The 87,025-nt window shown below is 71.4% G+C and carries 72 protein-coding genes and 1 pseudogene; 47 read left to right on the top strand and 26 right to left on the bottom strand.

Annotated elements, in window-relative coordinates; all coding sequences use genetic code 11:
• Positions 1–182: 182 nt before the first annotated feature.
• Together ACGFZK_RS33645 and ACGFZK_RS33650 are read left to right on the top strand one after the other, a co-directional pair.
• Positions 183–890: a helix-turn-helix transcriptional regulator gene (locus ACGFZK_RS33645; RefSeq protein ID WP_393852649.1), complete on the top strand. Its 708-nt coding sequence runs from the start codon at positions 183–185 to the stop codon at positions 888–890.
• A gap of 89 nt (positions 891–979) precedes the next feature.
• Positions 980–1,408, top strand: a complete 429-nt coding sequence (locus ACGFZK_RS33650) for a hypothetical protein (protein ID WP_393852650.1) — start codon at positions 980–982, stop codon at positions 1,406–1,408.
• A 64-nt stretch (positions 1,409–1,472) separates the two neighbouring features.
• Here ACGFZK_RS33650 and ACGFZK_RS33655 read toward each other — a convergent pair whose 3' ends face one another.
• From ACGFZK_RS33655 to ACGFZK_RS33665, 3 genes are all read right to left on the bottom strand, one after another.
• Positions 1,473–2,312: a GNAT family N-acetyltransferase gene (locus tag ACGFZK_RS33655; protein ID WP_393852651.1), complete on the bottom strand. Its 840-nt coding sequence runs from the start codon at positions 2,310–2,312 to the stop codon at positions 1,473–1,475.
• A 163-nt stretch (positions 2,313–2,475) separates the two neighbouring features.
• Positions 2,476–3,276: a PaaX family transcriptional regulator C-terminal domain-containing protein gene (locus ACGFZK_RS33660; protein WP_393852652.1), complete on the bottom strand. Its 801-nt coding sequence runs from the start codon at positions 3,274–3,276 to the stop codon at positions 2,476–2,478.
• A 9-nt stretch (positions 3,277–3,285) separates the two neighbouring features.
• A complete protein-coding gene (locus ACGFZK_RS33665) occupies positions 3,286–4,941 on the bottom strand; it encodes an AMP-binding protein (RefSeq protein WP_393852653.1) in 1,656 nt (551 codons plus the stop codon).
• Positions 4,942–5,086: 145 nt separating this feature from the next.
• On the opposite strand from ACGFZK_RS33665, the gene ACGFZK_RS33670 reads away from it, so the two are divergent.
• Both ACGFZK_RS33670 and ACGFZK_RS33675 read left to right on the top strand, forming a co-directional pair.
• The gene (locus tag ACGFZK_RS33670) at positions 5,087–6,211 is read left to right on the top strand and encodes an acyl-CoA dehydrogenase family protein (RefSeq protein WP_393852654.1); all 1,125 of its coding nucleotides are present in this window, start codon (positions 5,087–5,089) and stop codon (positions 6,209–6,211) included.
• On the top strand, positions 6,208–6,603 hold the full coding sequence (locus tag ACGFZK_RS33675) for a RidA family protein (protein WP_393852655.1): 396 nt from the start codon (positions 6,208–6,210) through the stop codon (positions 6,601–6,603). Before ACGFZK_RS33670 ends, ACGFZK_RS33675 begins: the two co-directional genes overlap by 4 nt.
• A gap of 206 nt (positions 6,604–6,809) precedes the next feature.
• On the opposite strand, the gene ACGFZK_RS33680 is transcribed toward ACGFZK_RS33675, so the two are convergent.
• Together ACGFZK_RS33680 and ACGFZK_RS33685 are read right to left on the bottom strand one after the other, a co-directional pair.
• Positions 6,810–7,613, bottom strand: coding sequence for a DUF6585 family protein (locus ACGFZK_RS33680; protein ID WP_393852656.1), 804 nt, complete (start codon positions 7,611–7,613; stop codon positions 6,810–6,812).
• 330 nt (positions 7,614–7,943) lie between these two features.
• Positions 7,944–9,347: an aminopeptidase P family protein gene (locus ACGFZK_RS33685; protein ID WP_393852657.1), complete on the bottom strand. Its 1,404-nt coding sequence runs from the start codon at positions 9,345–9,347 to the stop codon at positions 7,944–7,946.
• A 175-nt stretch (positions 9,348–9,522) separates the two neighbouring features.
• Here ACGFZK_RS33685 and ACGFZK_RS33690 point away from each other — a divergent pair, with 175 nt between their 5' ends.
• The 14 genes from ACGFZK_RS33690 to ACGFZK_RS33755 all read left to right on the top strand — a co-directional run bounded on the left by ACGFZK_RS33690 (position 9,523) and on the right by ACGFZK_RS33755 (position 25,926).
• Positions 9,523–11,913, top strand: a complete 2,391-nt coding sequence (locus ACGFZK_RS33690) for a collagenase (RefSeq protein ID WP_393852658.1) — start codon at positions 9,523–9,525, stop codon at positions 11,911–11,913.
• A 79-nt stretch (positions 11,914–11,992) separates the two neighbouring features.
• Entirely contained in the window at positions 11,993–13,231 is a 1,239-nt protein-coding gene (locus ACGFZK_RS33695) for an NAD(P)/FAD-dependent oxidoreductase (RefSeq protein ID WP_393852659.1), read from the top strand.
• A complete protein-coding gene (locus tag ACGFZK_RS33700) occupies positions 13,231–13,542 on the top strand; it encodes a (2Fe-2S)-binding protein (protein ID WP_393852660.1) in 312 nt (103 codons plus the stop codon). Before ACGFZK_RS33695 ends, ACGFZK_RS33700 begins: the two co-directional genes overlap by 1 nt.
• Before the next feature lie 58 nt (positions 13,543–13,600).
• Positions 13,601–15,103 carry an NAD(P)/FAD-dependent oxidoreductase gene (locus ACGFZK_RS33705; RefSeq protein WP_393852661.1) on the top strand — a complete coding sequence of 501 codons (1,503 nt, stop codon included), beginning with the start codon at positions 13,601–13,603 and terminating at the stop codon, positions 15,101–15,103.
• Positions 15,104–15,179: 76 nt separating this feature from the next.
• Positions 15,180–16,094 (top strand): dihydrodipicolinate synthase family protein, encoded by a 915-nt coding sequence (locus tag ACGFZK_RS33710; protein ID WP_393852662.1) that lies wholly within the window; start codon positions 15,180–15,182, stop codon positions 16,092–16,094.
• A gap of 18 nt (positions 16,095–16,112) precedes the next feature.
• Entirely contained in the window at positions 16,113–17,117 is a 1,005-nt protein-coding gene (locus ACGFZK_RS33715) for a proline racemase family protein (protein ID WP_393852663.1), read from the top strand.
• On the top strand, positions 17,114–18,133 hold the full coding sequence (locus ACGFZK_RS33720; RefSeq protein WP_393852664.1) for a proline racemase family protein: 1,020 nt from the start codon (positions 17,114–17,116) through the stop codon (positions 18,131–18,133). The genes ACGFZK_RS33715 and ACGFZK_RS33720 overlap by 4 nt, the downstream gene beginning before the upstream one ends.
• Positions 18,134–18,162: 29 nt before the next feature.
• Positions 18,163–19,071 carry an ornithine cyclodeaminase family protein gene (locus ACGFZK_RS33725; RefSeq protein ID WP_393852710.1) on the top strand — a complete coding sequence of 303 codons (909 nt, stop codon included), beginning with the start codon at positions 18,163–18,165 and terminating at the stop codon, positions 19,069–19,071.
• 71 nt (positions 19,072–19,142) lie between these two features.
• Positions 19,143–19,853, top strand: coding sequence for a GntR family transcriptional regulator (locus tag ACGFZK_RS33730; RefSeq protein WP_393852665.1), 711 nt, complete (start codon positions 19,143–19,145; stop codon positions 19,851–19,853).
• Positions 19,854–20,137: 284 nt separating this feature from the next.
• Entirely contained in the window at positions 20,138–21,880 is a 1,743-nt protein-coding gene (locus ACGFZK_RS33735) for an ABC transporter substrate-binding protein (RefSeq protein ID WP_393852666.1), read from the top strand.
• Positions 21,881–21,903: 23 nt separating this feature from the next.
• On the top strand, positions 21,904–22,953 hold the full coding sequence (locus ACGFZK_RS33740) for an ABC transporter permease subunit (protein WP_393852667.1): 1,050 nt from the start codon (positions 21,904–21,906) through the stop codon (positions 22,951–22,953).
• Positions 22,950–23,936, top strand: a complete 987-nt coding sequence (locus ACGFZK_RS33745; RefSeq protein ID WP_393852668.1) for an ABC transporter permease — start codon at positions 22,950–22,952, stop codon at positions 23,934–23,936. The genes ACGFZK_RS33740 and ACGFZK_RS33745 overlap by 4 nt, the downstream gene beginning before the upstream one ends.
• The gene (locus ACGFZK_RS33750; RefSeq protein ID WP_393852669.1) at positions 23,936–24,949 is read left to right on the top strand and encodes an ABC transporter ATP-binding protein; all 1,014 of its coding nucleotides are present in this window, start codon (positions 23,936–23,938) and stop codon (positions 24,947–24,949) included. Before ACGFZK_RS33745 ends, ACGFZK_RS33750 begins: the two co-directional genes overlap by 1 nt.
• The gene (locus ACGFZK_RS33755) at positions 24,946–25,926 is read left to right on the top strand and encodes an ABC transporter ATP-binding protein (protein WP_393852670.1); all 981 of its coding nucleotides are present in this window, start codon (positions 24,946–24,948) and stop codon (positions 25,924–25,926) included. The genes ACGFZK_RS33750 and ACGFZK_RS33755 overlap by 4 nt, the downstream gene beginning before the upstream one ends.
• Positions 25,927–26,029: 103 nt before the next feature.
• On the opposite strand, the gene ACGFZK_RS33760 is transcribed toward ACGFZK_RS33755, so the two are convergent.
• Entirely contained in the window at positions 26,030–28,093 is a 2,064-nt protein-coding gene (locus ACGFZK_RS33760; protein ID WP_393852671.1) for a prolyl oligopeptidase family serine peptidase, read from the bottom strand.
• Between the two features lie 83 nt (positions 28,094–28,176).
• Here ACGFZK_RS33760 and ACGFZK_RS33765 point away from each other — a divergent pair, with 83 nt between their 5' ends.
• Entirely contained in the window at positions 28,177–29,730 is a 1,554-nt protein-coding gene (locus ACGFZK_RS33765; protein WP_393852672.1) for an MFS transporter, read from the top strand.
• 14 nt (positions 29,731–29,744) lie between these two features.
• Here the strand turns inward: ACGFZK_RS33765 and ACGFZK_RS33770 are convergent, their stop codons facing one another.
• A complete protein-coding gene (locus ACGFZK_RS33770; RefSeq protein WP_393852673.1) occupies positions 29,745–30,245 on the bottom strand; it encodes an FBP domain-containing protein in 501 nt (166 codons plus the stop codon).
• A 176-nt stretch (positions 30,246–30,421) separates the two neighbouring features.
• Positions 30,422–31,789, bottom strand: coding sequence for a cytochrome P450 (locus tag ACGFZK_RS33775; RefSeq protein ID WP_393852674.1), 1,368 nt, complete (start codon positions 31,787–31,789; stop codon positions 30,422–30,424).
• Positions 31,790–31,972: 183 nt separating this feature from the next.
• Between ACGFZK_RS33775 and ACGFZK_RS33780 the strand changes: the two genes are divergently transcribed.
• The 3 genes from ACGFZK_RS33780 to ACGFZK_RS33790 all read left to right on the top strand — a co-directional run bounded on the left by ACGFZK_RS33780 (position 31,973) and on the right by ACGFZK_RS33790 (position 34,841).
• Positions 31,973–32,809: a class II glutamine amidotransferase gene (locus ACGFZK_RS33780; RefSeq protein ID WP_393852675.1), complete on the top strand. Its 837-nt coding sequence runs from the start codon at positions 31,973–31,975 to the stop codon at positions 32,807–32,809.
• 440 nt (positions 32,810–33,249) lie between these two features.
• On the top strand, positions 33,250–33,906 hold the full coding sequence (locus tag ACGFZK_RS33785) for a TauD/TfdA family dioxygenase (protein ID WP_393852676.1): 657 nt from the start codon (positions 33,250–33,252) through the stop codon (positions 33,904–33,906).
• A complete protein-coding gene (locus ACGFZK_RS33790; RefSeq protein WP_393852677.1) occupies positions 33,903–34,841 on the top strand; it encodes a hypothetical protein in 939 nt (312 codons plus the stop codon). Before ACGFZK_RS33785 ends, ACGFZK_RS33790 begins: the two co-directional genes overlap by 4 nt.
• A gap of 71 nt (positions 34,842–34,912) precedes the next feature.
• Here the strand turns inward: ACGFZK_RS33790 and ACGFZK_RS33795 are convergent, their stop codons facing one another.
• Positions 34,913–35,845, bottom strand: coding sequence for a hypothetical protein (locus ACGFZK_RS33795; RefSeq protein WP_393852678.1), 933 nt, complete (start codon positions 35,843–35,845; stop codon positions 34,913–34,915).
• A 393-nt stretch (positions 35,846–36,238) separates the two neighbouring features.
• Here ACGFZK_RS33795 and ACGFZK_RS33800 point away from each other — a divergent pair.
• A pseudogene (locus ACGFZK_RS33800) lies at positions 36,239–36,565 on the top strand (helix-turn-helix transcriptional regulator); the annotation flags it as partial.
• Here ACGFZK_RS33800 and ACGFZK_RS33805 read toward each other — a convergent pair.
• Positions 36,536–36,754, bottom strand: coding sequence for a hypothetical protein (locus ACGFZK_RS33805; RefSeq protein ID WP_393852716.1), 219 nt, complete (start codon positions 36,752–36,754; stop codon positions 36,536–36,538). The pseudogene ACGFZK_RS33800 and the gene ACGFZK_RS33805 overlap by 30 nt on opposite strands.
• A gap of 250 nt (positions 36,755–37,004) precedes the next feature.
• Here ACGFZK_RS33805 and ACGFZK_RS33810 point away from each other — a divergent pair, with 250 nt between their 5' ends.
• From ACGFZK_RS33810 to ACGFZK_RS33825, 4 genes are read left to right on the top strand one after another with little or no spacing between them, the layout of a single operon-like run.
• Complete coding sequence (locus ACGFZK_RS33810) at positions 37,005–37,640, top strand: hypothetical protein (protein ID WP_393852717.1); 636 nt, start codon at positions 37,005–37,007, stop codon at positions 37,638–37,640.
• 5 nt (positions 37,641–37,645) lie between these two features.
• A complete protein-coding gene (locus tag ACGFZK_RS33815; protein ID WP_393852679.1) occupies positions 37,646–37,864 on the top strand; it encodes a hypothetical protein in 219 nt (72 codons plus the stop codon).
• A gap of 23 nt (positions 37,865–37,887) precedes the next feature.
• Positions 37,888–38,121 (top strand): NAD-dependent epimerase/dehydratase family protein, encoded by a 234-nt coding sequence (locus ACGFZK_RS33820; RefSeq protein WP_393852711.1) that lies wholly within the window; start codon positions 37,888–37,890, stop codon positions 38,119–38,121.
• Positions 38,122–38,134: 13 nt separating this feature from the next.
• Complete coding sequence (locus ACGFZK_RS33825; RefSeq protein WP_393852680.1) at positions 38,135–39,010, top strand: IS5 family transposase; 876 nt, start codon at positions 38,135–38,137, stop codon at positions 39,008–39,010.
• A 46-nt stretch (positions 39,011–39,056) separates the two neighbouring features.
• Here the strand turns inward: ACGFZK_RS33825 and ACGFZK_RS33830 are convergent, their stop codons facing one another.
• A complete protein-coding gene (locus ACGFZK_RS33830; RefSeq protein ID WP_393852681.1) occupies positions 39,057–39,770 on the bottom strand; it encodes an alpha/beta fold hydrolase in 714 nt (237 codons plus the stop codon).
• A 294-nt stretch (positions 39,771–40,064) separates the two neighbouring features.
• Here ACGFZK_RS33830 and ACGFZK_RS33835 point away from each other — a divergent pair.
• The 3 genes from ACGFZK_RS33835 (at position 40,065) to ACGFZK_RS33845 (ending at position 42,797) form a co-directional block, all read left to right on the top strand.
• Positions 40,065–40,975 (top strand): IS5 family transposase gene (locus tag ACGFZK_RS33835; protein ID WP_393849967.1). Its coding sequence is split into 2 segments (ribosomal slippage): positions 40,065–40,419 and positions 40,419–40,975, totalling 912 coding nucleotides; the frame shifts between segments, so codons are not numbered across the junction.
• A gap of 237 nt (positions 40,976–41,212) precedes the next feature.
• The gene (locus ACGFZK_RS33840; RefSeq protein WP_393852682.1) at positions 41,213–41,449 is read left to right on the top strand and encodes a helix-turn-helix transcriptional regulator; all 237 of its coding nucleotides are present in this window, start codon (positions 41,213–41,215) and stop codon (positions 41,447–41,449) included.
• A 70-nt stretch (positions 41,450–41,519) separates the two neighbouring features.
• Complete coding sequence (locus ACGFZK_RS33845) at positions 41,520–42,797, top strand: tyrosine-type recombinase/integrase (RefSeq protein WP_393852683.1); 1,278 nt, start codon at positions 41,520–41,522, stop codon at positions 42,795–42,797.
• A gap of 12 nt (positions 42,798–42,809) precedes the next feature.
• Here the strand turns inward: ACGFZK_RS33845 and ACGFZK_RS33850 are convergent, their stop codons facing one another.
• Positions 42,810–44,339 carry a helix-turn-helix domain-containing protein gene (locus ACGFZK_RS33850; RefSeq protein ID WP_393852684.1) on the bottom strand — a complete coding sequence of 510 codons (1,530 nt, stop codon included), beginning with the start codon at positions 44,337–44,339 and terminating at the stop codon, positions 42,810–42,812.
• A gap of 458 nt (positions 44,340–44,797) precedes the next feature.
• The gene (locus tag ACGFZK_RS33855; protein WP_393852685.1) at positions 44,798–46,729 is read right to left on the bottom strand and encodes an amidohydrolase; all 1,932 of its coding nucleotides are present in this window, start codon (positions 46,727–46,729) and stop codon (positions 44,798–44,800) included.
• A gap of 92 nt (positions 46,730–46,821) precedes the next feature.
• Between ACGFZK_RS33855 and ACGFZK_RS33860 the strand changes: the two genes are divergently transcribed.
• The 5 genes from ACGFZK_RS33860 to ACGFZK_RS33880 all read left to right on the top strand — a co-directional run bounded on the left by ACGFZK_RS33860 (position 46,822) and on the right by ACGFZK_RS33880 (position 54,469).
• On the top strand, positions 46,822–47,916 hold the full coding sequence (locus tag ACGFZK_RS33860; RefSeq protein ID WP_393852686.1) for a LacI family DNA-binding transcriptional regulator: 1,095 nt from the start codon (positions 46,822–46,824) through the stop codon (positions 47,914–47,916).
• A gap of 155 nt (positions 47,917–48,071) precedes the next feature.
• Positions 48,072–50,786, top strand: coding sequence for an aconitate hydratase AcnA (gene acnA / locus ACGFZK_RS33865; RefSeq protein WP_393852687.1), 2,715 nt, complete (start codon positions 48,072–48,074; stop codon positions 50,784–50,786).
• Positions 50,787–51,103: 317 nt separating this feature from the next.
• Entirely contained in the window at positions 51,104–52,534 is a 1,431-nt protein-coding gene (ngcE, locus tag ACGFZK_RS33870) for an N-acetylglucosamine/diacetylchitobiose ABC transporter substrate-binding protein (protein ID WP_393852688.1), read from the top strand.
• A gap of 50 nt (positions 52,535–52,584) precedes the next feature.
• Entirely contained in the window at positions 52,585–53,529 is a 945-nt protein-coding gene (locus tag ACGFZK_RS33875) for a carbohydrate ABC transporter permease (RefSeq protein ID WP_393852689.1), read from the top strand.
• A 13-nt stretch (positions 53,530–53,542) separates the two neighbouring features.
• Entirely contained in the window at positions 53,543–54,469 is a 927-nt protein-coding gene (locus ACGFZK_RS33880) for a carbohydrate ABC transporter permease (RefSeq protein WP_393852690.1), read from the top strand.
• A gap of 23 nt (positions 54,470–54,492) precedes the next feature.
• Here the strand turns inward: ACGFZK_RS33880 and ACGFZK_RS33885 are convergent, their stop codons facing one another.
• Positions 54,493–56,043, bottom strand: a complete 1,551-nt coding sequence (locus ACGFZK_RS33885; RefSeq protein WP_393852691.1) for an MgtC/SapB family protein — start codon at positions 56,041–56,043, stop codon at positions 54,493–54,495.
• 586 nt (positions 56,044–56,629) lie between these two features.
• On the opposite strand from ACGFZK_RS33885, the gene ACGFZK_RS33890 reads away from it, so the two are divergent.
• From ACGFZK_RS33890 to ACGFZK_RS33915, 6 genes are all read left to right on the top strand, one after another.
• Positions 56,630–57,844, top strand: coding sequence for an ROK family protein (locus ACGFZK_RS33890; RefSeq protein WP_393852692.1), 1,215 nt, complete (start codon positions 56,630–56,632; stop codon positions 57,842–57,844).
• A 117-nt stretch (positions 57,845–57,961) separates the two neighbouring features.
• Positions 57,962–59,074 (top strand): substrate-binding domain-containing protein, encoded by a 1,113-nt coding sequence (locus tag ACGFZK_RS33895; RefSeq protein ID WP_393852693.1) that lies wholly within the window; start codon positions 57,962–57,964, stop codon positions 59,072–59,074.
• Between the two features lie 165 nt (positions 59,075–59,239).
• Entirely contained in the window at positions 59,240–60,028 is a 789-nt protein-coding gene (locus ACGFZK_RS33900; RefSeq protein WP_215144586.1) for an ATP-binding cassette domain-containing protein, read from the top strand.
• 26 nt (positions 60,029–60,054) lie between these two features.
• Entirely contained in the window at positions 60,055–61,344 is a 1,290-nt protein-coding gene (locus ACGFZK_RS33905; protein ID WP_393852712.1) for a sugar ABC transporter permease, read from the top strand.
• A 263-nt stretch (positions 61,345–61,607) separates the two neighbouring features.
• Positions 61,608–63,524: a 1-deoxy-D-xylulose-5-phosphate synthase gene (dxs, locus tag ACGFZK_RS33910; protein WP_393852694.1), complete on the top strand. Its 1,917-nt coding sequence runs from the start codon at positions 61,608–61,610 to the stop codon at positions 63,522–63,524.
• Between the two features lie 124 nt (positions 63,525–63,648).
• Positions 63,649–65,148, top strand: coding sequence for an amino acid permease (locus ACGFZK_RS33915; protein WP_393852695.1), 1,500 nt, complete (start codon positions 63,649–63,651; stop codon positions 65,146–65,148).
• Positions 65,149–65,243: 95 nt separating this feature from the next.
• Here the strand turns inward: ACGFZK_RS33915 and ACGFZK_RS33920 are convergent, their stop codons facing one another.
• The 6 genes from ACGFZK_RS33920 to ACGFZK_RS33945 form a co-directional block, all read right to left on the bottom strand.
• Positions 65,244–66,281 carry an LCP family protein gene (locus tag ACGFZK_RS33920; RefSeq protein WP_393852696.1) on the bottom strand — a complete coding sequence of 346 codons (1,038 nt, stop codon included), beginning with the start codon at positions 66,279–66,281 and terminating at the stop codon, positions 65,244–65,246.
• A gap of 91 nt (positions 66,282–66,372) precedes the next feature.
• Positions 66,373–68,502, bottom strand: coding sequence for a 3-hydroxyacyl-CoA dehydrogenase NAD-binding domain-containing protein (locus ACGFZK_RS33925; RefSeq protein ID WP_393852697.1), 2,130 nt, complete (start codon positions 68,500–68,502; stop codon positions 66,373–66,375).
• The gene (locus ACGFZK_RS33930; protein ID WP_393852698.1) at positions 68,499–69,725 is read right to left on the bottom strand and encodes a thiolase family protein; all 1,227 of its coding nucleotides are present in this window, start codon (positions 69,723–69,725) and stop codon (positions 68,499–68,501) included. The genes ACGFZK_RS33925 and ACGFZK_RS33930 overlap by 4 nt, the downstream gene beginning before the upstream one ends.
• A gap of 332 nt (positions 69,726–70,057) precedes the next feature.
• Positions 70,058–71,341: an HRDC domain-containing protein gene (locus ACGFZK_RS33935; RefSeq protein ID WP_393852699.1), complete on the bottom strand. Its 1,284-nt coding sequence runs from the start codon at positions 71,339–71,341 to the stop codon at positions 70,058–70,060.
• A 160-nt stretch (positions 71,342–71,501) separates the two neighbouring features.
• A complete protein-coding gene (locus tag ACGFZK_RS33940; protein WP_267720058.1) occupies positions 71,502–72,164 on the bottom strand; it encodes a response regulator transcription factor in 663 nt (220 codons plus the stop codon).
• A 274-nt stretch (positions 72,165–72,438) separates the two neighbouring features.
• Entirely contained in the window at positions 72,439–73,095 is a 657-nt protein-coding gene (locus tag ACGFZK_RS33945) for a DUF3000 domain-containing protein (protein WP_393852700.1), read from the bottom strand.
• 91 nt (positions 73,096–73,186) lie between these two features.
• Here ACGFZK_RS33945 and hemE point away from each other — a divergent pair, with 91 nt between their 5' ends.
• Both hemE and ACGFZK_RS33955 read left to right on the top strand, forming a co-directional pair.
• Positions 73,187–74,251 carry a uroporphyrinogen decarboxylase gene (gene hemE / locus ACGFZK_RS33950; RefSeq protein ID WP_393852701.1) on the top strand — a complete coding sequence of 355 codons (1,065 nt, stop codon included), beginning with the start codon at positions 73,187–73,189 and terminating at the stop codon, positions 74,249–74,251.
• Positions 74,252–74,329: 78 nt separating this feature from the next.
• Positions 74,330–75,526: a GDSL-type esterase/lipase family protein gene (locus ACGFZK_RS33955; RefSeq protein WP_393852702.1), complete on the top strand. Its 1,197-nt coding sequence runs from the start codon at positions 74,330–74,332 to the stop codon at positions 75,524–75,526.
• On the opposite strand, the gene ACGFZK_RS33960 is transcribed toward ACGFZK_RS33955, so the two are convergent.
• The gene (locus tag ACGFZK_RS33960; protein WP_393852703.1) at positions 75,523–76,905 is read right to left on the bottom strand and encodes an FAD-dependent oxidoreductase; all 1,383 of its coding nucleotides are present in this window, start codon (positions 76,903–76,905) and stop codon (positions 75,523–75,525) included. The two genes, ACGFZK_RS33955 and ACGFZK_RS33960, sit on opposite strands and share 4 nt — an antisense overlap.
• A 59-nt stretch (positions 76,906–76,964) precedes the next feature.
• Positions 76,965–77,984, bottom strand: a complete 1,020-nt coding sequence (locus tag ACGFZK_RS33965) for a DUF4349 domain-containing protein (RefSeq protein WP_393852704.1) — start codon at positions 77,982–77,984, stop codon at positions 76,965–76,967.
• A 154-nt stretch (positions 77,985–78,138) separates the two neighbouring features.
• On the opposite strand from ACGFZK_RS33965, the gene hemG reads away from it, so the two are divergent.
• Both hemG and hemQ read left to right on the top strand, forming a co-directional pair.
• Positions 78,139–79,623, top strand: a complete 1,485-nt coding sequence (gene hemG / locus ACGFZK_RS33970) for a protoporphyrinogen oxidase (RefSeq protein WP_393852713.1) — start codon at positions 78,139–78,141, stop codon at positions 79,621–79,623.
• Between the two features lie 4 nt (positions 79,624–79,627).
• Positions 79,628–80,341: a hydrogen peroxide-dependent heme synthase gene (gene hemQ / locus ACGFZK_RS33975; RefSeq protein WP_393852705.1), complete on the top strand. Its 714-nt coding sequence runs from the start codon at positions 79,628–79,630 to the stop codon at positions 80,339–80,341.
• Between the two features lie 130 nt (positions 80,342–80,471).
• On the opposite strand, the gene ACGFZK_RS33980 is transcribed toward hemQ, so the two are convergent.
• The 4 genes from ACGFZK_RS33980 to ACGFZK_RS33995 all read right to left on the bottom strand — a co-directional run bounded on the left by ACGFZK_RS33980 (position 80,472) and on the right by ACGFZK_RS33995 (position 85,514).
• Positions 80,472–82,121 carry an alpha/beta hydrolase gene (locus ACGFZK_RS33980; RefSeq protein ID WP_393852706.1) on the bottom strand — a complete coding sequence of 550 codons (1,650 nt, stop codon included), beginning with the start codon at positions 82,119–82,121 and terminating at the stop codon, positions 80,472–80,474.
• A gap of 133 nt (positions 82,122–82,254) precedes the next feature.
• The gene (locus ACGFZK_RS33985; RefSeq protein ID WP_393852707.1) at positions 82,255–83,301 is read right to left on the bottom strand and encodes a TIGR04222 domain-containing membrane protein; all 1,047 of its coding nucleotides are present in this window, start codon (positions 83,299–83,301) and stop codon (positions 82,255–82,257) included.
• Complete coding sequence (locus ACGFZK_RS33990) at positions 83,298–84,605, bottom strand: DUF692 domain-containing protein (RefSeq protein WP_393852714.1); 1,308 nt, start codon at positions 84,603–84,605, stop codon at positions 83,298–83,300. Before ACGFZK_RS33990 ends, ACGFZK_RS33985 begins: the two co-directional genes overlap by 4 nt.
• Before the next feature lie 156 nt (positions 84,606–84,761).
• Positions 84,762–85,514 carry an aminoacyl-tRNA hydrolase gene (locus tag ACGFZK_RS33995; protein WP_393852708.1) on the bottom strand — a complete coding sequence of 251 codons (753 nt, stop codon included), beginning with the start codon at positions 85,512–85,514 and terminating at the stop codon, positions 84,762–84,764.
• A 71-nt stretch (positions 85,515–85,585) separates the two neighbouring features.
• Here ACGFZK_RS33995 and ACGFZK_RS34000 point away from each other — a divergent pair, with 71 nt between their 5' ends.
• Both ACGFZK_RS34000 and ACGFZK_RS34005 read left to right on the top strand, forming a co-directional pair.
• Positions 85,586–86,260: an AIM24 family protein gene (locus tag ACGFZK_RS34000; protein ID WP_393852709.1), complete on the top strand. Its 675-nt coding sequence runs from the start codon at positions 85,586–85,588 to the stop codon at positions 86,258–86,260.
• On the top strand, positions 86,257–87,025 hold a 769-nt coding region (locus tag ACGFZK_RS34005), incomplete at its 3' end, for an ATP-binding cassette domain-containing protein (protein WP_393852715.1). The genes ACGFZK_RS34000 and ACGFZK_RS34005, both read left to right, overlap by 4 nt.

Consider the following 87,025-nt stretch of genomic DNA (forward strand, 5'->3'; position numbering starts at 1 on the left):
CGGCATCTGGCACAACTGGACCACCGACGCCAAGATCAAACGATCCCTGATCGCCTACGACCACTGAGAACATCGGACTCATTCATCTAGGGGGTGTCCTGTAGGTCAGGCCGGGCCCGCCTCACCTGGCATTCGCGGTCGGCAGTGGTCCGGCCCCGGGGCATCGGCTACGGTCCTTGGCTGTGAACCGTACCGAGCGTCTGTACGCCCTGGTGGAGGAGTTACGTGCGGTCTCGCCCCGGCCGCGCAGTGCCCGGTGGCTCGCCGGGCGCTTCGGCGTCAGCACCCGCACCATCGAGCGGGACCTCAGCGCCCTGCAGCAGTCCGGTGTACCGCTCTACACCGAACCGGGCCGCAGCGGCGGGTACGTGGTGGACAAGGACCACACCCTGCCGCCCCTGACCATCACCCCGGCCGAGGCGGCCGCCCTGGCCGTCGCCCTGCACAGGATGTCCGGGACGCCGTTCGCCGCGGACGCCCGCTCGGCGCTGTACAAGGTGTTCGCCGTCATGCCGCAGCGCGAACGCCAGGCCGCGCGCGAGCTCGCCGCCCGGATACGGCTCGCCGCGAACCCCGGCCGGCCGTCCGCGCTCGCGCACACCCTGTGCGAGGCGCTCTCGGCCCGCCGGCTGCTGCACCTGTCCTACGCCGACGCGCAGGGCGGGCTCACCGACCGCACCGTCGAACCCCTGGGCTTCCTCGAAGGCGACCACTGGTACTTCATCGGCTGGTGCCGGCTGCACTCCGCCGTGCGGGGCTTCCGCCTCGACCGGATCCGCGAGGCGCGGGCACTGGAGGAGACGGCGGAGCCGCGTCCGGTGGACCTGTCCGAACTGGACACCCTGGGAAGGGATCTCGTCTCACTCGACGATCTCTACGGTTTCGCTTGAGCCGCCGCCCGGAGGGCTAAACACCGACAGGGGGTTGTCGCCCACGGCCTGGAGGCTGGGTGACCACGCACCGACCACGGAGGGCACCCATGCCTGTGACGACGACCCCCATCACCGACTCCGCACCGCTGACCCGGGAGGCCGGCACCCGGCTGGTGGAGCGCTGGACGGCGCTCTGGAACGGAGACGTCGCCCTCGCCGAGCAGATCCTCGCCCCCGGCTTCCGGCTGCACTTCGCAGACGACTTCGACGGCAACGGCTCCGCCCACACCTTCGGCCAGGACGAGCTGACGGCGTTCATCTCGGTCAACAGCCACGCCCTCACCGGCCTGACGTTCGCCGCCGAAGCCGCACCGCTGGTCGACTCCGAGCGCGGCGAGATGGCCTGCCGGTGGAGCGAGAGCCACACCGACGGCGAAGACGTCGTCGTCAAGAGCGGCATCGACATGTTCGCGGTCACCGACGGCCGGATCTCCGCCGTGTGGTCCCTCACCGGCAACCACCGCTTCGCCGCCTGACCGGCACGCAGGGCCCGGGTGTTCCGGCAGGCCGTCAGGAGCCGGCGGTCATCGTCAGGGCCCGTCACGCCGGGACGATCTCGGCGCGGTCCTCGACCGGGGTGTAACCCAGGCGCAGGTAGATGCGGTTGCTCGTGGGGTTGGCCAGATCCGTGAACAGCAGGACCTCGGTGGCGCCGGCCGCGTACGCCGCTTCGCTCGCCGCGTGCGTGATCCCGGCGCCGTAGCCGCGCCCGCGGTGCCCGGGCGGGGTGTAGACGGGGCCGACGCGGGCGGCCGAGCCGATCGGGCGGGAGAAGCCGGCCAGCGAGACGGGGGCCCCGGCGTGCTCCCACAGCCGGATCCCGCCGTAGGAGATCCGGTCGCGCAGGAAGACCTCGGAGGCCCTGCCCGGAACGCCCGCCTCCGTATTGAAGGCCGTGACCCACTCCAGCAGCAGCGGGAGGTCCGCCTCGGTGGCGGGCCGGGCCCGTCCGGCCGGGGCGGGGTCCGGGGCGGTCAGGCCGGCCAGCCGGTACAGGCGGAGCTCCTCGGCGATCCGGACGGGCCGCCCCCAAGCCTCGGCGAGTGCCTCCGCGTCCGGGCGGCGGGCGTTGAACCCGGGGGCCCCGGCGAGCAGCGGTTCGGTGGCGAGCGCGGCCCCCAGCTCCCGGACCGCCTCCTCGGGCAGCACGGCGAGGAGTACCGGGAAGGGCGGGGTGCACAGCAGGCCGCCGGCGACGGCGCCGTCGGGCCCCGTCCACCAGCCGAAGAAGGGTGTGTCGCCGCCGTACGCGCCGGTCCCGCGCCGCACCAGAGAGTCGCTCACACTCAGCAGCATGGTGTTGGAGACGGGCTGCGCGGCCACGGCCGGGCCCGCGGCGCTCACGAAGGCCGCCAGGTCAGTGGTGAAGGTCCAGTTCATGGCCCATCCTGGCGCGGCCCGCGGCCCGCCCGCACCCGGATTTCCGCCGGGACCGTCCTCTGCGGGCAGCCAACCGGGCCACCACGGCGGCACGTTGTCCGGCCGCGCACCCCGGCACCCTCAGCACCAGCAGGAAAGCCCTCCCGAACCGGCTGCCCGGCGCCTACGGTTCCACGAACCGCGACCCCGCATCGCGCAGCCGCTCGTGCAGCTCGGCGAAGACGGCCGCCGCCCGGTCGCCCGGCCAGCCCGCCGGGAGCAGCTCGCGCGGCAGACCCGGGTCGGCATACGGCAGTCTGCGCCAGGTGTCCAGCGCACGGAGGTAGCCGCGGTAGGCCTCCTCCGGCGTCGGCTCCGGGCCCGACTGGAGGGCGCGCAGGACCGGTTCGTGGAGGTCGAGGAACTCCTCGTGCTGCTTGGCCAGGGCCGCGAGGTCCCACCAGCGGGCCACGGCCTCGGCGGTCGGCGCGAAACCGAGGTGGGCGCCGCGGAACAGCTCCACGTACGGGGTCAGGTGCAGCCGCTCCAGCGTGTGCGCGGTCTCCTCGAACAGCCGCGCCGGGGCGATCCACACCCCCGGCGCCACCGCGCCGAAACCGAGCCGGGTCAGCCGCGAGCGCAGCAGGTGCCGTTTGTTGCGCTCCTGCTCCGGGACGGAGAAGACCGCCACCAGCCACTCGTCCGACAGCTGCGGGCTGCCGTAGATCCGGCGGTCGCCGTCGTCCAGCAGCTGCCGCGCCTCCTCGGAGAGCCCGTACGCCGCCGAGCCGTCCGCCGCGCGCCCGGGCAGCAGGAAGCCGCGCCGCTTCAGCCGGGACACCGACGAGCGGACCGACGGGGCGTCCACGCCGGCCGCGCCCAGCAGGCGGATCAGCGCGGACACCGGGACCGGGCCCTCGAAGGCCCGCCCGTAGGCTCCGTAGAACGTGACGATCAGGGATCGCGGAGTGTGCTGCTCGACCACGGGTTCACTCTAGGTCCTGTCGGGCGGCTCGGGCCGGGCGCCGGGATCGCGCAGCCGGAAGCGCTGCAGCTTGCCCGTCGCGGTGCGGGGGAGCGCGGGGAGGAAGACGAAGGAGCGCGGGCACTTGTGCGGGGCCAGCTCCGCCCGCATGAAGGCGCGCAGGATCTCCTCCGTCACCGCCGCACCGTCACGGGCCACGGTGTACGCGACGACGATCTGCCCGCGTCGCTCGTCGGGGAGACCCACCACCGCCGCTTCCACCACGTCCGGGTGACGCAGCAGGGCTTCCTCCACCTCGGGGCCCGCGATGTTGTATCCCGCCGAGACGATCATGTCGTCGGCCCGGGCGACGTAGCGGAAGTAGCCCTCCGGATCGCGTACGTAGGTGTCACCGGTCAGGTTCCACCCGCCCTGCACGTACTCCCCCTGCCGGGGATCGGCCAGATAGCGGCAGCCGACCGGGCCGCGCACGGCCAGCAGCCCCGGCTCGTTGTCCGGGACCGGCCGCCCCGACCGGTCCACCACCCGGGCCTCCCAGCCCGGGACCACCCGGCCCGTCGTACCGGGCCGGATGTCCTCGTCGGCGGCGGAGATGAAGATGTGCAGCAGCTCGGTCGCCCCGATGCCGTTGATGATGCGCAGGCCGGTGCGCTCGTACCAGGCCTGCCACGTGGCGGCGGGCAGGTTCTCCCCGGCCGAGACGCAGCGGCGCAGCGCGGACAGGTCGTACATGCCCACGTCGTACGGCCCCAGGGCGTCCAGCATCGTCCGGTAGGCGGTGGGCGCGGTGAACAGCACCGTCACCCGGTGCTCCGCGAGCGCGGGCAGCAGCCGGCGCGGCACGGCCTCCTCCAGCAGCAGCGCGCAGGCCCCGGCGCGCAGCGGGAAGACGACCAGCCCGCCGAGGCCGAAGGTGAACCCGAGCGGCGGGCTGCCGGCGAAGACGTCGTCCGGGCGGGGCCGCAGCACGCTGCGGGAGAAGGTGTCGGCGACGGCGAGCAGGTCGCGGTGGAAGTGCATGCAGCCCTTGGGCCGGCCGGTGGTCCCGGAGGTGAAGGCGATCAGGGCGACGTCGTCCGCGGAGGTCGGGGCGGCCGGGAAGGGCTCGTCGTGTCTCTCGGCCAGCCGGAGCAGATCGCCCGGGGACCCGCCCCCGTACGCGGTGATCCGCAGCCCCGGCACCTCGGCCTTGACCAGGTCGTCCAGGACGTCCGCATGGCACAGGGCGTGCCCCACCCGGGCCATCGAGCACACCGTGGCCAGCTCCTGCGCCCGCTGCTGCGGCAGTACGGTGACCGCCACCGCGCCCGCCTTCATCACCGCGAGCCAGCAGGCGGCGAGCCAGGGGCCGGTGGGCCCGCGCAGGAGCACCCGGTTGCCGGGGACCACGCCGAGGTCGGCGGTGAGCGTGTGGGCGAGGCGGTCGACGCGCTCGCGGAGCCCGCCATACGTCCACACCTCGCCCGTGCCGCTGCGGAAGGCCGGGCGGTCGGCGCCCGCGGGACCGAACCGGGCGATCGTGGCGTCCAGCAGCTCGGCCCCGCAGTTCAGGCGGTCCGGATAGGCCAGTTCGGGCAGATCGAAGAGGAGCTCCGGCCAGGTGTCCGCGGGTGGCAGATGGTCTCGGGCGAAGGTGTCGGTGTGAGCGGAAGGCTTGAGGTCCAAGGCGGGTGGCCCCCTTGCAGCGGTCCGGGGTGGGGTGGAGCCGACCGTGCGGTAGTTCCCCCAGCCACCGCTGGAAGGTCCCTCCAGGAGCGTATCGTGATGGTGACGGCAGTCAACAGGACGCGATAGATGCGGGGATGTTCGGATGACCGGATTCGCGCTCGGGGTGGACCAGGAGGAGTGGTGCGGGCAGTTGCGCGCACTGGCGGTGGAGCGGCTGAGGCCACTCGCCGAGAAGGGGGAACCGGGGCGGGTCAACCGGCCGCTGCTGGCGGCGCTGGGGGAGCTGGGCCTGCTGGAGCGGGTGTTCGCCTCGGGCGCGCTGGAACTGTGCCTGCTGCGGGAGTCCCTCGCCTACGGTTGCACGGAGGCCGAGACGGCGCTCGCCCTGCAGGGGCTGGGGGCGTACCCGGTGCTACGGGCGGGGAGCGAGGCGCAGCGGGAGCGGTGGCTGCCGCAGGTGCGGGCCGGGCGGGCGGTGGCGGCCTTCGCGCTGAGCGAGCCGGGGGCGGGCTCGGACGCGGCGGCGCTGGCGCTGGCGGCGACGCCGGGCGGGGACGGCTGGCGGCTCAGCGGTGAGAAGTGCTGGATCTCCAACGCCCCCGAGGCGGATTTCTACACGGTGTTCGCCCGAACGGGCGAGGGGCCGGGCGCGAAGGGGGTGTCTGCCTTCCTGGTCCCGGCGGACCGCCCCGGACTCTCCGGCGCCGCCCTGGACATGCTCTCCCCGCACCCCATCGGTTCCCTCAGCTTCGACGGGGTGCCGGTCGGCCCGCGGGACCTGCTCGGCGAGCCGGGGCGGGGCTTCCGCGTCGCGATGGACACCCTGAACCTCTTCCGGCCGAGCGTCGGCGCGTTCGCGGTGGGCATGGCCCGGGCCGCGCTGGACGCGACGCTCGCGTACACGGCGGACCGGACCGCCTTCGGCGGGACGCTGAGCGATCTCCAGGCGGTGGCGCACCGGGTGGCCGAGATGGCCACCCGCACGGAGGCGGCCCGACTGCTGGTGTACGCGGCGGCCGGGGCCTACGACCACGGATCGGGGGACGTCCCGCGCCGCGCGGCGATGGCGAAACTGCTGGCCACGGAGACGGCCCAGTACGTGGTGGACCACGCGGTCCAACTGCACGGGGCGGTCGCCCTCCAGCGCGGCCACCTGCTCGAACACCTCTACCGGGAGGTGCGGGCGCCGCGGATCTACGAGGGGGCGAGCGAGGTGCAGCGCACGATCATCGCGAAGGAGCTGTACGCGGCGGTGGCGCCGCGATGAGCCTGGACCGGATCAACCCGGCGGAGCTGTCGCCCGCGACGGGCTTCTCGCACGCGGTCGTGGCGACCGGCGGCCGGCTGGTGTTCCTGGCCGGCCAGACGGCGCTGGACGGTGCGGGCAAGGTGGTGGGCGAGAGCCTGCCGGAGCAGTTCGAGGTCGCCCTCACCAACCTCCTGACGGCCCTCGCCGCGGCGGGCGGCACCCCGGCGGACCTGGCCCGGGTCACGGTGTACGCGGTGGACGTGGCGGCGTACCGGACGCACGCGGCCGAACTGGGCCGCATCTGGCGGCGGTCGGCGGGCCGCGACTACCCGGCGATGGCCGTCATCGGCGTGGTCCGCCTCTGGGACGCCCAGGCCCAGATCGAACTCGACGGCATCGCGGTGCTGTAGGGGGCGTCTTGTCGGTCGGGCCGGATCAGGGTGCGTGCCAGGCACCGCGAGCCCGGCCTGAAGGCGCCCCTCAGGGGCCCGGCACGGCCGGCGTGCGGGTCGCGCCCAGCGGATCCGGCGGCCGGCCGGTGGCCGGGGCGGCCGCCCGCCCCGTGCTGACCTACCGCGCCCGCGTTCGGTGCCGAGCGCGGTGGAGTCCACGGCGGCTACCGGCGGTGGAGGTTGTCCGCGATGGTCAGGAACACGAGCAGGTTCGGCACCTGATGGGCCTTGGGCGCCGCCCAGGCCTTCGTCCGGCCGGCCCGCCAGACACAGACCATGCCCCCGCGCACGGCCACCTCGCTCACGTCCCGCCACGCAAGCACCTCACCGGAGGCGTTCGTGACGCCGGCGCCGGACAGCTTGTACGGGCCGAAGGTGACCGTCCGGCCCTCCCGTACCTGCTTCCACACCTTCTCCACCTGGGCGCGGGCGACGGCCTCCGCGATCAGCGGGGCCCAGGTGTGCGAGCCGGCGTAGACGTCCGTGATCCGCACCTTCCCCCCGCCCGGCGCGACCAGTTGGGAGACGTGCGAGCTATTGACCGGCGTCCGTGTGCCCTTGTATTCGATCACCTCCTGGACGGTCTCCTGGTAGAGGACCACCCGCTCCCAGCGCACCGCGAACAGCCCGCTGCCGCTCGTGTTCACGACCAGCCCGTGTTCGTACAGGTGCAGCCGCCTGGCCGCCAGGCCCCTGCGGAAGAGCGGGCTCTGGCCCACCGCATAGGCGGCCAGCACTCCGATCCACAGGGGGAATATCGCGACCCCCCAGTGCACCTTGACCCATAACAGGACGCCACCGCCCAGCAGGGCGGCTATGCCGACCAGGGAGCCGACGATGAACCAGGTCCGGTACTTCTCCTGGACCCCGACCTCGCTCTCGGGGCGGAAGGTGTGCTCCAGACTGCCCAGGCGGTGGCGGGTGGCCAGCGAGTTCGCGGCAGGGGAGGGCGACGTGGGTACGGTCATGCGCGGCCTCGGCTTCAAGGTCACGGCGGACCCCGCAAGGCCGCCTGAGCGAGCGGGAGTTCACCGGGCGACTCCGCGTCGGCGCCGGTGCGTTGTCCCAGCAGCCAACAGCACGATCAGCACCCGGGCAAGCCCTCACCACAGCCCGCTCCGGGACGGCCCGAGCGCCCCGGGCCGTCTCTCGCGGATCGTGCCCGACCCGCGCCGCACGCACCGGGCACCGCTCCCTGATCCGGCCCCACCGGCATCTAGTGCTGTGACCGGAAAGGTTCACCGGATCGCGACGCCCGGCACGGCACCTCGCGGCGTTGTCGGACCACGGAAGGACGTCTAGCCCTCCAGCAGGTGGCCCATCCACTCCTCGATCCCGGCCACCGTGCGGGGCAGCGCGCCCGACATCAGGCGGGCGCCGTCCGCCGTGATGACCAGGTCGTCCTCGATGCGGACGCCGATGCCCCGCAGCTCCGCCGGGAGGGTCTCGTCGTCCGGCTGGAGGTACAGGCCCGGCTCCACCGTCAGGACCTGGCCCTCCTCCAGGACCCCGTCCAGGTAGGTCTCCGCCCGCGCCTTCGCGCAGTCGTGCACGTCCAGCCCCAGCATGTGGCCGCTGCTGCACAGCGTGTACCGCCGGTGCAGGTCGCCCTCCGCGTCCTTCAGGACGCCCCACTCCGCCAGGCCCTCGGCGATCACCCGCATCCCGGCCCGGTGGAAGTCCCCGAAGCTCGCCCCGGGCCGGAGCGCCGCGATGCCCGCCTCCTGGGCGGCCAGGACCACCTCGTACACCTGGCGCTGGACCGGGGAGAAGCGTCCCGACAGCGGGAGGGTGCGGGTGATGTCCGCCGTGTAGAGGGTGTCCGTCTCCACCCCCGCGTCCAGCAGGAGCAGTTCCTTCCCGTTCAGCCGGCCGTCGTTGCGGATCCAGTGCAGGGTGCAGGCGTGGGCGCCGGAGGCCGCGATCGTCTCGTACCCGGTGCCGTTGCCCTCCGCCCGCGCGCGCAGGCCGAAGACCCCCTCGATCCACCGCTCCCCGCGCGGGTGCGCCAGCGCGCGCGGCAGGGCCCGTACGACGTCCTCGAAGCCCGCCGTCGTGTGGTCGACGGCCAGCTGGAGCTGCTCGACCTCCCACACGTCCTTCACCAGGCGCAACTCCGAGAGGGTGGAGGTCAGTTCGGTGTCGGAGGCGGCGTTGCGGCCGGCCGGTGAGCCCAGGGCGTCCAGGTGGGCGCAGCGGATGCCGGTGAGGCGTTCCGCCTCCGCCAGGTCCGGGCGGCGGCCCACCCAGAACTCCCCGTACCGGCGGTCCCGGTAGAACTCGCCGTTCCCGTCCGACCGCGGCGAGCGCGGCCGCAGGTACAGCACGGCCTCGTGGCCGTGCGGGCCCGACGGCTCCAGGACCAGGACGTGGCCCGCCTGGTCCTCGCCGGTGAGGCCGGTCAGCCAGGCGTACGCGCTGTGCGGGCGGAACCGGTGGTCGCAGTCGTTCGAGCGGACCTTCAGCTCGCCGGCCGGGACGATCAGCCGCTCGCCCGGGAAGCGGGCCGAGAGCCGCGCCCGGCGGGCCGGGGTGACGGCGTGGCCGGGGACGCGGGCGGAGTCGGGCAGCGGGGTCGCGGCCCAGTTGCCCGCCATGAACCGGGACAACTCCGCAGACACCGGGCGGTCGTGACTGCCCGTGTTGAGGTGTTCGGGGGGAGCGGCGGCGTCGGCAGCGGTGTCGGCGGGGGCGTCGGTCACGAGGACTCCCTCAGGAAAGATGCGAACTGGTGGGCGCACAGGTCTTGTCAGTGCAATTTCACATTACTATGTTACAGCTCACACCGCGGCACGTTAACCCCCGTCAAACGCCGTGTGACGCAGGGCAGTTCACGCACCACCCCCCACCTCACCTCTCTCCAATCAGGAGTTCCCGGTGCTCAAGCACAGAGCTGTGCGCTCTTCCCTTCTCGCCTCCGCCGTGGCCGTGACCCTCCTCGCCACCGCGGGACAGGCCACCACCCAGGCCGCTGAGTCCGCGGCCGCCTTCCCCGGCGCACAGAACGCACAGGGCGCCCCGGCCGCCCCCGCCCCCGGCCCCACGGGGAATCCGTTCGACGAGGTCGACCGCGTCGCCGACGCGAAGGACAACACCCCGGCGCCCGCCCCGGCCCCCGGCGGCCAGAAGATCACCGGGCAGGTCCCCGGTGCGGCGACGACCGCCGCCGCACCCGCCGACGACCTGCAAAAGCGCGGCAGGACCGCCAAGGCGGCTCCCACCGCGAAGAGCGTCGCCGCGGGCGTCCCCTGCACCCTCGACGGGATCACCGGGCTCACCCCCGAGCAGTTCGCCGACTTCCTCGGCGACCAGGCCGTCCTCGCCGACGGCTGTCTGCGCGGCCTCATCTGGACCTGGGACGCCCGCCTGACCCCGGTCATGTCGGACGCGCACGTCCAGGCCGTCTCCCGCCGGATATCCAGCCTGGCCGCCGCCCACGACGGCCGCAACTCCTCCCACCTGGAGGAGATGTTCACGTACCTGCACGCAGTCGCCTACCACGACTACTCGCGCTCCGAGATCGACGTCACCGACGCCCCGACCGTCGACGCCATGCGCCGCGCCATCGCCGACTTCGGGGCGGCCGCCCACACCTTCGACGTGACGCCCTCCAACGCCCGCACCCTGCGCGAGGCCCTCTACGCCGGCAGCGCGCCGGGTCTGCGCCAGCACCAGCTCGGCCTCATCAAGAAGGTCCTGGCCACCATGGACCCGGCCCACCCGGCCACCCACCGCGACGCCACCTGGGCGGGCGCGGCACTGGCCGCTCTCTCCGTCTCCTACCTGGGCGTCTACCCGGGCAACCAGGACGCCGCCTTCCACTCCGCCGTGGCCGCCGACGCCTCCTACCGCGACACCTTCAAGGCCTTCTCGACCTACACCCACCTCAAGGGCACGGACAACGCGTGGGTGGTGCGCGACGCCCTCAGCGAGTACGCCCGCTTCGGTCAGGTTGAGGGCCTGCAGGACCGGGTCGTCGCCGACCTCGGCGCGATGCTCGGGCCCGTCCGGTCCGCGTTCGGCGACGGCAGCGAGCCGTGGGCCAAGATCGTCTCCTGGCTCAACGTCTACAACGCCTGCAAGCCGTACGGGGTGTGCAAGGAGGACATCGAGAAGCAGCTCTTCCCCTACACCTACTCCTACGACAACGGCGCCATCAAGGTCCGCACCGCCCTGGACCGGGCCACCGTCGACCAGCTGTACTACGCGAGCAAGCAGGTGAAGGCCCAGTACCACCGCGTGCTCGGCACCGACCAGCCGCTCGCGGGCGACCCCAACACCACCCTGAACATCGTGCTCTACGCCTCCCGCGCCGACTACGTGAACTACCACCCGATCCTGACGGGCTACGACACCAACAACGGCGGCATCTACATCGAGAACGGCGCCACCTTCTACACCTACCAGCGCCGCGTCCCGCAGGACTCCTCCCTCACCCTCGAGGAGCTCTTCCGCCACGAGTACACCCACTACCTCAACGGCCGCTTCGCCGTCCCCGGCTTCTTCGGCCAGGGCCCCTGGTACGAGGGCGACCGGACGACCGCCATGGACGAGGGCACGGCCGAGTTCTTCGACGGCGCCACCCGCGACAACGGCATCGCCGTCCGCAAGTCCCTCGTCAAGAGCGTCATCGCCGACACGGCCGGCGGCGGCCCGCGCATGAGCGTCGAGCAGCTGCTGAACGCCACCTACGACGGCGACGGTTTCCGCTTCTACAGCTACGCGGGCACCTTCTTCGAGTTCCTGTGGACCGAGAAGCCCACGCTGCTGCGCGAGATGTACACGCACCTGCGGGCCGACGACGTGGCGGCCTACGACGCCTGGCGCTACCGGATGGGCGCGGACACCTACCTCCAGCGCGACTACGACCGCTTCCTGGACGCGCAGATCGCCAAGGTCGACCAGCTCTACGTGCCGAACACCTCCTTCACCCCGAACGAGCGGCTGCGGGACTCGGCGCTCGCCTCGGTGAAGTCCTCCTTCGCCACGGCCACGTACAACACCCCGGACTGCGTGGAGAACGGGGACGCGGGCAAGCGCCGCTTCACCTGCACCGGCCGGATCACCGCCAATCTGAAGAACTGGCGCAACGACGACCAGGTCTTCAAGGACATGTCGGAGACGGTCGACTACTTCATCCTCGACCGGGCGGGCGCGGCCTCCAACAACCTGGCCGACATGAACTGCTCCTTCGGCCCGGTGGAAATCTGGACCAACAAGGTCGCGGGCAGCGCAAATTACAGCTGTGAGGGTCCGCTCCGCAGCTGATCCGGACCGGAGCGGCCCGCGCCCGATCCCGGGGCGGGCCGCTCTGGGCAGGCACTAAAGAATGTGACATATTACTGCCGTGCTCAAGAGACACTCCCTGGACGCCGTGATCATCGGCGCCGGCGTCGTCGGGGCGGCCTGCGCCTACTACGCTGCCCGCGCCGGACTCTCCGTGGCCGTGGTCGACCGGGGCCCCGTCGCGGGCGGCACCACCGGCGCCGGCGAAGGCAACCTGCTCGTCTCCGACAAGGAGGCGGGACCCGAACTCGACCTCGCCCTGCTGTCCACCCGCCTGTGGACCGAACTCGCCGCGGTCCTCCCGCGGGAGATCGAGTACGAGGCCAAGGGCGGCCTCGTCGTCGCCCCCGACGAGACCACCGTGAAGGCCCTGCGCGCCTTCGCGGAGGGCCAGCGCGCCGCCGGGGTCGACGCGGTCGAGGTGGCGGCGGACGCCCTGCACGACCTGGAGCCGCACCTGGCCCCGGGCCTGGCGGGCGGCTTCCACTACCCGCAGGACGCCCAGGTCCAGCCCGCGCAGGCGGCGGCCCGGCTGCTGGCCGCGGCGGCCGCGTTGCCAGGCCCGGGTGCCGCGGGTGCCCCGGGTGCCTTGCTCGCCTCAAGTGCCTCGGGCGCCGAGGTGTACCTCGGCGAGGAGGTGACGGAGATCCTGCTGGACCGGGGCGCCGTACGGGGGGTGCGCACGCCGCACCGCGAACTCCTGGCCCCGGCCGTGGTGAACGCGGCCGGCACCTGGGGCGGCCACATCGCCGGGCTGGCCGGGGTCACCCTGCCCGTCCTCCCGCGCCGCGGCTTCGTCCTGGTGACCGAACCGCTGCCGAGGGTGGTCCGGCACAAGGTCTACGCCGCCGACTACATCGCGGACGTCGCCAGCGGCTCCGCCTCCCTGCAGTCCTCGGCGGTGGTCGAAGGCACCCCGTCGGGCCCCGTCCTGATCGGCGCCACCCGGGAGCGGGTCGGCTTCGACCGGACCCTCTCGACGGAGGCCCTGCGCCGCCTGGCCGCCCAGGCGGCGGCGCTCTTCCCCGTCCTGGCCGGCATCCGGGTGATGCGCACCTACCACGGCTTCCGCCCCTACCTGCCCGATCACCTCCCCGCGATCGGCCCGGACCCGCGGTGCCCCGGGCTGCTGCACGCGTGCGGCCACGAGGGCGCCGGCATCGGGCTGGCCCCCGCCACCGGGCTGCTGATCGCCGCCGCCCTGACGGGGGCCGAACCGCCGCTGCCCGTGCACCCGTTCCGCCCGGACCGCTTCGCTGCCGGTCCGGGTGCCGCCGACACCCCCGAGGAGCAGCACTGATGCGCAGCCCCCGTTCGCTGGTCGGCGGCACGCCGGCGGCCGCGTACGAGATCACCTTCGACGGCCGGGAACTGCCCGCCCTGCCCGGCCAGAGCGTCGCCGCCGTGCTCTGGGGCGCGGGCATCCTGGCCTGGCGGACCACCCGCGAGGGCGGCGCGCCGCGCGGCGCGTTCTGCGGGATCGGCAGCTGCTACGACTGCCTCGTCACCGTCAACGGCCGCCCGAACCAGCGCGCCTGCCTGGTCCCGGCCCGGCCGGGGGACACCGTCACCACCCAGGAGGGAACCGGCCGTGCCGACCTCGCCGTCTGAGCCCGCCGGTCGCGCGGGCCGCGCGGATCCCGCAGGTCCGTCGGGTCCTGCCGCCGCCGTGTCGACACCGCCGCCCGCCGCCGCGCCCGCGCCTGCTGCCGCGCCCGCGCCTGCCGCGGCGCCGGCTTCCGGGCCCGCGCCGGCCCGCGCCGATCTCGCGATCGTCGGGGCCGGTCCGGCCGGACTGGCCGCCGCCGTGACGGCCGCCGGCCTCGGGCTGCGGGTCACCCTCCTCGACGCGGGCGACCGCCCGGGCGGGCAGTTCTACCGCCACCCCGCTCCGGGCCTGGGCGCGGCCCGCCCCGAGGCCCTGCACCACGGCTGGGCCCGGTTCGCGACCCGCGAAGCCGCCCTGCGCTCCCACGAGTCGGCGGGCCGGATCACGTACCTCCCGCTCCACCACGTGTGGGCAATCGTCCCGGGCGGAGCGGCCGAGGCGCGCCGCGGGCACGCCGCGCCCGCCACGCAGTGGGTCCTGCACGCCGTCGCCGGTCACGCCCCCGAGGAGCGGGCCGCGGCCGTCACGGCCGGGGCCGTGCTCATCGCCACCGGCGCCTACGAGCGCCAACTGCCCTTCCCCGGGTGGACCCTGCCCGGGGTGGTCGGGGCCGGCGGAGCGCAGGCCATGCTCAAGGGCGGGCTGGTCCTGCCGGGCAAGCGGGTGGTCGTCGCCGGGAGCGGGCCGTTGCTGCTCGCCGTGGCCGGATCCCTGGCCGCCGCCGGAGCCACCGTCCCCGCCGTGGTGGAGGCCGCCGCCTACACCGCGTACGCGGGCCGGGTCCCCGCTCTGTTGCGCAACCCCGGCAAGCTCGTCGAGGCCGCCGGCTACGGCGGGGTGCTCGCCCGGCACCACGCCCGGCTCCTCACCCGGCACGCCGTCACCGAGGCCCACGGCACCGACCGGGTCGAGGCCGTCACCGTGACCCGGCTCGACCGGGACTGGCGTCCGCTGCCCGGCACCGCCCGCCGGATCCCCTGCGACGCCCTCGCCGTCGGCCACGGGCTGGTGCCGCAGCTGGAGCTCGCCACCGGCCTCGGCTGCGCCACCCGGCGCAGCCCCGACGGCACCGTCGCCCTCGTCCTCGACGCCGGGCAGCAAACCTCCGTCCCCGGCGTCTGGTCGGCGGGCGAGACCGGTGGCATCGGTGGGGCCCAACTGGCCATGGTCGAGGGCGAGCTGGCCGCGCACTCCGTCGCGGGCGTATCGCCCGCCGCCCGGCTGGTCCGCAGCCGTGCGCGGCTGCGCGCCTTCGCCGACGCGATGGCCGCCGCCCACCGCCCGGGCGAGGGCTGGACCGGCTGGCTCCGGGACGACGCCGTCGTGTGCCGGTGCGAGGAGGTCCCCGCCGGGCGGATCCGAGAGGCCGCCGGGGACCTCGGCGCACGGGACGCCCGTACCGTCAAACTCCTCACCCGGGCCGGCATGGGCTGGTGCCAGGGCCGGATGTGCGGACCCGCCGTCGCGGCGCTCGCCGGCGAGGAGCCCGCGCCCGACCGGCGGCCGCTGTCCTGTCCGGTTCCGCTGCGCCTCCTCGCCGAACTTCCGCCCGCCGAGCACTGATCGGGACGGCCCGGCCCCTTGTGGCCGCGCCGCACCCACTAGTAAAATGTCACACACCACACTAGGGAGCTCTCTCATGACCCACGCGCACACCCCCGCGCCCCGCATCCGCCCCTGGCACGGAATCATGGTCGCCACCGCACTCCCGCTGCGCGAGGACCTCACCGTCGACTACGACGCGTACGCCGAACACGTGGCCTGGCTGATCGCCAACGGCTGCGACGGCGTGGTTCCCAACGGCTCCCTCGGGGAGTACCAGACCCTCACCGGGGAGGAGCGGGCGCGCGTCGTGCGCACCGCCGTCGAGGCGGCGGGCGACGGCAACCGCGTCATGCCCGGCGTCGCCGCCTACGGCAGCGCCGAGGCCCGCCGCTGGGCCGACCAGGCCGCCGAGGCCGGCGCCGGCTCCGTCCTCCTGCTGCCCCCCAACGCCTTCCGGGCCGACGAGGACGCCGTACGCGCCCACTACGCCGACGTCGCCCGCGCCGGGTTGCCCGTCGTCGCGTACAACAACCCCTTCGACACCAAGGTGGACCTGACCCCGGCCCTGCTCGCCCGGCTGCACGCCGACGGCTCCATCGTCGCCGTCAAGGAGTTCAGCGGGGACGTGCGCCGCGCGTACGAGATCGCCGAACTCGCCCCCGGCCTCGACCTGCTCATCGGCGCCGACGACGTCCTCCTCGAACTCGCCCTCGCGGGCGCCGTCGGCTGGATCGCCGGCTACCCCAACGCCCTGCCGCGCTCCTGCGCCGAGCTCTACCGGGCCGCCGTCGCCGGAGACCTCGACACCGCCCTGCCGCTCTACAAGTCCCTGCACTCCCTGCTGCGCTGGGACTCCAAGACCGAATTCGTCCAGGCCATCAAGCTCTCCATGGACCTGGCCGGACGCCCCGGCGGCGCCACCCGCCCGCCCCGCTTCCCGCTCACCGGCGAGACCGAGGCCGCCGTCCGCGCCGCCACCGAGAAGGCCCTCGCCGAGGGCCTCAACTAGTACCCGGGGGGAACCGGAATGCGTACGCGCCACGTCTACCACGCGGTGGACTCGCACACCGAGGGCATGCCGACCAGGGTCATCACCGGCGGAGTCGGGGTGATCCCCGGTGCCACCATGGCCGAGAAGCGGCTCCACTTCATCGAGCACATGGACCACGTCCGGACCCTGCTCATGTACGAGCCGCGCGGGCACTCCGCGATGAGCGGCGCCATCCTGCAGCCCCCGACCCGCCCCGACGCCGACTACGGCGTCCTCTACATCGAGGTGTCGGGCCTGCTCCCCATGTGCGGGCACGGCACCATCGGGGTCGCCACCGTCCTCGTCGAGACCGGCATGGTGCCGGTCGTCGAGCCGGTCACCACCGTCCGGCTCGACACCCCGGCCGGACTGGTGAGCGTCGACGTCCGCGTCGAGGACGGTGCGGCCACCGCCGTCACTCTCACCAACGTCCCCTCCTTCAGCGTCGGCCTCGACCTGAAGGCCGAGGTCCCCGGCTACGGCACGGTCACCTACGACCTCGCCTACGGCGGCAACTTCTACGCCTTCGTCGAACTCGACGCCCTGGGCCTGCCCTTCGACCGCGCCCGCAAGGACGACCTGCTCGCCGCCGGACTTGCGGTCATGGACGCGATCAACGCGGGCGACGACCGGCCCGTCCACCCCGAGAACCCCGCCATCGCCGGGGTCAAGCACGTCTACCTCGCCGCCCCCGGCTCCGACGCGCACCGCTCCCGGCACGCCATGGCCATCCACCCCGGCTGGTTCGACCGCTCGCCCTGCGGTACGGGGACCAGCGCGCGGATGGCCCAGCTGCACGCCCGCGGCCTGCTGGAGCTCGGCGCGGACTTCGTCAACGAGTCCTTCATCGGCACCGAGTTCACCGGCCGCCTGGTCGGCGGGACCACCGTCGGCGGACTCCCGGCCGTGATCCCCACCGTCACCGGACGGGCCTGGATCACCGGCACCGCCCAGTACTTCCTCGACCCGGCCGACCCCTTCCCCGGAGGCTTCCTCCTGTGATCACCGTCCGCACGGTGGACTACCACACCGCCGGCGAACCCTTCCGGATCGTCGACTCCGCCACCGGGGGGACGCCGCCGGTCCCCGGGGACACCGTCGCCGAGCGCTGTGCCACCGTCATCGGCCCGGGCGGGTCCCAGGCAGCCCCGCGCCGGGGCGCGCTGGACGACGTACGGCGCCTGCTCGTGCAGGAGCCGCGCGGACACGCCGGGATGTACGGGGGGTTCGTGGTCCCGGCCGACGACGACGGGGCCCACTTCGGCGTGCTGTTCTGGCACAAGGACGGCTACTCCACCGCCTGCGGCCACGGAGCCATGGCCCTCGGGGTCTGGGCCGTGGACACCGGCCGCGTCGCCGCCCCCGACGACGGGGACGCCCCGGTGCGCATCGACGTACCGTCCGGCCGGGTCACCGCCACCGTCCACCGCGGCGGGGGCCGCACCACCGGGGTCACCTTCCGCAACGTCCCGGCCCGGGTGGGCGCCCGCAAGGTCCCCGTCGCCACCTCGCTCGGGCTCGCCGAGGTGGACATCGCGTACGCCGGGGCCTGTTACGCCTCGGTCCGGGCCCGCGACCTCGGCCTGGACGTCTCCCGGGCCGCGCTGCCCGACCTGGTGCGGGCCGGACGGGAGATCCGGGCCGCGCTGGCCACCCACCCCGCCACCTGGCACCCGGGCGGCCCGCTGCTGTCCGGGATCTATGGAGTGATCCTCCACGAGGAGCTGCCCGACACCCCCTTCGGGCCGCACCAGCGCAACGTCACCGTCTTCGCCGACGGGCAGACCGACCGCTCGCCCTGCGGCTCCGGCACCTCCGCGCGGCTCGCGCTGCTCGCCGAGGACGGGCGGCTCGGCCCGGGGGAGGACCTGCTGCACGAGTCGGTCATCGGCACGGTGTTCACCGGGCGGATGCTGGACGGCGGGGTCACCGAGGTCACCGGAACCGCCCACCGCACCGGCGAACACACCTTCGTGGTGGACCCGCACGACGCGCTGGGGACCGGGTTCCTCCTGTGACGGACATCCCCCGGCTGGGCGCCGAACGGATGGCCGCCCTGCTCACCCCGGCCGCGGCCGCCGACGCTCTGGCCGGCGCCCTGCTCGGCGGCGTCGACCCGGAGAGCTGCCCGCCCCGCTCCGCGATCGGGGTGCCCGGCGGGGGCGAACTGCTGCTGATGCCGGCCGCATCCGGCTCGTACGCCGGGGTGAAGATCGCCGGGGTCGCCCCCGGGAACCCGGCCCGCGGGCTGCCCCGGATCACCGGCTCCTACCTCCTGCTGGACGGGCCCACGCTGCGCCCGCTGGCGCTGCTCGACGGCGCCGCGCTGACCACCCTGCGCACCCCGGCGGTCTCGGCCCTCGCGCTGCGGCACCTGGCGCCGGTCGGGCGCCCGTTGCGGCTCGTGCTCTTCGGCTCCGGGCCGCAGGCGTACGGACATCTGGAAGCCGCCTCGGCCGTACGGGAGCTGGCCGAGGTGGTGGTGGTCGCCCGTGACCCCGGGGGCGCGGAGCGGCTCGCCGCGCACGCCCGCACGCAGGGCCGGTACGCCCGGACCGGCACCCCGGAGGCGGTGGCGGACGCCGACCTGGTGATCTGCTGCACCACGGCCCGCGAACCGCTCTTCGACGGGCGTCTGGTCGGACCGGGCGCCACCGTCGTCGCGGTCGGCTCGCACGAGCCCACGGCCCGGGAGACGGACACCGCCCTTGTGCGACGGGCGGCGGTGTACGTGGAGTCCCGGGCGGCGGCCCTGCGGGAGGCCGGGGACCTCCTGGTCCCGGAGGCCGAAGGGGCCATCCGGACCGGTCATATCACCGGCACCCTCGCCGACCTGGTGGGCGGGCGGATGCCGGCGGGCGGGGCGCAGAGTTGTCCACAGCTCTTCAAGAGTGTGGGCATGGCCTGGGAAGATCTCGCTGTGGCGGTCGCGCTGTACGAGGCCGCCGGAGTGTGAGCAGCGCAACGTGACATTGTACGCTGTTGCCCTGCTCGTCGGCGGTGTACGGGGGTCTCGGAGGAAATGCAATGGGTGACCTGAAGCAGCACAGTCTCATCAAGGCCCAGGAACGCCTCCGCGACCAGGTCGGCCACGCCCTGCGAGCCGCGCTGATAGCGGGTGAGCTGCGCCCCGGGAGCGTCTACTCCGCCCCGGGCCTCGCGGCCGAACTCGGCGTCTCGGCCACACCGGTGCGCGAGGCCATGCTCGACCTGGCCCGGGAGGGTCTCGTCGAGCCCGTCCGCAACAAGGGCTTCCGGATCACCGAGGTCAGCGAGCGCGACCTGGACCAGTTCACCGAACTGCGCACGATGATCGAGGTGCCGACCATCGGCCGGATCACGAAGATCGCCACGGCCGAGCAGCTGGAGGCGCTGCGCCCCATCGCCGAGGAGATCGTCACCAGCGCGCGCGAGCACAACCTCATCGGCTACCTGGAGGCCGACCGCCGCTTCCACCTGTCCCTGCTCGCCCTCGCGGGCAACGACCGGCTGGTGGAGACGGTCGGCGACCTGCGCAAGCGGTCCCGGCTGTACGGCCTGACCGGCCTGGACGAGGCCGGCAAGCTGGTCTCCTCCGCGGAGGAGCACATCGAACTGCTCGACCTGATGCTGAGCGGCGATGCCGAGGCGGCGCAGGAGTGCATGCTCCGCCACCTCGGCCACGTCCGTTCCCTCTGGGCCCAGGGCCGCGACGAACCGGTCGGCCGCGTCCCCGGCGGCCTCGGCTCGGGCCTGTAGCAGGATCCGGGGCCGGTCCGGCTCCCGCTGTCCCGGCTCCCGCTGTCCCGGCCCCCGTCGCCCCGGGGCCTGGATTTGTGAACTCCCGCTCTGTCGTGGGGACTTGCCCGGTGTGATGCACACCGGGCGGGTCCCCGCCCGCCGGGCCGGGTGTCGCTCCGACGCGCCGCCCAGCCCCTTTTGGACACGGCTGGATAACGGCGGCGCCAACCCCTTGTCAGTGCAATTTCACATTACTATGTTACCGGTCACATCCTAGAGCGCGGCCCTTCACTGGAGTGACCATGACCAAGCGCACCCAACTCGCCCTCGCCACCGTCCTGGTGGCAGCTCTCGCACTCGGCGCCTCGGGCTGCTCCGACACCCAGAAGGGCTCGGCCGGCGCGGGCGGCTCCAACCCCGCCGCAGCCAACGACGGCAAGATCCTCGGCGGTACCCCGGTCAAGGGCGGCACCCTCACCGTCCTGTCCAACCAGGACTTCGCGCACCTCGATCCGGCCCGCAACTGGACCATGCCGACCATGGACTTCGGCACCCGGCTGCTCTACCGCACGCTCGTCACCTTCAAGGCCGAGCCCGGCAAGGCCGGCAGCGAACTGGTCCCCGACCTCGCCACCGACCTCGGCACCCCCTCCAACGGCGGCCGCACCTGGACCTTCACCCTCAAGGAGGGCGTGAAGTACGAGGACGGCAGCCCGGTCAAGGCCCAGGACATCAAGTACAACGTGGAGCGCTCCTTCAGCCCCGACCTCACCGGCGGCCCCGACTACGCCGCCCAGTACCTGGCCGGGACCGAGGGCTACAAGGGCCCGCTCCAGGGTCAGCACCTGGACTCGGTCAAGACCCCCGACGACCGCACGATCGTCTTCGAACTGCGGCGCCCGGTGGCCGAGTTCTCCGCGACCGCCACCCTGCCCACCTTCGCCCCCGTGCCCCAGTCCCAGGAGAAGGGCACCCAGTACGACGCCCGCCCCTTCTCCTCCGGCCCGTACAAGATCGAGTCGTACGACCGCGACAAGAAGCTGGTCCTGGTCCGCAACGAGCACTGGGACCCGGGCACCGACACCGTCCGCAAGGCCTACCCGGACAGGTTCGTGGTCGTCATGGGCCTCAAGGGCGGCCAGATAGACGACCGGATCATCGCCGGCGAGGGCGCCGACGCCTCCACCGTCCAGTACGCCGACATGCGCCCCGAGAGCGCCCCCAAGGTGCTGCCCAAGCCGGAGGTCAAGGCCCGGCTGCTCGCCGAGTCCCAGGGCTGCACGGAGATGCTCCACCTGAACAACTCCCGCGCCCCCTTCGACGACCCCAAGGTCCGCGAGGCCATGCAGTACGCCGTCGACAAGGAGGCCGTCGTCACCGCGGGCGGCGGACCGGCCCTCAACGAGATCGCCACCGCCTACCTGCCCCCGGCCCTCTCCGGCGGCAAGCAGGCCGACGTCCTGAAGATCGCCCCGGCCGGCGACCCGGCCAAGGCCAAGGAGCTCCTCAAGGCCGCCGGCAAGGAGACCCTGAAGGTCTCCCTCTCCGTCTCCACCGGTGACAAGGGCAAGGCGGAGGCCATCCAGCAGGGCCTGTCCCGCGCGGGCATCGAGGTCGTCATCGACACCGTCGACCCGGGCGCCTACTACGACGTCATCGGCGACCTCTCCACCACCCCCGACATGACCCTCGCCGGCTGGTGCCCCGACTACCCCTCCGGCTCCACCTGGATCCCGTTCGTCTTCGACGGACGCACCATCAAGGACAAGGGCAACCAGGGCAACTACAGCCAGTTCCGCGACGAGGCGACCATGAAGCGGATCGACGAGATCAACGCCATGGCCGACGCCCAGGAGGCCAACCGGGCCTGGATCGAACTCGACGCGGCCCTGACGGCCAAGTCCCCGAACGTCCCGCTCCTCCTGGAGCGCAAGCCGCTCCTCGTCGGCACCAACATCGCGGGCGCCTTCGGCCACCCGGTGTGGACCGGCACCATCGACTACGCGACGGTCGGTCTCAAGGACCCCTCGAAGAGCCAGGGCTGAGGAAGCCGGAGGCCTGCGACACCATGACCACCACCGCACCGGTCCCGGACGACCGGGCACCCCTCGGCCCTGACGGCACCCCGGCCCCTGGTGCCGCACGGGCCACCGGCAGCGCACCGGCCCCCGGCTCGGCCTCAGCCCCCGAAGCCGCCACAGTCCGGCCCGCGGCAGCGCCCGGCAGCAGCCCCTGGCAGCTCGCCCGGCGGGAACTCGGCCGCCGTCCCGCCGTCCGCGTCAGCCTCTGCGTCGTCCTCCTCTTCGTCCTCATGGCCGCCACCGCCCCCTGGCTGGGCGCCCTCGGCGGCTGGTCCCCGAACGAGTTCGACAAGACCGCCATCGACCCCTACCTCGGCGGCCAGCCGCTCGGCACCCTCGGCGGCATCAGCCCGGAGCACTGGCTCGGAGTCGAACCCGTCACCGGCCGCGACCTGTTCGCCCGCGTGATCCACGGCGCGCAGGTCTCCCTCCTGATCGCCTTCGCCGCCACCGCCATCGTGGTGGCCGCCGGCACCGCCGCCGGGATCGCCGCCGGTTACTTCGGCGGCCGCACCGACGCGATCCTGTCCCGGCTCATGGACCTGACCATGTCCTTCCCCTCGCTGATCTTCATGATCGCGATGCTGTCCGTCGCCAAGGACGTCAACCGGATCGTCCTGATGACCTCCGTCATCGGGGTCTTCGGCTGGCCCGGCGTCGCCCGCGTGGTCCGCGGCCAGACCCTCTCCCTCAAACACCGCGAGTACGTCGACGCCGCCCGCGTCGGCGGCTCCGGCCCCTGGCGGATCCTGACCCGCGACATCCTCCCGGGCGTCTCGGGCCCGGTCATCGCCTACACCACCCTGCTGATCCCCGGAATGATCAGCACCGAGGCCGCCCTCGGCTACCTCGGCGTCGGCGTCCGCCCGCCCACCCCCTCCTGGGGCCAGATGATCGCCGAGTCCGTGGCCTACTACGAGACCGACCCCATGTACTTCGTCATCCCCAGCGTCTTCCTCTTCCTCGCCGTGCTCGCCTTCACCCTGCTCGGCGACGCCCTGCGCGACATCCTCGACCCGAGGGGCGGCCGCAGTTGATCCTCTACCTCGCCCGCCGGCTGCTCGCCCTCGTCGGGGTGCTCCTCGCCATCGCCGCCGTCACCTTCCTCATCTTCTACGTCCTGCCCTCCGACCCGGCCGCGGCCGCCTGCGGCAAGACCTGCAGCGCCGAGCGCCTGGCCGACGTACGGGCGTACCTGGGGCTCGACCAGCCCCTGTGGCGCCAGTTCACCGACTTCCTGACCGGCATCTTCACCGGCCGCACCCTCGGTACCGGCCAGTACGCCGTGGACTGCGACTTCCCGTGCCTGGGCTACAGCTACGAGAACTCGCTGCCCGTGTGGGACCTGCTGATGGACCGGCTCCCGGTCTCCGCCTCCCTCGCCGTCGGCTCCGCCGCGCTCTGGCTGGTCCTCGGCCTCGGCGCCGGTGTCACCGCCGCACTGCGCAAGGACACCGCCACCGACAAGGCCCTGATGGTCGGCGCCGTCGCCGCCGCGTCCCTGCCCGTGTACTTCACCTCCGTGATGCTCATCTACGGGGTCATCCGCATCGCCGGCCTGCTGCCCTACCCGACCTATCAGGCCTTCACCGACAACCCGCTCGCCTGGGCCTCGAACCTGGCTCTGCCCTGGATCGCGCTCGCCCTGCTCTACGCGGCCATGTACGCGCGCCAGAGCCGCGGTTCGATGATCGAGGCGATGGCCGAGCCGTACATCCGCACCGCCCGTGCCAAGGGCATGCCCGAGCGCACGGTCGTGGTCAAACACGGACTGCGCTCCGGCATGACGCCGATCCTCACCATCTTCGGCATGGACCTCGGCGGACTGCTCGCCGGAGCCGTCATCACCGAGTCCATCTTCGGACTCCCGGGCATCGGGCGGCTGTTCTACGGAGCCCTGGTCAGCTCCGACCAGCCGGTGGTCCTCGGCGTCACCCTGCTCGCCGCCTTCTTCATCGTCGTCGCCAACCTCCTCGTCGACCTCCTGTACGCCGTCATCGACCCGAGAGTGAGGTACTGATGGCAGCAGCAGCAGCAGCCGCTCCGCTCCTCGACGTACGCGATCTGCGCGTCACGTTCACCACCGCACGGGGGGCCGTGCGGGCCGTCGACTCGATCGGCTTCACCGTCGAGGCCGGACGCACCCTCGGCATCGTCGGCGAGTCCGGATCGGGCAAGTCCGTCACCTCGCTGGCCGTCATGGGACTGCACCGGGGTCCGGTCGAGGTCACCGGATCCGTTGCCCTCGCCGGGCGGGAGCTGACCGGGCTCTCCGAACGGGAACTGTCCAAGGTCCGCGGCCGCCGGATGGCCATGATCTTCCAGGACCCGCTCTCCAGCCTGCACCCCTACTACACGGTCGGCGAGCAGATCGCCGAGCACTTCCGGGTGCACTTCAAGGCCGGCCGGGCCGCCGCCCGCAGACGCGCCGTCGACATGCTCGGCGAGGTCGGCATACCGGAACCGGCCCGCCGCGCGGGGGAGTACCCGCACCAGTTCTCCGGCGGCATGCGCCAGCGCGCGATGATCGCCATGGCCCTGGCGTGCGAGCCCGACCTGCTGATAGCCGACGAACCGACCACCGCCCTGGACGTCACCGTGCAGGCGCAGATCCTGGAACTGATCGCCCGGCTCCAGCAGGAGCGCGGCCTCGGCGTCGTGATGATCACCCATGACCTGGGTGTCGTCGCCCGCGTGGCCCACGAGGTCCTGGTCATGTACGGCGGCCGCGCCGCCGAACAGGCCCCGGCCGACGATCTGTTCGCCGACCCCGCCCACCCCTACACCCGGGGCCTGCTCGACTCGCTGCCCCGCCTCGACACCGCCGACGACGTACCACTGCCCTTCATCCCCGGCTCCCCGCCCTCCCTGCTCGCCCCGGCGCCCGGCTGCGCCTTCGCCCCGCGCTGTCCCCGGGCGGCCGCGCGCTGCACCGACGTACGGCCGGAGCCGGCGGCGTACGGGGACGGTCCCGCGCGGATCGTGTCCTGCCACTTCGCCGGGGCCCGTACCGCCCAGGAGGCGGCCCGATGACCGAGACCGCCACACCGCTGCTGTCCGTACAGGACCTCACCATGGCCTTCCCCGGCAGACGATCCGTGACCGGGCGCCGGGGGGCGCCCGTGCGCGCCGTCGACGGGGTCTCCTTCGACCTGGCGGCCGGTCAGACCCTCGGCCTGGTCGGGGAGTCGGGCTGCGGGAAGTCCACCACGGGCCGGATGCTGGTGCGGCTGCTGGAACCCACCTCGGGCCGGGTCGCCTTCGAGGGCAAGGACATCAGCCGCCTCTCGCCGTCCGCGATGCGCCCGCTGCGCAAGAACATCCAAATGGTCTTCCAGGACCCGCACTCCTCCCTCAACCCGCGCCAGACCATCGCCCGGATCATCTCCGACCCGCTGCTGGTGCAGGGCTGGAGCGCGGGGGACGCCCGCCGCCGGGCCGCCGAGCTGATGGAGCTCGTCGGACTGATCCCGGAGCACATCGACCGCTACCCCCACGAGTTCTCCGGCGGCCAGGCCCAGCGCATCGGCATCGCCCGCTCGCTGTCCACCAGCCCCCGGCTGATCGTCGCCGACGAGCCGGTCTCGGCGCTGGACGTCTCCGTCCAGGCCCAGATCGTCAACCTGATGGAGCGGCTGCGCGCGGAGCTGGGCCTCGCCTACGTGTTCATCGCACACGACCTGTCGGTGGTCAAACGGGTCAGTGACCGGGTGGCCGTCATGTACCTCGGCAGGATCGTCGAGATCGGGGACAAGAAGTCCCTCTACGAGAACCCGCAGCACCCGTACACCCGGGCGCTGCTGTCCGCCGTACCGCTGCCCGACCCGGCGGCGGAACGGCGGCGGGAGCGGATCGTGCTGCTCGGCGACCCGCCGAGCCCGGCCGCTCCACCCCCGGGCTGCACCTTCCACCCGCGCTGCCCCAAGGCCCGGGAACTCTGCCGCACCGAGCGCCCCCTCCTGCGCCCCACCGCCTCCCGCGAGGTGGCCTGCCACTTCCCCGGGGACTGACGGGGACCCAGGGGAAGCGGCGGTGCCCCGGGGCCGAAGGCGTCCCCGGGGCACCGCCGTACTGTGCCGGCCCGGCCGGGAGCCACGGCCGTGATCCCGGGCGCTAAAGCGCCAGTTCCCGGCGGAAGAACTCCAGCTCCAGTGCCATCAGCTTCTCCCGGGTGCCGCCCGGGGTCATGTGGGTGACGCCCGGGAGGGCCAGGAGCTGGTGCGGGCGGCCCGCGTCCGTCAGGGCCTGCGAGAGGCGCAGGGTGTGGGACGGGTGGACGTTGTCGTCGGCCAGGCCCGTGATCAGCAGCAGGGGGCGGGACAGCTTCGGGGCGTCCGGGATCAGGGAGTCCCGCTCGTACACCTCCGGGTGGTCCTGCGGGAGGCCCAGGTACCGCTCGGTGTACGCCGTGTCGTAGTACCGGAAGTCGGTCGGCGCGGCCCCGGCCGCCGCCGCGTGGAAGACGTCCGGGCGGCGCAGCACGGCCATGGCCGAGAGGTAGCCGCCGTACGACCAGCCGCGCACCCCGACCCGGCCCAGGTCGAGGTCGGTGTGGCGGGCGGCCAGCGCGTGGAGGGCCGCGACCTGGTCGTCGAGGGTGACCTCGGAGAACCCGCGGTACACGGCATGGGTGAAGGCCGGGGAGACGTACGAGGTCCCGCGGTTGTCCACGGTCACCACCGCGAAGCCCTGGTCGGCCCACCACTGGCGGGCCTGCCAGCGGCGCGGATCGGCGGCGACGTCCTGGGCGCAGGGGCCGCCGTAGCTGTCCATCAGGACGGGCAGGCGACGGCCGGGGACGTGGTCGCGGGGCAGCACGAGGGCGGTGGGGATGCCGTGCTCGGTGACCCGCTCCAGGAGCGGGACCACCCGGTGGGGCAGCGGCTCGGACAGGTCGGCGGGAGTGAACTCCCGCCCGTCGGGGGTGCGTACGGTGGCCCGTACCCCGTCGGCGTCGGCGGAGGTGAGCAGCAGGGTCCCGGCCGACGCGGACACGGAGTGCACCCCCGGCCCGTCGACGAGCGGGGTCAGCTCCCCGGTGGCCGGGTCCAGCAGCAGCACCTGCTGCTCGGACGGGTCGCGCAGGCCCGCCTCGATCACCAGCCGGCCCTCGTGGAACCCGGCCACGGCGCGGACCTGGACCCCGTCCCCGGTGAGCAGTTCGCCGTCCACCGCGAGGGCGCGGGCGGCCCCGCCGGGGGTGTCGGCGGCGGTCAGCATCCGCCCGTCGGCGAGGCGGGCCGGGATGCCGGGGACCAGCGGGTCCACCCACTGGGGGTGCGTGGTACGGGACAGCTCCCGGGTGCGGCCGGTGGCCGGGTCGGCGGAGAGCAGCAGCACGCATCGCTGGAGCCGGTCCTGGACGGTGAACAGGATCTCGGTGGCGGACTCCCAGCCCGCGTCGGAGACGTACGGGTAGGTGCCGGCGTCCCACTCGAGCCGTATCCGGGCCCCGCCGTCGCCGAGCACCCACAGCTGGACGTCGGCGTTGGGCCCGCCCGCCTCGGGGTACGCGAAGTCCTCGGCCGGGAGCTCGGGGTGGGCCGGGTCGGCGAACCAGCGCCGCTGGAGGGCGGATTCGTCGACGCGGGCGGCCAGCAGGGTGACCCCGTCCGGGGACCACCAGTGGCCCCGGGTGCGGCCCAGCTCCTCTGCCGCGGCGAACTCGGCGAGGCCCCAGCGGGCCCCGTCGTCGGGGCTGATCCGGCCGCCCGGGGCGACGTACAGGACGTCGTCGGCGACGTACGCGGTGCCCGAGCCGTCGGCGTTCGGCCTCGGATCCACGGCGGGTCCGGCGACCGGGATCTCCTTCGGGGTCGTCGCGTCCGCGCCCGCGGTCACCTCGAAGAGGCGCCCGTAGAGCGCGAAGACCGCGCGCAGGCCGTCGCCGGAGAGGGCGTACGAGCCGATTCCGGCGGCGACGAGCCGGGTCCGCTCGCGCAGGCGGCGCTCGGCGACGGGGAGCGGGCCCGGCTCGGGGCACAGCTCGCGGGGATCGGCGAGCCGGGTCTCGGCGCCGGTGGTGGTGTCGAGCACCCAGAGGGAGTCGAAGGCGTCCGTGGGGCCGGTCGAGCGGAGGAACCAGAGCAGCCGGCCGTCGTCCCCGAAGGAGAACGCGCTCGGGGCTCCGTACGTGAAGCGGGCCGTGGTCGCGGAGAGCCTGAGGAAGTCATCCATGATCGTAGTGTGACATGTGAAATGTCACCATTACTAGGCTGTTCGAGTGGTGACCCCTGGGGCACGGGCTTAGCGTCGAAAGGGTGGATCCGAACGCATCGCCGATCAACAGCGGGACCGACGACAAGGTCCGGGCACGCGGAAGCGGGCTGGCCCTGTTCGTCATCGCCTCCTGCCAGCTCATGGTGGTTCTCGACATCACGATCGTGAACATCGCGCTGCCGCACATCCAGAGCGCCCTCAACTTCTCGACCGAGAGCCTTTCCTGGGTCGTCAACGCCTACACCCTCGCCTTCGGGGGCCTGCTCCTCCTCGGCGGGCGCACCGGCGACATCCTCGGCCGCAAACGCGTCTTCATCTTCGGTGTCCTGCTCTTCGGACTCGCCTCACTCCTCGGTGGACTCGCCCAGAACGAGGGCCAGTTGATGGCCGCACGCGCGCTCCAGGGCGTCGGCGGCGCCATCGCCTCGCCGACCTCCCTCGCGCTGATCACCACCACCTTCCGGGAAGGCCCCGCCCGCAACCGGGCGTTCGGCGTGTTCGCGGGGGTCTCGGCCGCCGGCGGCGCCATCGGACTCCTCGCGGGCGGCATCCTCGTGGAGTGGCTCGACTGGCGCTGGGTGCTCTTCGTCAACGTCCCCATCGCCATCGTGATCGCAGTGCTGGCGGTCAAGGTCCTGCACGAGTCCGAACGCCATCCCGGACACTTCGACTTCGCGGGCGCACTGCTGTCCACCCTGGGCATGGTCTCGCTCGTCTACGGCTTCATCCGGGCCTCCCAGGACGGCTGGCGCGACCCCATCACGCTCGGCTCCTTCGGCGCCGCGGTGGTCCTGCTGGCCCTGTTCATCCTCAACGAACGCCGCTCGCCCCAACCGATCACGCCGCTGCACATGTTCGCCGACCGCAACCGCGCCGGGACCTACGGCATCATGCTCATGCTCTCGTGCGCGATCTTCGGCATGTTCTTCTTCCTGACGCTCTTCGTGCAGATCGTGCTGGGCTTCAGCCCGGTTCAGGCCGGCCTCGCCTTCCTGCCCGTCAGCGCGGTGATCGCGGTGGGCGCCGGCCTCACCGCGAAGCTGCTGCCGAAGTTCGGGCCCAAGCCCTTCATGGTCACCGGCGCGCTCTCCTCGGCCGCCGGCCTCGCCTGGCTGACGCAGGTCGACGTCCACTCGACGTACCTGGGAAGCATCCTGGGCCCGATGCTGCTCTTCGCCCTCGGCATGGGCCTGCAGTTCGTCTCGCTGACGCTGATGGCCCTGTCCAACGTCACCGACCGGGAGTCGGGCGCCGCGTCCGGCCTGCTGAACACGATGCAGCAGGTGGGCGGTTCGCTCGGCCTGTCGATCCTGGTGACGGTCTTCGGTACGGCGAGCCGCAACGAGGCCAAGGAACAGGTACCGGCCTTCCTCGGTACCGCCAACCCCGTGCAGAAGGCCGTCTTCGAGCGCACCGGGCAGCTCCCGAAGCCGTGGAGCGACCAGGTCCTCACCTCGGGCATCAGCGCCGCCTTCATCGTGGCGGCCCTGTTCACCCTGGTCGGGGCTGTGGTCGCGCTGTTCGCCATCCAGGTCCGTCCCTCGGACCTCGCACGCCTCCAGGGCAACCACAAGCCGACGGCAGACCGTACCTAGGGGGTGTCGGGTGTCTAGCCCGTCACCCGGGCTGCGAAGGCGTCCAGGTTGTCCGACATGCGGGCGAGCCGCTCGTCCAGCGACAGGGACTCCTCGTACCGCCCGGCGCGCAGCTTCGGCTGCCGCTTGCCGCGTACGTACAGGGGGCAGGCGAGGTCCGCGCAGATGTACGTGCCGACCGTGTTGCCCTCGCGGCCGCGGGCGCCCGCCAGGGGCGCGGCGAGCAGGGTGACCCCGGAGGAGGCGTGACCCGTCAGGCAGATCTGGCACAGGCTGGACCTCACCGCGCTGGTGCGGCCGACGGCCGGGACGCGCAGCGAGATCCCCAGCGGGCCGTCCTGCCGGGGCAGCACGAGATGGGCCCGCAGCGGGGCTCCCGGGTCCACCCACCCCAGGAAGTCCAGCTCCTCCCACGGCAGTTCGGCGAAGTCGAGCGGCAGCCGCAGCCGCGACGCCTCGCCCTTGGTGCAGTTCACGAAGGATGAGCGGATCTGTTTCTCGGTGAGTGGTTCCACGGGCATCGACCCTAATACCCGCCCTGACCTGCCCGCATCTCAATATCGACGCCGGAGCGCGGCGCGCAGCCGGGCCGCGTCGCGCGCGCCGGGCGGCGTGCGTACGGGGACATCTGCCCGGAATCTCCTCTTTCATCCCACCCTGATGGCCTCCCACCCTGATGGCCGGACTGCCGCTACCCGTCCAGGCGACGGATCCGGCAGCGTGCCGGCCCGTCCGTCCGCAGGGTGATCCCGGCGGCGACCGGGATCTCGGTGTCCACGGCCTCGAACTCGTAGGCCCGCAGGATCATCGCCAGCGCGATCACCGACTCCAGCATCGAGAAGTGCTGCCCGATGCAGGCGCGCGGACCCCCGCCGAACGGGAACCACGCGTACCGCGGCCGCCCCGCCTCCGCCTCGGGCGTGAAGCGCTCGGGGTCGAAGCGGTCCGGGTCCGGCCAGTGGCCGGGGTGGCGGTGCGTCACCCAGGGCGCCAGGATCACGTCCGCGCCCGCGGGGATGGTGTGCTCCCCGATCCGGGTGGCGGCGACGGCCTTGCGCCCGATGACCGGCGCGGCCGGATAGAGCCGCATGGCCTCCTTGAGGACCTGGGTGAGGTACGGGAGCCGGTCCAGGTCGGCCGCCCCGGGCGTACGGCCGCCCAGCACACGGGAGATCTCCTCGCGGGCCCGGTCCTGCTGCTCGGGATGGCGGGCCAGCAGGTGCAGGGCGAAGCAGAGGGAGGTGGCGGTGGTCTCGTGCCCGGCGAGCAGGAAGATCAGCACCTGGTCGCGCAGCTCGGAGGCGTCGAACTCCCCGTCGTCCGAACTCCTGGCGGCGGCGAGCAGCGTCAGCAGGTCCTCACCGGAAGGCTCGGCCCCGGCCCGCCGACGCTCCGCGATGATCCTGTCGCACACCCCGTGGAGCTCGTCCATCGCCGCGGCCGCCCGCCGGTTGCCGGGGGTGGGCCAGTGACGCGGCACGGTGGCGGGGGAGTAGCCGCGGCGCAGCACGTAGTCGGTGATGACGGGGAAACACTCCGACACGACCTCGGCGGTGGCCTCGACGTCGGTACCGAAGAGGATGCGGGCGACGGCGCGCAGGGCGAGGTGCCTCATCTCGTCGGAGACGTCGACGACGCCGTCGAGGGCCTCGCCCCAGGAGGTGACGACCGATGCGGTCTCGGCGGCGATCGCTTCGGCGTACCCGTCCACCCGGCGCCGGGTGAACAGCGGCTGCACGAGGCGGCGCTGGCGCAGGTAGTCCTCGTCCTGACTGGTCAGCAGACCGTTGCCGAAGGAGTCCCGGACCTCCTGGTAGAAGTGGTTGTCCTTGCGGAAGCGGGCCGCGTCGGAGGCGAGCACCTGCTGCGCGCCCTCCGGGGAGAAGACGCAGTACAGCTCGGCACGCAACCCGGGCGGACCGGCCGTGATCCGCACCAGGTCGCCGTGCCGGTGCTGGGCCCGCAGATAGGTACCGAGGGAGTCGGACTTCAGATCGAACAGCGATCCGAGCAACGGCACCCCCGCCAGTCCGGGCACCTCCGTCATTCCACCTGCCATGACCGCCCCTTCGTCCCGCGGAAGCCCGATTCTGCCGCGCCCGCGTCGCATCTGGCCAGGACAGGCGCCGGATCGGGCCGCAGAGTGGCCTGATTGGGGCCCCTGCCCTGCGTGGCGATCAGCGGTGGATGAAGCCACAATGGAAAGGCTCACCGTGCGCCGCACCCCACGAGGTGATCGCTCATGTGCCGATGGCTCGCGTATTCGGGAACCCCCCTGCTGCTCGAAACCATCCTCTACAAACCCGCGCACTCGCTGATCGACCAGAGCCTGCACTCCAAGATGGGTGTGGAGACGACGAACGGCGACGGCTTCGGCGTCGGCTGGTACACGCAGGAGGACACGGGCAGCCCGGCGATCCTCAGGGAGATCGGCCCCGCCTGGAACAACCGCAACCTGCGGGAGATCGCGGACCACGTCCGCTCCCCGCTGTTCTTCGCCCACATCCGGGCGTCGACCGGTACGGCGGTGCAGCAGACGAACTGTCACCCGTTCCGCTACGGCCGCTGGATGTTCATGCACAACGGGGCCATCGCCGAATTCCACCGCATGCGGCGGGAACTCACGATGCTCATCGACCCCGCGCTGTACCCCGACGTCGAGGGGACGACGGACTCCGAGGTGATGTTCCACCTGGCGCTGACCCTCGGCCTGGAGGGGGACCCGCCGGGCGCGGTGGCCCGGATGGTGGGCGTGGTGGAGCGCGTCGGCCGCGAGCACGGGGTCGAGTACCCGATGCAGATGACGCTCGCCATCAGCGACGGCGAACGCCTCTGGGCCTTCCGCTACTCCAGCCAGGGCAAGTCGAGGTCGCTGTTCTACAGCAGCCGGGTGGACGCGCTGCGCAGGCTCCACCCCGACATGGCGTTCCTCCAGGAAGTCTCCGACGAGACCCGCCTGGTCGTCTCCGAACCCCTGGGCGACCTGCCCGGCGCGTGGAACGAGGTCCCGGAGAGCACCTTCGGCATCGTCGAACCGGGCGCGGACTCCCTCCACCCCTTCACCCCCCAGGCGGCGTAGGCCGCGCAACCGGTGGGGTGCGAGACCGGGGTCCGAGGGCGGAGGCCGAGGCGGTGTGCGGGCCGGCACCCCCTGCGGAACGCGCAGGAGGTGCCACCGCAAGGCCCGTTCGATCACCTCGTGTCCGGCTGTCAGATGTCGCGGAACTTACACCGCGCCGCCGTGACCTCAGCGGACGAATCCTGAACCGCCGCTGACCAGCCTGGGAGTGGCCGTTGATGGTCGTTCCTGGCCACCCTGGGCCGCCCCCGGACGGCCCAGCGGCGGCCCGGGCGCGACGCAGCCAGAGTCAGGACACTGCCACGATGCCGCCAGCCCTTGCCCTGAACCGGGAAGCCAGAGGACACCACAGCCGGCATCGGCAAGATCCGCCTCCTGAGAGCGCTGCGATTCCTGAATGCGATGGCGGGACGGAGCGCTGAGGCAGTAGACAGTGCTGTATGGCACGGATACTGCAGGACCTGCTCAAAGAGAGCAAAGCGCAGGGATGGGCTGTCGGCCAGGCAAGCATGGCCCAGGTGAGGCTCGACGCAGCGATGCTCAAGTGGACTGAGGTGCCGACACGGCGCGGTGGCCCGGCCCTCAGTACCTTGCGCCCGGTCGATCAAGCGGAAGCAGAGCCCAACTCGCTCAGCTCACGCTACGGGAAGGGCGCTCAGCCCCTGCACACCGACGGGGCCCACTTGCTTAACCCTCCCGACATCGTGGTCCTCGCATGCGAGACCACCAGCACGACGCCGACACGCCTCTGGAACGGCATGCTCCGCGGGCCCTACGTGGAAGGCGTGGGCCAGCCAGTCCAACACGGCGTTTTTCTGATCAGTAGTGGCAACGACAGCTTCTTCGATGTGGCATACACGCGCCGCCGCCTGCGGTTCGACCCGGGCTGCATGCTGCCCTGCGACGCCCGAGCACGGCGGGCGGCGCAGTACTTCGAGGAGGCTCTGGGCTCCGCGATCGACCATCGATGGACAGAACCGAGTCAAGTGCTCCTTATCGACAATCGTCGAGTTCTGCATGCCAGGTCCTCTGCGATCGACGAGCCGCAGCGAGAAATCCAGAGAGTCAGCTTCCACCTGAACCGCGAGGGATCATGACCGGGCCGTTCGACCACGAGGCGCTCTGGATGAAGGCCAAGCTCTTCCTCAACCGCGCCATGGACGACGATTCAAGATCGTTCGACGAGCAGGCTCTTTGGGCGGCCCTAGCCCTGGAACTGCTGGCCAAAGCTGCCCTCGCGCGCGTGTCTCCTCTCTTGATCGCGGAGCCGAACGAAGATGGCACCAACCTCCTCATCGCCAGCGGGCTCGTCAAGGGCGATGCCAGGTTCACCTCCGTGCGCGCGAAGACACTGATGGCTCGATGCCACAAGGCCTTCAAGCCGTTCGACTACTCAGAAGCCATGAAGGTCATCAACGGCCGGAACGAGTACCTCCACAGCAGCGGGGCGGGCTTCATGGCGATCCCGCCACATGCCTGGTGGCCCAGATACTGGGCGCAGGCTGCCGTTCTGGTCACGGCGCTCGATCGCGAAATGGAGGAGTTGGTAGGAGGTGATCGAGACCTCGTGGTCACGAAGCACCTCGAACAGAATGCCAAGGATGTCGAACGACGCACCGAGGCGCTGATCGAGCGAGCGAAGCAGCGTCGGCAGCAGTGGCTCGATGGCACCCTGCCCGCGAAGGTCGCGGCGGAGTGGAAGAGCAGCAGCTACCTATCCGCAGAGATGACACATCGTGAGGCAGCGACATGCCCTGCCTGCGAGTCGACTGGACTCCTCGAGGGCGAGGAGGTGGTCAACACGGAGGTTGACCAAGCGTTCACGGGCAGCTACTACGAAGAGGACGGCACCTACTACGAACCCGACGTCTCTATCACTCTGACCATCGCCGGCGACTACTTCAGTTGCGCTGGCTGTCAGCTGGTCCTGAACGGCTACGACCTGATCACGCAGGCCGGGTTGGATGTCGAGTTCGACGTTGCGGGCGATCTCGATGACCTTGCTCGCGAGCCCGAATACGGAAACGACTAGCTAGGCGTCGCCTGCTTTTGCGGCTCCAGTACGGCACTGCCTAGCTACCCGCTCGCATCAGGCCGACGGCCCTATTGTCCTACGGTGGTGCCTGAGCCATCAGGCGTCCCCTCTATGGAAGTCCTCCTAGTTTCAAGACTGGGATCCTCGGCTCTCTGCGTGGTCACGAGCGGAGGCAGTTCCGACGTGAGGACAGTGGACTCAAGCTCTCCGGAGACCACGGCCTGAATTAGTACATCATTAGCTTCCCGTGCCTTTTGTTGCCCCCTCATGATAAGGAACCATGCAACCGGGACCAGCAGAAGGACCTCAGGTGTACTCTTGGCCGCCAAGGTCGTCGCCAGAATTGAAGCGCTGAATCCCACATTTACTCTAAAATCGGCTTCTGCGACGGTTCGGTCGTAGGTGCCGTAGAGATCTGAATTCCGCGCCTGTAGGCGAATTGAAAGCTGATCAAGTTCGTCCCCAAAGCGTCCCATCGCGGCGAGCAGATTGACGGATCTCCCCCTGATTCGAACGATATGGATGGCCAGGTCGATGAGGGCCGAACGAGACGCCCGGCTTCCCCAATCAGGCCGCCGCAAGGCTGTGTAGGAATCATCTGGCATCAGAAGTGAATCCATAGCGGGAACACCACGAGCAGTATTCGGATTCTCTGTCCATCTGAGCATTCTCGGATCGTCGAGCTGGCCGGATATTGGACTGCCCATGAGTCGATGGCGGAGACTCCACCACCACTCAGAGATCGTGAACCAATGCACGATTGAACGTGCTCGAATCTCAAGCAGGCAGCCCACGAGGTACGCTGCGAAACTGGCAGCAGCGAGCGTAGCCGCAGTGCCGGTGGCGGCTGAAAGTTGGTAAATGCTCTTCCAGGCGCCCTCAGCTTGTCCCTTCTTTGGAATGTATTCAGCGGAAATTATCCAAAGAGTGATCAGCCAAATGTATCCGGCCGCCAAGGGGGCTCGGATCTCCCTGATTCCTGGCAGTAGGTTTGCAAGCACATCGCCATCCTGCCCTGACCTGGGCTTCCAAGGGGGAGGTTCGGGCAAATCGAGGTGGCTGTAACGGCATTGGGCGGCAGCTGTCGCGGGGGAAGAGAGCGGGCCCCGTAGCCTTCCGCGACTCGGGCAGTCTGTGGACCTGCCTGCCAAGGCCCGACGGGGGCCCGATCGTCCAAGATCTCGCGCTCTAGCCACGCGACTGCGTGGCCGGAGATGGGTGGGGCAGAGACAGGGGCGCCATCCCGGGCGGCGACGTCTCTCGAACCCCCCTCCACCTACTTTCCGCGTCCGTAGCCTTGAAGGCGGCCCGGTCCGGTTTCAGGCCGCTCAATCTAGGCTCTTAGGTTCGCCGTTGGAGTCACTGGCCTCCCCCCTTGAAGGGATCAGAAGCTCATGACCGTTGCACTACCCGCGCCAGCCCTGTGCACAAGGTGCGGAACGAAGCTGAGTCGCGGTAACGCCGATACCGTGTGCAGTCCCTGCCGTCGCAGTGTCGGCCCTGGGGACGCAAGTAGCTCCGCGCGCGCCGTATCGACCGCCTCGCCTCACTGGCTCGCTGGTGATACCGAGCGGAGTGCCCCTCCGGACGGATCGAACCTGGCCGACGTGCTCAAGGCGTATCGAGCGCTCCACAAGCTGAAGCAGCAGGATCTCGCCGACTTGCTCGGCTACGACCAGTCGTACGTGTCCTTACTCGAACGCGGCAAGCGGACCATCCGGGACATGGTCGAGCTTCGCCGGCTTGCTCACGCGCTGGCGCTCCCCGAAGACGAGCTTGGCCTGCTTCCGCCCGCCGATGCCGCGGTCGCGGTCGGGGCGGCCACCGGCGGCCAGGGTGAGCGGAGTCCGCTCGCCGCTGTGGACGACCAACGGCGTTGGCGCATGACGCGGCGTGAACTCAATCGCCACCGAGCCGACCTTACGCAGGCTGCTGCTCGCCTGTATCCGGACGTCGCCCGCGCAGGAAACAGCCCTGTACTCACCCGCGAGTCGTGGATGTGGCCCAAGCCGGTCGACTTCGCGGACATCGAGCTGGCCTGGCTGACGCAGACCAGTCCGCCGGAGATCAGCGGGCGGGAGAAGGGAGAAGGAGGCAGAGGGGGTCCGGCCGCTGGCGCCGCACGGCGCCAAGTTCGATCGCTATACCCAGGCAATTCGGATGATCGACCGGCCGTCGCTGTTCGTGAACCGGCCGAGTTTCCGTCTGCTCGATGTGGGTCGATCCGAGGGACGTCCCAAGCTGTCGTTCGGCTACACCACCTACTTCGACATGGCCGACATCTGCGAGGGCGTGGCACACGAGCTGGCGAGTGCTTGGCTGAAGACAGGCAGCGACCCGGCGTGGATCGGTGAGCCAAGTTGGACTGAACTCCCGTTCCGCACGCTCGTCGGAGACCCGTTCGACCTGGCCCATCGGGCGCTGCTGCCATCCATCGACACCCTGACCATCCGCCTCGGGCCCGATGGGGCGTCGTTCCCGCTCCACCACCGGTCTGCGAGCAACGTTGCTCTGGCCGGAGGGACGTACCACGTGATGCCAGCCGGGGTGTTCCAGCCGTCTTCGGTCATGCCCTGGGACCAGGCGAACGACTTCAACCTCTGGCGCAACGTCCTGCGCGAGTACGCCGAGGAATTCCTCGGGGACCCGGAGGCCGACGGCAGCAGCGGGGAGCCGATCGACTACGACGAAACAGAGCCCTCCGCACGCTCAACCAGGCTCGCCGCGACGGCAAAGTGCGCCCGTACTGCCTCGGGATCGGGCTGGACCCGCTCACGCTTGCAGGCGAGATCCTGAGCGTGGTGGTCATCGAGGCAGACGTGTACGACTCGGTCTTCTCCGGCATGGTGTCCCGGAACTCCGAGGGTGCCGTCGTGGCAGGCAATGCCGGCGGGAGCGGCGCGGGAATCGAGTTCACCGAGTCCAACGTCCGGCGCCTGCTGGACAATGAACCCCTGGCGTCCGCAGCAGCCGCGTGCCTCGACCTGGCGTGGCAGCACCGCGGGCTCATCCTGGGCTGAGAGGCAGATCAGTGCGCGTACTTGTGACCGGTGCATACGGGTTCGTAGGCAATGCGGTCGTACGGCGGCTCGCCGAGGTGGGCCACGACATCGTGACGCTCACCCACCGGTCGGCGGACGCTCCCGTGCCGGAGTTGCCCGTGGCCCGAGTGTTCCGATGCGACATCCGTGACAGGGGCGGCCTCAGGGAAGCTCTTGAAGGTGTCCAGGGCGTGTGCCACCTAGGCCGTGTATCGAAAGTGGATCTTGAGTGGTGAATGATCACGGTTCATGGCACGGGGGGATCTCACAGACGAACAGTGGGCGGTGTTGGAGCCGTTGTTGCCGAAGGGGATGAAGGCGGGACGGCCGCCCGTCTGGCCCCGGCGGCAGCTGATCGACGGCATACGGTTCCGGGTTCGGACAGGGGTTCCGTGGAGGGACGTACCTGTTGAGTACGGGCCATGGGGCCGGATCTACGACCTGTTCCGCCGATGGCAGCGGGACGGCACCTGGCACGGGGTCCTCACCCGGCTTCAGTCCCTTGCCGACGCTAGGGGTGCGATCACGTGGGACCTGAGCGTCGATTCCACTGTATGCCGCGCCCATCAACATGCGGCCGGGGCGCGGAAGCAGAGTGACCTGCAGAAGGAACCGCCGGGCGGCGTCTTCACCGAGCCCTGTGATCACGGATTGGGCCGCTCGCGCGGTGGGTTCACCACCAAGCTGCACCTGGCTATCGAGCAGGGCCAGAAGCCTATGTCGATCGTGGTGACGGCTGGGCAGCGTGGGGACTCGCCGCAGTTCGAATCTGTGCTGGAGAAGGTCCGCGTGCCCCGCATCGGGGTGGGCCGGCCGCGCGTCCGTCCCGATCGGGTGCGTGCTGATAAGGCGTACGCCTCGCGCAAGAACCGCGCTTACCTGCGTCGCCGGGGGATCCGCTGCACCATCCCGGACAAGGTCGACCAGGCGCGTCACCGCAAACAACGCGGCTCTCGCGGCGGCCGGCCGCCGAAGTTCGACCCAGTCGACTACCGTGAGCGCCACGCGGTCGAGTGTGGGATCAACCGCCTCAAGAGGTACCGCGCCGTCGCCACGCGATACGACAAGCTAGCGGTCCGCTATGAGGCGACTGTCCTCATAGCGGCCATCGGCGAATGGCTGTGACCAGCACACAAGCGCGTCCAACCAGTCCGCAGGTATGGAGGTGCTCTCACTCCACGGCAGCATTGAGGAGAATCTGCGCCAGCTCGTGCGGCTGGGAGAACATCGGCCAATGGCCGGTGTCCATCTTGGCCAGCCGCCAGCGCTTGCTGTTCAGCAGCTCGGCCACATCATCGTCGGGCTCGGCGTCATCGGGCTCGGCCCCCGGCATCACGCACAGGATGTATGTCGCCGGAAGTTCACCGAGCGGCCCCGCCAGCACAGCGGGCTCGGTCAGCGTGGCACCTGGGTGAGGCGTCGAGCCACGCACGAGGCGTGCGATCTGCTCATGGGTGAGACCCTCGCCGTCGTAATGAGCGGCTGGCGCGAGCGGCCAAAACCCTCCGTTCTCGGCGATCGATGACTCCACTGCCGCCCCGCCGTCCGGCCAGGCGGAGACAAACGACTCGCCGTCAGTTGGAACACTTGAGTCGACGAATACCACGCGGGCCAGTCGGTCACCGATCCGCTCCGCGGCCTGACCGACCGGGATGCCCGAGTAGCTGTGACCCACCAGGACTACGTCACGCAGACCCTGGCGTTCTACCTCGGCAACGATGTCCTGGACGTGAGTCGCTTGCCCCGCCGGTACACCCTGCTTGTCAGCAAGACCGGACAGCGTCAACGGATAGACGCCGTGGCCAGCCGCGCGCAGATACGGCACCACCTCGTCCCACGCCCACGCCCCGAGCCGTGCACCTGCAACCAGCACGAAATTCACCATGCCCGCACCGTAGCCGGGCAGCCTGACAACCTCCTAGAAAATACTTTCGATACACGCCCTAGGCCCGCGGCGCGGGCGCCCCGGCACGAGCAAGAGGAGCACCCCGGCCCGGCGGCGGGGGCGGTGCTCCTCTTGCACTTCGGCGGCCGTGCCGCCGCCCAAAGGGCGCGCCGCTACGCGGCTCGTTCTTCACGCTCTAAGGCGCGCACAACAACAGACATAGCCCCTTCTTTTTCCTAAGTAGGAAGACGCTGCGTCACCTACGTCACTAAGGCCTGTCTGATAATTGATCTTGTGGCAGGTCGAGGTGAGTTGACGGACGCGGCGTGGGAGCGGATAGAGCCCTTGTTGCCGCAGGTGGACGGGCGTGGTCGGCCTTGGCGTGATCACCGGCAGGTGGTCAATGGTGTGCTGTGGCGGTTGCGGACCGGGGCTCCGTGGCGTGACCTGCCGGAGCGGTATGGGCCGTGGCAGACCGTCTACGAGCGGTTCGCCCGCTGGGAGGCGGATGGCACGTGGGCAAGGCTGCTGGAGCATGTGCAGGTCCGCGATGATGCGGTGGGCCGGGTGGAGTGGATCGTCGCGGTCGACTCCACGGTCAACCGTGCCCACCAGCACGCTGCCGGCGCACGTAAAAGGGGGCCGCAGACGGGGACGAACTGGAAGATCCGGGCTGCTCGCAGACGCGCCAGGCCCTCGGCCGGTCCCGAGGCGGGCTGACCACCAAGGTCCACCTCGCGGTCGACGGCCGGGGCCTGCCGCTGTCGATTGTGCTTACGCCCGGCAACGTCAACGACGCCACCGCATTCGGTCAGGTCCTCGACGGGATCCGCGTTCCGCGAGGCGACACCGGCCGCCCGCGCACGACACCTACCCGAGTCCTGGGCGACAAGGCCTACTCCAGCCGGGCGATCCGGCATCTGCTGCGGCGTCGGGGCATCGCCGTCACGATCCCCGAGCGCCGCGACCAAGCGGCCAACCGTCGGCGCCGAGGGCGCCTCGGCGGCCGGCCGCCCGCCTTCGACAAGGAGGTCTACCGCGACCGCAACGTGGTCGAACGATGCTTCGCACGCCTCAAGCAGTTCCGCGCGATCGCAACCAGGTTCGACAAGCTAGCCGACCGCTACCGCGCCGGAGTCGTCCTGGCCTCGCTGATCCTCTGGCTCCGCGAACCAGTCCGTGATCATTTGTCAGACACTGCCTAGGGCACCGAAAACCGGATCTGACCTGGGCCGACAGGGGTGACGCAGAGCCCAAAATCCTGCGTCACCTTGCGTCAACTGCGTCACCGGTGACGGACGGCTCCGTCACCGGTGACACAGCCCTTACCGCCTTGCGTCACTCAAAACAGCAGGTCAACGGCCCGAATGACGCTGATGACGCCGTGACGCAGGAATCACAACCTCGGACAGATCCGATCCCACCCGACCGCCGGAGGAGCCATGCCCGCCCGAAGCGATCCCCGCGCCACCCTGCGCGGCGGACTCCCCGACCGCTACCTCACCCCTGACGACGTCTCCGAACTCCTCGACGTCTCCGTGGAGACCCTCTACCAGTGGCGAAAGAAGCGGACTGGGCCGCCCGGATTCCGTGTCGGTAAGCACACCCGGTACGACCCCGCCGACCTCTACGACTGGATCGCCGAACAGAAGCGCAACGACATCAGCCAAGCCGCCTGACCAACCACACCACCACTGAGGGCGGGCTCACCCGGGCCCGCCCTCAGCACTTCCCCAGAAGGGGCCACACGTGGCAGGACACATTCAAGACCGCTGGTTCAAGACTGAGACTGGCACCGACGGCAAGGCCCACCGGGTCAAGAGCGACCGGCACGGATCCGGGATGCGGTACCGGGCTCGCTACGTCAGCCCGACTGGTGCCGAGAAGAGCAGGTCGTTCCCCGACAAGCAGAGGCGCCTCGCCGAGGCGTGGCTGACCCAGATCACCGCCGACATGTCGCGCGGGCAGTACATCGATCCCGCTGCGGGCAAGGTGACGTTCCAGGACTACGCCACCACGTGGCTGGCCTCCCAGACGACCGACATGTCGATGATCGACGCGATCGACCAGCGCTTCCGGCTGCACATCTTCCCGCACATAGGCCACCGCCCCATGAGTGCCTTTCTGCCGGCGCACATCCGGGCCTGGGGGCGCATCCTGCAAGACGCAGGACTTGCAGCTTCGTACCAGCGGGTCATCTTCGCCAACGTGTCAGCGGTCTTCGGCGCCGCCGTCGATGACGGCGTCATCCACCGGAATCCCTGCCGTGCGGCATCAGTACGGCCGCCCCGCCGGGATGTGAGGAAGCTCAAGCCGTGGTCGCAGGAACGCGTCCTCGCCGTCCGTGAGGCCCTGCCCGTGCCGTACCGGAAGGTGGTCGACATCGGCGCGGGATGCGGCCTGCGGCAGGGGGAGATCTTCGGGCTGGCCGTGGATGAAGTCGACTTCCTCGGGGGCGTGGTGCACGTCGTGCGTCAGGTGAAGATGGTCAGGTCGAAGCTGGTGTTCGCCCCGCCGAAGGGAGGGAAGATGCGGGACGTGCCTTTGCCCGACTCCGTGGCCTTCGCGCTTGCCGAGCACATCACCCAGCGGCCGCCGATCAGTGTCACGCTGCCCTGGAAGACGCCGGATGGGCCGCCGGTCACGGCTTCACTGCTTTTCTACTCGCGCGAGCGGAAGACGGTGAACCGCAACTTCTTCAACATGCGGGTGTGGAAGCCGGCGTTGGTCACGGCCGGCGTCATCCCGCCCCGCGAGCCGGGGGAGCGGTTCACTCAGTCGCGCGAGCACGGGATGCACGCCTTACGACACTTCTACGCGTCCGTCCTGTTGGACGCGGGGGAGAACGTCAAGGCTCTGTCGGAGTACCTCGGTCACGGCGATCCGGGGTTCACCCTGCGGACCTATACGCACCTCATGCCCAACAGTCAGGCTCGAGCGCGAAGGGCCGTCGACGGGGTCTTCCGCGAGGGCGGAGACACCGGCGACGGCCCACAGACGGCCCAGGAGGACGGGAAACCGTCCTGACCTGCGGCTTACTTAAATGTCGCGGAAGATCTCGATCTGCGCGCCCACCGAGTTGAGGCGTTCCGCCAGTTCCTCGTAGCCGCGGTTGATCACGTAGACGTTGCGCAGGACCGAGGTGCCCTCGGCCGCCATCATCGCCAGGAGGACGACCACCGCCGGGCGCAGGGCCGGCGGGCACATCATTTCCGCCGCGCGCCAGCGGGTGGGGCCCTCGACCAGGACGCGGTGGGGGTCCAGGAGTTGGAGGCGGCCGCCCAGGCGGTTCAGGTCCGTCAGGTAGATGGCCCGGTTGTCGTACACCCAGTCGTGGATCAGGGTCTGGCCCTGGGCCACGGCCGCGATGGCCGCGAAGAAGGGGACGTTGTCGATGTTCAGCCCGGGGAAGGGCATGGGGTGGATCTTGTCGATCGGGGCTTCGAGCTTCGAGGGGCGGACCGTGAGGTCTACCAGGCGGGTGCGGCCGTTGTCGGCCGTGTACTCCGCCGAGCGGTCGTGGTCCAGGCCCATCTCCTCAAGGACCGCGAGCTCGATCTCCATGAACTCGATCGGCACCCGGCGGATGGTGAGCTCCGACTCCGTGACGACCGCGGCGGCCAGCAGGCTCATCGCCTCGACCGGGTCCTCGGAGGGGGAGTAGTCCACGTCCACGTCGATGCTCGGTACGCCGTGCACGGTGAGCGTGGTGGTGCCGACGCCGTCGACCCGGACGCCCAGGGCCTCCAGGAAGAAGCACAGGTCCTGGACCATGTAGTTGGAGGAGGCGTTGCGGATGACGGTCACGCCGTCGTGCCGGGCGGCGGCCAGCAGCGCGTTCTCGGTGACGGTGTCCCCGCGCTCGGTCAGCACGATCGGGCGGTCCGGGGAGATGCCGGGCGCGACCTTCGCGTGGTAGATGCCCTCGGTCGCGGTGATGTCCAGGCCGAAGCGGCGCAGGGCGATCATGTGCGGCTCGATGGTGCGGGTGCCGAGGTCGCAGCCACCCGCGTAGGGCAGACGGAAGGTCTCCATCCGGTGCAGCAGCGGGCCCAGGAACATGATGATGCTCCGGGTCCGGCGCGCCGCGTCCGCGTCCATGGCCTCCATGTCGAGGCGGGCCGGCGGGATCAGCTCCAGGTCCACGCCGTCGTTGATCCAGCGGGTGCGCACGCCGATGGAGTTCAGGACCTCCAGGAGACGGTAGACCTCCTCGATGCGGGCCACCCGCCGCAGCACCGTACGGCCCTTGTTGAGCAGTGAGGCGCAGAGCAGGGCGACGCACGCGTTCTTGCTCGTCTTGACGTCGATGGCACCGGAGAGGCGGCGGCCGCCGACCACGCGCAGATGCATCGGGCCGGCGTAGCCCAGGGAGACGATCTCGCTGTCGAGCGCTTCGCCGATGCGGGCGATCATCTCAAGGCTGATGTTCTGGTTGCCGCGCTCGATCCGGTTCACGGCGCTCTGGCTGGTGCCGAGGGCATCGGCGAGCTGACTCTGTGTCCAGCCCCGGTGCTGCCGGGCGTCACGGATGAGCTTGCCGATACGTACGAGGTAGTCGTCTGCCATGGGGGCACGCTATCTCAGATATGAGATGACCCCCGAGTCGGGTGTGGCAAATGGGTGTATTTGGAGGATGTTACCGACCGTCAGGTCCCATGGTGGGGTCTCCGTACGCGTGATGCTCGACGACCCGGCCCAGCAGGCGGGTGAGCTGCTCCTGCTGCTGGGTGGACAGCGGGGCCAGGAGTTCCGCCTGGGCCGCGTCGAGGATCTGCTCCAGTTTGTGCAGTCGCCGCCGGCCGGGCGGTGTGAGGGTGATGACATTGCGCCTGCCGTCCCGAGGACCGGCCCGTGGAGATCGCGGCCGCCGTCAACTCCCGGGCCGCCCGGCACGGCTTCGCGGCCGGCTGAGTCCGGTACGGAAACGCATCGGCACGGGGGTGGGGGCAACCGGCACGGGGTGGAGGCACCGGCACGGTAGGCACTGGCAGTCAACGCCGGTGCCCCCGCCCCCCGCCGACCGCTCAGTGCTTGCAGGCGTGGTGCCGCCCCCCGGCGTGCACCGCCGCGTACGAGGCCGGGCGCGGGCCCGGAGCGGCGCCGGCCACCCGCGCCGAGGCCGCCCGCCCCGACGCCGAATCCGTGTCGTGCACCACACGGCCGCCGACCAGGGTCATCCGCACCCCCGTCCCGCTGATGTCGGCCACCGGGCAGCGCGTCACGTCCCGGTCCAGCACCACCAGGTCCGCCGCCTTGCCCGGTTCCACCGTGCCGGTCAGCGCCTCCTGGCGCAGCTGCCACGCCGTCCCCGACGTGTGCATCCGCAGCACCGCGGCCCGGTCCAGCCCTTCCAGTTCCCGGTACAGCGGGCCGGACCCGAAGGCGCCCTGGCGGTCGATCGCCGTCCGCAGCTGGTTCCAGACCTGAAGGGCGTCCACCGGCCAGTCGGAGCCGCCCGACAGCCGCGCCCCCGCCTTCTCCAGGCTCCGCGCCGGGTACATCCACCGGTGCCGCCCGGGTCCGATGTACGGAAGCAGTGCTTCCATCGTCCAGGTGTCCTTCGCCGCCCACTGGAGCTGCATGCATGCCGCGACACCCAGCTGCGCGAAGCGCCGCAGGTCCGCCGGGTCCACGATCTGCAGGTGGGCCACGGCGTTGCGGGCGTCCCGCCGGCCCGTTGTCCGCAGGGCGTACGCGTACCCGTCCAAAGCGGTGCGTACCGCACGGTCGCCGAGCCCGTGGGCGTGCATCTGCCAGCCCACCCGGTTGAACGCTGCGGTGAGCCGGCCGTAGTCCGCCGCCGAGGTGTAGAGCTCGCCCCGGTTTCCGGTCGGCCTGCCGTTCCCGTCGAGGTACGGCTCCAGCAGCGCGGCGGTTTGCGCCGGGTACTCGATGACCCCGTCCAGGAAGACCTTGATCATCCCGAACCGGAGCCCCCGCACCCCCTCGAACTCCCGCCGAAGCCCCCGCGCGTACGCCAGCGAGCCTGCCGGGTCCTTGGCCTGCTCCGCGTCCAGCCGGATCGCCGGCACGATCCGCTGGGGCAGCTTCCCCGCCGCCGACAGGTCCCGGTACAACTCCAGTTCGTGCCGCCCGACCAGCGCGTCCATCATCGTCGTGACCCCGGAGGCGGCCGCCAGTTCCAGCACCTTCGCGCACGCCGTGACCAGTTCGGCCCGGGTGGGCTCCGGGACGTGCCGCCGCACCAGACCCTGGGCGTCGTCCTTGAGGACGCCCGTCGGCTGCCCGTCCGCCCCCTTCACCACCTTGCCGCCGACCGGGTCGGGCGTGGCCGCCGTGATCCCGGCGATGTCCAGGGCCCGCTGATTGGCCCACAGGTTGTGCCCGTCGCCGCCGACGAGGGCGATCGGCCGCCGGGTCGGGAGCGCGTCCAGCACCGCGTGGTGCGGAAGGGTGCCCACGGGGAGCAGCCCGACCGGGTTCCAGTCCTCGACCACCAGCCAGCGGTCGGGTTCCGCGCCGGCGCCGCCCGTGTCGGCGAGGAAGCCGGTCAGGATCTCCCGGAGCTCGGTGGGCGTGGTCTCGGCGCCGTTCAGTGAGGGGGACAGCGAGCGCTCGCCCGCGCCGAGCGGGTGGACGTGGCCGTCGTGGATGCCGCTCATGACCGTGTTGCGGCGGGCGTCGACGACCTCGGTGTCCCGGCCCACGTACCGGCGCAGTGACGCGTTGGTCCCGGTGGCCAGGATCCGGCCGTCCCGGCCTACCGCGACGGCCTCGACGGGAGCCCGGCCGCCGGCCCCGGTGAACACCGAGGCGTTGTGGACCACCAGGGCCGCCGAACCGCGCCCGGTGGCGGAGGCGGAAGAGGGAGCGGAAGAGGAAGCGGAGGGCTCGGGGGAGGCCGAGGCCGGGGTAGCTCCCAGCAGGCCCGCCGCGCCGGCGACTCCGGCGGCCGTGAGGAGTCCCCGGCGGGAGAGGTGAGAAGAAGACGTCATGCCCGCTCCAAACGTTGGTGTGGCCAGGACACTGTGTGATTAACCGCTTAACCAGAAGCCGCCTCCGCCGACGGAATCCGTACGATGACGGCGTGCCAGTGCCCCCGCGAGTGCCCCCGTCCGGCCCCCCGCCCGCCCCCGGCCCCGCGCCCCGCCCCGCGTCCGGACCGACGCTCGCCGACATCGCGCGCGCCGCCGAGGTCTCCACCGCGACCGTCTCGCACGCGCTCAACGGCACTGGCCGCCTCGGCGAGTCCACCCGGCGACGGGTCCGCGAGGTGGCGGGCGCGCTCGGCTACGGAGCCCGCCGCGCCCCGCGCACCCGCACCCTCGGCGTCGCGGTGACCACGTACGCGGGGGACGCCTGGGACTTCGTGGGCATCGCCTACTTCTCCCGCTGGCTCACCGCGGCGACCTCGGCCGCGCACGCGCACGGCTACGCCCTGACCACCCTGCCCGCCGACCGGGGCGCCGAGCCGCTGTGGCACACCCTCGCCGTGGACGGCATGCTCCTGCTCGACAGCCCGGCCGGCGACCCGGTGCTTCGGGCCCTGCGCGCGCGGGACCTGCCGGTGGTCTTCGACGGGCGGCCGCCCGATCCCCGGCCGGGGGACGTGTGGGTGGACAACGACCACACCGCCACCACGCGGGAGGTGCTGGACCATCTCGCGGCGTCCGGGGCCGGGCGGATCGCCCTGCACTCGGGCTACGGCCGGGAGTTCTACACCGGGGCCGTCACCTCGGCCTACGAACAATGGTGCGCGGAGCGCGGCCGGGCACCCCTCCTGGTCCCCTTCCACCCGGACGACACGGCGGGGCACGCCTTCGACGCCGCGCTCGCCGGGCCGGACCGGCCCGGCGCCGTGTACTGCGTGTACGACCCGGGGGGCCGGCAGGTGCTGGCCGCCGCCGAGCGTCACGGCCTCCGCATACCGGGTGTCCCCGGCATACCCGGCGTACCGGGGCACGACGGACTGCTGCTGGTCTGTGCCAGTGAGGATCCGGTGTACGCCGAGACCGAACCCGCCGTGACCACCGTCACCCTGAATCCGGAGCGGATCGCCGCTTCCGCGGTGTCTGTCCTGGTCAACCTCATCGAATCCGGGCATGCGGAACCGCCTGGTCAACGGACCGTCCCGACGGGGCTGCGGGTGCGCGCCTCGTCCCTCCCCCCGGACATGTACTAGAGTTATCTCGACATCGAGATATCTGCCGAAGGCGTACCGCAGCCGCCCCCGCTGGTAAGGGTTACCTAACTTAGCCCTACCTTAGCGGATTGGCCAAGGGGCGTGGCGGCAGGATTGCGGTAATACGCGCGAATTCATGCATGAAGGAGACTGTCGTGTCGGCGAACAGCTTCGACGCCCGCAGCACGCTGCAGGTGGGCGACGAGTCGTACGAGATCTTCAAGCTGGACAAGGTCGAGGGCTCCGCCCGCCTCCCCTACAGCCTGAAGGTCCTGCTGGAGAACCTGCTCCGTACCGAGGACGGCGCGAACATCACCGCCGACCACATCCGGTCGCTCGGAAACTGGGACTCGCAGGCCCAGCCCAGCGAGGAGATCCAGTTCACGCCGGCCCGCGTGATCATGCAGGACTTCACCGGCGTCCCCTGCGTCGTGGACCTCGCCACCATGCGTGAGGCCGTCAAGGCCCTCGGCGGCGACGCGTCGAAGATCAACCCGCTGGCTCCGGCCGAGCTGGTCATCGACCACTCGGTCATCGCCGACAAGTTCGGCACCCACGAGGCGTTCGCCCAGAACGTCGAGCTGGAGTACGGCCGCAACAAGGAGCGCTACCAGTTCCTGCGCTGGGGCCAGACCGCCTTCGACGAGTTCAAGGTCGTCCCCCCGGGCACCGGCATCGTGCACCAGGTCAACATCGAGCACCTGGCCCGCACGGTCATGGTCCGCGGTGGCCAGGCGTACCCCGACACCCTCGTCGGCACCGACTCGCACACCACCATGGTCAACGGCCTGGGCGTGCTGGGCTGGGGCGTCGGCGGCATCGAGGCCGAGGCCGCGATGCTCGGCCAGCCGGTCTCCATGCTGATCCCGCGCGTCGTCGGCTTCAAGCTGACCGGCGAGCTGCCCGCCGGCACCACCGCCACCGACCTCGTGCTGACCATCACCGAGATGCTCCGCAAGCACGGCGTCGTCGGCAAGTTCGTCGAGTTCTACGGTGAGGGCGTCGCCGCCACCTCCCTCGCGAACCGCGCCACCATCGGCAACATGTCGCCGGAGTTCGGCTCGACCGCCGCGATCTTCCCGATCGACGACGAGACCCTGAAGTACCTGCGCCTGACCGGCCGCGACGCCCAGCAGGTCGCGCTCGTCGAGGCGTACGCCAAGGCGCAGGGCCTGTGGCTGGACCCGGCCGCCGAGCCGGACTTCTCCGAGAGGCTGGAGCTCGACCTCTCCACGGTCGTCCCCTCCATCGCCGGCCCGAAGCGCCCGCAGGACCGCATCGTCCTCGCCAACGCCGCCGAGCAGTTCGCCGTGGACGTACGCAACTACGTGAGCGACGACGAGGAGGCCGGCAAGGAGTCCTTCCCGGCGTCCGACGCCCCGGCGTCCTCCAACGGTGTGCCCACCAAGCCCACCCCGGTGACCCTGGCCGACGGCACCTCCTTCGAGATCGACCACGGCGCCGTCACCGTCGCCGCGATCACCTCCTGCACCAACACCTCGAACCCCTACGTCATGGTCGCCGCGGCGCTCGTGGCCAAGAAGGCGTCCGAGAAGGGCCTGACCCGCAAGCCGTGGGTCAAGACCACCCTGGCCCCGGGCTCGAAGGTCGTCACCGACTACTTCGACAAGGCCGGCCTGACCCCGTACCTCGACAAGATGGGCTTCAACCTCGTCGGGTACGGCTGCACCACCTGCATCGGCAACTCCGGTCCGCTGGACGAGGAGATCTCGAAGGCGATCAACGAGGCCGACCTCGCCGTCACCTCGGTGCTCTCGGGCAACCGCAACTTCGAGGGCCGCATCAACCCCGACGTCAAGATGAACTACCTGGCCTCCCCGCCGCTGGTCGTCGCGTACGCCATCGCGGGCTCCATGAAGGTGGACATCACCAAGGACGCCCTGGGCACCGACACCGACGGCAAGCCGGTCTTCCTCGCGGACGTCTGGCCCTCCGAGGCCGAGGTCAACGACGTCGTGGCGAACGCCATCGGCGAGGACATGTTCAACAAGTCCTACCAGGACGTCTTCGCGGGCGACGCCCAGTGGCAGGCGCTGTCGATCCCGACCGGCAACACCTTCGAGTGGGACCCGCAGTCCACCTACGTCCGTAAGCCCCCCTACTTCGAGGGCATGACGATGGAGACCACCCCGGTCTCCGACATCGCCGGCGCCCGCGTGCTGGCGAAGCTGGGCGACTCGGTCACCACCGACCACATCTCCCCGGCCGGTGCGATCAAGGCCGACACGCCGGCCGGCAAGTACCTCACCGAGCACGGCGTCGAGCGCCGCGACTTCAACTCCTACGGTTCCCGCCGCGGCAACCACGAGGTGATGATCCGCGGAACCTTCGCCAACATCCGCCTGCGCAACCAGATCGCGCCGGGCACCGAGGGCGGCTTCACCCGCGACTTCACCGTCGACGGCGCGCCGGTCTCCTTCATCTACGACGCCTCGCAGAACTACCAGGCCGCCGGCATCCCGCTGGTCATCCTGGCGGGCAAGGAGTACGGCTCCGGTTCGTCCCGTGACTGGGCCGCCAAGGGCACCGCGCTGCTCGGTGTCAAGGCCGTCATCGCCGAGTCCTACGAGCGCATCCACCGCTCGAACCTGATCGGCATGGGCGTCCTGCCGCTGCAGTTCCCGGAGGGGGCCACGGCGGCCTCCCTGGGTCTGACCGGCGAGGAGACCTTCGCCTTCACCGGTGTGGAGGAGCTGAACAACGGCACCACCCCGCGCACGGTCAAGGTCACCACCGACACCGGTGTGGAGTTCGACGCGGTCGTGCGCATCGACACGCCGGGTGAGGCGGACTACTACCGCAACGGCGGCATCATGCAGTTCGTGCTCCGGAACCTCATCCGGGGTTAAGGGCGCGCCAAGCGGAGCCAGGCTCCGCTGAATCGGCACCATAGGGCCGTATCCCCGTCACGGGGGTACGGCCCTTCCGCATTTTCGTCACGAGGGGGTGCCAGATGACGGACAGGTCTCAACTCGGAAAAACCGGCGGTCATCCTTGTGCACGATCTTGCTCAGGCGAGCGGAAGTGGACTATACCTGTGCGCGTCCAGGTCGCTTCGTAGGAGCGGCCCCGGACCCGGGGGACAGCGGGGAACTGCGGCGTCGTCCGCAGCGCGGCAACTGCCGTGATTTCCCGCCTCCTTCATACTTCTGACGAAGGCGAGGACATGAGCATGGCATCCACCGGTGAGGGCCTCGGCCGCCGTGATCTGATCAAGCGCTCTGCGGCACTCGGCCTGATCACCGTGCCGACGATGGGCTTCCTGTCCGCCTGCGCGTCCGGCGGCGGCGAGTCCACCAACGGCCCGTCCAAGGCCGCGACGAGTGCGCAGAACCCCTTCGGCGTCTCGAAGGGCAGCAAGATGGACGTCGTCGTCTTCAAGGGCGGGTTCGGTGACGACTACGCGAAGGCCTGGGAGGCCGCCTTCGACAAGAAGTGGGGCACCACCAGCTCCCACCTCGGCACCCAGGAGATCACCGGAAAGCTCCAGACGCGCTTCAACGGCGGAAACCCGCCGGACGTCGTCGACAACTCCGGCGCCCAGAGGATCAAGCTGGACGTGCTCTTCAAGAGCAACCAGCTCGCCGACCTCACCCCGGTGCTCGACTCGCCCTCGCTCGACGACCCGAGCAAGAAGGTCCGCGACACGCTGATCGCGGGCACCGTCGAACAGGGCACGCAGGGCGGCAAGTTCATCTCCCTCAACTACGTCTACACCGTCTTCGGCTTCTGGTACTCCGGCAAGCTCTTCAAGGAGAAGGGCTGGACCGCACCCAAGACGTGGGACGAGTTCCTCGCCGTCTGCGCGAAGGCCAAGGAGGCCGGCATCGGCGGCCTCGCCCACCAGGGGAAGTTCCCGTACTACATCAACGTCGTCATCATGGACCTGATCGCCAAGAAGGGCGGTCTGGACGCCATGAAGGCGATCGACAACCTGGAGCCGAACGCCTTCGAGGGCAGCGCGGCCGCCCTCGCCGCCGTCGAGGCGGTCTACGAGGTGGTCGAGAAGGACCTGCTGCTCCCGGGCACCAACGGCCTGACCCATACGGAGTCCCAGACCGCATGGAACCAGTACAAGGCGGCCTTCATCCCCTCGGGCTCCTGGCTGGAGAACGAGCAGCTCAAGCAGACGCCCGAGGACTTCGACATGCAGTTCCTGCCGGTCCCGCTGCTGGCCGACAGCAAGCTGCCCTTCGAGGCCATCCGGGCCGGCGCCGGCGAGCCCTTCATCGTTCCGGAGAAGGCGGCCAACAAGGCCGGCGGCCTGGAGTTCATCCGTTCGATGCTGTCCCGCGAATGGTCGACCATGTTCGCCCAGCAGGCGAACTCACTCACCGTGGTCAAGGACGGGGTGGATCCGGGCGTGAAGCTGCGGCCCGGCACCCAGTCGGCGGTGACGGCTCTCAAGGCGGCGGGGACGAACACGTTCAACTACCTTTACCCCGACTGGTACAGCGAGATGGACACGGCGATCCAGGACGCGTCCAATGAGCTGATGGCCAAGCGGATTCAGCCGAAGGAGTGGATCAAGAGGGCCCAGGCTGCGGTAAACAAGGCGGCGCAGGACCCGAACGCCAAGAACAACCGTCGCAGCTGACCACGCGCACCACCGGGCACCGGTCACCGGGCACTCCAGGGACGGACACCATGAGCCAAGTAGCCCAGGGCAGGGGACGGGGCGGCTTCATCGCCGGCTTCCTCCTCGCACCCCTCGCGCTGTACCTGACCTTCGTCATCTGGCCGTACGTACAGACGTTCGGCTATTCCTTCACCAACTGGACGGGCCAGTCGCCGACCTTCGATTTCGTCGGGGTGGACAACTACACGGCCCTGATGAAGGACGAGGTCTTCCGCGGCGCCCTGTGGAACAACCTGCTGCTCCTGGTGTTCGTCCCGACCGTCACCATCCTGCTCGCCCTCTTCTTCGCCTTCATGGTGAACGCGGGCGGCCGGGGCGGGGCCGGCGGGGTACAGGGCGTACGGGGCTCGCGCTTCTACAAGATCGTCTACTTCTTCCCGCAGGTCCTCTCCCTCGCCATCCTCGCGGTGCTCTTCGGCGCCGTGTACCGCACCGACGAGGGCGGCCTGCTCAACGGCCTGCTCATCCGCCTCGGCCTGGTCGACCGGCTGCACCCCGTCGAATGGCTGAACGAACCGCGGCTCGTCCTCTGGTGCCTGCTCCTCGTGGTCGTCTGGCACGGCGTCGGCTTCTACCTCGTCCTGTTCTCGGCGGCCATGCAGTCCGTCCCCAAGGACATCTACGAGGCCGCCCTGCTCGACGGGGCCGGGCGCGCCCAGACCTTCTTCAAGGTCACCCTGCCCCTGCTGTGGGACTCTGTGCAGACCTCCGCGGTCTACCTGGGCATTGCCGCGATGGACATGTTCGTCCTCGTGTCGACGATGACTTCGGGCCAGTTCGGCGGCGGACCCGACCACCACAGCGAGGTCATGGCAACGGTGCTGATGAGGAACTTCCTCTACTTCGGCAAGAGCGGCTACGCCTGCGCCATGGGGGTGGTCATGCTCGTCCTCACCATGATCCTGTCCGTCATCACGCTGCGCGCCACCCGCCGCGAGCGCATCGAGTTCTGAGCGGGAGACCATCATGACCACAGTGATCAAGGCTCCGGGCGAAGCCGCCGCGGAGCGGTCCGGGGGAGCCGGCCCGAGCGGGGAACGGGGCGGAAAAGGCTCCGAGGGCATGGTCCTCAACGTCTTCTCCCACGGCTTCCTCGCCGTCTGGGCGATACTGATCGTCCTGCCCCTGATCTGGCTGGCGCTCGGCTCCTTCAAGACCGACGCGCAGATCGGCGGCTCGGCCCTCAGCTGGCCCTCCAACTGGAACCTCGACGCATTCGGCCGGGCCTGGGAGAAGGGCATCGGCGACTACTTCGCCAACACGCTCATCGTGATGGTGTTCTCGGTCCCGCTGACGATGCTGCTCGGCTCGATGGCGGCGTACGTCCTGGCCCGTTACCCCTTCCCGGGGAACCGCTTCGTCTACTACTTCTTCGTCAGCGGGGCGATGTTCCCCGTCTTCCTGGCGCTCGTCCCGCTCTTCTTCATGGTCAAGCGGTTCGACATGCTGAACACGTACCAGGGTCTGATCCTCGTGTACGTCGCCTACTCGATGCCGTTCACCGTCTTCTTCATGCACTCGTTCTTCCGGACGCTCCCGACGGCGGTGCACGAGGCGGCGGTGATCGACGGGGCCTCCGACACCCGGATCTTCTTCCAGGTGATGGTGCCCATGGCCAAGCCCGGCCTGATCAGCGTAGGGATATTCAACATCCTGGGCCAGTGGAACCAGTACATCCTGCCCTCCGTGCTGATGCAGCCCCAGACCGGATCGGACCCCGAGCGCTATCTGCTCACCCAGGGACTGATCCAGCTCCAGCAGCAACAGGGGTACGAGACCGACCTGCCCGTCCTCTTCGCCGGCGTGACCATCGCGATGATCCCGATGCTGGTGGTCTACCTCTCCTTCCAGCGCCAGATCCAGGCGGGCCTCACCTCGGCGACGCTGAAGTAGCAGCAGTGGTCCGGCCCCCGGCGTCAGGGGCCGCCGGAAGCCTTCCGCAGCCTGTACAGCATTCCGGAGCCCGGATCACCGACCTTCTGGTGGATCCGGGGCTCCCGGTCGGTTCCGCCGACGCCCCACGCCGGCCAGTGGCACCCCGGGACCTGGACGCGGACCTCCTGGGAGCGGACGTCCCGGCCGGGCTCGTACGACCAGGTTCCGGAGCCCGAACACCGCTGCGACGGGTCGCCGGGGCGGTCGCCGGGGCGGTGCAGGCCGACGCCGGAGGCCGTGACCCGGCCGTCCGGGGTGAAGACCAGCGTTCCGCTCGTGCGGTCGACCCAGGTGCCGGGCATGGTCTGCGGACCGATCGCCGGCGGCTCGTACGCGGGCAGCAGGCCGACGGTGAGCCCGAGCGCGCCGAGCAGGCCCGTGCCCGCCACCACCGCCGTGCCCCACCGCGCCACCCGCCCTGTCAGCCCCTCGCGCCGGGGCAGGGCGATCAGCGCGCCCAGCGAGAGCGAGGCCGTGGCCGAGACCCAGAAGACCAGCGTCGGCCGCGTCTGCGCGTCGTTGTACGCGGCGACGCCGAAGACGAGTGGCGCCAGCAGGGCCGCCACCATCAGCGGTGCCAGGAACCAGGCCGCGCGTCCGCCGAGCAGGCGGCCGACGAGGTCGGACAGGGCGACCGCCGGCAGTACGAGGACCAGGGACAGCAGGAATGCGATGACGGCGACGAGGGGCCAGGCGGAGAACAGGGCCCCGGTGATGGAGGCGTAGTCGGGGGGTTCGTCCCGCGGCGGCTGTGTCCGTACGTACAACAGCACCACCACGACCGCGAGCGCCACCTCCAGGTTCCCCACCAGCGTCGAGACCAGCAGCACCCTGCCGTACGACCGTTTCTGATGCACGCTCGATCCCCCCTCGTGGCGTGACGGACGAACGCGTCGGCCCGGCCGGCGGCGTCCTGGATCCATACTGCCAGCCGGGCTGAACGTGTTCAATTCATTCCTTGCGCCCCCTCGCGCGGGCACGACCGCCCAGCCGACGGCCGACACCGAGGGATCGAGCGACAGGTTGCCGACCGTCTCCTCCAGTGCCCGGCCCGCCTCGCCCTCGGCGGTCAGCAGCGCGGAGACCGTCACCCGGCCGGGTACCGGGCCGTCCTGGCTGCGGATCGAGCGCAGCTGGTAGCCAGGCCGGCCCGGTGCGTCGACCAGCCGGTGGCGGATATGGGCCTCCTCCGCCTCGGGGCACACCGCCTCGAAGTGGTAGTCGGTGGCGACCTCGGCCGCGCCGCGCGGCTCGCGGTCCAGGCGCCGGCCCAGCGGGCGCAGCAGGAGCATGATCACTCCGGCGCCGAGGTAGCCGATCCCCGAGACGATCTGGGCGGCGACCCGTGAGCCGTCGTAGTTCACCTCCGAGGTCGCGCTGAGGAACCCGTACGGCGAGAGCAGCACGAACAGTGAGGCCCCGCCCGCCACCAGGGCGTTCGTGTGCAGCCCCGCGGCCTTGCGCTCGCGGCGGGAAGGCCCGGAGGTGCGAGCGTGGCCGCGGTACGGGGGGTGAGCACGGGCATGGCGCATACCTCCCTCCACGGTGTCCGGGCAGCGCGGAGCCGAGCGGTCACGTGGAGTGATCACGGGTCGGCGCAACGGCCCCGGTGGGACCGCGGGCACGCCGATGGGCATGGAGGACGCCCGCCCGGCGGAGTTGGCAGGGCAAGCGGAAGGAAGGGAACGTAGAAGAAGAGAACGCGCGGCAGCGCACGAGCGCACGGGACGGCGGTCCACCGCCGCCGTGCGCGCTCAGGGAAGATCAGCCGGTCAGGAAAGGTCAGCCGACGAGGGCGCTGCAAGGACTTCGATCGGGACTCGTCCCGAACGCCTCCTTGCGTAGCGCGGTCGTTGCAGGACGCCGGGTCCGGCCGAAAGGGCCGCAGAGGACCGGCGTCTCAGCGACGTCACACGAGAGAAGGGGCCGCTTCTCTCCCCCTTTAGGTCAGTAGTAGCCGTTTCATGCCGTGTCAGCCTCTTGACGTGTGGATGCGCAAAGGCTCGACTTAAGGTTCACAAGTTGGAGAGATGCCGGGGTCTCGGAGCATAAAGCCGTGACGTGCCCCGGCCGGGGGGCGACGGCTGGCCGTCGCTAATGGGCAGGAGTGGATGAGTCGTGCAGACTCCCGGATCGCAGTCGTCGCTGCATCGCGCGAATCTCGAACGGGTCGTGCGGGCGGTGCGGCTCGCGGGATCGCTGACCCAGGCGGAGATCGCCCGCGCCACCGGACTGTCGGCGGCCACGGTCTCCAACATCGTCCGGGAACTGAAGGACGGAGGGACGGTCGAGGTCACCGACACCTCGGCCGGCGGTCGCCGGGCGCGCAGCGTCTCGCTCAGCGGTGACGCGGGGATCGTCATCGGTGTCGACTTCGGCCACACCCACCTGCGGGTGGCGGTGGGCAACCTCGCCCACCAGGTGCTGGCGGAGGAGTCCGAGCCGCTGGACGTCGACGCGTCCTGGACGGACGGCTTCGACCGGGCGGAAGCCCTGGTCGGACGGCTGATCGCGGACATCGGGGTGGGGCTGGAGAAGGTCATCGGCGTCGGGCTCGGCGTGCCCGGCCCGATCGACGTGGAGTCCGGGACGCTGGGCTCGACCGCGATCCTGCCGGGCTGGGCGGGCATCAACCCCCGCCAGGAGCTCTCGCAGCGCCTCGGCGTGCCCGTGTACGTGGACAACGACGCGAACCTCGGCGCCCTCGGTGAACTCGTTTGGGGGAGCGGGCGGGGAGTAAAGGACCTGGCCTACATCAAGGTGGCCAGCGGCGTCGGCGCGGGCCTCGTGATCAACGGCCAGATCTACCGCGGGCCCGGCGGCACGGCGGGCGAGATCGGGCACATCACCCTGGACGAATCGGGCCCGGTCTGCCGCTGCGGCAACCGCGGGTGCCTGGAGACCTTCGCGGCCGCCCGGTACGTCCTGCCGCTGCTCCAGGGCACGCACGGGCCGGAACTGACGATGGAGCGGGTGGTCGAACTGGCCCGCGAGGGAGACCCGGGCTGCCGCCGGGTGATCACGGACGTCGGCCGGCACATCGGCAGCGGCGTGGCCAGTCTCTGCAACCTCCTGAACCCGAGCCGGGTGGTGCTGGGCGGCTCGCTGGCGGAGGCCGGTGAACTGGTCCTCGCCCCCATCCGTGAATCAGTGGGGAGGTACGCGATCCCCAGCGCGGCCCGGCAGCTGTCGGTGCTGACGGGGAGCCTGGGCGGGCGGGCCGAGGTGCTGGGCGCACTGGCACTCGTACTCAGCGAGATGGGCGATTCGACACTTTTGTCAGATCATGGAAGTGGAGTGCGAGCTCCCGCCGTCTTGTCTTCAGGTAGATAACGAATGGCACCGTTGTCATCTCGTTAAGAATTCACTCCTTGACGGCAAAACGCGGCCGGGGTTGACTCACATCCACCTCGGCCGCGGCGTAGCGGCCTCGTCAGGGAGGTTCAAGTAATGAACACGCGTATGCGCAGAGCCGCTGTAGCCGTTGCCGCCGGCGCCATGGCCGTTTCCCTCGCCGCCTGTGGCAGTGCCAAGGAGGCCGGCGACAAGACCAAGGAGTCCGGCGCTGCCAAGGGTGACGCGATCAAGGTCGGCCTGCTCCTGCCGGAGAACCAGACCGCGCGTTACGAGAAGTTCGACAAGCCGCTCATCGAGAAGAAGGTCGCCGAGCTCACCGGCGGCAAGGGCGAGGTCGTCTACGCCAACGCCAAGCAGGACGCGACCACGCAGAACTCCCAGGTCGACACGATGATCACCAACAAGGTGGACGTCCTCATCGTCGACGCGGTGGACTCCAAGGCCATCGCCGGGTCGGTCAAGAAGGCGAAGGAGGCCGGCATCCCGGTCGTCGCCTACGACCGCCTGGCCGAGGGCCCGATCGACGCCTACACCTCCTTCGACAACGAAGAGGTCGGCAAGGTCCAGGGCAAGGCGCTGCTGGAGGCGCTGGGCGACAAGGCCAAGGACGGCCAGGTCGTCATGATGAACGGTTCGGTCACCGACCCGAACGCCAAGCTCTTCAAGGCCGGTGCGCACTCCGTCCTCGACGGCAAGGTGAACGTCGGCAAGGAGTACGACACCGTCGAGTGGAAGCCGGAGAACGCCAACACCAACATGGCGGCCGCCCTCTCGGCGCTCGGCAAGGACAAGGTCGTCGGCGTCTACTCGGCCAACGACGGCATGGCCGGCGGCATCATCACCGCCCTGAAGGCGGCCGGTGTCTCCCCCCTGCCGCCGGTCACCGGTCAGGACGCCGAACTCGCCGGTGTGCAGCGGATCGTCGCGGGCGAGCAGTTCATGAGCGTCTACAAGCCGTACGCCCCCGAGGCCGAGGCCGCGGCGAAGATGGCCGTCGCCCTCGCCAAGAAGGAGAAGCTGGACGGCGTCACCACCTCCACGGTCGACAGCCCGACCACCAAGGGTGTCGCGTCCGTGCTGATCCCGGTCGTCTCGCTCACCAAGGGCAACATCAAGGACACCGTCGTCAAGGACGGCGTCTACTCGATCGACGAGATCTGCAGCGACAAGTACGCGGCGGCCTGCGCCGCAGCCGGCCTGAAGTAGCGGCCCCCGCCGCCTCCTCGCGAGGCGGCCCCCCGTGCCTGACCGGTGCCCCGCCCCCTCATCCCCGCCACCGGGCGGGGCACCGGGCAGAAACGTTCCTCCCCCCCATTCGCCCCGCTCCTGCTCTTTTTGCACGACATCCCCGCCGGTCAGGCGGCGAAGGAGATGGTTCATGTGTCCGCTGCGCCCGTGCTGGCGTTGCGAGGGGTCTCGAAGCGGTTCGGCGCCGTTCAGGCCCTGACCGACGTAGAACTCGAGATCCACTCCGGTGAAGTGGTCGCCCTCGTCGGCGACAACGGTGCCGGAAAGTCCACGCTGGTCAAGACGATCGCCGGCGTGCACCCCATCGATGAAGGTGTCATCGAGTGGGAAGGCCGCCCGGTCTCCATCGGCAAGCCCCACGACGCCCAGAACCTGGGCATCGCGACGGTCTACCAGGACCTGGCGCTGTGCGACAACATCGATGTCGTCGGCAACCTCTTCCTCGGCCGTGAGCTCAAGCGCCGCGGCGTCCTCGACGAGGTGGAGATGGAGCGGCGCGCCCGCGAGCTCCTGACCACCCTGTCCATCCGGATCCCCAGTGTCCGGATTCCCATCGCCTCGCTCTCCGGCGGTCAGCGCCAGACCGTGGCGATCGCCCGTTCCATGCTGGGCGAGCCCCAGCTCGTCATCCTCGACGAGCCCACCGCCGCCCTCGGCGTCGAGCAGACCGCCCAGGTCCTCGACCTGGTGGAGCGGCTGCGCGAGCGCGGTCACGCCGTCATCCTCATCAGCCACAACATGGCCGATGTGAAGGCCGTCGCCGACAAGGTGGCGGTCCTGCGGCTGGGCCGCAACAACGGTGTCTTCAACGTCGCCGACACCTCGCAGGAAGAGATCATCTCCGCCATCACCGGTGCCACGGACAACGCCGTGACCCGCCGGGCGGCCCGCACCTCGGAGGCCGGCAAGTGAGCACCCAGAACCCTGCCACCGATCCCCTGGGCAAGGGCCCCGTCGGCAAGCAGGAGCACATCGACCCGGTCAACCCCGCGGCCGCGCACGACGCGATCCCCGCCGTGGACCCCCGCCTGCTCGTCCGGGAGCAGGGTCTCGCCGGATACGTGGGCGAGTTCAAGCGCAAGATGAAGGCGGGAGACCTGGGTTCCCTCCCGGTCGTCATCGGCCTGATCGTCATCTGGTCCATCTTCCAGGGGCTGAACTCGAACTTCCTCTCCCCGGAGAACCTCACCAACATCGCGATCACGATGACCGGCACCGGCATGATCGCCATCGGCATCATCTTCGTGCTGCTGCTCGGCGAGATCGACCTCTCGGTCGGCTCGGTCAGCGGCGTGTCGGGCGCGATCGTCGCCGTCCTCGCCGTCACCCACGGCGTGAACGAATGGCTGGCCATACTGGCGGCCGTCGCGGGCGGTGCCCTGATCGGCTCCATCCACGGCTTCTTCTTCGCCAGGATCGGCGCCCCGGCCTTCGCCGTCACCCTGTCCGGCCTGCTCTTCTGGCTGGGCGCGATGCTGCAGATCCTCGGCAGCAACGGCACGATCAACATCGACTCCGACGGCGTGGTCGGCCAGCTGACCACGTACTTCTTCTCGGACGTGGCGGTGGCGTACGGGCTGGCCGCGCTCGCGGTGGCCGGTTACTTCCTCGCGGCCTTCCTCGACGCGCGGCGGCGTGAGGCCGCCGGGATGCCCTCCCGGCCGCTCGCCGAGATCCTGCTGCGCACCGGCCTGCTCGCGCTGTGCACCTTCGGTCCCGCCGTGCTGTTCAACCAGTACAAGGGCCTGCCGCTCGCGGTGGTGCTCTTCCTGCTGGCCCTGGTCCTCACGGACTTCCTGCTGCGCCGCACGACCTTCGGGCGAAACGTTTTCGCACTGGGTGGCAGCGTCGAGGCCTCCCGTCGTGCGGGCATCAACGTCACCCGGATCCGGATCACGGTCTTCGCGATCTCCGGCACCTTCGCCGCCATCGGCGGTCTGTTCTGGGCCTCCAAGATCGCGGCGGCCAACCAGAGCGCCGGTGCCGGCGACCTGCTGATGAACGTGATCGCGGCGGCCGTCATCGGCGGCACCAGCCTCTTCGGCGGCCGGGGCCGGACCTGGAACGCCCTCCTCGGCGTCATGGTCATCGTCTCGATCCAGTACGGTCTGGCCCTGGAAGGCATCGCGACGCCGATCCAGTACATGATCACCGGTGCGGTGCTGCTGACCACCGTGGTGATCGACTCCGTCTCGCGCAAGACCCAGAAGACGGCCGGACGCGCCTGACGGCGCGTCCGATCGCCCGCCGGAGCGGCATCCGGCGGTAAGACCGGTCACAGTGCCCGGCGCCACTTTTCGTGGCGCCGGGCATCCGTGCGTGCATGTGCGGGGTACTCATGTGCGGTAATACGCCCGTATGTGAGGTGTGGCCGCGCGAGCGTGCGCACATGTATGACAAAGGTGTGACTCCCCCGGGACGGCCCGATGACGGCGCCGGGGAGCGGAACATTAGACTCGACAGACCAGCTGGCAACTGCAAGGAGGCACGGGTGCTGCTGACCCGCATCAAGGGACCGCGCGATCTGGACCGGCTCAGCCAGGAGGAGCTCGACCAGCTCGCGGCCGAGATCAGGTCCTTCCTCGTCGACGCCGTCTCCAAGACCGGCGGGCACCTCGGCCCCAACCTCGGGGTGGTCGAACTGACGATCGCCCTGCACCGGGTCTTCGACTCGCCCAAGGACAAGGTCCTCTTCGACACCGGCCACCAGGCCTACGTCCACAAGCTGCTCACGGGCCGCCAGGACTTCGCCGGCCTGCGCACCAAGAACGGTCTGTCCGGCTACCCCTCGCGCGCCGAGTCCGACCACGACGTGATCGAGAACTCGCACGCCTCCACCGTGCTCGGCTGGGCCGACGGCCTGGCCAAGGCCAACGAGGTGCTGGGCCGCGAGGACCACCACGTCGCCGCCGTCATCGGCGACGGCGCGCTGACCGGCGGCATGGCCTGGGAGGCGCTGAACAACATCGCCGCCGCCAAGGACCGCCCCCTGGTCATCGTCGTCAACGACAACGAGCGCTCCTACGGCCCCACCATCGGCGGCCTGGCCAACCACCTGGCCACCCTGCGCACCACGGACGGCTACGAGCGCTTCCTGGCCCGCGGCAAGGAGATCCTGGAGCGCACCCCGGTCGTCGGGAAGCCGCTCTTCGAGACCCTGCACGGCGCCAAGAAGGGCCTCAAGGACTTCATCGCCCCGCAGGGCATGTTCGAGGACCTCGGGCTCAAGTACATCGGGCCCATCGACGGCCACGACATCGAGGCCCTGGAGTCCGCCCTGCAGCGCGCCAAGCGCTTCAGCGGCCCGGTCATCGTGCACTGCCTCACCCAGAAGGGCCGCGGCTACACCCCGGCCCTGGAGCACGAGGCGGACCGCTTCCACGCGGTCGGCGTGATCCACCCCGACACCGGCCTGCCGGTGAAGACCGCGGCAGCGAGCTGGACCTCCGTCTTCGCCGACGAGATGGTCAAGCTCGGCCACGAGCGCGAGGACATCGTCGGCATCACCGCCGCCATGCTCCACCCGGTCGGCCTCAACAAGTTCGCCGAGGCCTTCCCGAACCGGATCTACGACGTGGGCATTGCCGAGCAGCACGGCGCCACCTCGGCGGCGGGCCTGGCCACCGGCGGGGTCCACCCGGTCTTCGCGGTGTACGCGACCTTCCTCAACCGTGCCTTCGACCAGGTCCTGATGGACGTGGCCCTGCACAAGTGCGGGGTCACCTTCGTCCTGGACCGGGCCGGTGTCACCGGCGACGACGGAGCCTCCCACAACGGCATGTGGGACATGTCCATCCTCCAGGTCGTCCCCGGCCTGCGGCTCGCCGCCCCGCGCGACGCCGAGCAGCTGCGCGCCCAGCTCCGCGAGGCCGTGGCGGTCAAGGACGCCCCGACCGTCGTGCGCTACTCCAAGGGCGTCGTCGGCCCCGCCGTCCCGGCCGTCGGCCGGATCGGCGGCATGGACGTCCTGCGCGCCCCGGGCGCCGAGGTCACCCGTCCGGACGTACTGCTCGTCTCGGTCGGCGCACTCGCTCCGATGTGCCTGGAGATCGCGGACCTGCTGGACAAGCAGGGCATCTCCACGACCGTGGTCGACCCCCGCTGGGTCAAGCCCGTGGACGAGGCCCTGGCCCCGCTCGCGGACCGGCACCGCGTGGTCGTCACCGTCGAGGACAACGGCCGCACCGGCGGCGTGGGCGCCGCCGTGTCGCAGGCCCTGCGGGACGCGGGTGTCGACGTACCGCTCCGCGACTTCGGCATTCCGCAGCGCTTCCTCGACCACGCCCTCCGCAAGGAGATCATGGCGGAGATCGGCCTGACCGCGCCGGACATCGCCCGGCAGGTCACGGGCCTGGTCGCCAAGCTGGACGGCCGCTACGACAGCGAGCCGGCCGCCGCCGTCGACTAGTCCGGAACTCGCCGTACGCGCCGTTCGTAGATCGACGCGCGGTTGCACGTCACGGGCCGGGAGATCACTCTTGAGGAGTGGGCCTCCCGGCCCGTTCGTGCGTCGTCACCTGTCGGAGGCGTCGGTGAGCAAGGATCTGAACAGTCCCTTCCGTACCAAGACGGTGGAGCAGTCCATCCGCGACACGGAGGAGCCCGAACACGCGCTCCGCAAGTCGCTCTCCGCCTGGGACCTCACGGTCTTCGGCGTGGGCGTCATCATCGGCACCGGCATCTTCGTCCTGACGGGCATCGCCGCCCGGAACAACGCCGGTCCCGCCACCGCCCTCGCCTTCGTCGCGGCGGGCATCGTCTGCGCCCTCGCGGCGCTGTGCTACGCCGAGTTCGCGTCCACCGTCCCGGTGGCCGGGTCGGCGTACACGTTCTCGTACGCCTCGATCGGTGAGCTGCCCGCCTGGATCATCGGCTGGGACCTCGTGCTGGAGTTCGCACTCGGCACGGCCGTCGTCGCGGTCGGCTGGTCCGGGTACGTGCGCCACCTCATGGACACCAACCTCGGCTGGACCCTGCCGACCTCCCTGTCCGGCCCCGATGCCGGCGGCCACTTCGACCTGCTGGCGTTCCTGCTGGTCCTGGCGCTGACGGCGATCCTGGTCGTCGGGACGAAGCTCTCGGCCCGGATCACCGCGGTCGTCGTCGCCATCAAGGTGACGGTCGTGCTGCTGGTCATCATCGCCGGCCTGTTCTTCATCAAGGCCGACAACTACTCGCCGTTCATCCCGCCGGCCCAGCCACAGGCCGAGGGCGTCAGCGGCTGGCACTCACCCCTGGTCCAGGTGCTCTTCGGCTACGAGCCCACGAACTTCGGCGTCATGGGCATCTTCACGGCGGCCTCGCTCATCTTCTTCGCCTTCATCGGCTTCGACGTGGTGGCGACGGCGGCCGAGGAGACCAAGAACCCCCAGCGGGACATGCCGCGCGGCATCCTCGGCTCGCTGCTGGTCTGCACGGTGCTCTACGTGGCCGTCACCCTGGTGGTCACGGGCATGCAGAAGTACTCGGAGATGTCCCCGACCGCGCCGCTCGCCGAAGCCTTCAAGTCGGTGAACCAGCCGTTCTTCTCGGGCGCCATCAGCCTCGGCGCGGCCGTCGGCCTGATCACCGTGTGCATGATCCTGCTGCTCGGCCAGACCCGCGTGTTCTTCGCGATGAGCCGTGACGGACTCCTGCCGCGGGTGTTCTCCGTGACGCACCCGAAGTACCGCACCCCCTACCGGGCGACCATGCTGCTGGGCGGGATCATCGCGATCGTCGCGGGCTTCACCAGCCTGGAGACCCTCGCGGAACTGGTGAACATCGGCACCCTGTTCGCCTTCGTGGTGGTCGCCCTCGGCGTGATCGTCCTCCGCAAGACCCGCCCCGACCTGCACCGGTCCTTCCGCACCCCGTGGGTGCCGTTCGTCCCGATCGTGTCGATCGCGGCCTCGTTCTGGCTGATGCTCAACCTGCCGGCCGAGACCTGGGCGCGCTTCGGCCTCTGGATGGCCATCGGCATCATCGTCTACTTCGTCTACGGCTACCGCAACAGCCGTCTGCACAAGGCCGGCCAGGACGCGAAGTTCTGAGCGCCGCTCGCCGGCCGCAACACGACGCAGCGGGCCCGTACGGGAATCCCTCCCGTACGGGCCCGCTGCGTCGTTCGTGCGGCGGCGCCGGAGCCTCAGCCCTTGGCGGGGGAGTCCTTCGCCGAGGCCGGGACCTTCTGGTCGTTGCGCAGGGCCTCCCACAGCTGGCTCGCCTGCGGCTCGGCCACGACCACGCGGTTCGGGTCCACCTTGTCGTAGGCGACCGGGAGCATGAGCGTCTCCATCGTGTCCGGGTCGACGCCCTTCATGCTCTGCGCGAAGTCGGACAGCGCGGTGAGCGAGGCGAGGTCGGAGTCGGTGGTCAGCGACTTGGTGCCGGCGTCCGCGAGCTTGTAGAGCCGCGCCGGGTTGCCGAGGGCGTCCTGCTTCTTGATCTCGGACAGCATCGCCATCATGAACTGCTGCTGCAGGCCGATGCGCCCGAGGTCGCTGCCGTCGCCGTAGCCGTAGCGGGTACGGACGAACTTGAGCGAGTCGGTGCCGTTCAGCCGGTGCGTGCCCGCGTCCAGCTTCAGGCCGCCCTTGGCGCCGCTCATCGGCTTGTCCAGGGTGACGGTGACCCCGCCCAGCGCGTCCACCAGGCCCTTGAAGCCGGCGAAGTCCACCTCGACGAAGTGGTCCACGCGGACGCCGGACAGCTGCTCCACCGTGTTGACCACACAGGCCGGGCCGGCGAGCGAGTAGACGGAGTTGAACATGACCCGCTTGGCGGACGGCAGGGTCTTGCCGTTCTTGTCCTTGCACTCGGGCCGGGTGATCAGGGTGTCGCGGGGGATGCTCACCGCGGTCGCCTTGGACCGGCCCTCGGGTATGTGCACCAGCATCGCCGTGTCCGAGCGGGCACCGCTGACGTCGCCGTGGTCGAGATCGGCATTGGCCCCGGCGCGCGAGTCGGAGCCGAGCACCAGGATGTTCTGCGCGTTCGCGACGACCTTCGCGGGCCGGTTGTCGCCGATCGCCTGGTCCAGGTCGACGCTGTCGATGTTGCCGTTGAGGTGGCTGTACGTCCACCAGCCGGCCCCGGCCGTGCCCAGGATCAGCACGGCGACCAGCAGCAGGGTGATCCGCAGAATGCGGCGGCGGCGCCTGGGCCGCGCGTGCTTTTCCGTCATGGGGGTGAATCTTAGACAGGTATTCGAACAGCTGTGGCCCGCCCCCCGGAGGGGGCGGGCCGAGCCGTCGTACGGCTGTCTGCGACCCGGACTAGGCCGGGACGCTCGCGAGGCCGGGGGCGAGGAACTTCTTGCCGTTCACGCGCTCCGAGACGCCTTCACGGTCCAGGTACGGCGTGATGCCGCCCAGGTGGAAGGGCCAGCCGGCGCCCGTGATGAGGCAGAGGTCGATGTCCTGGGCCTCGGCCACGACACCCTCCTCCAGCATCAGGCCGATCTCCTGCGCCACCGCGTCCAGGACGCGGTCGCGGACCTGCTCCTCGGTCAGGACGGAGTCGCCCTGCACCAGGAGGGCGGCGACCTCGGGGTCCAGCTCCGGCTTGCCGGAATCGTAGACGTAGAAGCCGCGCTTGCCGGCCTTGACGACCGCCGTGAGGTTCGGGGAGACGGTGAAGCGCTCCGGGAAGGCGCGGTTCAGGGTCTCGGAGACGTGCAGACCGATCGCAGGTCCCACGAGCTCCAGGAGCACCAGCGGGGACATCGGCAGGCCGAGCGGCTCGATGGCCTTCTCCGCCGTGACGACCGGGGTGCCCTCGTCGATGACGTTCTGGATCTCGCCCATGAAGCGGGTCAGGATGCGGTTCACGACGAACGCCGGGGCGTCCTTGGTGAGGACCGCGGTCTTCTTCAGCTTCTTGGCGACACCGAAGGCCGTGGCCAGCGAGGCGTCGTCCGTCTGCTCACCGCGGACGATCTCCAGCAGCGGGAGGATCGCGACCGGGTTGAAGAAGTGGAAGCCGACCACGCGCTCCGGGTGCTGGAGCTTCGAGGCCATCTCCGACACCGACAGCGAGGAGGTGTTGGTGGCGAGGATCGCGTGCGCCGGGGCGACCGCCTCGACCTCCGCGAACACCTTCTGCTTGACGGACATCTCCTCGAACACGGCCTCGATGATGAAGTCCGCGTCCGCGAAGCCCTCGGCCTTGTCGAGCACACCGCTCACCAGGGCGCTCAGGCGGTTGGCCTTGTCCTGGTTGATGCGGCCCTTGCCGAGCAGCTTCTGGATCTCGGCGTGGACGTAGCCCACACCCTTGTCCACGCGCTCCTGGTCGATGTCGGTGAGGACCACCGGCACCTCCAGGCGGCGCAGGAAGAGCAGCGCCAGCTGCGAGGCCATCAGGCCCGCGCCGACGACGCCGACCTTGCTGACCGGACGGGCCAGGGACTTGTCCGGGGCACCGGCCGGGCGCTTGGCGCGCTTCTGGACCAGGTTGAAGGCGTAGATGCCCGAGCGCAGCTCGCCGCCCATGATGAGGTCGGCCAGGGCCGTGTCCTCGGCGTCGAAGCCGGCCTGGAGGTCACCGGACTTGGCCGCGGCGATGATGTCCAGCGCGCGGTAGGCGGCGGGAGCGGCGCCGTGCACCTTGGAGTCCGCGATGAAGCGGCCCTTGGCGACGGCCGCGTCCCAGGCCTCGCCGCGGTCGATCTCGTCGCGGACGACCTCGGTGGTGCCGTTCAGGACGTTCGCGGTCCACAGGAGCGACTGCTCCAGGAAGTCCGCGCCCTCGAACAGGGCGTCCGCGATGCCCAGGTCGAAGACCTGCTTGCCGCGCAGCTGCTTGTTCTGGTTGAGCGAGTTCTCGATGATCACCGAGACCGCGCGCTCGGCGCCGATCAGGTTCGGCAGGATGGCGCAGCCGCCCCAGCCGGGAACCAGGCCGAGGAAGACCTCGGGCAGCGAGAAGGCCGGGATGGCCTTCGAGACGGTGCGGTAGCTGCAGTGCAGACCGACCTCGACGCCGCCGCCCATGGCCGCGCCGTTGTAGTAAGCGAAGGTCGGGACCGCGAGGGCCGACAGACGCTTGAAGACGTCGTGGCCGCCCTTGCCGATGGCGAGCGCCTCGTCGTGCTTCTTCAGCAGCTCGACACCCTTGAGGTCGGCGCCGACCGCGAAGATGAACGGCTTGCCGGTGATGCCCGCGCCGACGATGGAGCCCGCGAGGGCCTCCTGCTCGACCTGGTCGATCGCCGCGTTCAGGTTGGCGAGCGACTGCGGGCCGAAGGTGGTCGGCTTGGTGTGGTCGAAGCCGTTGTCCAGCGTGATGAGCGCGAAGCGCCCGGCGCCGAACGGCAGGTCCAGGTGACGGACGTGCGCGGACGTGACGACCTCGTCCGGGAACAGCTCGGCCGCGCCCTTCAGGAGCTCAGCGGTGGTGCTCACTTGGAGTCTCCCTCGGCGTTGAAGTTCGGGTTCTCCCAGATGACCGTGGCGCCCATGCCGAAGCCGACGCACATGGTGGTCAGGCCGTAGCGGACGTGCGGCTGCTCCTCGAACTGGCGGGCCAGCTGCGTCATCAGGCGGACGCCCGAGGAGGCGAGCGGGTGACCGAAGGCGATGGCGCCGCCGTACTGGTTCACGCGCGCGTCGTCGTCGGCGATGCCGTAGTGCTCCAGGAACGCGAGGACCTGGACCGCGAAGGCCTCGTTGACCTCGAAGAGGCCGATGTCCTCGATCGTCAGGCCGGCCTGGGCCAGGGCCTTCTCGGTGGCCGGGATCGGGCCGTAGCCCATGACCTCGGGCTCGACACCCGCGAAGGAGTACGAGACGAGGCGCATCTTGACCGGGAGGTTGTTCTCCCGCGCGAAGTCCTCGGAGGCGATGATCGCGGCGGTGGCACCGTCGTTGAGACCGGCGGCGTTGCCCGCGGTGACCCGGCCGTGCGTACGGAACGGGGTCTTCAGGCCGGACAGGTTCTCCAGCGTGGTGCCCGGGCGCATCGGCTCGTCGGTGGTGACCAGGCCCCAGCCCGTCTCACCGACCTCCGCGTTGGTGTTGCGCACCGAGATCGGGACCAGGTCCTGCTGGATCTTGCCGTCGGCGTACGCCTTGGCGGCCTTCTCCTGCGAGCGCACGGCGTACTCGTCGGCGCGGAGCTTGGTGATCGTCGGGTACCGGTCGTGCAGGTTCTCGGCGGTCATGCCCATGAACAGGGCGGACTCGTCGACCAGCTTCTCGGAGACGAAGCGCGGGTTCGGGTCCACGCCCTCACCCATGGGGTGGCGGCCCATGTGCTCGACACCGCCGGCGAGGGCGACGTCGTAGGCACCGAAGGCCACACCGCCCGCGACGGCGGTCACGGCGGTCAGCGCGCCGGCGCACATGCGGTCGATGGAGTAGCCCGGTACGGACTGCGGGAGGCCCGCGAGAATGCCGGCGGTACGGCCCAGCGTCAGGCCCTGGTCACCGATCTGCGTGGTCGCGGCGATGGCGACCTCGTCGATCTTCTTGGGGTCCAGGTCCGGGTTGCGGCGCAGCAGCTCCCGGATCGCCTTCACGACGAGGTCGTCGGCGCGGGTCTCGTGGTAGATGCCCTTCGGGCCCGCCTTGCCGAACGGGGTGCGGACGCCGTCGACGAAGACGACGTCCCTGACGGTACGAGGCACGTTGGCTCTCCTCCAGGTGCGGGTGTGCACTGCTGCTGCGCGCGGGGGTGCTCGGCGTTTCGCTGAGCGCTCGCTCACCCGACCATGCTACTTGCGGGTAACCAATGTGCACACCCCCTCCCGGAGGAGCGGCGAAGGTCACACTCCCCGGCGCGGGAGCTCGGCCGCGCCCGGCCGGCCGGGGCTTGCGCCCCGGGCGCCGCGCCTCACGCGCCGGCAGGGCTGGATTCGCCCGGCGCGGGCCCCGGGGCAGGGGTCCCGCCCGCGGACACGCGAGAGCCCCCGGCGGTGATCGGCCGGGGGCTCTCGTTCGGAAGGGGTGCGCCGGTGCGTCAGCCGGTGGCGGCCAGGGCCTCGACCAGCGCCGGGGTCACGAGTTCGACCTGCCAGGGCCGGGCGCCGTAGCCCGCCAGGACCTCCGCCACCGCGTCCGCGGTCAGCCTCTGCGGCGGCTCCCAGCACAGCCGGCGGACCGTGTCCGGGGTGATCAGGTTCTCCTGGGGCAGGTTCAGTTCCTCCGCCAGCGCGGACACGCCGGTACGGGCCGCGGACAGCCGGGCCGCGGCCGCCGGGTCCTTGTCCACCCAGGAGCGCGGCGGCGGCGGACCGGCCGGGGTCGCCCCGGGCTGCGGCAGCTCGCTCTCGGGCAGCGCCTTCGCCCGGTCCACGGCGGCCATCCACTGGTCCAGCTGGCGCCGGCCCATCCGCTGTCCGTAGCCGGGCAGGGCGGACAGGGTGTGCACGTTGGCCGGCAGGGCGAGGGCCGCCTCGACGATCGCGGCGTCGCCCAGCACCTTGCCCGGGGACACGTCACGCCGCTGCGCGATGCGGTCGCGGGACTCCCACAGCTCCCGGACGACCGCCATCTGCCGGCGCCGGCGCACCTTGTGCATGCCGGACGTACGGCGCCACGGGTCCTTGCGCGGCGGGGCGGGCGGTGCGGAGGCGATGGCGTCGAACTCCTGGTGGGCCCATTCCAGCTTGCCCTGCCGGTCCAGCTCCTTCTCCAGCGCGTCCCGCAGGTCCACGAGCAGCTCCACGTCCAGAGCGGCGTAGCGCAGCCACGGCTCGGGGAGCGGGCGGGTGGACCAGTCGACGGCGGAGTGGCCCTTCTCCAGCGCGTAGCCGAGCACGCTCTCGACCATCGCGCCCAGTCCGACGCGCGGGAAGCCGGCGAGGCGGCCGGCCAGCTCGGTGTCGAACAGGGAGGTGGGCACCATGCCTATTTCCCGCAGGCAGGGCAGGTCCTGGGTGGCGGCGTGCAGGATCCATTCGGTGCCGGACAGGGCTTCGCCCAGTGCGGACAGGTCGGGACAGCCCACCGGGTCGATCAGCGCGGACCCCGCACCCTCACGGCGCAGCTGCACCAGATAGGCGCGCTGGCCGTAGCGGTACCCGGAGGCCCGTTCGGCGTCGACGGCGACGGGGCCGGTGCCCGCGGCGAAGGCGGCGACGACTTCGGCGAGGGCGTCCGCGTCGGCGACCACCGGAGGAATCCCCTCACGGGGCTCCAGCAAGGGAATCGGCAGCCCCCCGGGCGGAACAACGACGTCGTCCGAGGGGCCGCCCCCGGTGGTGGTGCGCAGGTCTGCTGCGGGATCTTGGGCGTCGGTCACCGGTCAAGGGTATCCGTGTATACGACGCGCCCGTCGCCGGAACGTTCCGTCGACGGGCGCGAGCGGTATGCGGGGAGTTCTCCCGGGGTATTGCGGGGGTCTCCCGGGGGTTCCCCCGGAGCGGTTCCCGAGGCGGCTATCCGGGGGCCCCGGCCCGCGGTCAGTGGATGATCCCGGTACGCAGCGCCACGGCGACCATTCCGGCGCGGTCACCGGTGCCCAGCTTGCGGGCGATCCGGGCGAGGTGGGACTTGACGGTCAGGGCGGACAGGCCCATCGAGACGCCGATGGCCTTGTTGGACTGGCCCTCCGCGACGAGGCGCAGGACCTCGACCTCGCGGCCGGAGAGCTCCCGGTAGCCGCCCGGGTGGCTCGGGGCACCCGGGGGGCGGCGGTGCATACGGGCGGCGGCAGCGCCGATGGGGGCGGCGCCGGGCCGGGTGGGGAGCCCGATGTTGGTCCGGGTACCGGTGACGACGTAGCCCTTGACTCCGCCCGCGAGGGCGTTGCGCACGGCGCCGATGTCGTCGGCGGCGGACAGGGCCAGGCCGTTGGGCCAGCCGGCGGCCCGGGTCTCGGAGAGCAGGGTGAGACCGGAACCGTCGGGCAGGTGTACGTCGGCCACGCAGATGTCGCGCGGGCTGGCGACGCGGGGACGGGCCTCCGCGATGGACGACGCCTCGATCACGTCACGTACTCCGAGGGCCCACAGATGACGGGTCACGGTGGAGCGGACGCGCGGGTCGGCCACGACGACCATGGCCGTCGGCTTGTTCGGGCGGTAGGCGACCAGGCTTGCGGGCTGCTCGAGAAGAACGGACACCTAGGCCTCCTGGGGGAGTGGCGGGACGGCCGGCTCGGGGAAGGAAGCCGGTGCGAACCGTACGGATGGTCACCCACTCCTTCGGCACGTCACCCGCCCGGCTTTAGGGAATGATCACGATTTGGTGAGTAACAATTCGGGCAATTCGGACGCACGATCGATCATCGGTTGATCAGAAGCCCGCAAGGGACGCCGTCTTTCGACAGTCTGCCCAGGTCTTCGATCAGCAGTTCCACCTCGGACGCCGTTTCCGCGCGGCCGGACGGCCCCGCGGCTACGGGTGGTGCGGACCGCGACGCTGTGGCAGGGAGACCACACCCGTCGCGGTGTCCGTCGGGCCCACCGGCGGCAGCCCCGCGATCTGGCACAGCAGTTCGCACCACGCCGACAGGTGCGCCGAGGTGTCCGGCACCCCGCCCACGCCCTCGCGCGGCGTCCACGAGGCCCTGATCTCGATCTGCGTGGCCGGCCGCCGCTCCGAGAGCCCGCCGAAGTAGTGCGAGCCCGCCATCGTCACGGTGCCGCTCGCCTCCCCGTACGCCAGCCCGCGGGCCTCCAGCGCGCCGGTCAGCCAGGACCAGCACACCTCGGGCAGCAGCGGATCCGCGGCCATCTCCGGCTCCAGCTCCGCCCGGACGAGCGTCACCAGCCGGAAGGTCCCCTGCCAGGCGTCGTGCCCGGCCGGATCGTGGAGCAGGATGAGCCGGCCGTCCGCCAGGTCGTCCTCGCCGTCCACCACCGCGGCCTCCAGCGCGTAGGCGTGCGGCGCCAGTCTCTGGGGTGGTTTGGTGGGGTCGATCTCGATCCCCGGACGCAGCCGGGCCTTCTTCAAGCCGTCGACCGCCCGCCGGAACGGGAGCGGGACGGAGCTCTCCTTCGCGCTGTCCATACCCTCGGCGCCATCTGAAAATCGTCCCTGAGCCGCAGCCATGCGGGGAAGACTAGGCGGAACGGCCGCCCGTACGGCGCAGGGACACCCTCGCCGGGGCGGACACTTCTTCATACGTGCGAAGATTTGGGTCGTGAGTGCCAACACCCGCCCCACGGGCCAGCCGAGCCAGACGTACGATTCCGCCTTCCTGAAGGCGTGCCGGCGGGAGCCGGTGCCGCACACCCCGGTGTGGTTCATGCGGCAGGCGGGGCGCTCGCTCCCGGAGTACCGCAAGCTGCGCGAGGGCACGCAGATGCTGGAGTCCTGCATGCGGCCCGACCTGGTCACCGAGATCACGCTGCAGCCCGTGCGCCGCCACAACGTGGACGCGGCGATCTTCTTCTCCGACATCGTGGTCCCGCTCAAGGCCATCGGGGTCGACCTGGACATCAAGCCGGGCATCGGCCCGGTCGTCGCCCAGCCGATCCGCCGCCGCGAGGACCTCGCACAGCTGCGCGACCTCACCCCCGAGGACGTCTCGTACGTCACCGAGGCGATCGGCATGCTCACGGGTGAACTGGGCTCCACGCCGTTGATCGGTTTCGCGGGCGCACCTTTCACCCTCGCGAGCTACCTGGTCGAGGGCGGTCCCTCGAAGAACCACGAGCACACCAAGGCCCTCATGTACGGGGACCCGCAGCTGTGGGCCGATCTCCTGGACCGCCTCGCGGAGATCACCTCCGCCTTCCTGAAGGTCCAGATCGAGGCCGGCGCCTCGGCCGTCCAGCTCTTCGACTCCTGGGTCGGCGCCCTCGCCCCGGCGGACTACCGCCGCTCGGTGATGCCCGCGTCCGCGAAGGTCCTGGAGTCCGTCGCCTCCTACGGAGTCCCGCGGATCCACTTCGGCGTGGGCACGGGCGAGCTCCTCGGCCTCATGGGCGAGGCCGGCGCGGACGTCATGGGCGTCGACTACCGGGTCTCGCTGGACGAGGCCGTTCGCCGGGTCGGCCCCGGCAAGGCGCTCCAGGGCAACCTGGACCCGGCCGTGCTCTTCTCCACCCCGGAGGCGGTCGAGGCCAAGACGGACGAGGTCCTCGCGGCCGCCGCCGGCCTGGAGGGCCACGTCTTCAACCTGGGCCACGGCGTCCTCCCGACGACCGACCCCGACGCGCTGACCCGCCTGGTGGAGTACGTCCACACCCGCACCGAGCGCTGAGACCGCTCCCCGCAACGGGGAGCCGGGCGCCGGGGAAACGACGTGGCGGACCGGCGGCCCGGTCGGCAGGGTGTGTGCATGAGCCATGAATCCGACCGGATCACCACCCCCATCACCCCGGACCTCCTGCGCGGCGCCCTGGACCTGGAGCGCACCGAGCACGGGCTGCTGCCGCACCGGCTGCCCGCCCGGGCCCGGGCCCAGTTCGCCGACGGAGACCTGGCCCTGGCCGAGACGCAGCCCTCCGGCGTACGGCTGGCGTTCCGCACCCGGGCCACCGTCATCGAGCTGGACGCGCTCCGCACGAAGATGGCCTACGACGGCGCCCCGCCGCGTCCCGACGGCCTGTACGACCTGCTGATCGACGGCCTGCCGGCCGGGCAGGCCGGTGTCGGCGGCGGCAACGTCCTCCAGGTCGACATGGCCACCGGCGCCGTGCGGCCCCGGTCCGGCCCGCCCGGAACCGTACGGTTCTCCGGCCTCCCCGACCGCCCCAAGGACGTCGAGATCTGGCTGCCGCACAACGAGACGACCGAGCTGGTCGCCCTGCGTACGGACGCCCCCGTCGAGCCGCTGCCCGACACGGGCCGCCGCAGGTGGCTGCACCACGGCAGTTCGATCAGCCACGGCTCAGACGCCGCGAGCCCCAGCACCACCTGGCCCGCGCTGGCCGCCACCCTCGGCGGTGTGGAGCTGACCAACCTGGGCCTGAGCGGCAACGCGCTGCTCGACCCGTTCACCGCCCGCGCCCTGCGCGACACCCCCGCGGACCTGATCAGCGTCAAGATCGGCATCAACCTCGTCAACCGCGATCTGATGCGCCTGCGGGCCTTCGGCCCCGCGGTGCACGGCTTCCTCGACACCGTGCGCGAGGGGCACCCCACCGTCCCGCTCCTGGTCGTCTCGCCGATCCTGTGCCCCGTCCACGAGGACACCCCCGGCCCCAGCGTGCCGGACTTCAGCGCACTCGCCGAGGGGCGGCTGCGGTTCACGGCCGCGGGCGACCCCGCCGAACGGGCCGCCGGGAAGCTGACCCTGGGCGTCATCCGGGACGAGCTGGCCCGGATCGTGCGGCAGCGGGCGGCCGACGACCCGAACCTGCACCACCTCGACGGCCGCGCCCTCTACGGCGAGCAGGACGGCGCGGAGCTGCCGCTGCCCGACAACCTCCACCCGGACGCGGCCGCGCACCGCCGCATGGGCGAACGGTTCGCGGCCCACGCCTTCGCCGCCGGCGGCCCCTTCGCACAGCCGCAGACGCGGAATACGGCTTAGACCCCGGCCGAGTGGACCGCGGAGACCGCCTTGCGGGCCGCCACCAGGATCGGGTCCCAGACCGGGGAGAACGGCGGGGCGTAGCCCAGGTCCAGGGACACCATCCGGTCCACCGTCATCCCCGCCGTGAGGGCCACCGCCGCGATGTCCACCCGCTTCGCCGAACCCGCGCCGCCGACGATCTGGACCCCGAGGAGGCGGCCCGTACGGCGCTCCGCCAGCATCTTCACCGTCATCTCCGCCGCGCCCGGGTAGTAGCCCGCGGTGTTGGTGGAGGTGATGGTGGCCGTCACGAACCGCAGGCCCGCCTCCAGCGCGTCCCGCTCGCGCAGCCCCGTACGGGCGATCTCCAGGTCGCAGACCTTGCTGACCGCCGTGCCGACCACCCCGGGGAAGGTCGCGTAGCCGCCGCCCACGCCCGAGCCGATGACCTGGCCGTGCTTGTTGGCGTGCGTGCCCAGCGGGATGTGCCGGGTGCGGCCCGCGACCAGGTCCAGGACCTCCACGCAGTCGCCGCCCGACCAGATGTTCTCGTGGCCCCGGACCCGCATCGAGAGGTCGGTGAGGATGCCGCCCGAAGTGCCGAGCGGGAGTCCGGCGGTGCGGGCGAGCGCGGTGCGGGGCTCCACGCCGATGCCGAGTACGACCACGTCCGCCTCGTACTCATCGCCCGCCGAGGTGGCCACCGCACGGGCCCGGCCCTCCTCGTCGGTGAGGATCTTCGTCACCTCGGCGCGGGAGACCGTACGGATCCCCATGCGGTTCATCGCGCTGTGCACCAGGCCGCCCATGTCCGGGTCCAGCGTGGCCATCGGCTGCTCGCCCCGGTGCAGGACGGTGACCTCGTAGCCCCGCCCCACCAGGGCCTCCGCCATCTCCACCCCGATGTAGCCCGCGCCGACCACGACCGCCCGGCGGCCCTCGGTGCGCCGCAGCGTGTCCATCAGGCGCTGGCCGTCGTCCAGACTCTGGATGCCGTGGACCCCGTGCGCGCCGATGCCGGGGAGCCGGGGACGGACGGGGCGGGCGCCCGTCGCGAGGACGAGCTTGTCGTAGTCCGTCCAGGATTCGGATCCGCTGTCCAGATCGCGGGCGCGCACCCGGGATCCGGCGAGGTCCAGCTCCACGACCTCCGTGCGCGTGCGCAGATCGATGTCCCGGGCGCGGTGCTCCTCCGGGGTACGGGCGATCAGGTCGTCGCGCTCGGCGACCTGCCCGCCGACCCAGTACGGGATCCCGCACGCGGAGTAGGAGGTGAAGTGCCCACGTTCGAAGGCGACGATCTCCAGCTCCGCCGGGCTCTTGAGCCTGCGGGCCTGTGACGCGGCGGACATTCCCGCCGCGTCACCGCCGACCACCACCAGTCTTTCCGTCGCCATCGTCCGTACCGCCCCTTCACCACCGTTGGATGATGAACACGCTACGGCCGAACGCGCGTTCAGTCCTGTACGTCGGCCTCGGTGTCCGGAGCCGTCCTGGCGGCAGGCACCGTCACCCGCTTCGCGGCCGGGCCCGGCTTCGGCGGCGCCGGACGCCACCGCCGGTACAGCCGGACCAGCAGCGCCACCACCGCGGCCGTCAGCGCGAACGGCAGCAGCGCGCCCACCGCCACCGTCAGGTAGCGCACGACCTTGGCGAAGACGTCCCAGCCGCCGCCCAGGGCCCCCAGGAAGGTCGGCTCCTTCTTCTTCTCCTTCTTCTCCTCCGCCGGCTTCGCGGCCGGCTCCGTGACCTCCAGCGTGATGGTGCCCAGCGAGGTCTTGTCCTTCAGCGCCGTCTGCTGCGCCAGCAGCGACTCCAGGTCGGACTGGCGGCGGGACAGCTCGCTCTCCAGCATCACCACCTCGCTCAGCGCCGAGGCCTTGCCCATCATCTCCCGCACCCGCGCCACGCTGGCCTGCTGCGAGGCCACGCGGCTGCCGATGTCGGCGACCTTCTCGGTGACGTCCTGCGCGTCGACCTTGCGGTGCAGGAGCTTCCCGCTGCCCTCCATCGCGCCGAGCACGGCGTCGTAGTGCTCGCCCGGCACCCGCAGGGTCAGGGTCGAGGTCATCCGGCCGTCCTCGCCGCGCTTGGTGGACTCGTTGCCGACGTAGCCGCCCGCCCCGTCGGCCGCCGTGCGGGCGGCGGCGAGCGTCTTCTGGACGTCCGCCGTCTCGATGCCGAGGGTCGCCGTACGGATGACGTTCGGGCGGACCACGGCCGGCGGCTGGGCGTTCTTGTCGGCGGAGGAGCCGGAGGAGTTCGCGGCGCCCGCGGATCCGGCCCCCGCGGACCCGGCCGGCGCCGGAGCCGCCGCGGCGCCCTCCGGGGCCTTGCCGTCGGCGGCGGGAGCCACCGCCGCCTTGTCGTTCGCGGATCCCTGGTCGCCCGCGCCGCAGCCGGTGAGCGCGAGCGCCCCGGCCAGCGAGAGGGCGGCCAGGGCCGCCGCGGAACGGTGTCTGTCGAAGCTGCGCATCGCTGTAAACCCCCGAGGTTCGGCTGGTGTTGCCGTTTCGACGTACAGAGTCCCGTCGCGGGTTTCGTGTTCACGGTCCCGGGCCGATCCCGATGCGGTCACGGTCCGGCCTCGGAGATCGATCTGAGACGATGTGTCCATGCACGAAGCGGACATGCGTACGGACCGGCCCGGCGGCTCCTCCGGATCCACCGGCTCCCCGGACCACGTCGTGGTCATCGGTGGCGGCATCGCGGGCCTCGCGGCAGCCCATCGGCTCCTCGCCGGAGGCGTCCGCGTCACCCTGCTGGAGGCCGGACCGCGGCTCGGCGGCAAGCTGTACGCCGGCGAGCTCGCCGGGGCCCGCGTCGACCTCGGCGCCGAATCCATGCTCGCCCGCCGCCCCGAGGCCGTGGCCCTGGCCCGGGCCGTGGGCCTCGGCGAAGCCGTGCAGGCGCCCGCCACCGCCACCGCCCACCTGTGGACCCGCGGAGCGCTGCGGCCGATGCCGCGCGGACACGTCATGGGCGTCCCCGGGGACCTGGGACCGCTCGCCGCCTCCGGAGTGCTCTCCGCCGAGGGCCTGGCCCGCATCGAGGCCGAGCGGACACTGCCGCCCACCGAGATCGGCGAAGACGTCGCCGTCGGCGCGTACGTCGCGGCCCGCCTCGGCCGCGAGGTCGTCGACCGGCTGGTGGAACCGCTGCTCGGCGGGGTCTACGCGGGCGACGCCTACCGGATCTCCATGCGGGCCGCCGTGCCCCAGCTCTTCGAGGCCGCCCGCACCCACGCCCTCCTGGGCGACGGCGTACGGGAACTGCAGCGCCGGGCGGAGGCAGCGCCCCAGCAGGCCGGTCCCGTCTTCGCCGGCATCGACGGCGGCATCGGACGGCTCCCGCTCGCCGTGGCCGAGGCCTGCCGCTCGGCCGGAGCCCGGCTGGTCACCGACACCCCCGTCCGCGAGGTGATCCGTACGGCCGCCGGCTGGCGGGTGGTGGCCGACGCCGAGGTCGTCGAGGCCGACGCCGTGGTCGTGGCCACCCCGGCCGGGCCCGCCGCACGCCTGCTGGACGGGCTCGCGCCGGCCGCCGCGGCCGAGCTGCGCGGGGTCGAATACGCCTCCATGGCCCTGATCACGATGGCCTTCCGCCGCTCCGAGCTGCCCGAGGCCGTCTCCGGCGGCGGCGCCAGCGGGTTCCTCGTACCGCCCGTCGACGGCCGGACCATCAAGGCCTCCACCTTCTCCAGCAACAAGTGGGCCTGGGCCGGGGCGGACCCGGAGCTCTTCCTGCTGCGCACCTCCGTGGGCCGCTACGCCGACGAGGGCGACCTGCAGCGCGAGGACGGCGAGCTCGTCGACCTCTCCCTCGCCGACCTCGGCGAGGCCGTCGGCCTGGCGGCCCGGCCCGTCGCCTCCACCGTCACCCGCTGGGACGGCGGACTGCCCCAGTACCCGGTCGGCCACCTCGACCGCGTCGCCCGGATCCGCGGCGCCGTAGCGGCCCTGCCGGGCCTCGCGGTGTGCGGCGCCGTCTACGACGGGGTGGGCATCCCGGCCTGTATCGCGAGCGCGGACAAGGCCGCGGACGCGGTGCTCGCCGCGCTCGGTGCGCGTACGGGACCCCTGGCACCGACCACTGATCAGCGCACGGGACAATAGGCACATGACTGCACCAGAGAAGATTCCCAACGCGGGGAAGAAGGCGAAGGACCTCAACGAGGTCATCCGCTACACCCTGTGGTCCGTCTTCAAGCTGAAGGACGTTCTTCCCGAGGATCGGTCCGGCTACGCCGACGAGGTCCAGGAGCTCTTCGACCAGCTGGGCGCCAAGGACATCACCGTCCGCGGCACCTACGACGTCTCCGGCCTGCGCGCCGACGCCGACGTCATGATCTGGTGGCACGCCGAGACGGCGGACGAGCTGCAGACCGCCTACAACCTGTTCCGCCGCACCAAGCTGGGCCGCGCCCTGGAGCCGGTCTGGTCGAACATGGCCCTGCACCGCCCGGCCGAGTTCAACAAGTCGCACATCCCGGCCTTCCTGGCCGACGAGGTCGCGCGCGAGTACGTCAGCGTGTACCCCTTCGTGCGCAGTTACGACTGGTACCTGCTGCCCGACGAGGACCGCCGCCGCATGCTCGCCGACCACGGCAAGATGGCCCGCGGCTACCCGGACGTGCGCGCCAACACCGTCGCCTCCTTCTCCCTCGGCGACTACGAGTGGCTGCTGGCCTTCGAGGCGGACGAGCTGTACCGCATCGTCGACCTCATGCGTCACCTGCGCGCCTCCGAGGCCCGTATGCACGTCCGTGAAGAGGTGCCCTTCTACACCGGGCGCCGCAAGTCCGTCGCCGATCTGGTGGCCGGGCTCGCCTGATACCTCCCCTGGGGGGAAGGACCGGAGGACGACCACACCGTCAGGTGAGTTCCTCCGGTGGATCGGGAGGCTGGTCCGGAAGACGGCCCCTGCCCCCGAAACGACGCAGCCGGAGATCCCGCCCGGAAGTTCAGACGACTGGCGGCAGCAACGCCCTGCGGGCGCTCGCTGCCCGGTCGTCCAGCGACACCGGTGCGGGCTCCGGATGCGGCGCACACGTGACACGCCACCCGGGGGTGGCGCCCGTCAGCAGATACCGCTCCACGTGACGGTCCACGCAGTCGTTGCGTCCGCCGACCACTCCGTGGGAGCCGGCCCCCGCCTCCGTCACCAGCGAAGCCCCGGCGCCGAGCCGCCGCTGCAGTTCCAGCGCGCCCGGGTACGGAGTCGCCCCGTCCCGCTCCGCCGCGACCACCAGGGTCCGGGGCAGCGGCTCCGGCTGGGCCCCGACGGGTACCGGCCGCTGCCGCTCGCGCACCGGCCAGGAGGCGCACGGGAGGTTCAGGAAGGCGTTGGCCCAGGTCTCGAAGGGGGCCCGGCGGGCCAGTTCGGTGTTGTCGCGGTCCCAGGTCTCCCAGTCCGCGGGCCAGGAGGCGTCGTTGCACAGCACCGCCGTGTACACCGCCGTCGCGTTCTCCGCCTCGGCCGCCGTGTCCGGGTCGGGGGCGGCCTGGGCGGTGAGCCGCGCCGGATCGCCGCGCAGGAAGGCCGCGAGGGCCGCCGCCCGGTCCGGCCACACGTCGTCGTAGTACGCGGCCTGGAGGTAGGCCGCCCGGAGTTCACCGGTGCCGACGACCCCGCCCGCGGGCGTACGGGCCACCGCGTCCCGGACGCGCTCGTAGCTCGCCTGGACGGCCGCCGGGGTGGCGCCGAGCCGGTACGTGTCGTGGTGCCGGGCCGCCCATGCGCGGAAGTCGTACCAGCGGAGCTCGAAGCCGGGTGACTGGTCGAGGTTGTTGCGGTACCAGACGCGCCGCGGGTCGGGATCGACCGCCGAGTCGAGGACCATCCGGCGGACGCGGCTCGGGTGCAGCGTGGCGTAGACGGCGCCGAGGTAGGTGCCGTACGAGGCGCCCATGAAGGTCAGCTTCCGCTCGCCGAGCGCGGCCCGCAGGACGTCCAGGTCGCGGGCGTTGTTGAGCGTCGTGTAGTGCGGCAGGGCCGCCCCGGCCCGCCGGGCACAGCCCCGGGCGTAGGCCCGGGCTGCCGCGAGGCGCTGCCTCTTGTACGCCGGGGAGGGGTCGGCCGGGAGCTGGGTGGGGCCCCCGGCCCGGGTGGCGGGGTCCTGGCAGGACAGCGGGGCGGAGCGGCCGACGCCGCGCGGGGCGTAGCCGACGAGATCGTAGGCGGCGGCGATCTTTTCCCAGCCGGGGAGGCCGGCGGTGAGCGGGAAGTGCATGCCGGAGGCTCCGGGGCCGCCGGGGTTGTGGACCAGTGCGCCCTGGCGGACGGCGCCGCGAGCACCGGTGGCCGCCACCCGGCTGACGGTGAGGGAGATCTGCGGGCCGTCGGGGCGGGCGTAGTCGAGCGGTACGCGCAGGGTGGCGCACCGGACCGGGCCGGGGAGCCCCTCGGCGTCGGGGCAGTGGCCGAAGTCGAGACCGCCCCCGGCCGCCGCGCGGCGGGCGGCGAGGGCGGCGCCGGCCGCCTCGGCCGCCGTCCCGCCGAGGGGGCCGGGGGCGGCGGTCTGCGCGGCGTGCGCCGGGAGCTGGGCCGGGGCGCAGAGGACGAAGGAGAGCGCTGCCACGGCGGCTCCGTGGCGTGCGAGTTCCGTCCGCATGGCGGCCCCTTCGTCTCATCCGATGAACCGATGAGAGGCCTGGGCGCCGCGGTTGTAAAGGATCACCGGCGGGTGTCGGCGCCGATGGTCCCCTTGCCGCGGATTTCGCCCCCGGTTGCCGTACCCCCGGCGGTCAGGAGGAGCTGCTGCCGCAACTGGAGCTGGACGAGCTGCTGCAACTCGACGAACTGCCGCAACTGGAGCTGCTGCTGCTCGAACAGCCGGAGCCGCCGCCGGAGCAGCCGGAGCCGCCGCCGGAGGATCCGCAGCCGCCCCCGGAGGAACCGCACCCCGAACCGCCGCCGCAGCTCGAGCCGCTGCCACCGTCGCTCGCGGCGCACCAGACGATCGGCAGCACCTCGGCCGAGGACCAGTGCGAGGAGCTGTCCGTGCCGTGGGTGCGGGTGCGCGACTGCGCCGCGGCCAGCCGGGTGCCGCGCACGGCGGGCACCAACTGCTGGCGCAGGTAGGGGTCCCGCAGGCCGCGCAGCCCAAACAGAGCGGTCTGCACGTGCGGGGTCCGGTCGTTCAGGTGGGCGGAGCGGACCGCGCGCAGCGCCCGCGCCCCCGCCCGGGTCACCCGGCTCTTGGCCCGGGCCGCGCAGACCAGGCCCACGATGATGCCGCCCACCAGGGCGAACAGCACTTTGAGGATGAACGGCACCCCGGGGCCGGAGTCGAGGGCGAGCCCCACGAAGGTCAGCACCATCGACACCGGGAACAGCAGCGCGCACACGGTTGCCTGGACGAGCCCCCAGCGACGCCGGGTCCGCGGCCCGGGTCCGGGCGGGGCGATCAGCCCACGGGCGGCCAGCGCGTCCCCGATCTCCTGGACGGCCGGGTCGCACATGGCGGTGTAGCGCACCTGGTAGAGCCAGCCCGAGGACGCCCCCTGGTGGGCCTGGAGGACGGCCCGCTCGGCGGGGTCGGTGGCCCGCGCCGCGGGGTGGACCTGGACGATGCCCGGACCGCCGACGACCAGCCGGCCGTCCCCGAGCATCGAGACGAGCGCGGCGTCGACGACGGTGCCGGGGCCGCCCACCAGGAAGGCGGCCTCGGACAGGTCGTGCAGGGCGGGTGCGGGTCCCGCGGGCGCGGGCCGGGATCTGCCCACCCCGGTCATCAGCAGGACGGAGGAGGTGACGACGGCGATCCAGATCGCCACGGCGAGGAGGTTCATGCCGCTCTCCCGGTGAGCGTACGGGCCCAGCGCACGATCCGGCGGGGCGGTTTGGCCCCGGCCCGGTCCCGCCACCAGGCGGTGAGCCGGCGCCGGGCGGCCGGATCGGCCGGCAGGTCCCGGATCAGCAGGTCCTCGGTGAAGTCCAGCGCGTCCCGGCGGTACCCGGCCTTCATCGGCCGGCTCTTGGCATAGGAGAGGAAGGCCTCGCGGTACGGTTCCGGGCCGCCCAGGATCGAGGGCAGCTCGGGAGCCAGCTTCGCCACCACGTCGGCCCGCTTGGCGGCCAGCGCCCGGGCCTGCACCCGGATCCGCCGGCGGTCGAAGCCCTCGGGCACCGGGGTCCCGGCCACCAGCGCCGACAGCAGCGCGGCCTGCCCGAGCGCCACCCGGGTCCGGGCCGACTCCTCGACCGGGCGCGGTTCCTCGACGGGGCGCGGCCGCGTTCCGGCCGGGGCGGATACGGCGCCGGCCGGCGCCGGGGGAGCGGTGCCCGCTCCCGCCGTCACCACCGCCCGGATCGCTTCCAGTTCTTCCGCGAGCTCCGCCTCCGGGGGGAAGTCGTCGTCCCGCTCCAGCAGGACGCCCGGCGGGTCCACCCGGGAGCGCAGCCCGGCCAGCAGGTCGAGCACCACCGGCGGCACCGGGTGCGCGTGGGTGTCGTGCCAGACGCCGTCCCGCTCGACCCCGCCCGCCACGTGTACGTACGCCAGCGCCTCCAGCGGGATCGCGTCCAGCACGGCGGCCGGGTCCTCGCCCCGGTTGACCCGGTTGGTGTGCAGGTTGGCCACGTCGACGAGCAGCCGGACACCGGTCCGCTCGACCAGCTCCGTGAGGAACTGCCCTTCCGTCAGCTCCTCGCCCGGCCACGAGAACAGCGCGGCGATGTTCTCCAGGGCCAGCGGCACCGGCAGCGCGTCCTGCGCGATCCGCACGTTCTCGCACAGCACGTCCAGCGCGTCGCGGGTGCGCGGCACCGGCAGCAGGTGCCCGGCCTCCAGCACGGGCGAGGAGGTCCGTACGAAGGCGATGTGCTCGGTGACGAGCGGCGCCCCCAGCGCCACCGCCCGCTCGCCGAGTGCCGCCAGCTTCGCCGGATCGGGGCGGTCGGCGCCGCCGAGTCCGAGCGAGACGCCGTGCGGCACCACGCGCGTACCCCGCTCGCGCAGCCGCAGCAGCGACTCGGGCAGGTGGCCCGGGCATACGTTCTCGGCCACCACCTCGACCCAGTCCAGGCCGGGCAGCCGCTCGACGGCGTCCGCGATCTCCGGCCGCCAGCCGATGCCCACCCCCAGGTGTGCCATGGGTTTCATGTCCCCTCGCCCCCTCTCGTCGCACCGTGTGCCGATGTCATGGCCCCGGCGGAGTCTCGCCAACCCGCAGGAGGGGACGTTCAGAGGAACATTTGAGGTTCCCGCCGACCGGGGCCCCCGCGGATCCGGGCCGTCGGAGCCGGGCCGTCAGAGCCGGGCCCGCAGCGCCGGGTGGTCGGCGACCACCGTCGCGCTGCCCGGCGCGATCTCGGTGAATCCGGCGTCCCGGACCACCGGCAGCCCGCTCCCGCTCAGCTCCGCCCACCGCTCGCGCGGGGCCGTCCGTACCGCCAGACGGAAACCGGAGGCCTGCCAGGCGGCCCGCTCCGGCTCCGCCAGCTCCCACCACGCCAGCTGAGCCGCGTGCCCGGCCTGGGCCATGGCCTTGCCGGCCGACATGTCGAGGCCGGGGTTGAGCCAGAGCACCGGCAGACCCGGCTCCGTGGCCGCGGTGACCGGCTCCGGGTCGTCCAGATCGGTGCCCGACACCTGGAGCTTGGCCAGCTCCTTGGGCCAGCCGTCGAGGGGCACCGGCGGGAAGACCCGTACCTGCGCGCCCGCCCCGTCCACCGTGATGCCCGGCAGGGTCTCCGCCTTGCGCCACTCCGCCCCGCGCGCCCGGCGGACCACCTTGCGGATCCGGGCGTCCTGCCAGTCGCGGACGGCCTGGGCCCACTCGCCCTCGCCGTGCGCCCGCTCGTCGGTGAGCAGCACCAGTACCGCGCGGGCCGCCGTCTCCAGGGCGTCGGTCCGGGCGGGCGGACCGGCCTTCTCGATCCGCACCACCAGTGGCAGGACGAACTGCGGAGCCTCGTCGCGCAGTACGTGCTCCTGCCGGAAGGGGCTGTCGGCCCCGACCGCGGGGACGCCGGTGATGTCGTTCGTGTGCTGGCTGCTCATCCCGCCAAGGATGCCAGCCTCCACCTTCAGGATGATGCCCCGGGTGGGGGACCCGGGTGAGGATCGAAGCCATGAAGAGTGATCTTTTCGCGTCCGAGAACCTGGCCCAGGCGGCCGTCACCCCTGGCATGAGCCTGCAGAACGCCAAGTCCGTGAAGTACAACGTCAACGGTGAAATGCTGGCCCGTCAGGGCTCGATGGTCGCCTTCCGCGGCAACCTCCAGTTCGAGCGCAAGGGGCAGGGCATAGGCGGCATGCTCAAGCGCGCCGTCACGGGCGAGGGCCTCGCGCTCATGTCCGTACGCGGCCAGGGCGAGGCCTGGTTCGCCCACCAGGCCGGCAACTGCTTCATCATCGACTTCGAGCCGGGTGACGCCCTCACCATCAACGGCCGCAACGTGCTCTGCTTCGACCCGACCCTGTCCTACGAGATCAAGATGGTGAAGGGCGCCGGCATGACCGGTGGCGGTCTCTTCAACAGCCTCTTCACCGGCACCGGCAAGCTCGCCGTCGTCTGCGACGGCCACCCGATCATCATCCCCGTCACCGCGCAGGCCCCGGTCTACGTGGACACGGACGCGGTGGTCGGCTGGAGCGCCCAGCTGGAGACCGGCCTGCACCGCTCCCAGTCGGTCGGCTCGATGATCCGCGGCGGCTCCGGCGAGGCCGTCCAGCTGAAACTGAGCGGCGAGGGCTTCGTCATCGTCCGCCCGAGCGAGGTCACCGAGACGGCGGCCGCGCACTGAACCTGAACGGCGTGGGCCGCCGCTACGGACCGCGCCGGCCCTGGGTGCTGCGCGGGATCTCGCTGGAGCTGCCGCGCGGCGCCCTCGTACGCATCGAAGGCGGCAACGGCGGCGGCAAGTCCACCCTGCTGCGGCTGCTCGCCGGGATCGACGCCCCGACCGAGGGGCGCATCACGGGACGCCCGCGCCGTACGGCCTACGTGCCCGAGCGCTTCCCGGCGGCGCTGCCGCTCACGGCCGCGTCCTACCTGACCCACCTGGGGCGGGTGCACGGCCTCCCGCGGGCCGAGGCGGCCCGGCGGGCGGCGGGGCTCCTGGAGCGGTTCGGCGCCGCCGGGCACGCCCGCACGCCGATGGCCGAACTGTCCAAGGGAACCAGCCAGAAGGTGGCCGTCGCCCAGGCCCTGCTCGCCGCACCGGATCTGCTCGTCCTCGACGAGGCCTGGACCGGGCTGGACGCGGCCGCCCGGACGGAGCTGGACCGCGCCGTCGCCGAACGCACCACCGCCGGAGCCGCCGTGGTGTTCGTCGACCACGACCCGCGGCGGCTCGCGGGCGCGGCCGACGCCCACTACCGGGTCGAGGCGGCCGCGTTGGTCCCGGTGTCCGGCCGGGCAGGGGCCCGCGTACGGATCCACGCGGTCGGGCCCCCCCGCCCCCCCCCGCCCGGGGGGGCGCCCCCGGGGCCCCCCCCCCCCCCCGGCCCCCCGCCGGCCCGGGGCGCCCCCGGCGCCGCCGGGCGCCGGCGCGCCCGCCGCACCCCCC

Origin of the sequence: Streptomyces sp. NPDC048257 (assembly GCF_043201855.1) — a bacterium.
Lineage (GTDB): Bacteria > Actinomycetota > Actinomycetes > Streptomycetales > Streptomycetaceae > Streptomyces.

What these genes read in the sequence shown, in the direction of transcription:
- ACGFZK_RS33650 (WP_393852650.1), top strand. Translation starts at nt 980, where the DNA reads ATGCCTGTGACGACGACCCCCATCACCGACTCCGCACCGCTGACCCGG.
- ACGFZK_RS33655 (WP_393852651.1), bottom strand. Translation starts at nt 2,312, where the DNA reads ATGAACTGGACCTTCACCACTGACCTGGCGGCCTTCGTGAGCGCCGCG.
- ACGFZK_RS33670 (WP_393852654.1), top strand. Translation starts at nt 5,087, where the DNA reads ATGACCGGATTCGCGCTCGGGGTGGACCAGGAGGAGTGGTGCGGGCAG.
- ACGFZK_RS33675 (WP_393852655.1), top strand. Translation starts at nt 6,208, where the DNA reads ATGAGCCTGGACCGGATCAACCCGGCGGAGCTGTCGCCCGCGACGGGC.
- ACGFZK_RS33680 (WP_393852656.1), bottom strand. Translation starts at nt 7,613, where the DNA reads ATGACCGTACCCACGTCGCCCTCCCCTGCCGCGAACTCGCTGGCCACC.
- ACGFZK_RS33700 (WP_393852660.1), top strand. Translation starts at nt 13,231, where the DNA reads ATGCGCAGCCCCCGTTCGCTGGTCGGCGGCACGCCGGCGGCCGCGTAC.
- ACGFZK_RS33710 (WP_393852662.1), top strand. Translation starts at nt 15,180, where the DNA reads ATGACCCACGCGCACACCCCCGCGCCCCGCATCCGCCCCTGGCACGGA.
- ACGFZK_RS33715 (WP_393852663.1), top strand. Translation starts at nt 16,113, where the DNA reads ATGCGTACGCGCCACGTCTACCACGCGGTGGACTCGCACACCGAGGGC.
- ACGFZK_RS33725 (WP_393852710.1), top strand. Translation starts at nt 18,163, where the DNA reads ATGGCCGCCCTGCTCACCCCGGCCGCGGCCGCCGACGCTCTGGCCGGC.
- ACGFZK_RS33730 (WP_393852665.1), top strand. Translation starts at nt 19,143, where the DNA reads ATGGGTGACCTGAAGCAGCACAGTCTCATCAAGGCCCAGGAACGCCTC.
- ACGFZK_RS33735 (WP_393852666.1), top strand. Translation starts at nt 20,138, where the DNA reads ATGACCAAGCGCACCCAACTCGCCCTCGCCACCGTCCTGGTGGCAGCT.
- ACGFZK_RS33740 (WP_393852667.1), top strand. Translation starts at nt 21,904, where the DNA reads ATGACCACCACCGCACCGGTCCCGGACGACCGGGCACCCCTCGGCCCT.
- ACGFZK_RS33750 (WP_393852669.1), top strand. Translation starts at nt 23,936, where the DNA reads ATGGCAGCAGCAGCAGCAGCCGCTCCGCTCCTCGACGTACGCGATCTG.
- ACGFZK_RS33755 (WP_393852670.1), top strand. Translation starts at nt 24,946, where the DNA reads ATGACCGAGACCGCCACACCGCTGCTGTCCGTACAGGACCTCACCATG.
- ACGFZK_RS33760 (WP_393852671.1), bottom strand. Translation starts at nt 28,093, where the DNA reads ATGGATGACTTCCTCAGGCTCTCCGCGACCACGGCCCGCTTCACGTAC.
- ACGFZK_RS33775 (WP_393852674.1), bottom strand. Translation starts at nt 31,789, where the DNA reads ATGGCAGGTGGAATGACGGAGGTGCCCGGACTGGCGGGGGTGCCGTTG.
- ACGFZK_RS33780 (WP_393852675.1), top strand. Translation starts at nt 31,973, where the DNA reads ATGTGCCGATGGCTCGCGTATTCGGGAACCCCCCTGCTGCTCGAAACC.
- ACGFZK_RS33785 (WP_393852676.1), top strand. Translation starts at nt 33,250, where the DNA reads ATGGCACGGATACTGCAGGACCTGCTCAAAGAGAGCAAAGCGCAGGGA.
- ACGFZK_RS33790 (WP_393852677.1), top strand. Translation starts at nt 33,903, where the DNA reads ATGACCGGGCCGTTCGACCACGAGGCGCTCTGGATGAAGGCCAAGCTC.
- ACGFZK_RS33810 (WP_393852717.1), top strand. Translation starts at nt 37,005, where the DNA reads ATGATCGACCGGCCGTCGCTGTTCGTGAACCGGCCGAGTTTCCGTCTG.
- ACGFZK_RS33825 (WP_393852680.1), top strand. Translation starts at nt 38,135, where the DNA reads ATGGCACGGGGGGATCTCACAGACGAACAGTGGGCGGTGTTGGAGCCG.
- ACGFZK_RS33830 (WP_393852681.1), bottom strand. Translation starts at nt 39,770, where the DNA reads ATGGTGAATTTCGTGCTGGTTGCAGGTGCACGGCTCGGGGCGTGGGCG.
- ACGFZK_RS33840 (WP_393852682.1), top strand. Translation starts at nt 41,213, where the DNA reads ATGCCCGCCCGAAGCGATCCCCGCGCCACCCTGCGCGGCGGACTCCCC.
- ACGFZK_RS33850 (WP_393852684.1), bottom strand. Translation starts at nt 44,339, where the DNA reads ATGGCAGACGACTACCTCGTACGTATCGGCAAGCTCATCCGTGACGCC.
- ACGFZK_RS33855 (WP_393852685.1), bottom strand. Translation starts at nt 46,729, where the DNA reads ATGACGTCTTCTTCTCACCTCTCCCGCCGGGGACTCCTCACGGCCGCC.
- ngcE (WP_393852688.1), top strand. Translation starts at nt 51,104, where the DNA reads ATGAGCATGGCATCCACCGGTGAGGGCCTCGGCCGCCGTGATCTGATC.
- ACGFZK_RS33875 (WP_393852689.1), top strand. Translation starts at nt 52,585, where the DNA reads ATGAGCCAAGTAGCCCAGGGCAGGGGACGGGGCGGCTTCATCGCCGGC.
- ACGFZK_RS33880 (WP_393852690.1), top strand. Translation starts at nt 53,543, where the DNA reads ATGACCACAGTGATCAAGGCTCCGGGCGAAGCCGCCGCGGAGCGGTCC.
- ACGFZK_RS33885 (WP_393852691.1), bottom strand. Translation starts at nt 56,043, where the DNA reads ATGCGCCATGCCCGTGCTCACCCCCCGTACCGCGGCCACGCTCGCACC.
- ACGFZK_RS33895 (WP_393852693.1), top strand. Translation starts at nt 57,962, where the DNA reads ATGAACACGCGTATGCGCAGAGCCGCTGTAGCCGTTGCCGCCGGCGCC.
- ACGFZK_RS33900 (WP_215144586.1), top strand. Translation starts at nt 59,240, where the DNA reads ATGGTTCATGTGTCCGCTGCGCCCGTGCTGGCGTTGCGAGGGGTCTCG.
- ACGFZK_RS33920 (WP_393852696.1), bottom strand. Translation starts at nt 66,281, where the DNA reads ATGACGGAAAAGCACGCGCGGCCCAGGCGCCGCCGCCGCATTCTGCGG.
- ACGFZK_RS33945 (WP_393852700.1), bottom strand. Translation starts at nt 73,095, where the DNA reads ATGGCTGCGGCTCAGGGACGATTTTCAGATGGCGCCGAGGGTATGGAC.
- ACGFZK_RS33955 (WP_393852702.1), top strand. Translation starts at nt 74,330, where the DNA reads ATGAGCCATGAATCCGACCGGATCACCACCCCCATCACCCCGGACCTC.
- ACGFZK_RS33960 (WP_393852703.1), bottom strand. Translation starts at nt 76,905, where the DNA reads ATGGCGACGGAAAGACTGGTGGTGGTCGGCGGTGACGCGGCGGGAATG.
- ACGFZK_RS33965 (WP_393852704.1), bottom strand. Translation starts at nt 77,984, where the DNA reads ATGCGCAGCTTCGACAGACACCGTTCCGCGGCGGCCCTGGCCGCCCTC.
- hemG (WP_393852713.1), top strand. Translation starts at nt 78,139, where the DNA reads ATGCGTACGGACCGGCCCGGCGGCTCCTCCGGATCCACCGGCTCCCCG.
- hemQ (WP_393852705.1), top strand. Translation starts at nt 79,628, where the DNA reads ATGACTGCACCAGAGAAGATTCCCAACGCGGGGAAGAAGGCGAAGGAC.
- ACGFZK_RS33980 (WP_393852706.1), bottom strand. Translation starts at nt 82,121, where the DNA reads ATGCGGACGGAACTCGCACGCCACGGAGCCGCCGTGGCAGCGCTCTCC.
- ACGFZK_RS33985 (WP_393852707.1), bottom strand. Translation starts at nt 83,301, where the DNA reads ATGAACCTCCTCGCCGTGGCGATCTGGATCGCCGTCGTCACCTCCTCC.
- ACGFZK_RS33990 (WP_393852714.1), bottom strand. Translation starts at nt 84,605, where the DNA reads ATGGCACACCTGGGGGTGGGCATCGGCTGGCGGCCGGAGATCGCGGAC.
- ACGFZK_RS33995 (WP_393852708.1), bottom strand. Translation starts at nt 85,514, where the DNA reads ATGAGCAGCCAGCACACGAACGACATCACCGGCGTCCCCGCGGTCGGG.
- ACGFZK_RS34000 (WP_393852709.1), top strand. Translation starts at nt 85,586, where the DNA reads ATGAAGAGTGATCTTTTCGCGTCCGAGAACCTGGCCCAGGCGGCCGTC.